The sequence below is a fragment of the Mycolicibacterium komossense genome (assembly GCF_025822605.1).
GTDB lineage: Bacteria > Actinomycetota > Actinomycetes > Mycobacteriales > Mycobacteriaceae > Mycobacterium > Mycobacterium komossense.
In genome coordinates this window covers 57,672-173,014 of record NZ_JACKTY010000014.1, presented here as the reverse complement: position 1 = coordinate 173,014, position 115,343 = coordinate 57,672, and the positions used below count along the sequence as shown (strand labels likewise).

Annotated in this window: 101 protein-coding genes and 5 tRNA genes (2 of these 106 cut by a window edge); 37 read left to right on the top strand and 69 right to left on the bottom strand. The window is 64.9% G+C overall.

From position 1 onward, the window contains the following. Nucleotides 1-941 carry the 3' portion of a fatty acyl-AMP ligase gene (locus H7J73_RS05275; RefSeq protein WP_264066193.1) on the top strand. It extends 694 nt beyond the left edge of the window, so 941 of the gene's 1,635 nt are visible here — the last part of the coding sequence; its start codon lies off the left edge, out of view; the stop codon is at nt 939-941. 594 nt (nt 942-1,535) lie between these two features. On the opposite strand, the gene H7J73_RS05270 is transcribed toward H7J73_RS05275, so the two are convergent. From H7J73_RS05270 to H7J73_RS05260, 3 genes are all read right to left on the bottom strand, one after another. Then, a complete protein-coding gene (locus tag H7J73_RS05270) occupies nt 1,536-2,672 on the bottom strand; it encodes an SPFH domain-containing protein (RefSeq protein ID WP_264066192.1) in 1,137 nt (378 codons plus the stop codon). A gap of 25 nt (nt 2,673-2,697) precedes the next feature. Then, nucleotides 2,698-2,919: an NfeD C-terminal domain-containing protein gene (locus H7J73_RS05265; protein WP_264066191.1), complete on the bottom strand. Its 222-nt coding sequence runs from the start codon at nt 2,917-2,919 to the stop codon at nt 2,698-2,700. Nucleotides 2,920-3,826: 907 nt separating this feature from the next. Continuing rightward, entirely contained in the window at nt 3,827-6,001 is a 2,175-nt protein-coding gene (locus H7J73_RS05260; protein ID WP_264066190.1) for a glutamine synthetase III family protein, read from the bottom strand. Between the two features lie 162 nt (nt 6,002-6,163). Between H7J73_RS05260 and H7J73_RS05255 the strand changes: the two genes are divergently transcribed. The 3 genes from H7J73_RS05255 to fdhD all read left to right on the top strand — a co-directional run bounded on the left by H7J73_RS05255 (nt 6,164) and on the right by fdhD (nt 10,480). Then, nucleotides 6,164-7,261 carry a Vgb family protein gene (locus H7J73_RS05255; RefSeq protein ID WP_264066189.1) on the top strand — a complete coding sequence of 366 codons (1,098 nt, stop codon included), beginning with the start codon at nt 6,164-6,166 and terminating at the stop codon, nt 7,259-7,261. 70 nt (nt 7,262-7,331) lie between these two features. Continuing rightward, complete coding sequence (locus H7J73_RS05250) at nt 7,332-9,659, top strand: FdhF/YdeP family oxidoreductase (protein ID WP_264066188.1); 2,328 nt, start codon at nt 7,332-7,334, stop codon at nt 9,657-9,659. Beyond that, the gene (gene fdhD / locus H7J73_RS05245; protein ID WP_264066186.1) at nt 9,647-10,480 is read left to right on the top strand and encodes a formate dehydrogenase accessory sulfurtransferase FdhD; all 834 of its coding nucleotides are present in this window, start codon (nt 9,647-9,649) and stop codon (nt 10,478-10,480) included. Before H7J73_RS05250 ends, fdhD begins: the two co-directional genes overlap by 13 nt. 97 nt (nt 10,481-10,577) lie before the next feature. Here fdhD and clpX read toward each other — a convergent pair whose 3' ends face one another. The 5 genes from clpX to H7J73_RS05220 form a co-directional block, all read right to left on the bottom strand. After that, nucleotides 10,578-11,858 (bottom strand): ATP-dependent Clp protease ATP-binding subunit ClpX, encoded by a 1,281-nt coding sequence (gene clpX, locus H7J73_RS05240; RefSeq protein WP_264066185.1) that lies wholly within the window; start codon nt 11,856-11,858, stop codon nt 10,578-10,580. Nucleotides 11,859-12,131: 273 nt separating this feature from the next. Beyond that, nucleotides 12,132-12,791: an ATP-dependent Clp protease proteolytic subunit gene (locus H7J73_RS05235; protein ID WP_264066184.1), complete on the bottom strand. Its 660-nt coding sequence runs from the start codon at nt 12,789-12,791 to the stop codon at nt 12,132-12,134. After that, a complete protein-coding gene (locus tag H7J73_RS05230) occupies nt 12,788-13,369 on the bottom strand; it encodes an ATP-dependent Clp protease proteolytic subunit (RefSeq protein ID WP_264066347.1) in 582 nt (193 codons plus the stop codon). The genes H7J73_RS05235 and H7J73_RS05230 overlap by 4 nt, the downstream gene beginning before the upstream one ends. Before the next feature lie 127 nt (nt 13,370-13,496). After that, nucleotides 13,497-14,960 (bottom strand): trigger factor, encoded by a 1,464-nt coding sequence (gene tig, locus H7J73_RS05225; protein WP_264066183.1) that lies wholly within the window; start codon nt 14,958-14,960, stop codon nt 13,497-13,499. A 52-nt stretch (nt 14,961-15,012) separates the two neighbouring features. After that, a tRNA-Pro gene (locus H7J73_RS05220) sits at nt 15,013-15,089 on the bottom strand. A 183-nt stretch (nt 15,090-15,272) separates the two neighbouring features. Here H7J73_RS05220 and H7J73_RS05215 point away from each other — a divergent pair. Further along, a tRNA-Gly gene (locus H7J73_RS05215) sits at nt 15,273-15,346 on the top strand. A gap of 86 nt (nt 15,347-15,432) precedes the next feature. Here H7J73_RS05215 and H7J73_RS05210 read toward each other — a convergent pair. The 4 genes from H7J73_RS05210 to H7J73_RS05195 all read right to left on the bottom strand — a co-directional run bounded on the left by H7J73_RS05210 (nt 15,433) and on the right by H7J73_RS05195 (nt 21,121). Further along, nucleotides 15,433-17,199 (bottom strand): serine/threonine-protein kinase, encoded by a 1,767-nt coding sequence (locus tag H7J73_RS05210; protein ID WP_264066182.1) that lies wholly within the window; start codon nt 17,197-17,199, stop codon nt 15,433-15,435. A gap of 417 nt (nt 17,200-17,616) precedes the next feature. Beyond that, the gene (locus H7J73_RS05205) at nt 17,617-18,360 is read right to left on the bottom strand and encodes a hypothetical protein (RefSeq protein ID WP_264066181.1); all 744 of its coding nucleotides are present in this window, start codon (nt 18,358-18,360) and stop codon (nt 17,617-17,619) included. Then, nucleotides 18,357-19,565 (bottom strand): zinc ribbon domain-containing protein, encoded by a 1,209-nt coding sequence (locus H7J73_RS05200; RefSeq protein ID WP_264066180.1) that lies wholly within the window; start codon nt 19,563-19,565, stop codon nt 18,357-18,359. The genes H7J73_RS05205 and H7J73_RS05200 overlap by 4 nt, the downstream gene beginning before the upstream one ends. After that, nucleotides 19,562-21,121: a S53 family peptidase gene (locus H7J73_RS05195; RefSeq protein WP_435405428.1), complete on the bottom strand. Its 1,560-nt coding sequence runs from the start codon at nt 21,119-21,121 to the stop codon at nt 19,562-19,564. Before H7J73_RS05195 ends, H7J73_RS05200 begins: the two co-directional genes overlap by 4 nt. Nucleotides 21,122-21,372: 251 nt before the next feature. Between H7J73_RS05195 and H7J73_RS05190 the strand changes: the two genes are divergently transcribed. The 5 genes from H7J73_RS05190 to H7J73_RS05170 all read left to right on the top strand — a co-directional run bounded on the left by H7J73_RS05190 (nt 21,373) and on the right by H7J73_RS05170 (nt 26,744). Beyond that, nucleotides 21,373-22,005 (top strand): TetR/AcrR family transcriptional regulator, encoded by a 633-nt coding sequence (locus H7J73_RS05190; RefSeq protein ID WP_264066178.1) that lies wholly within the window; start codon nt 21,373-21,375, stop codon nt 22,003-22,005. Next, the gene (locus tag H7J73_RS05185; RefSeq protein WP_264066177.1) at nt 22,002-23,105 is read left to right on the top strand and encodes a DUF1214 domain-containing protein; all 1,104 of its coding nucleotides are present in this window, start codon (nt 22,002-22,004) and stop codon (nt 23,103-23,105) included. The genes H7J73_RS05190 and H7J73_RS05185 overlap by 4 nt, the downstream gene beginning before the upstream one ends. Continuing rightward, nucleotides 23,102-24,349, top strand: a complete 1,248-nt coding sequence (locus H7J73_RS05180) for a sulfotransferase family protein (protein WP_264066176.1) — start codon at nt 23,102-23,104, stop codon at nt 24,347-24,349. The genes H7J73_RS05185 and H7J73_RS05180 overlap by 4 nt, the downstream gene beginning before the upstream one ends. A 169-nt stretch (nt 24,350-24,518) precedes the next feature. Beyond that, on the top strand, nt 24,519-25,343 hold the full coding sequence (locus tag H7J73_RS05175; RefSeq protein WP_264066175.1) for a DUF1542 domain-containing protein: 825 nt from the start codon (nt 24,519-24,521) through the stop codon (nt 25,341-25,343). Between the two features lie 9 nt (nt 25,344-25,352). Continuing rightward, entirely contained in the window at nt 25,353-26,744 is a 1,392-nt protein-coding gene (locus H7J73_RS05170) for an alpha/beta hydrolase domain-containing protein (RefSeq protein WP_264066174.1), read from the top strand. A gap of 5 nt (nt 26,745-26,749) precedes the next feature. Here the strand turns inward: H7J73_RS05170 and H7J73_RS05165 are convergent, their stop codons facing one another. The 4 genes from H7J73_RS05165 to H7J73_RS05150 are packed head-to-tail and all read right to left on the bottom strand — an operon-like array spanning nt 26,750 to nt 30,350. After that, nucleotides 26,750-28,441, bottom strand: a complete 1,692-nt coding sequence (locus tag H7J73_RS05165; protein WP_264066173.1) for a cation:proton antiporter — start codon at nt 28,439-28,441, stop codon at nt 26,750-26,752. A gap of 37 nt (nt 28,442-28,478) precedes the next feature. Beyond that, the gene (locus tag H7J73_RS05160) at nt 28,479-29,285 is read right to left on the bottom strand and encodes an Fpg/Nei family DNA glycosylase (protein WP_264066172.1); all 807 of its coding nucleotides are present in this window, start codon (nt 29,283-29,285) and stop codon (nt 28,479-28,481) included. Between the two features lie 3 nt (nt 29,286-29,288). Then, entirely contained in the window at nt 29,289-29,768 is a 480-nt protein-coding gene (locus H7J73_RS05155) for a ribose-5-phosphate isomerase (RefSeq protein ID WP_264066171.1), read from the bottom strand. 30 nt (nt 29,769-29,798) lie between these two features. Beyond that, nucleotides 29,799-30,350 (bottom strand): TetR/AcrR family transcriptional regulator, encoded by a 552-nt coding sequence (locus H7J73_RS05150; RefSeq protein WP_264066170.1) that lies wholly within the window; start codon nt 30,348-30,350, stop codon nt 29,799-29,801. 94 nt (nt 30,351-30,444) lie between these two features. Here H7J73_RS05150 and H7J73_RS05145 point away from each other — a divergent pair, with 94 nt between their 5' ends. Next, nucleotides 30,445-31,401 carry an aldo/keto reductase gene (locus H7J73_RS05145; RefSeq protein WP_264066169.1) on the top strand — a complete coding sequence of 319 codons (957 nt, stop codon included), beginning with the start codon at nt 30,445-30,447 and terminating at the stop codon, nt 31,399-31,401. Here H7J73_RS05145 and H7J73_RS05140 read toward each other — a convergent pair. From H7J73_RS05140 to H7J73_RS05125, 4 genes are all read right to left on the bottom strand, one after another. Beyond that, the gene (locus H7J73_RS05140) at nt 31,333-32,292 is read right to left on the bottom strand and encodes an isopenicillin N synthase family dioxygenase (protein WP_264066168.1); all 960 of its coding nucleotides are present in this window, start codon (nt 32,290-32,292) and stop codon (nt 31,333-31,335) included. The genes H7J73_RS05145 and H7J73_RS05140 overlap by 69 nt on opposite strands. Further along, complete coding sequence (locus tag H7J73_RS05135) at nt 32,289-32,735, bottom strand: nucleoside deaminase (protein ID WP_264066167.1); 447 nt, start codon at nt 32,733-32,735, stop codon at nt 32,289-32,291. Before H7J73_RS05135 ends, H7J73_RS05140 begins: the two co-directional genes overlap by 4 nt. Before the next feature lie 11 nt (nt 32,736-32,746). Further along, nucleotides 32,747-34,144: a purine-cytosine permease family protein gene (locus H7J73_RS05130; RefSeq protein ID WP_264066166.1), complete on the bottom strand. Its 1,398-nt coding sequence runs from the start codon at nt 34,142-34,144 to the stop codon at nt 32,747-32,749. A 62-nt stretch (nt 34,145-34,206) separates the two neighbouring features. Then, the gene (locus tag H7J73_RS05125; RefSeq protein ID WP_264066165.1) at nt 34,207-34,827 is read right to left on the bottom strand and encodes a mycothiol-dependent nitroreductase Rv2466c family protein; all 621 of its coding nucleotides are present in this window, start codon (nt 34,825-34,827) and stop codon (nt 34,207-34,209) included. Nucleotides 34,828-35,085: 258 nt separating this feature from the next. Here H7J73_RS05125 and H7J73_RS05120 point away from each other — a divergent pair, with 258 nt between their 5' ends. Both H7J73_RS05120 and pepN read left to right on the top strand, forming a co-directional pair. Continuing rightward, nucleotides 35,086-35,583: a DUF732 domain-containing protein gene (locus tag H7J73_RS05120; RefSeq protein WP_264066164.1), complete on the top strand. Its 498-nt coding sequence runs from the start codon at nt 35,086-35,088 to the stop codon at nt 35,581-35,583. Between the two features lie 49 nt (nt 35,584-35,632). Next, the gene (gene pepN, locus H7J73_RS05115; protein ID WP_264066163.1) at nt 35,633-38,203 is read left to right on the top strand and encodes an aminopeptidase N; all 2,571 of its coding nucleotides are present in this window, start codon (nt 35,633-35,635) and stop codon (nt 38,201-38,203) included. A 65-nt stretch (nt 38,204-38,268) separates the two neighbouring features. Here the strand turns inward: pepN and H7J73_RS05110 are convergent, their stop codons facing one another. The 14 genes from H7J73_RS05110 to H7J73_RS05045 form a co-directional block, all read right to left on the bottom strand. Further along, nucleotides 38,269-39,024: an SDR family NAD(P)-dependent oxidoreductase gene (locus tag H7J73_RS05110; protein WP_264066162.1), complete on the bottom strand. Its 756-nt coding sequence runs from the start codon at nt 39,022-39,024 to the stop codon at nt 38,269-38,271. Next, nucleotides 39,017-39,820: an IclR family transcriptional regulator gene (locus H7J73_RS05105; protein ID WP_264066161.1), complete on the bottom strand. Its 804-nt coding sequence runs from the start codon at nt 39,818-39,820 to the stop codon at nt 39,017-39,019. The genes H7J73_RS05110 and H7J73_RS05105 overlap by 8 nt, the downstream gene beginning before the upstream one ends. A gap of 72 nt (nt 39,821-39,892) precedes the next feature. Continuing rightward, nucleotides 39,893-40,720 (bottom strand): 5-dehydro-4-deoxy-D-glucuronate isomerase, encoded by an 828-nt coding sequence (gene kduI / locus H7J73_RS05100; protein WP_264066160.1) that lies wholly within the window; start codon nt 40,718-40,720, stop codon nt 39,893-39,895. Between the two features lie 26 nt (nt 40,721-40,746). Then, on the bottom strand, nt 40,747-41,706 hold the full coding sequence (locus tag H7J73_RS05095) for a 2-hydroxyacid dehydrogenase (protein WP_264066159.1): 960 nt from the start codon (nt 41,704-41,706) through the stop codon (nt 40,747-40,749). Nucleotides 41,707-41,746: 40 nt separating this feature from the next. After that, the gene (locus H7J73_RS05090; RefSeq protein ID WP_264066158.1) at nt 41,747-42,835 is read right to left on the bottom strand and encodes an extracellular solute-binding protein; all 1,089 of its coding nucleotides are present in this window, start codon (nt 42,833-42,835) and stop codon (nt 41,747-41,749) included. 63 nt (nt 42,836-42,898) lie between these two features. Beyond that, on the bottom strand, nt 42,899-43,996 hold the full coding sequence (locus H7J73_RS05085) for an ABC transporter ATP-binding protein (protein WP_264066157.1): 1,098 nt from the start codon (nt 43,994-43,996) through the stop codon (nt 42,899-42,901). Continuing rightward, complete coding sequence (locus tag H7J73_RS05080; protein WP_264066156.1) at nt 43,997-45,745, bottom strand: ABC transporter permease subunit; 1,749 nt, start codon at nt 45,743-45,745, stop codon at nt 43,997-43,999. Nucleotides 45,746-45,820: 75 nt separating this feature from the next. Next, a complete protein-coding gene (locus H7J73_RS05075; protein ID WP_264066155.1) occupies nt 45,821-46,198 on the bottom strand; it encodes a cupin domain-containing protein in 378 nt (125 codons plus the stop codon). Continuing rightward, a complete protein-coding gene (locus tag H7J73_RS05070) occupies nt 46,195-47,163 on the bottom strand; it encodes a C-terminal binding protein (RefSeq protein ID WP_264066153.1) in 969 nt (322 codons plus the stop codon). Before H7J73_RS05070 ends, H7J73_RS05075 begins: the two co-directional genes overlap by 4 nt. Further along, nucleotides 47,160-47,771: a bifunctional 4-hydroxy-2-oxoglutarate aldolase/2-dehydro-3-deoxy-phosphogluconate aldolase gene (locus tag H7J73_RS05065; protein WP_264066152.1), complete on the bottom strand. Its 612-nt coding sequence runs from the start codon at nt 47,769-47,771 to the stop codon at nt 47,160-47,162. The genes H7J73_RS05070 and H7J73_RS05065 overlap by 4 nt, the downstream gene beginning before the upstream one ends. Nucleotides 47,772-47,778: 7 nt before the next feature. Further along, nucleotides 47,779-48,732 (bottom strand): sugar kinase, encoded by a 954-nt coding sequence (locus H7J73_RS05060; RefSeq protein ID WP_264066151.1) that lies wholly within the window; start codon nt 48,730-48,732, stop codon nt 47,779-47,781. A gap of 598 nt (nt 48,733-49,330) precedes the next feature. Further along, complete coding sequence (locus H7J73_RS05055; RefSeq protein WP_264066150.1) at nt 49,331-49,810, bottom strand: DUF5130 domain-containing protein; 480 nt, start codon at nt 49,808-49,810, stop codon at nt 49,331-49,333. Next, on the bottom strand, nt 49,797-50,030 hold the full coding sequence (gene ctaJ / locus H7J73_RS05050) for an aa3-type cytochrome oxidase subunit CtaJ (protein WP_264066149.1): 234 nt from the start codon (nt 50,028-50,030) through the stop codon (nt 49,797-49,799). The genes H7J73_RS05055 and ctaJ overlap by 14 nt, the downstream gene beginning before the upstream one ends. Nucleotides 50,031-50,197: 167 nt before the next feature. After that, complete coding sequence (locus H7J73_RS05045) at nt 50,198-50,860, bottom strand: HNH endonuclease (protein ID WP_264066148.1); 663 nt, start codon at nt 50,858-50,860, stop codon at nt 50,198-50,200. Nucleotides 50,861-51,045: 185 nt separating this feature from the next. Between H7J73_RS05045 and H7J73_RS05040 the strand changes: the two genes are divergently transcribed. Genes H7J73_RS05040 through H7J73_RS05030 form a run of 3 tightly spaced genes read left to right on the top strand, consistent with a single transcriptional unit; the run spans nt 51,046 to nt 54,087 of the window. Then, on the top strand, nt 51,046-52,062 hold the full coding sequence (locus H7J73_RS05040; protein WP_264066147.1) for a sensor domain-containing protein: 1,017 nt from the start codon (nt 51,046-51,048) through the stop codon (nt 52,060-52,062). Between the two features lie 25 nt (nt 52,063-52,087). Beyond that, entirely contained in the window at nt 52,088-52,483 is a 396-nt protein-coding gene (locus H7J73_RS05035) for a globin (protein WP_264066146.1), read from the top strand. Between the two features lie 32 nt (nt 52,484-52,515). Next, the gene (locus H7J73_RS05030) at nt 52,516-54,087 is read left to right on the top strand and encodes a glycoside hydrolase family 13 protein (protein ID WP_264066145.1); all 1,572 of its coding nucleotides are present in this window, start codon (nt 52,516-52,518) and stop codon (nt 54,085-54,087) included. An 81-nt stretch (nt 54,088-54,168) separates the two neighbouring features. Here H7J73_RS05030 and H7J73_RS05025 read toward each other — a convergent pair whose 3' ends face one another. From H7J73_RS05025 to ssb, 5 genes are all read right to left on the bottom strand, one after another. Continuing rightward, nucleotides 54,169-54,852, bottom strand: a complete 684-nt coding sequence (locus H7J73_RS05025) for a DUF8185 domain-containing protein (RefSeq protein WP_264066144.1) — start codon at nt 54,850-54,852, stop codon at nt 54,169-54,171. Beyond that, nucleotides 54,840-55,256 carry an acyl-CoA thioesterase gene (locus H7J73_RS05020; protein ID WP_264066345.1) on the bottom strand — a complete coding sequence of 139 codons (417 nt, stop codon included), beginning with the start codon at nt 55,254-55,256 and terminating at the stop codon, nt 54,840-54,842. Before H7J73_RS05020 ends, H7J73_RS05025 begins: the two co-directional genes overlap by 13 nt. 20 nt (nt 55,257-55,276) lie before the next feature. Next, nucleotides 55,277-60,175 (bottom strand): NAD-glutamate dehydrogenase, encoded by a 4,899-nt coding sequence (locus H7J73_RS05015; RefSeq protein ID WP_264066143.1) that lies wholly within the window; start codon nt 60,173-60,175, stop codon nt 55,277-55,279. Nucleotides 60,176-60,229: 54 nt separating this feature from the next. Beyond that, complete coding sequence (gene ettA / locus H7J73_RS05010) at nt 60,230-61,903, bottom strand: energy-dependent translational throttle protein EttA (protein ID WP_264066142.1); 1,674 nt, start codon at nt 61,901-61,903, stop codon at nt 60,230-60,232. A 126-nt stretch (nt 61,904-62,029) separates the two neighbouring features. Further along, nucleotides 62,030-62,548 (bottom strand): single-stranded DNA-binding protein, encoded by a 519-nt coding sequence (ssb, locus tag H7J73_RS05005; protein WP_264066141.1) that lies wholly within the window; start codon nt 62,546-62,548, stop codon nt 62,030-62,032. Between the two features lie 180 nt (nt 62,549-62,728). Here ssb and atzF point away from each other — a divergent pair, with 180 nt between their 5' ends. After that, complete coding sequence (atzF, locus tag H7J73_RS05000) at nt 62,729-64,357, top strand: allophanate hydrolase (RefSeq protein ID WP_264066140.1); 1,629 nt, start codon at nt 62,729-62,731, stop codon at nt 64,355-64,357. Nucleotides 64,358-64,404: 47 nt separating this feature from the next. Here atzF and H7J73_RS04995 read toward each other — a convergent pair whose 3' ends face one another. The 4 genes from H7J73_RS04995 to lipQ form a co-directional block, all read right to left on the bottom strand. Next, on the bottom strand, nt 64,405-66,789 hold the full coding sequence (locus H7J73_RS04995) for a glycerol-3-phosphate 1-O-acyltransferase (RefSeq protein ID WP_264066139.1): 2,385 nt from the start codon (nt 66,787-66,789) through the stop codon (nt 64,405-64,407). Beyond that, nucleotides 66,786-68,405 (bottom strand): HAD-IB family hydrolase, encoded by a 1,620-nt coding sequence (locus tag H7J73_RS04990; RefSeq protein WP_264066138.1) that lies wholly within the window; start codon nt 68,403-68,405, stop codon nt 66,786-66,788. The genes H7J73_RS04995 and H7J73_RS04990 overlap by 4 nt, the downstream gene beginning before the upstream one ends. Next, nucleotides 68,405-69,874, bottom strand: coding sequence for a wax ester/triacylglycerol synthase family O-acyltransferase (locus H7J73_RS04985; protein WP_264066137.1), 1,470 nt, complete (start codon nt 69,872-69,874; stop codon nt 68,405-68,407). The genes H7J73_RS04990 and H7J73_RS04985 overlap by 1 nt, the downstream gene beginning before the upstream one ends. A gap of 212 nt (nt 69,875-70,086) precedes the next feature. Next, complete coding sequence (gene lipQ / locus H7J73_RS04980; RefSeq protein ID WP_435405421.1) at nt 70,087-71,331, bottom strand: esterase LipQ; 1,245 nt, start codon at nt 71,329-71,331, stop codon at nt 70,087-70,089. Between the two features lie 169 nt (nt 71,332-71,500). On the opposite strand from lipQ, the gene H7J73_RS04975 reads away from it, so the two are divergent. Continuing rightward, a tRNA-Arg gene (locus H7J73_RS04975) sits at nt 71,501-71,574 on the top strand. Between the two features lie 212 nt (nt 71,575-71,786). On the opposite strand, the gene H7J73_RS04970 is transcribed toward H7J73_RS04975, so the two are convergent. The 3 genes from H7J73_RS04970 to H7J73_RS04960 all read right to left on the bottom strand — a co-directional run bounded on the left by H7J73_RS04970 (nt 71,787) and on the right by H7J73_RS04960 (nt 75,938). After that, nucleotides 71,787-72,959 (bottom strand): Fic family protein, encoded by a 1,173-nt coding sequence (locus H7J73_RS04970; protein WP_264066135.1) that lies wholly within the window; start codon nt 72,957-72,959, stop codon nt 71,787-71,789. Between the two features lie 139 nt (nt 72,960-73,098). Then, on the bottom strand, nt 73,099-74,253 hold the full coding sequence (locus H7J73_RS04965; RefSeq protein ID WP_264066134.1) for a hypothetical protein: 1,155 nt from the start codon (nt 74,251-74,253) through the stop codon (nt 73,099-73,101). A 311-nt stretch (nt 74,254-74,564) separates the two neighbouring features. Then, the gene (locus tag H7J73_RS04960; protein WP_435405420.1) at nt 74,565-75,938 is read right to left on the bottom strand and encodes an MFS transporter; all 1,374 of its coding nucleotides are present in this window, start codon (nt 75,936-75,938) and stop codon (nt 74,565-74,567) included. 197 nt (nt 75,939-76,135) lie between these two features. Between H7J73_RS04960 and H7J73_RS04955 the strand changes: the two genes are divergently transcribed. Next, complete coding sequence (locus H7J73_RS04955; protein WP_264066133.1) at nt 76,136-76,489, top strand: hypothetical protein; 354 nt, start codon at nt 76,136-76,138, stop codon at nt 76,487-76,489. Nucleotides 76,490-76,492: 3 nt separating this feature from the next. Here H7J73_RS04955 and H7J73_RS04950 read toward each other — a convergent pair whose 3' ends face one another. After that, on the bottom strand, nt 76,493-77,689 hold the full coding sequence (locus H7J73_RS04950) for a hypothetical protein (RefSeq protein WP_264066132.1): 1,197 nt from the start codon (nt 77,687-77,689) through the stop codon (nt 76,493-76,495). Nucleotides 77,690-77,791: 102 nt separating this feature from the next. Then, complete coding sequence (locus H7J73_RS04945; RefSeq protein WP_264066131.1) at nt 77,792-78,994, bottom strand: cytochrome P450; 1,203 nt, start codon at nt 78,992-78,994, stop codon at nt 77,792-77,794. A gap of 100 nt (nt 78,995-79,094) precedes the next feature. On the opposite strand from H7J73_RS04945, the gene H7J73_RS04940 reads away from it, so the two are divergent. Together H7J73_RS04940 and H7J73_RS04935 are read left to right on the top strand one after the other, a co-directional pair. After that, entirely contained in the window at nt 79,095-79,700 is a 606-nt protein-coding gene (locus tag H7J73_RS04940) for a TetR/AcrR family transcriptional regulator (RefSeq protein WP_264066130.1), read from the top strand. Between the two features lie 51 nt (nt 79,701-79,751). Next, nucleotides 79,752-80,510, top strand: coding sequence for an enoyl-CoA hydratase (locus H7J73_RS04935; protein WP_264066129.1), 759 nt, complete (start codon nt 79,752-79,754; stop codon nt 80,508-80,510). 87 nt (nt 80,511-80,597) lie between these two features. Here H7J73_RS04935 and H7J73_RS04930 read toward each other — a convergent pair whose 3' ends face one another. Genes H7J73_RS04930 through H7J73_RS04910 form a run of 5 tightly spaced genes read right to left on the bottom strand, consistent with a single transcriptional unit; the run spans nt 80,598 to nt 86,621 of the window. Then, complete coding sequence (locus tag H7J73_RS04930; protein WP_264066128.1) at nt 80,598-81,398, bottom strand: HpcH/HpaI aldolase/citrate lyase family protein; 801 nt, start codon at nt 81,396-81,398, stop codon at nt 80,598-80,600. Continuing rightward, a complete protein-coding gene (locus H7J73_RS04925) occupies nt 81,398-81,892 on the bottom strand; it encodes a MaoC family dehydratase (protein WP_264066127.1) in 495 nt (164 codons plus the stop codon). The genes H7J73_RS04930 and H7J73_RS04925 overlap by 1 nt, the downstream gene beginning before the upstream one ends. Then, on the bottom strand, nt 81,892-83,040 hold the full coding sequence (locus H7J73_RS04920; protein WP_264066126.1) for an acyl-CoA dehydrogenase family protein: 1,149 nt from the start codon (nt 83,038-83,040) through the stop codon (nt 81,892-81,894). Before H7J73_RS04920 ends, H7J73_RS04925 begins: the two co-directional genes overlap by 1 nt. Beyond that, on the bottom strand, nt 83,033-85,063 hold the full coding sequence (locus H7J73_RS04915) for an acetyl/propionyl/methylcrotonyl-CoA carboxylase subunit alpha (RefSeq protein WP_264066124.1): 2,031 nt from the start codon (nt 85,061-85,063) through the stop codon (nt 83,033-83,035). The genes H7J73_RS04920 and H7J73_RS04915 overlap by 8 nt, the downstream gene beginning before the upstream one ends. 7 nt (nt 85,064-85,070) lie before the next feature. Further along, nucleotides 85,071-86,621, bottom strand: a complete 1,551-nt coding sequence (locus H7J73_RS04910; RefSeq protein WP_264066123.1) for a carboxyl transferase domain-containing protein — start codon at nt 86,619-86,621, stop codon at nt 85,071-85,073. Between the two features lie 86 nt (nt 86,622-86,707). Between H7J73_RS04910 and H7J73_RS04905 the strand changes: the two genes are divergently transcribed. Then, nucleotides 86,708-87,370: an SACE_7040 family transcriptional regulator gene (locus tag H7J73_RS04905; RefSeq protein ID WP_435405419.1), complete on the top strand. Its 663-nt coding sequence runs from the start codon at nt 86,708-86,710 to the stop codon at nt 87,368-87,370. 17 nt (nt 87,371-87,387) lie between these two features. On the opposite strand, the gene H7J73_RS04900 is transcribed toward H7J73_RS04905, so the two are convergent. From H7J73_RS04900 to H7J73_RS04885, 4 genes are all read right to left on the bottom strand, one after another. Beyond that, nucleotides 87,388-87,543: a DUF6131 family protein gene (locus H7J73_RS04900; protein ID WP_264066121.1), complete on the bottom strand. Its 156-nt coding sequence runs from the start codon at nt 87,541-87,543 to the stop codon at nt 87,388-87,390. A gap of 48 nt (nt 87,544-87,591) precedes the next feature. Next, complete coding sequence (locus H7J73_RS04895) at nt 87,592-87,801, bottom strand: hypothetical protein (protein WP_264066343.1); 210 nt, start codon at nt 87,799-87,801, stop codon at nt 87,592-87,594. A gap of 114 nt (nt 87,802-87,915) precedes the next feature. Continuing rightward, complete coding sequence (locus H7J73_RS04890; protein ID WP_264066120.1) at nt 87,916-89,790, bottom strand: alpha/beta hydrolase family protein; 1,875 nt, start codon at nt 89,788-89,790, stop codon at nt 87,916-87,918. A gap of 43 nt (nt 89,791-89,833) precedes the next feature. Further along, nucleotides 89,834-89,977 carry a hypothetical protein gene (locus tag H7J73_RS04885; protein WP_264066119.1) on the bottom strand — a complete coding sequence of 48 codons (144 nt, stop codon included), beginning with the start codon at nt 89,975-89,977 and terminating at the stop codon, nt 89,834-89,836. 54 nt (nt 89,978-90,031) lie between these two features. Here H7J73_RS04885 and H7J73_RS04880 point away from each other — a divergent pair, with 54 nt between their 5' ends. Next, entirely contained in the window at nt 90,032-90,775 is a 744-nt protein-coding gene (locus tag H7J73_RS04880) for an MmpS family transport accessory protein (protein WP_264066118.1), read from the top strand. Here the strand turns inward: H7J73_RS04880 and H7J73_RS04875 are convergent. Then, entirely contained in the window at nt 90,764-92,086 is a 1,323-nt protein-coding gene (locus H7J73_RS04875) for an MFS transporter (RefSeq protein ID WP_264066116.1), read from the bottom strand. The genes H7J73_RS04880 and H7J73_RS04875 overlap by 12 nt on opposite strands. 78 nt (nt 92,087-92,164) lie before the next feature. Here H7J73_RS04875 and cmrA point away from each other — a divergent pair, with 78 nt between their 5' ends. Then, complete coding sequence (cmrA, locus tag H7J73_RS04870; protein ID WP_264066115.1) at nt 92,165-92,971, top strand: mycolate reductase; 807 nt, start codon at nt 92,165-92,167, stop codon at nt 92,969-92,971. A 9-nt stretch (nt 92,972-92,980) separates the two neighbouring features. Here cmrA and H7J73_RS04865 read toward each other — a convergent pair whose 3' ends face one another. Continuing rightward, nucleotides 92,981-94,582: a helicase HerA-like domain-containing protein gene (locus tag H7J73_RS04865; RefSeq protein ID WP_264066114.1), complete on the bottom strand. Its 1,602-nt coding sequence runs from the start codon at nt 94,580-94,582 to the stop codon at nt 92,981-92,983. A 132-nt stretch (nt 94,583-94,714) separates the two neighbouring features. On the opposite strand from H7J73_RS04865, the gene orn reads away from it, so the two are divergent. Beyond that, the gene (orn, locus tag H7J73_RS04860; RefSeq protein ID WP_264066113.1) at nt 94,715-95,329 is read left to right on the top strand and encodes an oligoribonuclease; all 615 of its coding nucleotides are present in this window, start codon (nt 94,715-94,717) and stop codon (nt 95,327-95,329) included. A 77-nt stretch (nt 95,330-95,406) separates the two neighbouring features. Continuing rightward, nucleotides 95,407-95,482 (top strand) — tRNA-His (locus tag H7J73_RS04855). A 36-nt stretch (nt 95,483-95,518) separates the two neighbouring features. On the opposite strand, the gene H7J73_RS04850 is transcribed toward H7J73_RS04855, so the two are convergent. Both H7J73_RS04850 and H7J73_RS04845 read right to left on the bottom strand, forming a co-directional pair. Then, nucleotides 95,519-97,192 (bottom strand): cellulase family glycosylhydrolase, encoded by a 1,674-nt coding sequence (locus tag H7J73_RS04850; protein WP_264066112.1) that lies wholly within the window; start codon nt 97,190-97,192, stop codon nt 95,519-95,521. A 105-nt stretch (nt 97,193-97,297) separates the two neighbouring features. Continuing rightward, nucleotides 97,298-98,518, bottom strand: coding sequence for a L,D-transpeptidase (locus H7J73_RS04845; protein ID WP_264066111.1), 1,221 nt, complete (start codon nt 98,516-98,518; stop codon nt 97,298-97,300). A gap of 169 nt (nt 98,519-98,687) precedes the next feature. Here H7J73_RS04845 and H7J73_RS04840 point away from each other — a divergent pair. Continuing rightward, a tRNA-Lys gene (locus H7J73_RS04840) sits at nt 98,688-98,763 on the top strand. A 274-nt stretch (nt 98,764-99,037) separates the two neighbouring features. Here H7J73_RS04840 and H7J73_RS04835 read toward each other — a convergent pair. Then, nucleotides 99,038-100,333: a hypothetical protein gene (locus tag H7J73_RS04835; RefSeq protein WP_264066110.1), complete on the bottom strand. Its 1,296-nt coding sequence runs from the start codon at nt 100,331-100,333 to the stop codon at nt 99,038-99,040. A 308-nt stretch (nt 100,334-100,641) separates the two neighbouring features. Between H7J73_RS04835 and H7J73_RS04830 the strand changes: the two genes are divergently transcribed. Together H7J73_RS04830 and H7J73_RS04825 are read left to right on the top strand one after the other, a co-directional pair. After that, nucleotides 100,642-100,938, top strand: coding sequence for a transposase (locus H7J73_RS04830; RefSeq protein WP_264066109.1), 297 nt, complete (start codon nt 100,642-100,644; stop codon nt 100,936-100,938). Between the two features lie 369 nt (nt 100,939-101,307). Continuing rightward, nucleotides 101,308-101,562, top strand: coding sequence for a hypothetical protein (locus tag H7J73_RS04825; RefSeq protein ID WP_264066108.1), 255 nt, complete (start codon nt 101,308-101,310; stop codon nt 101,560-101,562). A gap of 759 nt (nt 101,563-102,321) precedes the next feature. On the opposite strand, the gene H7J73_RS04820 is transcribed toward H7J73_RS04825, so the two are convergent. Further along, nucleotides 102,322-102,546: a DUF3618 domain-containing protein gene (locus H7J73_RS04820; protein ID WP_264066107.1), complete on the bottom strand. Its 225-nt coding sequence runs from the start codon at nt 102,544-102,546 to the stop codon at nt 102,322-102,324. A gap of 151 nt (nt 102,547-102,697) precedes the next feature. On the opposite strand from H7J73_RS04820, the gene bcp reads away from it, so the two are divergent. After that, nucleotides 102,698-103,171 carry a thioredoxin-dependent thiol peroxidase gene (gene bcp / locus H7J73_RS04815; protein ID WP_264066106.1) on the top strand — a complete coding sequence of 158 codons (474 nt, stop codon included), beginning with the start codon at nt 102,698-102,700 and terminating at the stop codon, nt 103,169-103,171. Here the strand turns inward: bcp and H7J73_RS04810 are convergent. Further along, nucleotides 103,168-104,496, bottom strand: a complete 1,329-nt coding sequence (locus H7J73_RS04810; RefSeq protein ID WP_264066105.1) for a dipeptidase — start codon at nt 104,494-104,496, stop codon at nt 103,168-103,170. The two genes, bcp and H7J73_RS04810, sit on opposite strands and share 4 nt — an antisense overlap. A 40-nt stretch (nt 104,497-104,536) precedes the next feature. On the opposite strand from H7J73_RS04810, the gene H7J73_RS04805 reads away from it, so the two are divergent. Then, nucleotides 104,537-104,707: a hypothetical protein gene (locus H7J73_RS04805; protein WP_264066104.1), complete on the top strand. Its 171-nt coding sequence runs from the start codon at nt 104,537-104,539 to the stop codon at nt 104,705-104,707. Between the two features lie 83 nt (nt 104,708-104,790). On the opposite strand, the gene H7J73_RS04800 is transcribed toward H7J73_RS04805, so the two are convergent. The 5 genes from H7J73_RS04800 to H7J73_RS04780 form a co-directional block, all read right to left on the bottom strand. After that, on the bottom strand, nt 104,791-105,987 hold the full coding sequence (locus tag H7J73_RS04800) for an acyl-CoA dehydrogenase family protein (protein ID WP_264066103.1): 1,197 nt from the start codon (nt 105,985-105,987) through the stop codon (nt 104,791-104,793). 109 nt (nt 105,988-106,096) lie between these two features. Continuing rightward, nucleotides 106,097-107,266, bottom strand: coding sequence for an acyl-CoA dehydrogenase family protein (locus H7J73_RS04795; protein ID WP_264066102.1), 1,170 nt, complete (start codon nt 107,264-107,266; stop codon nt 106,097-106,099). Between the two features lie 9 nt (nt 107,267-107,275). Continuing rightward, nucleotides 107,276-109,321, bottom strand: a complete 2,046-nt coding sequence (locus H7J73_RS04790; RefSeq protein WP_264066101.1) for an acetate--CoA ligase family protein — start codon at nt 109,319-109,321, stop codon at nt 107,276-107,278. Beyond that, entirely contained in the window at nt 109,318-109,512 is a 195-nt protein-coding gene (locus tag H7J73_RS04785; protein WP_264066100.1) for a ferredoxin, read from the bottom strand. Before H7J73_RS04785 ends, H7J73_RS04790 begins: the two co-directional genes overlap by 4 nt. Then, a complete protein-coding gene (locus H7J73_RS04780; RefSeq protein ID WP_264066099.1) occupies nt 109,509-109,925 on the bottom strand; it encodes a hypothetical protein in 417 nt (138 codons plus the stop codon). The genes H7J73_RS04785 and H7J73_RS04780 overlap by 4 nt, the downstream gene beginning before the upstream one ends. A gap of 145 nt (nt 109,926-110,070) precedes the next feature. On the opposite strand from H7J73_RS04780, the gene H7J73_RS04775 reads away from it, so the two are divergent. The 6 genes in view from H7J73_RS04775 to H7J73_RS04750 are tightly spaced (at most 12 nt apart) and all read left to right on the top strand, a layout consistent with a single transcriptional unit that may run on beyond the window. Further along, a complete protein-coding gene (locus H7J73_RS04775; RefSeq protein WP_264066098.1) occupies nt 110,071-111,312 on the top strand; it encodes an aromatic ring-hydroxylating oxygenase subunit alpha in 1,242 nt (413 codons plus the stop codon). Beyond that, nucleotides 111,309-111,956, top strand: a complete 648-nt coding sequence (locus tag H7J73_RS04770; protein ID WP_264066097.1) for a TetR/AcrR family transcriptional regulator — start codon at nt 111,309-111,311, stop codon at nt 111,954-111,956. Before H7J73_RS04775 ends, H7J73_RS04770 begins: the two co-directional genes overlap by 4 nt. 12 nt (nt 111,957-111,968) lie before the next feature. Beyond that, a complete protein-coding gene (locus H7J73_RS04765; protein WP_264066096.1) occupies nt 111,969-113,087 on the top strand; it encodes a polyamine ABC transporter substrate-binding protein in 1,119 nt (372 codons plus the stop codon). After that, nucleotides 113,084-113,995: an ABC transporter permease gene (locus tag H7J73_RS04760; protein ID WP_264066095.1), complete on the top strand. Its 912-nt coding sequence runs from the start codon at nt 113,084-113,086 to the stop codon at nt 113,993-113,995. The genes H7J73_RS04765 and H7J73_RS04760 overlap by 4 nt, the downstream gene beginning before the upstream one ends. After that, nucleotides 113,992-114,888 (top strand): ABC transporter permease, encoded by an 897-nt coding sequence (locus H7J73_RS04755; protein WP_264066094.1) that lies wholly within the window; start codon nt 113,992-113,994, stop codon nt 114,886-114,888. The genes H7J73_RS04760 and H7J73_RS04755 overlap by 4 nt, the downstream gene beginning before the upstream one ends. A gap of 7 nt (nt 114,889-114,895) precedes the next feature. Then, nucleotides 114,896-115,343, top strand: the beginning of a protein-coding gene (locus tag H7J73_RS04750) for an ABC transporter ATP-binding protein (protein WP_264066093.1). It continues 701 nt past the right edge of the window; only the first 448 of its 1,149 coding nucleotides appear in the window; it begins with the start codon at nt 114,896-114,898; its stop codon lies off the right edge, out of view.

Genomic DNA, 115,343 nt, shown 5'->3' with positions numbered 1-115,343 from the left:
TGCGCGATATTCTGTTGTGGGCCAAGCTTATTGACAAATACAAGGGCACCATGACGGCCGCCCCCAACTTCGCGTACGCGCTGCTGGCGAAGCGACTGCGTAAGCAGGCCAAGCCCCGCGAGTTCGATCTGTCCAGCCTCCGTTTCGCGCTGTCCGGCGCAGAGCCCGTCGATCCCGGCGATGTCGAGGAACTGTGCGCAGCCGGCGCCCCGTTCGGGCTGAAGCCCGAAGCGATCCTGCCGGCCTACGGCATGGCCGAAACGACAGTTGCGGTGTCCTTCTCAGAGTTGTCCGCGGGGCTGATCGTCGACGAGGTCGACGCCGATATGCTCTGCGCGCTGCACCGCGCGGTGCCCGCCGCCAAGGGGAACACGCTTCGATTGGCCACCCTGGGGCCACTGCTGGCAGATCTGGAGGCGCGCGTCGTCGACGACGCCGGAACCATCCTGCCTGCCCGCGGAGTCGGCGTGATCGAACTGCGCGGCAAACCGCTCAGCCGTGGCTATCTCACGATGGGCGGATACGTCGCCACCCAGGATCGACAGGGCTGGTTCAACACCGGCGACCTGGGCTACCTGACCGAGCAGGGCCATGTGGTGGTCTGCGGCCGTGTCAAAGACGTCATCATCATGGGCGGCCGCAACGTCTTTCCCACCGACGTGGAGCGCGCGGCGGGGCGCGTAACCGGTGTCCGCCCCGGCTGCGCGGTCGCTGTGCGGTTGGACGCCGGACATTCGCGCGAGTCCTTCGCTGTCGCCGTCGAATCGAATGCATTCGAAGATGCCGGCGAGGTGCGCCGGATCAAACACGAGGTCGCCCACGAGGTGGTCGCCGAGGTAGATATGCGGCCGCGCAACGTCGTGGTCCTCGGTCCCGGAACGATCCCCAAAACTCCGTCGGGCAAGCTACGCCGGGCGCACTCGGTGGCGCTGGTCAGCTGAGCAGGTCTTGTCGCCAGCAGAGGTGAAAGTCCCCGAAATCGGGACTCGCGAGGGACCTTTGCTGGGGGCAGCCCCCGGTGGGGAACTGCTCGGCAAGACATAACCGGCGACCCTCTGGGGACGGGAACGTGACGGGATTTTTTAAGTTCGCCCTGGGCGTGGGCGCGCCGACGCTGACATCGTCCTCGACCCGCACCAGATCACTGTCACAGCAACCTATGTCGACCCCGTCCGTCCATCGCCATGCGCCACCTATTCGTCGCCGGCACGGCAGCCGTCAGCGAAGGTGAGTTGCAACTCGACCTGTATCCCGGCCAACCGTTGCGCGGCCAACCGCGGTGATCACGATCGGCTCCGAAGACTGCCTCTGGGATGCCTGACATGTGGCGTGGTTGGTCAGGAGGGCGGGGTGGCGTCGCCAGGAAGCGACTCACCGTGTTCTGCGGTGGATCCGGTGCGACGGAGCCCGGATACCTCACCGGTCCACTCCCACTCGGTCGCGGACGGCCTTCCGGCGGCTCTTGCACACCAGGGACAGTGCGCGCCACCTGATCCGCTGGCTTTGGCGAACCCGCAACCCGTCATGCCCGCGGATCAGTTCGCGGCGGGCCCGGTTAGCTCCGCCGGCTGTTGCTCGGTGAGGTCGTCGGCACGATGTCCGTCCAGACCGCCGCGCAACGAGTCGAAGATCGCCAGACCCTGCCCGACGAGCCCCGTCGCTACCTCACTGAGTCCGCTGGCGCCGTTGAGGACGGTCAGATTCGCGCCCGCCAAGCCCTGCGCGGCCTGCTTGACGATCTCGGGCAGCTGATCGATCAGCATCCGGTCCAGTGCCACCCGGTCATGTGACGCTGCGGCCTCGGCCTGGATCTTCATCTTCTCCGCGTCGGCGACGGCGAGAATCCGCACCCGTTCTGCCTCGGCCTCGGCGGGTCTTACCACCTCGGCGACCAGTTCCTGCTGCCGCAGTTCGGCCGCACGTTGCGCCAACTCGGTGCGCATCTCGAGAACCTCGCGCTGAGCCTGCGCTTGCGCCAGGGGGCCGGCCTGAGCTGCCTGGGCCTGAGCCCTGTCGACCTCGGCCTTGTACTGAGCCTGCACGATCGCGGTGTGGCGGGCGAATTCGGCCTGGTTGCGCTGGGATTCCTGCTCCGCCTCCGCGGCGGCCTGGTCCGCCTTGGCCTGAGCGATCTGCGCCTGCTGCTGAATGGCCGCGTTGTGTGGCGCCGACATCGCCAGGATGTAGCCGAGGTCGCCGTCGTCGATCGACTGGATCTGCAGTGCGTCGACCGTCAGTCCGATCTTGGCCATCTCTTCCTTCGAACCGTCGAGGATCTCCGTCGCCAGCTTCTGGCGCTCTCGGATGATCTGCTCCACAGTCATCGAACCGATGATCGAGCGCAGATGGCCCGAAAAAATCCGGCCCGTGAGCACCGACATCTGGTTCTGGTCGGACAAGAATCGCTGCGCCGCCGAGACGATGCTCTGTTCGTCGTTGCCGACCTTGAAGGCGATCACGGCGCGGACGTTCAACGTAATCCCCTGCTGGGTAACACATTTCTCTGCCACCTCGGACTCGCACATCGCCAGGGTGAGAAAGCGGACCTTACGGAAGAACGGCATGATGTAGGCGCCGTGCCCGGTGACCACCCGGAAAGGCGCATCACCGCGACCGCGGGCGCCGGAGATCAGCATCGCCGCATCTGGTGCCGGAACTCTATAACCAAGCATTTGATTCCTCGCTTCGTATCGACAATTAGATGGCGAAATCCGTGGTGAGCCAGGGCTCGACGTCGACCGTGCGCGCACCGCGGGTACCGATCACCAGCACTTCGGTGCCTTTTGGCAAGGGATCCGTCGACCACGCCAAATACGCCTCGCGCGACCCGCGGACTGTCAGCAGAGCCTCTCCCGGTCCTGCGGTACCGCGGGTCGCCACAACGATCACGCCGACGGAGCCGTAGACGGGGTCAGCCATTGCCTGCGTCCAGTCCGGGAGACGGCCGCCAATGGACGGCGTCGATCGCCACCCGTCCGGCACTACCGTCGATAGCGCACACTATGCGCACTCCCTGCGTTCGGCGGCTGTGGTCCCGCCGAACTCCATCGTAGCCACGATCATCGACGGGCCGGACACCATTTCGGACGACCGAGAGAGCGGTCAAGCTCGATTGACGGCGGAGCCGGCGTGACCCTTCTGGACCGGCTCCAGCTACCGGACCGGCGCGCCAAAACGCCACCACAGCGCTTACCGGGGCGCTCACCGGGGCGCTCAGCACCGGTCCGGCTTCTAGTCCTCTGCGAGCACTCGATGAACAGCGGGCCGACTCACCAGTTGCGGGTATCCGCTTCGCCAGTGCAGCTTGTGAGGCGTCGAGCGACGTAAGTCGACTGGCGAATATGCCAGTGCCACAGGGAGACTGCCCCTCAAGCAGTACATCGACCTCTGGTCACCCGACCAAGTGCGGGCACCGGCAAGAAGGGCGACCAGACGATGGACTCGATGACGTTCGCCGATGTGCTACTAGACCGCTTGCGGCCCTAGCGCTTTCAGCCAAGGGCCACAACAATGATCGACAAACCCTTGGACCCGAACATGATTCGCGCACGGCCCGGCCATGCTCGCCCGACTGTCCGCGCCGCCGTCACCGACCGGACTGGTTCGCTCGATGTGAAAGCCGCCGTTTCCCTTCCCCGCCTGCAGCAGACCGCGACTTGGGGAGGCTGCCGGGTTGCGGGTGTCGGACTTCGTGCGCCGCGAGGGCCATGCCCGGCGACAGGCCCAGATGGTCAGCGGCGCCGGCGAGGGCCCCGATGCGGAACGAGGCACTCACTGCGGCCCGGGCGCGGCCCCAGGTGCAGTAAGTGCCTCGTCACCAGCGTCTTTAGAGGATGTAGAGCATCTCCTGGTAGGTCGGCAGCGGCCACAGGTCGTCAGCCACCAGGCCTTCGAGCGTGTCGGCGGCAGCCCGCACGGCGTCCATCAGCGGCAGCAGGCTCTGCGCATGCTTGGCCTCGGCCTCGGCACTGTCACCACCATGTGCACCCAACGCCGTCTTGAGCGCCGCCAGAGCACTGGTCAGCTCCGAGATCGGAGCTGAGACCGTCGTCAGCAAGGTGGTGTCCGCTTCGACGCCGGCAGCCTTGAGAGCCGCGACGTTCGAGGCCAGCTCGGTCTGGTAGCGGATGGCCGCGGGCAGAATCACGGTGGAGCCCACCTCCAGCGTCAGCTTGGCCTCGACGTTGACGGTCAGCACGTAGGTCTCGTACCGGACTTCTTCGCGGCTGTGCAGCTCGCGCGCGTTGAACACACCGTACTTCTCGAATACCTCGATAGCTTCCGGCTTGACCAGCTCAGGAATGGCATCGATGGTGGTCTTGAGGTTCGGCAGGCCGCGGGCGGCCGCCTCGGTCTGCCAGTTCTCCGAGTAGCCGTCACCGTTGAACACCACGGCGCCGTGCTCGGTGATGATCTCGGTCAGCAGCTTCTGAACCGCAGAGTCGAATTTCTCACCCTCACCGACAGCCTTCTCCAGAACCGTGGCCATGTAGTCCAGCGAGTCGGCCATGATCGTATTGAGGATGATCATCGGCACGTTGATGGTCTGCCCCGAACCCGGCGCCCGGAACTCGAAGCGGTTGCCGGTGAAGGCGAACGGACTGGTGCGGTTACGGTCGCCGGGATCCGTCGGCAGGATCGGCAACGTGTCGACGCCGATGATCATGCTGCCCTTGCCCTTGGACGAGGTGGCCGCGCCCTTGGCGATCTGCTCGAAGACATCCGCGAGCTGGTCGCCGAGGAAAATCGAGATGATGGCGGGCGGGGCCTCGTTGGCTCCGAGGCGGTGATCGTTGGTAGCCGAAGCCACCGACACCCGCAGCAGGCCGGCGAACTTGTGCACCGCGCGAATGACCGCGGCACAGAACACCAGGAACTGAGCGTTCTCGTGCGGGGTATCACCCGGGACCAGCAGGCTGCCGAATTCCGAGTTGCCCAGCGAGAAGTTGACATGCTTACCGGAACCGTTGACGCCCGCGAACGGCTTCTCGTGGAACAGGCATTCCATGCCGTGCTTCTTGGCGATCGTCTTGAAAGTCGTCATCAGCAGCTGCTGGTGGTCGGCGGCGATGTTGGCCCGCTCGAACATCGGCGCGATCTCGAACTGACCTGGCGCGACCTCGTTGTGGCGGGTCTTGGCGGGGATCCCAAGCTTGAACAGCTCACGCTCGGTGTCCATCATGAACGCCAGGACCCGGTCCGGGATGGCACCGAAGTAGTGGTCGTCGAACTCCTGGCCCTTGGGCGGCTTCGCGCCGAACAGGGTGCGGCCGGAGTTGATCAGGTCGGGACGGGCCAGGAAGAAGTGCCTGTCGACCAGGAAGTACTCCTGCTCGGGACCGCAGAACGACACGATGTGGTCGAAGTCCTTGTGCCCGAACAACTTCAGGATGCGTTCGGCCTGCGCGCCCATCGCCTGTTGGCTGCGCAGCAGCGGCGTCTTGTAGTCCAGCGCCTCGCCGGTCATCGAGACGAAGACCGTCGGGATGCACAGCGTGTTGCCGTTCGGGTTCTCCAGGATGTACGCCGGACTGGTGACGTCCCAGCCGGTGTAGCCCCGCGCCTCGAAGGTGCTGCGCAGGCCGCCTGACGGGAAGCTGGAGGCGTCGGGCTCTCCCTGGACCAGGGTCTTGCCGGCGAACTCGGCCAGCGATTGGCCATCGGAGACCGGCTCAAGGAAGCTGTCGTGCTTCTCGGCGGTCAATCCGGTCATGGGGTAAAAGACGTGCGCGTAGTGCGTGGCACCCTTTTCCAGCGCCCAGTCCTTCATGGCGGAAGCGACCGCGTCGGCGACCGAAGGGTCGAGCTTCGCGCCGTGTTCGATGGTCGCGATGACGGATTTGTAGACACCCTTTGGCAGGCGCTTCTGCATCACCGACTTGCTGAAGACATTCGCGCCGAAAATCTCGCCCGGCGCCTCACCCGGGTCGAAGCTGGCTGTCGGGGGTACGTATGCCTCTACATCGTTGATCGCCTGCAGACGGACTGCATTTCCGCTCAATTGAGTTCCTATTCGTGCAATGCGCCCCCCGTGGATCGCGGGCGCTGACCGGCCAACACTAGGAACACCGGGTTCCGGTTCTGTTACGTGCGCGTCAACGTGAGAATGCGGAGTTCGCTGTCTTGAGGCGTCAACCGCCCTGGCAACGGGTATCGAGGGAAGATGAGCACGCGCCGATTCGCCACCGTAACAATCGCGGCACTCCTGCTCGCGGGCTGCGGTCCCACTCCGGCGCCCTCCGCGCCACCCTCCGAACCGGCCTCCGAAGCGACTCCGACCACGACGGGACTGCTGCCCGCCGGCGTCCCCACCGTGGGTTCGCGCCCGCCGGCCGATGCCCTGCCGCCGCCGGCCGAACCCGGTCAGGCCCCCGCGCCCGCGGGCCCGGTTCCCGGGCGGATCGTCGCGGCGGGTGACGCACCGGAAGGCGTGGCCGTCGATGCCGTCACCAGAGTCGTCGCCGTCGCGACCCGGAACCCGAACGCGCTGGTGCGGCTCAACGCCGACACCGGCGAAGTCATCGGCCGCACTCCGCTGCCGGGCTTCGTCAGACACCTTCAACTCGCCAAACCCGGCGGCCCGGTACTGGTGCCGGTCGAAAGCGCGAATGCGCTCGTCAGGGTCGACCTGCCCGACGGGAAGGCCGAACCGCAGATCATCACCGGCACGGTCCCCCACGATGCGTCCGAAGCACCGAACGGCACCGTCTTCGTCGCCAATGAGCATGGCGGAACGGTCACCGCCCTGCGTGGCGACCAGATCGAGAAAGTCTTCACCGACAGCGTCCAGCCCGCCGGGCTGGCGGCGGTGGGGAATTCGATGGGCCTGCTCGACGTCCGCAGAAACAACCTCACCGTGTACGACACCGACTCGCTGACCATCGTCGGATCGACCCCGGCCGGCGCCGGCCCCACGCATCTGGTGGCCGACAAACACGGCCGCCTGATCGCCGCGGACACCCGCGGTAATGCGGTGCTGGTGTTCACCCCGCGACCGCAGCCCGAACAAGTCGCGAGCGTGCCCCAAGCCGGTGAACCGTACGGGATCGCCTACGACCCGGTTCGCGACCGGCTATGGGTGGCCTCGTCAGGAACCAACGAGGTGGTCGGATACGACATGAGTCAGCCGAAGCCGCGCGAGATCACCCGGTTGGCGACGGTGCAGAACCCGTACACCCTGGGCGTGGATTCGACGACCGGGCGGTTGTTCGTCGCCGGTGTCACGGCCGGGGTGGTCCAGATCATCGATCCACCGGCGTAGAGACAAGCAAATCGGCTAGTGCATCCCGCCCCTTGGCCATCGATCCTTTCCTGCGGCCTACCCTGGACACATGGCAAACCGTCGACATCCCGAACGCGATAACACCGCGACAGTCGATGAGCAGGCAGTGATCGTCACTCACCGCGAAGGTGAGGCGGCCGGGGTCAAAGCGGTCATGGTCTCGCTGCAACGCGGACTGGACCAGATGGGTCCCACCCGTACCGCTCTGGCACTGTCCAAGCTCAATCAGCGGCACGGTTTCGACTGCCCCGGGTGCGCGTGGCCAGAGGAACACGGTGGTCGCAAGCTGGCCGAGTTCTGCGAGAACGGAGCGAAAGCTGTCGCCGAAGAGGCGACCAAGCGCGTCGTCACCCCCGATTTCTTTGCCAGACATTCCGTCGACGAACTCGCGGTCAAACCCGAGTACTGGCTGTCCCAACAGGGCCGGCTGACACATCCGGTGGTGCTGTGGCCCGGCGAGGCTCACTACCGCCCGATCGACTGGGACGATGCATACCGACTCATCGCCGCCGAACTGAACGGGCTCGCCAGTCCCGACGAAGCGTGCTTCTACACCTCGGGCCGTACCAGCAACGAGGCCGCTTTTCTCTATCAGCTGCTGGTACGCAGCTTTGGCACCAACAACCTGCCCGACTGCTCGAACATGTGCCACGAATCCTCGGGCACGGCGCTCGTCGAATCCATCGGCATCGGCAAGGGCTCTGTCACCGTCGACGATGTCGCGCACGCCGACTGCATCCTGATCGCCGGGCAGAACCCCGGCACCAACCATCCCCGGATGCTGTCAATCCTGGAGAAGGCCAAGGCCAACGGCGCCAACATCATCGCCGTCAACCCACTGCCCGAGGCCGGGTTGATGAGGTTCAAGGACCCGCAGAAGGTCCGTGGCGTGGTCAGCGACGGTGTCGCCATCGCCGACGAATTCGTGCAGATCCGCATCGGCGGCGACATGGCGCTGTTCGCCGGTCTGGGCCGGCTGCTGCTGGAGGCCGAGGACCGCGCACCGGGAACCGTCCTGGACCGCGACTTCATCGAGCGGCACTGCGCCGGCTGGGATGAATACGAAAAGCAAACCCGCGCAGTTGATCTGGACACCGTTGCCGAGGCCACCGGCATCGGCGACGAGCAGCTGCGGCGGGTGGCCGACATGCTCGCCGCTTCGCAGCGGACAGTGATCTGCTGGGCGATGGGCCTGACCCAACAGCGCCATGCGGTCGCCACCATCGGTGAGGCCACCAATCTGCTGCTGATGCGCGGCATGATCGGCAAGCCCGGCGCGGGGGTGTGCCCGGTGCGCGGGCACTCCAACGTGCAGGGCGACCGCACGATGGGCATCTGGGAAAAGATGCCCGAGGCCTTCCTCGCGGCACTGGACTCGCGATTCGGTATCAGCAGTCCACGCAAGCACGGCTACGACACCGTCGACGCCATTCGCGCCATGCGCGACGGCCGCGCGAAGGTCTTCATCGGGATGGGCGGCAATTTCGTCTCCGCCACCCCGGACACCTCGGTGACCGAGGCGGCGTTGCGCAGCTGCGCGCTGACGGTGCAGATCTCGACGAAGCTGAACCGAAGTCACCTCGTGCACGGCACCACCGCCTTGATTCTGCCCACCCTGGGACGCACCGACCGCGACATCCGCAATGGCCACAAACAGCTTGTCTCGGTGGAGGATTCGATGTCGATGGTGCACCTGTCGCGCGGCAGCCTGCACCCGCCGAGCGACCAATTGCGCAGCGAGGTGGCCATCGTCTGCCAACTGGCCCGGACTCTGCTCGGACCGGCCCACCCGGTGCCGTGGGAACAGTTCGCCGTCGACTACGACAGCATCCGCGACGCGATCGCCGACGTGGTCCCCGACTGCACCGACTACAACACCAAGGTGCGGGCACCCGACGGTTTCCAGCTACCACACCCGCCCCGGGATTCGCGCGAATTCCACACCAGCACAGGCAAAGCCAACTTCGCGGTGAATCCGCTGGAATGGGTGGAGGTTCCGGAGGGTCGGTTGATCCTGCAGACCCTGCGCAGCCACGACCAGTACAACACCACCATCTACGGTCTGGACGACCGTTACCGCGGGGTCAAGGGTGGACGTCGGGTCGTGTTCGTCAACCCCACCGATCTCGCAGCGCTCGGACTGCGCGAAGGCCAGCGCGTCGACCTCATTTCCGAATTCACCGGTGCCGACGGTCATCTCGAGGAGCGACGGGCCAAGGACTTCATGCTGGTGCCCTATGCGACACCGCCCGGGAATGCGGCCGCCTACTACCCCGAGACCAATCCCCTGGTCCCCCTCGACCACACTGCGGTGAAATCCAACACTCCGGTGTCGAAGGCCGTCGTGATCCGACTGGAACCCGCATGGGCAGAGTGACCGCACGGCGGCGGGCATCCCACCTGACCGCGACAGCGGACGGCACCTCGGCTGTCGACCGGCCGGAAACCCTCGTCGTCGAAGAACCGCTGGAGATTCGCGTCAACGGTGCGGCGATCACCGTCACGATGCGCACTCCTGGCTCCGATGTCGAGCTTGCCCAAGGGTTTTTGCTCACCGAAGGAGTCATCGGTACCCGGGACGATGTCCTCACGGTGCGGTACTGCCGGGGCGCCGACGACGGGGTCAACAGTTACAACGTCCTGGACGTCACACTGGCTCCGGGCGTAGCGATGCCCGACGTTGATATCCGGCGCAATTTCTACACGACGTCGTCGTGCGGTATCTGCGGGAAAGCATCCCTGGAGGCGGTCGCGACGATTACCCGTTACGGCCCCGGCGACGACCCCACGATGGTGGCAGCGGAAGCGCTGACGGCGATGCCGCAACAGCTGAGGACCGCCCAGAAGGTATTCGCCGCCACCGGCGGGTTACATGCCGCAGCGCTGTTCAGTGCGGACGGCTCTTTGCTGGTGGTCCGAGAGGATATCGGCAGGCATAACGCGGTCGACAAGGTGATCGGCTGGGCGTTGGAACAGAGCCGGATTCCGTTGGGCGGCACGGTACTTCTGGTCAGCGGTCGGGCGTCATTCGAGCTGACGCAGAAAGCGGTGATGGCCGGCATTCCGGTGCTGGCCGCGGTGTCGGCACCCTCATCGCTGTCGGTCGACCTGGCGACCCAGTCCGGGCTGACGCTGGTGGCGTTCCTGCGTGGCGACTCGATGAACGTCTACAGCAGGCCCGACCGGATCAAGCGCTAGCAGAGCTTGTCCCCCGTACGTGCGAACATCTTGAGAAAGGCCTCAGGGCTGCGATTCGGTGTGAATCGCAGCCCTGAGGCCTATTCCGATGTCGTGGTTAGGCGCTCTTATCGCGCCGCTCGCTGCGGGTCGGCTTGCGCGGAACGATGGTCGGCAGCACGTTGTCCTGCACCGTCTCCTTCGTCACGACAACCTTGGCGACGTCATCGCGACTGGGGATGTCGTACATCACCGGCAGCAGGACTTCTTCCATGATGGCGCGCAGGCCGCGGGCGCCGGTGCCGCGGTGGATCGCCTGGTCGGCGATGGCATCCAAAGCGTCGCCGGTGAACTCCAGCTCCACGCCGTCCATCTCGAAGAGTCGGCTGTACTGCTTGACCAACGCGTTCTTCGGTTCGGACAGGATGGTGACCAACGATTCCTTGTCCAGGTTCGTCACCGAGGCCACGACCGGCAGGCGGCCGATGAACTCGGGAATCAAACCGAACTTGATCAGGTCCTCGGGCATGACCTCGGCGAAATGGTCCTGCGTGTCGATCTCGGCCTTGGAACGCACCTCGGCGCCGAAGCCAAGGCCGCGCTTGCCGACGCGGTCCGAGACGATCTTCTCCAAGCCGGCGAACGCACCTGCAACGATGAACAGCACGTTGGTGGTGTCGATCTGGATGAACTCCTGATGCGGGTGCTTACGACCACCCTGCGGAGGCACCGAAGCCTGCGTACCTTCCAAGATCTTCAGCAGCGCCTGCTGCACTCCCTCACCGGAGACGTCGCGCGTGATCGAAGGGTTCTCGCTCTTGCGGGCGATCTTGTCGACCTCGTCGATGTAGATGATGCCGGTCTCGGCGCGCTTGACGTCGTAGTCGGCCGCCTGGATCAGCTTCAGCAGGATGTTCTCGACGTCCTCGCCGACGTAGCCGGCTTCGGTCAGTGCCGTCGCATCCGCTATCGCAAACGGGACATTGAGCATCTTGGCCAGCGTCTGGGCGAGGTAGGTCTTACCGCAGCCGGTGGGGCCGAGCATCAAGATGTTGGACTTCGCGAGTTCGACAGGCTCAGCGCGCGAATCACGCGACTTCTCCTGCGCCTGAATGCGCTTGTAATGGTTGTAGACAGCCACCGCCAGCGTGCGCTTGGCGGTATCCTGCCCGATCACATAACCCTCGAGGAACTCGCGGATCTCCGCGGGTTTGGGCAGCTCGTCGAGCTTGACGTCGTCAGCGTCTGCCAGTTCCTCTTCGATGATCTCGTTGCAGAGGTCGATGCACTCGTCGCAGATGTACACGCCAGGGCCCGCAATGAGCTTCTTGACCTGCTTTTGACTCTTTCCGCAGAACGAGCACTTCAGCAAGTCACCGCCGTCTCCGATGCGCGCCATGGTGCGTAGGTTCTTCTTCCTGTCCGCCGGCAAAGTTCACCGGAGTGTCGGGTTCTGTTCGGTGCGGTTCCGACGCTACCCGCATCTCCGGGTAAGGGGCGACCGATAAAGCGAATAGCGTCGGTGGTATTCGATTGTCGCCAAAACATATCCCCTAGTTCGGTTCACAAGCGCCGCAACGCGCAGCCGTGTCTCTGGCGTGTCGCTGCCGTCACCGAACCGGGATCCGCGGCGCCCCCGCTGCGTCCTGCCAACTGGGGGCGCCGAACGCACTCAGGCGTTCTGGGCGGACAGCTTCCGGTACTCCAGCACCGTGTCGATGATGCCGTATTCCTTGGCCGCGGCGGCCGTCAGGATCTTGTCGCGATCGGTGTCCTTGCGGATCTGCTCGGGCGCCTTGCCGGTGTGGTTGGCCAGCGTGACCTCCATCAAGGTCCGCATGCGCTCGATCTCAGCGGCCTGGATCTCCAGGTCCGAGAACTGGCCCTGGATGACGCCACCGAGCGATGGCTGGTGGATCAGCACGCGGGCGTTCGGCAGAGCGAGGCGCTTGCCGGGAGTACCCGCGGCCAACAGCACCGCGGCAGCCGAAGCCGCCTGGCCCAGGCAGACCGTCTGGATGTCGGCACGGACGTACTGCATCGTGTCGTAGATCGCCATCAGCGAGGTGAACGAGCCGCCCGGCGAGTTGATGTACATGGTGATGTCGCGATCGGGATCCAACGACTCCAGCACCAGCAGCTGGGCCATGATGTCATTGGCCGAAGCATCGTCGACCTGCACGCCGAGGAAGATGATGCGTTCCTCGAACAGCTTGTTGTACGGGTTGGATTCCTTCATACCGAAGCTGGAGTGCTCGATGAAGGAGGGGAGGATGTAGCGGGCCTGCGGTTGCACGCGGGCATCCAAAGAGGGGTGGATGGGGTTGGTCATGATGCACTCCCGTTGAGGTGGGCGCGGGTGATGATGTGGTCGACGAAGCCGTATTCGAGAGCCTCGGGAGCGGTGAACCAGCGGTCGCGATCCGAGTCGGCCTCGATACGTTCGATCGGCTGGCCCGTGAACTCGGCGTTGAGCCGGAACATTTCCTTCTTGATGACCGCGAACTGCTCGGCCTGGATGGCGATATCGGTCGCGCTGCCGGTGACACCGCCCAAAGGCTGGTGCATCAGGATCCGCGCGTGCGGCAGGGCGAAACGCTTGCCCTTGGTGCCGGCGGCCAACAAGAACTCACCCATCGACGCGGCCATACCCATCGCGTAGGTGGCTACGTCGCACGGCGCAAGCACCATCGTGTCGTAGATCGCCATGCCGGCGCTGATCGAGCCGCCCGGCGAGTTGATATAGAGGTTGATGTCCTTGGTGGGATCCTCGGCGGCCAGCAGCAGAATCTGTGCGCACAGCCGGTTGGCGATCTCGTCGTCAACCTGGGACCCAAGAAAGATGATGCGCTCGGACAGCAACCGTTCAAAGACCGAATCGGTCAGGTTGAGCCCCGAACCAGATCGCATATCAGTCACAACCGGATACCTGCTTCCTTGATTTTCAGACGGGCTAGTAGCCGCCTTCGTCTCCCGTTGACACTAACCAAACACGAGCGAAGCGCACTCCCGTAGGAGCGCGCTTTCGCTCACAGCGTCACTTCGCTTCGGCGGACTCGGACTCGGCTTCAGTGGCATCGGCGACCTCTTCGATGTCGTCATCAGCGTCGTCGGCGTCGTCCTCGCCGGCGTCCTCGGCCTCGTCGGCCTGGAGCGCTTCGACGATGTCGGCTTCGCTGGCCGGCGAGCCGAAGAACTCGGCGGTGTCGATCACGTTGCCGTCGGTATCGGTCACGGTGGCAGCCTCGACGACCGCGGCGACCGTCAGGCCCCGACGGACGTCGGCGAACATCGCGGGCAGCTGGTTGTTCTCCTGCAGTACCTGCAGAAGCTGCTGCGGCTCGATGCCGTACTGGCGCGACATCAGCACCAGTCGCTCGGTGAGGTCGTTCTGGCCGACCTGGATGTCGAGATCGTCGGCGATCGCGTCCATCAACAGCTGGGTCTTGACGGCCTTCTCGGCGCTGCTGCGCGCGTCGGCGTCGAACTCCTCGCGCGAGGAGCCCTGCTCCTTGAGCGCTTCCTCGAACTTGGCCTCGTCGTGATCCAGGCCGTGGATGGCGTTGTGCACGGTGTCATCGACCTGGGCCTGGACGATCTTCTCCGGCAGCGGAACCTCGACCTGATCGAGCAGGGCTTCCAGTGCGGCGTCGCGAATCTGCTCGGCCTGCTGGATGCTCTTGAGCCGGCGCACCTGCCCGGTGAGGCTCTCCTTGAGCTCGTCGATGGTGTCGAACTCACTGGCCAGCTGCGCGAACTCGTCATCGGCCTCAGGCAGCTCGCGCTCCTTGATGGAACCGACGGTGACAGTGACTTCCGATTCCTGACCGGCGTGCTCACCGGCGGCCAGCGTCGTCGTGAAGACCTTGCTCTCGCCCGACTTCAAGCCGATGATCGCCTCGTCGAGGCCCTCGATCAGCTGGCCCGAACCGACCTCGTGGGACAGACCCTCGGTCTTGGCTTCCGGTACGTCTTCGCCATTGACCGTCGCCGTCAGGTCGATGGAGACGAAGTCGCCGTCCTGGGCCGCACGGTCGACACCGGTCAGGGTGCCGAAGCGGGCGCGCAGGTTCTGCAGCTCGGTGTCGATGTCCTCGTCGGCGATCACGACGGGATCGACGGAGATCTTCAGCTCGCTCAGGTCGGGCAGCGTGATCTCGGGCCGGACGTCGACCTCGGCGGTGAACTCCAGTAACTCGCCATCCTCGATCTTGGTGATCTCGATGTCGGGCTGGCCCAGTGGCTTGACCTCAGTGGTGGTCACGGCCTGGCTGTAGCGGGCGGGCAGAGCGTCGTTGACGACCTGCTCCAGCACCGCGCCACGGCCGATCCGTGCCTCGAGGAGCTTGGCGGGTGCCTTGCCTGGCCGGAACCCGGGCAGCCGGACCTGCTTCGCCAGCTCCTTGTAGGCACGATCGAAGTCGGGCTTCAGCTCCGAGAAGGGCACCTCCACATTGATGCGAACCCGGGTGGGGCTCAACTGTTCGACGGTGCTCTTCACGGGTAACTCCTTGACTGTCTGTATCTATGTCATCGGGTGGACAGGGTCGTGCTGGTCGGGGTGACAGGATTTGAACCTGCGGCCTTCCGCTCCCAAAGCGGATGCGCTACCAAGCTGCGCTACACCCCGTGCTGCATGTCTACGTTTTTTGCGCCGCAGACTCGCTTCACAAGCCCACGGCATCCTACGGCCCCCACGCACATGACCTGCACACAGGCCTGATCGGCTGCCCATCACAGTGGGCGTCGAAGAACGGCCCCTATTTGGAAATGTTCTCCGGCGGGCCGTACATTGTGGTCCGAAGTAATGCACGCGGGCGTAGCTCAATGGTAGAGCCCTAGTCTTCCAAACTAGCTACGCGGGTTCGATTCCCGTCGCCCGCTCCACGTTCTACCAGCGGAAACGCCGGTGAACACATGTTCGACCCGGCCGGTCCCGGTCACGATCGTCATCGACCGGTCCCGCCGCGGCGCTAGCGGACCCGGCGACCGACCCGCCGCGCGCCGAGACTAACCGCGACACCGGCGGCCGCGGCCAGCACGGCGCACCCGATCAGACCCGGCGCGCTCAGCTCTCGCCCCAGCAGGATCCAGGCCAGGGCGGCGACCGCCACCGCGACCGCAGCGCCACAGACAGGTATCCCGAGGCCGCCGGCCGCCGGCTCGCTTCCGCGAGACAGCGCACGGATGTTCTTTTCCATCAGCGCCATTGCCATCAACGCCACGACGAAGGCAAAAACCATGCCGGCCGTCCTGGAGGCCGGCTGTGTCGCAGTCATGCCGAACCGATAGGTGCCGGCATTGCGGTGGCCGTTGACGACGGTCACCTCGACGGTCGCCCGTCCCACCAGGAACCAGGGATTCACCGTCACCGTGGTCGGTAACCGACGCCGCCCCGCCGGGATCGGCAACGTCTCCTGCTGATCGACCCGTCGGCCCAGGACATTCATCGCCAGGATGGCACGGTCCCCCTCCAGTCCCGTGATGGTGATGGGAATCGGACCGGTCGCATCGACTGCGACGTCGCCACCCGAAGTGGGATCGACGCCGGCCACCTTGATCGCACCCGCCGGCAGGTCACCGCCCCGCTGCGGCTGGGCGACGCCCACCAGTGCCAGCACCAGCGCAGCCACTCCGAGCACGCCGGTGACGATGAACGCCCAACGCGAAGAATCCATCCTGGCGATCCGAACCGGCCCCGAACGGTCCCGGTCCCGGCCGACTTCGGCATGCTCGACGCAATGCTGCTTCAGCGCCGGCCGCACCCTTGTCGGCGCATCGACAGGTGGCTCTTGGGAAGAGTTCTCGGCCCCAGCGGGATTGCCGCCGGCGGCGGCTCTGGCGGCTGTGGTGATCGCGTCGTTGCCGAGAACCGAGACGCCACTGCGCGGCAGCCAGTCCGGCCCCCAGCATTGAGCCGCGCATCCGGCCAACACGACACCGAACGACTCCGCCGAGCTGAACCGTTGGGCCGGATCCGTTGCCAGGCCGCGCATGACGTGGGCGCAGATCGCCTCCGGGACCCCGGGCGCCACCTCGGTCAGCGGCATCGGCTCGGCACACGCGTGCTCGAGCAGGGTCGTCGTGCTGTCGCCGGCATGCGGATGGGGCAATACCCCGGACAGCAGGTAGTACAACGTCGCCGCCAGGGCGTAGACGTCGGTCGCAGGTGAAACACATTCACCACGAGCCTGTTCCGGGGCGAGATAGGTAGGCGAGCCGATGATCCCCCCGGCCCGGGGGTTCAGGGTGTTGTCACCACCGACGATCTTCGCGACGCCGACATCGGTGAGTTTGATGTTTCCGTCGTCGGCGAACAACAGATTCGCGGGCGTCAGCTCGCAGTGCAGGACCCCTTCCTGGTGCGCACCCTCCAGGCCGGCGGCTGCCGCCAACGCGATCGCGACAGCCTCTTGTGCGGTGAAACCCTGGTCGGCGAACCGGCTCTCGACACTGCCACCGGGAAGATATTCCATGATCAGCAGACACAGATCCTGGTCTTCGATGTAGTCGTACACCGGGACGACGTGCGGGTGCCGAATGGCGAGAAGGTGGCGTGCTTCGTTGGCGAATCGCCGACGTACTGCGGGGTCGTTCGCCAGCTGCAGAGGTATCTGTTTGATGGCCACTGAGCGTCGCGACCGCTTGTGTGAGGCCGACAAGACCTGCCCCCAGCCGCCGATTGACCCGCCCAAGGTGTAGTCCGGCAGAGCTGCGTGAATGCGCTCTTCGTTGCTCACCGGCCCAACCATTCGAGTCTCGTTCGTATCAGTCAGGAGATCGTAAAGTGTCGACCGCGTCAATATTACGGTGTTTGCACGAACCCGGCGCGGTCTCGGTCCATCCAACCGCGGTGAACCTCAAAATGCTTGACAATCAGTCAGATCCAGTCCTGAGGCCGCAGCACGTGAGCAAACCGCTCATCACGATCAAATCGGCCAAAAACATAGACCTTCCACCATTGCCACTGACTTTGGGAAACGAATCAGACCGCGAAAAACCCTTCCTCAAGTTCACTTTCACCGTCGAGATATGTCACCGCCAGCGCTCCCGGAGCGGAACTGAAGCCAAATTCCTTATCTGTGATCCGATCTGGCCACGCAACATCCGGGCACCACGATGACTCAATCGATTTCGCAGCTCCCGCGAGTTCATCCCTAGCGTGGAGGGTCTCCCCTCCACAGAAAGCTGTTGACGTATTTGCCGAGATCCTCGGCAAGTTCGAGGTTGGCTCCAGATGGCAGGCCCGGTCCACTGTCCGGACCGAATTCGCGGAAGGGGCCGATGGCTGCGGCAACGAGCGCAAGATCGTTTTTGACGGCGACGAGCACGACGATCCGAGTGCGCTTGCGGTCCCCCGAACTCGTCTGCGGATAGACGTCCAACACCTCACCGTGGCCGAGTTGGAAGCCGACCATCGCGTTGGGAAGTTGGTATGCGACCGTCGCATCGGGCTGCGCTTGGCGGATGAGGTCATCGAGCACCTGCTCGGGTGTCCGGCCGGCAGCGGCGACCCCGAACAGCTCCATGGTTCCGCCGTCGCCGCCGGTATAGACCGCGGACACACCGGAGTCCTCTTTGGTGATGGTGTAGTTCGTCCCCGGCGAGGGGTAGGACACCGAGAAACTGCCGTCGGCGGCGGTGAACCGCGGACTCTCCTGGACCGGCACTCCGGTCGGAGGCCGTCCGCACTCCGGCGGGCAGGAATAGAGCGCCGCGGGCTTGATGAACAGTGTCGAAATCGTCGCGATCGTTACCACGATCGCCGTCAGGCTCGCACCGACGGTGAGCAGCAACCGGTACAACGAGGTGTGGCGCAGCGGGACTGCGGAGTAGGCGGCAGACGGCACCGAGTAGCCGGGGAACAACTCACGGGGCGGGGCCGCCGCAGGTGCGCTCATCGGCCCACCTGCTCGTCACTCGGCTGTGGCCGATCCTGCCTGCGCGCCGCCCTGGATGCCCGCGACGCGGCCTGTGAGGCGACGCCGCACGCCGGGCAGAAGGCCATGTCCGGCACCACATGGCCGCAATCCGCGCACAGGATCGGCTGTTCGGCGTCCGTCGGTTCATGGATTTCGTGCAGCATCGCCAGCTGCAGGCCAGTGCGCAGGGCCAGCACCGCCACCAGCGCTATCGCCGCGTGGACCACGAACTGCAGGTAGGGCGTGATGCGAAGAACGTCGACGAGCCCGACGCACGCGTAGACAGCTGGTGCAGCCAGCGATCCCACCACGATCGCCGTCCACACGCCGCGACGCCCCTGTCCGTCAGCGCTCCGATACCACAGTGCAGCACCGATCAGACCGCCGATCGAGACGGCCATCAGTGGCATCGTGACACCCCGGATGCCCGCCTCCAGCAGCATGTCCGCCACCGGCTGATCGTTGGCCTGCTCACCTCTGCCGATCTGTGACACCAAACGGACGACAGTGGCGCCCACCGCGAACATCGTTCCGCCGAGTGCGCCAACGGCGAAGCCGTACAACGAGTCTCGACGTGGTGGCCGGGACACCCAAATCAGTACGGCGGGCAGTTGCAGCGCGAACAGTCCCCCGAACGGGATGATGAGGGCATCGAGTACGAGCCTCGCGGTGGGGACTTCGACGCCCAGCCCGAGACTGTAGGACTCAGCGACGATCCCGTTGGTCCACAGCGCCCACGCGGCACCCACGCCGATACCGACCGCGAACGTCGGCACCCAGACCCGCCACAGCAGATCACCGATGACTCCGGTTTCTTTCAGGTAGACCAGGAACAGCAGCGGTGGGGCGAACGTGGCGGCAGCCACCATCGCCACCTCCAACTGGAACGCGCACAACACCACCAGCGTGGCGAGAACCAGCCACACCAGCACCCGAAACGCTCCGCTCGACCGGTTCGACAGGTACGGGAACACCGAGCTGACGATCGACGGCTGCAGGACGTTCTCGCCGGGGGCCGCGGCATAGTCACGAATCCGCAACCACCGCGGGCCATCGCCGCGAACCGCGCTCAGTTGCGCGCCGCAGCGGGCACAGAACCTGCCCGCGGGGACGTCGTGGTCGCAGGAGTGGCAGGGCATCGTGCCCGGGTACGCCTCGCCGGGGGTCTCAGGGTGGTCGGTCACCTCGGCGCCTGCTGCAGATCGAGGATGTTGCGCACCAGGTTGTCGACGTCCGGGCTGCCCAGGCCGGTCACCATGTCGTAGCCGGGTCCGGCCACGGCCACCGCGTTGGCGCCGAGGGTGATGTCGTGGAATCCGGGCCGCGGGGCACTCGCGGCGAGGCGGTACAGCGTCGGGTTGAGGTCGCCGAGTGCGCGCCCGCCGTTGTCTTTCAGGAACTGGTTCATCACCGCGGCCATCCCGGCCCAGATGGGCGCTGCCTGCGACGTGCCACCACCGACCGCCAACTGCTGCTTGACGACGATGATGACGCCGGTCAACCGATCGGCCACCGCAGAGATATCCGGTGTCATCCGGCGTCGGGTGTTATTCGCCACCGTGACCCCGGCCTGCCAGCGCGGCCGATCGAACAGGTTCGAGATCCCGCCGCCGCTGCCCTGTGTCAACGGCGCGTCCATCCACGCCTGCTCGCCGAGCCAGCGGAAGTTCGCGTCGGTCGACAGCGCGGTGCCGCCCACGTTGGTCACCTCGGGTACCGATGCCACTGCGTCCAGCCCGACGTCGGCCGGGCCGGGCGGTGACGACCAGTCATGTCCGCCTTTGCATTCCAGTCCGGCAAGGTCACCGCTGGCGTTGAAAATCGTGGTGCCCCGGGCCAGCGCCGCCGCCATCGCCGAGCGGACCGGGGCAAGATCCGCTGCAGTCAGCAGCTTGTCGCAGCCCCACCCGATCGACAGGGTCCATATCCCGCCGGGGAACTGCTCATCGACCGAGGCCATCTGCTCGGCGATCTTGACGTAAGTGCCGCCACCCTCGACCGTCGAACGGGCGTTGACCAGAACCAGGCGGGCATCGGGCGCGATCGCATGGGCGACCTGCAGATCCATGGCCGCCTCGCCGCTGCGCTGCTGCGGCATACCGCCGACGACTTCCGGCGTGAACTTCGGCAACGCGAACGTCTCGGCGTATTTATCGAGGTCGGACTGGTCGAATCCATCGAAGGCGTAGACCACGATGGTGGTGTCTTTGCCGGTATAGCCGGCCATGGTCAGCGGGCTCACGTTGTAGGTGGTGCGCAGCGAGTCCGGGGCCAGGCTCTGGTTGGGCACTTCCAGCGGAAGCAGTGACGGGCTGTTGGAGTGAAATGGGGTGTAGCTGAGGATGCGCCCCAGCCCCGCGACTTCGTCATGCAATTGCGACGGCACCGCGGGTTGCAGCGGCGACGCGTAGAACACCTGCCCGCGGCGGCCGCGGTAATCGTCGACGGGCACCTGAAATGCCGACGCCACCTCTGCCGGCGCACCCTGCAGCACCGCCCAGTTGTGCCCGGTGCCCCAGCGCACCGACAACCCACTGTCGCGGGCCCAGCGGACCAGGCGGTCGGGGCTGTCGGGAGCCCGCAGCTCGACAGTGAGTTGGACCGTCTGCGCACGGGACGCACCGAGGTTCGTCGAGGCACCGAGCAGAAGTGCGAAGGGACCCGAAATCGCCTGCGGCACCGGTGATTCGGACTCTCGCCGGGACTCGACAAGCGCCAGCACCAGGGCGATGACGGCCACCAGGGCAAGGGTTGTCAGCGCCGGATGCCGGCCGACGCGGGCACCCCACGCCAAGGCGGCGAGGCGGGAACGGATTGTCACCGCGAAATCGATGCCCTTCTCCGACTGGTGCACTCTCTCACTTGGCGAGACGCACTCTAATGCGACGACGTGAGCCGTGCACAGGTACCTGCCGGTAGCGAATCCTCCGGCTATTGACAAATTTCGTTACGTTACGGAACATAACTCAGCGTGAACTGGATCACAGGAGGATGAGAGCCCCGGCCCCGAGCCCCGGCCGGCCCCGCGATCCCCGCACTGACGAGGCGATCATGCTGGCCACCCGCAGGCAGCTGACCGAAGTCGGCTACGACCAGGTGTCCATGGAGTCGATCGCCCGGGAGGCCGGTGTCGGCCGTCCGACCATCTACCGGCGCTGGCCATCGAAGGCGCATGTGGTCTTCGACGTCGCGTTCGGCTCTCCCGCGGCCATCGGCGACACGCTCTCCGGTTCGGGGAACTTCGCCGACGACCTTCGCCGGTTCGTCAGAGAGGTGCGGGCATTCTGGCGGGAACCGGTGGTCGCCGCCGCAGCACTGGGCATCCTGGCCGACCGCAACCGCGACCCACAACTGCAGATCAGAACCCAACAGATCCTCGACCAGGAGACCCGCACCCTGTTCGGCGGCCTGGTGCAGTCCGGCATCGACCAGGGTGTCGTCCGGGCCGATCTGGATGCCGACACCCTGTTCGACCTGTTGGTCGGGACAAGTTTCTACACCGCGCAAGTCCTGCAGCGTGATGGCGCCGTCGACGAGACCGACGAGGCCGTCGAAAGGCTGTGCTCGCTGGTCATTCAGGGAACCCAGATTCGCGCCCCCCACCCGAACGGAGACAACGCATGACCGACACCGATTCGAATCTCGAGATAGTGCCCACGCTGTCGGGCGCCTACAACGAACTGCTCGACGAGGTGCGGGCGATCGAGCAGAAACTGCTCACCGCGGAACCGCCTTTGGAGGAGGCCGACATCCTCGACGGCTACCGACTGGCCTTCAGCCTGCTTCGGGTGGCGGTCGACACCTACGTCTGGGGCGACAAGGAGCGCCCGATCCTGGTGGATGTCATTGGGCCATACCAGAAGTGGGGCGGCGATAACTCCGACGCCTTCTATCAGGTCGCTCCCGTCGACCCGGCCAGGACCTACCGGGTCACCGGCAACCGCGGGGACTCTGTCTATCTCTCGATGACGATCTACGGCGGTCCTGACGACGGCCAGTACAGCGACCGCATCGTCGGCACGATAAACAACCAGTCATTGGACTTCGACGAAGACGGCAACTTCGAGTTCACCATGAGCCCCGATCCGCAGCCGGGCGCATGGCTCAAACTCGATCCCGATGCGGTCATCGCACTGACCCGCGACTATCTGACCGAACCCCAGACCGGGCACCGCACGGTCTGGAACATCGAGGCGATCGACCCGCCCGCCCGTCGCCACGACGACCGCGCCGATCTCACCCGCCGGTTCCGGGCCGCCAAAACCTGGCTGCACGAACAACTGTCGTTCCTACCGACCCGAATCGATCCACCCAACGAGATACTAGAGCCTTTCCCGGTGCCCGAGAGCGCCTACGGGTGGTCGGCTGCCGACGCCGCGTACGCGATGGGCGCCTACGAACTCCAACCGGGACAGGCGCTGATCGTCGAGGGCGCTTCACCGACGTGCGTGTTCTGGAACCTGTGTCTGTGGAATCCGTTCCTGCACACCTACGACTACACCTACGAGCGAGTCACCATCAACGGCGCCCACATCGTCTACGAGCCCGACGGGTCATGGCGGATCGTGATCAGTGACAGCGATCCGGGCCATCCCAACTGGGTGTCCACCGCCGGTCGCCGCAAAGGGCTGATCTGGCTGCGCTGGTTCCTGCCCGATGAGACACCGCAGCGACCGCAGTGTCGGGTGGTCGAAGTCACGGACGTCACGGGCGCTGCGAAATGACCACGGGTACAGAACGTCCGGCCGCTATCCGCCTGACCGATCTGGCCGACCCACAGTACCCGGAGGCGGCCAGGCCGATCCGGGAGGCGCTCGGCGCGTACGGAGCGACTCTGCAGCTGAGCCCGGAGGCGATGGTGTCTGCCGCGGCCGAGCGAGCCGCGCTGAGCGACTTCGGGGATCTCGCTTTTCGCGAGCGACTCCGTGTGCTGTGTGCATCATTGCGCGAGGAGGCCGGGCTGTCCGATATCGGCGTCGCGGTGGTCTTCGAGCAACTGGTGGGCAACCTCGTCAACCGGCTTCGACTGGAGGCCCTGATCGCGGAGCACCCCGAGATCGAGGACATCACAATCGACCGGCCGATCATCATCTGTGGGCTGCCCCGCACCGGAACCACACATCTGCACAACCTGATTGCCGCGGACCCGGCGATTCGCTACCTGCCCTACTGGGAGAGCCTGGAACCCTTCCCGGGGGCCGAGGAACCCGACGAACAGGCCAGCCGTGACCGGTGTGCCGTAGGCCTCGACATGATCCACACATCGATGCCCGAGTTCAAGCGAATGCACGATATGACCGTCGACCACGCACACGAAGAGATCCAGCTGCTGGCCAACGACATTTCCGGGATGCTCTTCGAAACCACCTATTACCTGCCGAGTTTCGCGGAGCACTACAAATCACATGACCAGGGCCCGTCCTATGCGTACCTCAAGCGCAGCCTGCAGGCGCTGCAGTTCTTGCGCGGCGGGACCCGCTGGCTGCTGAAATCGCCGCAGCACCTCGAACAGTTCCCGACGCTGCTTGCCGCCTTCCCTGATGCGACCTTCGTTGTGACGCATCGGGATCCGGTGGAGGTGATGCAGTCGATGACCACGATGATCAGCTATTCGGCACGGATGGCGTGCGCGCACCCGGATCCGGCGCGCATCTCGAAGCGCTGGATCGCGCGCGGTGAAGATCTTCTCGGCGGCTGCGTCCGCGACCGCGATGTGCTCCCGGCGGCCCAGTCGATCGATGTCCGGTTCGACGATTTCATGGCCGCCGAGGAGGCCACCGTCGCGGCCATCTACGAGCTGGCCGGTCAGCCGTTCGACGACACCGCCCGAGCTGCGATGGCCGATTTCCGCATCGAGCATCCGCGCGGACGCCATGGCGGGGTGAGCTATCACCCCGAGGATGTCGGCCTCGACACCGCGGAGCTGGCCGAACGCTTCAGCCCGTACTCGCAGAGATTCGTCGACTGACCGTGAGACGCGCTCGCGCGCGTGACCAGGAACTCATCGCCCACCCCCATCGTTGTAACGCCATGATGAGCGCACATGCGGCGATCGGTAAGAGCACTGGGCTCCAAGTCCGTCAGAGCCCGCCTCCAGTCCAGAAGACTGGTGGTTTCCTGTGGGTACGCTGGACGTCATGAACGGCGTTCTGCTCGTCCTGATCATCCTCGTCGTCGCCGCCATCGTGCTGGCCGTGGTGACCTCGTCGCGCGCCTCCGGCAAGCGCAACGCCGCCGCGCTGGCGGACGCCAAGGCCGACGCTCGCCGGGTCATCGAACGGCTCGGTGGCCAGGTGATCGGCCTGACCGGTACCGACGAAGCTTCCAAGCAGGCGTTGGCCGACGCATCGGAGCGGTACACCGCGGCCGGGTCGCAGATCGACCAGGCGACCACTGCCAAACAGGCGCTGCTGGCCAAGGAAAGTGCCATCGAGGGGCTGTACTACGTGCGGGCCGCACGCACCGCGATGGGGATGGATCCCGGACCGGAGCTGGAAACGCTCAGCGGCCAGCGCTCCGCGGGCACCGTCACCGAGGACCGCAAAGTCGAATTCGAAGGCCGTCAGATCGAGGCCTCCCCCACTCCGTCGCAGAACACCCCGAACTACTACCCGGGTGGGCGCGTGGCCGGCCGCCCGGTGCCCGCCGGCTGGTACTCCGAGCCCTGGTGGAAACCCGCTCTGGTGGCCGGCGCCTGGGGTCTGGGTTCGGTGCTGCTGTTCGACGCGATGTTCTCCGGGATGTCCGGCTCCGGGTATGAGCAAGGTTTCGCGCAGGGCTTCGACCAGGGCCAGGATCAGGGATTCGATCAGGGGATGGACTCCGGCGGCGGAGACGGCGGCGGCTGGGACGGCGGCGGTGGTGACAGCGGCTGGGGCGGCGGCGACTTCGGCGGTGGTGACGGCGGCTGGGGCGGCGGCGACTTCGGGGGCGGCGACTTCGGCGGCTTCGGCGACTTCTAGCATCGGTGGATGACCCTCCCGGACGTCACGGCGGTACCAGGTAAACCGAACCTGCTTCTGGGCGCGTTCAAGATCGCCGACCTCGGCTACACCGCGGCGGAGTACTTCATTTCCGGGTCGGCGAGGTCGTACTCGCCTGTGGCGGAATGCCTTTCGGATGGTGCGTGGGATGTGAGCCCGTCTGCCACCGCGGACTTCACCACGCGGGTGGTCGTGCTGGGACCGGCAGACCCCACCGCGTTCAGCGGGACCGTGCTCGTCGAGTGGCTCAACGTCAGCGGGGGCATCGATGCTCCCGCGCTGTGGTTCATGGCGCATCGCGAGGTGGTGCGGCAGGGTTGCGTCTACGTGGCCGTCTCCGCTCAAGAGGTCGGCGTGCAGGGCGGCGAGAGCCTGGGCGGCGCCGATATGTCACTGAAAATCCTTGATCCGCAACGGTATGCAGCTCTGACCCACCCCGGCGATGCGTTCGCGTTCGATATTTTCTCCCAGATCGGCCAGGTGATCCGATCCGGCGAGCTGACCGCGCAGGTGCCGGAAATCGTGGTCGCGGTGGGTGAATCGCAGTCGGCGATGTTCCTGACCACCTACATCAACGCCGTGGATCCGCATGCGGCGATCTTCGACGGCTTCCTGGTGCACTCGCGATTCGGGCCGGCCGCGCCCCTGGACGGCCACTCGATCCTCGCTTCCCCCGATGTGCCCCAACAGGTTCGCTTCCGGCCCCACCTGCGGGTGCCGACGCTGACGGTGATCACCGAGACCGATCTGATCGGCGGTCGCCTGCCGGGGTATCACGCCGCCCGTCAGCCCGACGACGACATGCTCCGGACGTGGGAGATCCCCGGCACGGCGCACGCGGACAACTACACGATCCAGGTCGGTCCGATCGATACCGGTTCGGCACCGGTCTCGACTCTGGTCGCCGCCTACGCGCCGACCAGCACCCTGATGGGCCAGCAGTTGGACCACTTCATCAACTTCGCACCGCAACACCATTACGTAGTGCAGGCTGCGCTGGCCGCATTGTGCACGTGGGTACGCACCGGGAACGTTGCACCGTCGGGCCCCCGGCTGCAACTGACCGATACCGAGCCGCCACAACTGGTGCTCGACGCGGACGGTATCGCGGTCGGCGGCATCCGGACCCCGTGGGTCGACGTGCCGGTCGCCCGCACCTCCGGGATCGTCGACAGTGACGTCGCGATGGCGTTCCTGTTCGGTTCGGGTGAGCCGTTCGGCGCCGACGCCCTGGCTGATCGCTACCCAGGCGGTGCAGCGGAGTACCTCGCGCTGTTCACCGCCGCCCTCGACTCGGCGATCGCGGCGGGCTTCCTGCTGTCGGCCGACCGGAATGAGATCGTGGAGCTGGCGACCGCGACGTTCTCAGCAGCCCCCTGAGTCGCTCACAGCCGGCTCTCCAGCCGGGCTGACACACCCGCCTCCTGCAGGTCAAGGCGCTCGAGCATCGCCCGCACCGCCTCGTCGTCGACACCTCCTGAGTCTCGCTCCCCGATCAGTGCCGCGCGCTGCGCTGCCAGGACGTCCTTGTACAGCGCCGCGAAGACCTCGGCTCGAAGCGTGTGTGCCTCCGGATCAGGCATTTCATCGGCGTCCTGCGATTGTCGAGCGACCAGATTGCGGATCTCGGTGAGGACGCGCGGATCCAACCCGTCGGGCGGATTCGCCCGGAACACGGCGAACACCTCGTCGGCGGCGTCGTGCACGATTCGCTCGGCCTTGAGGGTTTCCTCGCGGTCATAGACGTTGTCCTCGGTGCGCGACGACAGCTTCAGTCTGCGGATCAGCAGCGGCAACGTCCAGCCTTGTAACAGCAGGGTTCCGACGCTGACCACGAACGCCACCGCCTGGATGGTGGCCCGCTCCGGGAACGGGTCGCCGGTAATGGTCGTCAGTGGGATCGCGGCGGCCGCGGCGAGGGTCACCACGCCCCGCATCCCGGTCCAGGACACCACGACGTTGTCCTGCCAGGACAAGCTGCGCCGGTCGATCATCGACCGCCATTTGCCCGGTTCACGGCGCCGTCTCCGCATCCCCAGCGCACCGCGGCCCCCGTGCTCGGGCACCGGCACACTGAGCCTGGATTCGACATGGCGCGACAGCACGCCGCGACCGAACATCAGAAAGACCGACACCGGCCGGATCACCAACACCACCAGCAGCACGATCGCCGATGCGACGACGACCTCGGTCAGTGATTCATGAGCCTCGCGCAGGTCCTCCAGGACGAACCGCAGGTGCAGGCCGATGTAGGCAAAGACGAACGCCTCCAGCAGCACGTCGACCGAATTCCAGACGTAACGCTCCTGCAGCCGGGTCTGGTAGCCGGAATCCAGTGTGCCGCTGCCGACGACGAAGCCGGCGACGACCACGGCCAGCACACCGGACGCATGAATCTCCTCGGCGGCCAGGAAGGCCGCGAACGGTACGACCAGCCCTTGGACGGTTTCCAAACCAGGGCTCTTGAGGCGTTTGCGGATCCACAGCGTCACGTAGCCGAGCGCGGCCCCGACGACGGGACCGAGCACCGCACTGTAGCCGAAGAGCAGCAACGGGTTGGCGATGAAGGTGTGGGTGCCCGCGACCTGCGCGACCGCAACCGAGAACAGAGCCAGAGCGGCGGCATCGTTGATCAGGCTCTCGCCGGTCAGGATGGCCATCACCTTCTTCGGCAAACCGAGTTTGCGGCCGACGGCGACGGCGGTAACAGCGTCCGGCGGCGCGACTATGGCACCCAGCACCAGAGCGGTTCCGAACGTCAACGGCACCACGACCAACCAGGCCGAGACCGCTGCCACCGCAAATGCCGTGACGACCACCAACCCGACCCCAAGACCGAGGATGGGCCGAATATTGCGGAGAAAGGTGGGGAACGAGAAGTTCAGCGCCGCCGAGTACAGCAGCGGTGGCAGCACCACCGCCAGCAGTACGTGAGAGTCGAGTTCCGGCGCTTCGAAGCCGGGCAGGAAGGAGACCGCGATCCCCACCACCACGATGATCAACGCGGGCTCGAGTCCGCGCCGGTTGGCCACGGCGGTGACCACGATGGCGCCGACGACAACCAGGATCAGTTCCACCCCGAGATTGTCCCGTCAAATGGGGCGGCGCGCCCGGTCAGCTCTGGCAGTGGGGGCACCAGAAGACGTTTCGGCCTTCCAGTTCCACGGTGCGGATCGGCGTCGAGCAGACGCGGCATGGATCACCGGCCCGGCGGTACACGTAGGTCCGCGGCCGGCCCTCCCGGTACGACGGGGCGCCGTGGTCGTCTTCGGGACGGACCACCACGATCTTGCCGCGCCGCACCCCGACTTTCATCAGCGCCACCAGGTCGGTCCACATGGCGTCGAACTCGTCGGCGCCGATCTGGATACCCGGCCGGAACGGGTCGATGCGGTGCCGGTAGAGCAGTTCGTTGCGATAGACGTTGCCGATCCCGGCAATGATCGACTGATCCATCAGCAGCGCACCGATCGGCCTGCGGGACTTGGTGATTCGCGCCCACGCCGGTGCCGGGTCGGCATCGGGGCGCAACGGATCCGGCCCGAGCCTGGCGATGACGTCGGCGATCTCCGCCTTGGCGATCACCTCGCACACCGTCGGCCCACGCAGATCCGTGCCGTACTCGGCACCGATCATCCGCATCCGCACCTGGCCGACCGGATCGGGAATGTCGTCGACGTCGGCCGCCGGGAACTCGGTGAACGTGCCGTACAGGCCGAGGTGCACATGCACGGTGTTGCCACCGTCATACTCGTGGAACAGATGCTTGCCCCACGCGTGGGACTTGCGCAGGATCCGGCCGTCGACCGCTGCGGCCCCGTCGACGAAGCGCCCCTGGGGGCTGCCGACGCGCACCGGCGCGCGGCCGAACCGGCGCTGGTGCAACCGGGCCAGTCGGTGCAGGGTGTGGCCTTCTGGCATGCGTTACGCGGGTGCGCCGGGAACCGGCGGCGCCACGTGATCCTTCTCGTACTGGGACAGGATGTCGATACGCCGCTGGTGGCGTTCCGCCCCCGACCACGGCGTGGTCAGGAACGCATCGACGATGGCGAGAACCTCGGGCCAGGTGTGCATCCGGCCACCGATACCGATCACCCTCGCGTTGTTGTGTTCCCTTGCCAGCGAGGCGGTTTCGACGCTCCAGCCCAATGCACACCGGATCCCCGGCACCTTGTTGGCGGCGATCTGCTCACCGTTGCCGGAACCCCCGAGCACGATACCGAGACTGTCGGGGTCGTCGCGGGTCTTTAGGGCGGCGGCGATGCAGAACGCCGGGTAGTCGTCATCGGCGTCGTAGACGTAGGCCCCGCAGTCGATCGGCTCGTGACCGGCCTCCTTGAGGTGCTCGATGATCTTCTCTTTGTACTCGAAGCCGGCGTGGTCAGAGCCGAGATAAACGCGCATGGCGTAACCCTACTTCGCCCCCCGCCGGGCTCAGCGAGTTGCCACCAGACCGTCGACGAGTAAGTCGAGCATGCGCCCCGCCTGCTCGGGGGAATGACTCGCCAGGAAGATACCGATCAAGCTCGACACGATGTCGTCGGCGGCCACGTCCGAACGCAGACTGCCGTCCGCCGCCCCGGCTTTCAACAGGGTTGCGACCGCCCCGACGACACTGTCGCGGGTTTCGGTGGGCTGGACCACTCCGGAGGCGAACATGGCGTGCATCGACTCGGCCATCCCCCGTTTCGCCGCGACGAATCCTGCGTAGCGGTCCATCCACCGGCGCAGCGCAGTCGCGGGTGGGTGACGGTCCACCAGTTGGGCGGCCGACGCCGCCACCTCGGCCAGTTCGGTGCGGAAGACGGCCTCCACGAGCGCCTCCCGGTTCGGGAAATGCCGATACAGAGTGCCGATCCCGACGCCGGCGTCACGCGCGATCGCCTCCAGGGATACGGGTCCGTCCGCTGTGGCGAACGCGTGGGTCGCCGACTCGAGCAGTCGCTCGCGGTTGCGCCGCGCGTCGGCGCGCCCAGGTTCGGCCATAGCGGAGGCTCCTCCGGTTATGCTACGTTGAATTAAGCGGAGGTTCCTCCGCATCTGTCGAGTATCCCACTCCCCCCGAAACGAGAAGAGCACCATGACGAACACATCAGCGCCGGGCGGCTCGTACCGCATCGGACAGCACGAGGTGGCCCGCATCGGCTACGGCGCCATGCAACTCGACCCGGAGTCGTCGACCGGCGAGGACGCGGTCACGCTTCTTCGTCGCGCCGTCGAACTGGGCGTCAACCACATCGACACGGCGTCGTTCTACTCCGGCGGCGAGGTGAACACCCGGATCCGCGCCGCCCTGTCTCCCTACGCCGACGACCTCGTCATTGTCAGCAAGGTCGGCGCCAAACACGTTCCTGGTGGCGTCATTCCGTTGGCCGCTGCCCAAAAACCCGCGGAACTGCGCGCCGCCGTCGAGGAGGATCTGGCCCAGCTGGGGTTGCACCAGATTCACGTCGTGAACCTGCGCCGGCTCGATCTCGGCCCCGGCCTGCGGGCAGAGGGCGACCAGCTCGTCGACCTCGACGATCAGCTCGCCGAGATGATCGCGCTGCGCGACGAGGGCAAGATCGGTGCCATCGGGATCAGCGCGGTGCCGGTGGAAACCGTGGTGCACGCGGCCTCGGCAGGCATCGTCTGTGTGCAGAACGCCTACAGCCTGCTCGACCGCAGCCAGGAAGAAACGCTCGATTTCTGCCTCGACAACGACATCGCCTGGGTGCCGTACTTCCCGCTGGGATCGTCCTTCCCCGGCTTCCCCAAGGTGTCGAACAACCCCGTCGTGCAACGCGTCGCCAGTGAGCTCGGCGCCACCGCCGCGCAGATCGGGCTCGCCTGGCTGCTGGCCCACGCGCCGAACACGCTGCTGATCCCAGGGACTCGATCCTTGGCGCACCTCGAGGAGAACCTCGCGACGGCCGACGTCTCGTTGACCGCGCAGCAAGTCGCCGACCTCGACGCGGTGCCGGCGGAGCTAGCTCACGGTGATGGCGTCGAGGCGTTCCTTGATGAAGTCCGAACACGTGACGGGGCGCAGTCCTGAAACCTTCCCGATCGGCGGCTCCAGCGGGGTGACCAATGCGTCGTGGTTGGCCTCGTAGAAGTAGATCAGCGACACCAGATCTTCCTCGGGGGCGTGCGGCTGGGGCGGCAACACGCGATGCCGGCCCGAGGGCCAGCGCCGCCCGCTCCAATACTCAAGCAGGTCACCGATATTGACCGTGAGAGCGCCCGGCTCCCACGGCGCGTCCTCCCAACCCTGCGCCTCGGAGTAGACCTGCAGGCCACCGGCGCCGGGTTCGCGGTCCAGGACGGTGACCGTCCCGAAATCGGTGTGTGGGCCGATGCGGAACTGGCCCGGCTCGGGCTCCCCGACGACGCTCACGGGCGGATAGTGGTTGATGTTCATCGTCCAGGTCGGCCGGTCGGCCATCACAGCGAACGGATTGACGGGGAGCTTGAGCGCGCGGGCGAACAGTGCCAGCAGGTCATCGCTGACCTTGCGCATGGCGGCGGTGTACTCGTCGACCAACGCATGCAACGTCGGCACCTCGACCGGCCAGACGTTGGGGGCGAACCAGATTCGGTCGACCTCCGGGTCGCCGGTGGCGGTTTCGGCGCCCAGACTGAAACTCTCCTTGAGGTCCGGCGGCGTTTCGGTGCCCTCGGCATAGGCGTTGGCTTCCGCGCCAGGTCCGATCCAGCCGTGGCCGCCGACCGGCACGGAGTAACGCTGCTTGACCTCGTCGGGCAGGGCGAAGAATTCGCGGCTGGCGGCCCGCACCCGCGCCGCCAGGCCGGTGTCGACGTCGTGACCGGTGACGACGATGAAGCCGGCGCGCTGCAGGCCCTCATCCACCTCGGCCGCTACCGCCTCGGCCGCCGAACCGCCTTCATACCAGCGCGAGATGTCAACTGTCGCAATCGCACTCATTGGGCCACTCCGATGTCCTCGTTCCACAGCGCCGGATTCGCCTCGATGAACTCGGTCATCATCGAGATGCAGCGCTCGTCGTCGAGCACTGTGACCGCCACCCCGTTCTCGGCCAGCCAGTCATGGCCGCCGGTGAACGTCCGACTCTCGCCGATCAGTACCGCCCCGATGTTGAACTGGCGCACCAGGCCGCTGCAGTACCAGCACGGCGACAGTGTCGTCACCATCACCGTCGAGCGATAGTCGCGCTGGCGGCCCGCGTTGCGAAAGGCGTCGGTCTCACCGTGCACCGACGGGTCGTCGTTCTGCACCCGCCGGTTGCGGCCGCTGCCCAACAGCACACCGTCAGCGCTGAACAGTGCGGCACCGATCGGAATACCGCCCTCCGCCAATCCTTTTCGGGCCTCGCCAACAGCAACGTCGAGCATTTCCTCGGGAGTCATACTGCGAGAGTCTAAACGGCGCGCTCGGCGGCGATCTTGGACCGGCAGATCAGCAGATAGGCGGCTCCGGCCAGCAGGAAGCCCACGAAGAAGGTGATGTCGCCCAACGCAGGCACTGCCTTGGTGATGTAGCCGGTGAACTTCTCCTGATTGGAGAACAGCAGCACCGAAACAACGAGACCGATCACGAATGACAGCAACCCGCCCCAGTTGGCATAAGAGCGGTCGTACAGCAGATGGGCAATTTTGTGTCCGCGCCGCAGGTATTGGTCGGCGAAGACGACACCGAGCCACGGCCCGATCCAGTACGCGATGATCAGCAGGAACGCTTCATAGCTTGCGGCCGCATCGGGCAGCGCCCACCAGGCGACCGCGAACCCGGCCACGCCGAAGAACACCGTGACCAAGGCCCGAGCGATGTGGGCGGGTAGCTTCACGCCGATCGTCACGAAGGCCATGGCGCCGGAGTAGATGTTGATCGAGTTCGCCGCGATCGCGCCGATCGCAATCGCCAACAGCGTCGCCTTGGCGATCGGCGATGCCAGTTCACCGGTGAACGCTTCGGTGGGGTTGTCGGAAAGGGCCGGGCCGATGGTGACCGATGCCGCACCGACGATCTCAAGAACCGCACAGGACAGGAACAGGCCGGCCGACGCGAACAGACCCGTCCGCGCCGTCGAGACGGTCGACGGCAGGTAGCGCGTGTAATCCGCCGCGTACGGCGTCCAGCCCGCGGCGTAACCGAACGCGGTGCCGACCGTCAGCAGGAAGCCGCCCAGCGAACCGTCACCGACGATGGGTTCCAGGGCAGGCGCACCGAAATGCGATTTGGTGAGGATGGCCACCGACGCGACGGCGAAGATCACCGCAAGAATCGGGAACGAGTACTTCTCGAAGGCCTGGACCAGGTTGTGGCCGAAGAACGCGAACGCGGTTTGGACCAGGACGACGATGACCAAGCCGACCAGCGGCCCGATGCCGAACAACGCAGCCAGCGCGTACGCGCCGCTGACGCTGTTGGTCGCGAACCAGCCGACCCCAGCGGTCACCGACATCAGCACCGCCGGAAGCGCGTTTCCTTTGAAACCGAAGGCCAGCCGGCCCAGGACCATCTGCGGGACGCCGTGCAACGGGCCGCGCGCGGACAGCAGGAAGTGTGCGACCGCGCCGAGTCCGGTGCCGATCACGATTCCCGCAACGGCCTGCCAAAAACTCATGCCGTAGACGGCAACGGCCAGCACTCCCACGAAGATCGTCGCGAACTCAAGATTCGGCGAGGTCCACGTCCAGAACAGCTGGCTCGGCTTACCGTGCCGGTCCTCTTCGGCGATGAACTCATTTCCGCCAGGTTCGACGGCGACGATCTTCTTACCGTAGGAACCGTCGGTGCTGGGCTCGGCGACTGTCATGGGTACACCGTGATGCCCGTCGTCCCGACGCGCAACCGGAGTGGTAAACCGAGCAGCCCGGGTCAGTCGAATTCGGGCGACTCGGTGCGGGATCGCTTCAGCTCCCAGAAATGCGGGTACGACGCGAAAATCACCGACGCGTCCCACAGCTTGCCCGCTTCTTCGCCACGCGGAATTCGGGACAGCACCGGACCGAAGAAGGCGACACCGTTGACGTGGATGGTCGGAGTGCCGACGTCGTCACCGACCGCATCCATGCCTGCGTGGTGGCTCTTGCGCAGCGCCTCATCGAACTTCTCCGAGGTTGCCGCCTCGCTGAGCTCGACGGGCAGACCGACCTCTTCCAAAGATTTGAGGATGACGTCGTCGAAGTCTTTGTTGCCCTTGTTGTGGATCTCGGTGCCCATCGCGGTGTAGAGCGGCGACAGAATCTCCGGGCCCTTGGCGTGCTCGGCGGCAATCGCAACCCGCACCGGACCCCACGCCTTCTTCATCATCTCTTGGTACTGCTCGGGGAGATCGCGACCTTCGTTGAGCACGGCCAGGCTCATGACGTGGAAGCTCACGTCGATATCGCGGACCTTCTCCACCTCGAGAATCCACCGCGAGGTAATCCAGCACCACGGGCAGAGCGGGTCGAACCAGAACTCGGCTTTGGACTTTTCAGAAGACTTCTCGGGCACTTCGCGGTCCTCTCGATCAAGTGGCGGACACAGTCATCCCCCCAACACAACTATGCGGGGCGGGATTGTGTTCCGAGGGGCTTACCGGCGGGCCGGATGGGCCGCGGATTGAACTATGCGAGAGTGGTCGGACACGCACAGGACACGCATAGGGTGCGAACCTTTACCGGATCGTGTTAAAGATGTGATGGTTGTAGAGCAAGGTTACCCGTGCGAATGGGGTGACAGAAGTGCACTCCCCACAATGAGGAGTCCACCATGACAACGCGCACCTGCTATTCCAATTCTCTTGTCGGGGCCAGTCTTAGATCACTGCCCAAACGCACCCTGGCCGTGTTCGCCGCGTTGATCGCGTTGGCCACGATCGCTGCGACCACGGATGTACCAGCCGATGCAGACACCACCAACGACGCGTTCCTGTCCGCGCTGAGCAACGCCGGGATCAACTACGGCGACCCGATCGATACCGCGAATCTTGGCCAGTCGATCTGCCCACAGCTGGTTCAGCCCGGTAAGGACTTCGCCAGTGTCGCCTCGCAGATCAGGGGCAACAACAACGGCATCTCCCCCGATATGGCCTCGTTCTTCACCGGTATCGCCATCTCGATGTACTGCCCGTCGATGATCAGCTCGATCGGCGACGGCACCGTGCTGAACCAGCTCAACGGACTGGGCGGCCTGGGCGGCCTGGCCGGCATCCCTGGGCTCGACGGACTGAGCGGCCTCAGCGGCCTGCAGATCCCCGGACTCACATAACAGCAGACCGGGCGGCCAACCATAACCGCGGCCATTAGTGTTGACGGGCGTGGCACTTCCCAATCTCACTCAGGACCAAGCCCGTGAACGCGCAGCGTTGGTCACCGTCGACAGTTACCGCATCGAACTGGACCTCACCACCGATGAGCGCACCTTCCGCTCCTCGACCACGGTCGAGTTCGACGCGCTGGCCGGGGCCGACACCGTGCTGGACATCGCCGCCGACACCATCCGCAGCGCCAGCCTCAACGGCCACGACATCGACGTGTCCGGCTATGACGAATCCACCGGTATCACGCTGACCGGCCTGGCCGAGCACAACGTCGTCGTCGTCGAAGCCGACTGCAGCTACTCCAACACCGGCGAGGGTCTGCACCGCTTCGTCGACCCGGTCGACGGCGAGGTCTATCTGTACTCGCAGTTCGAAACCGCCGATGCCAAGCGGATGTTCGCCTGCTTCGACCAGCCGGATCTGAAGGCCGCGTTCGATATCAGCGTCACCGCACCCGCGCACTGGCAGGTCATCTCCAACGGCGCGACCGCCCTGGTCGAGGAGGCCGGGTCCACGAAGGTGCACACCTTTGCGACCACGCCGCGGATCAGCACCTATCTGGTCGCGCTGATCGCCGGTCCGTATGCGCGCTGGGACGACGTGTACCGCGATGAGCACGGCGAGATTCCACTGGGCATCTTCTGCCGCGCCTCGCTCAGCGAGTTCATGGACGCCGATCGGCTGTTCACCGAGACCAAACAGGGATTCGGCTTCTACCACGAAAACTTCGGTACGCCTTATGCATTCGGCAAGTATGACCAGCTCTTCGTCCCCGAGTTCAACGCGGGAGCGATGGAGAACGCCGGCGCGGTGACCTTCCTGGAGGACTACGTCTTCCGGTCCAAGGTCACCCGCTATTCGTATGAGCGTCGCGCCGAGACCGTACTACACGAGATGGCGCACATGTGGTTCGGCGATCTGGTGACGATGACCTGGTGGGATGACCTGTGGCTCAACGAATCCTTCGCGACCTTCGCGTCGGTGTTATGCCAGGCCGAGGCCACCGAATACAAGCAGGCCTGGACGACGTTCGCCAATGTCGAGAAGTCCTGGGCCTACCGTCAGGACCAGTTACCCTCGACACACCCGGTCGCCGCCGAGATCCCCGACCTGCACGCCGTCGAGGTCAACTTCGACGGCATCACCTACGCCAAGGGCGCCAGCGTGCTCAAGCAGCTGGTGGCCTACGTCGGGCTGGAAGCCTTCCTGGCCGGACTGCGCAACTACTTCCGTGACCACGCCTTCGCCAACGCCGGCTTCTCGGATCTGCTTGGTGCGCTGGAAAAGTCGTCGGGCCGCGATCTGTCCGACTGGGGCCAGCAGTGGTTGAAGACCACCGGCCTGAACACGCTGACGGCGGACTTCGACGTCGACGAGGACGGCACCTTCACCCGGTTCGCGGTCAAGCAGGGTGGCGCCGCTCCTGGCGCCGGCGAGACCAGGGTGCACCGGCTGGCCATCGGCATCTACGACGACGACCCGCAGACGGGCAAACTGGTCCGCGTGCACCGGGAGGAGCTCGACGTCGAAGGACCGACGACCGATGTCCCTGCCCTGCAGGGTGTTTCACGCGGCAAGCTGGTCCTGGTCAATGACGACGACCTGACGTACTGCTCGCTGCGGCTGGACCCGGAGTCTTTACAGACGGTGCTGTCGCGCATCGCCGATATCGACGAGCCGCTACCCCGCACGTTGGCCTGGTCGGCCGCCTGGGAAATGACCCGCGACGCCGAACTGAAGGCCCGCAATTTCGTGGCGCTGGTGATGAGCGGCATCCACGCCGAATCCGAAGTGGGGGTGGCCCAACGTCTTCTGCTGCAGGCGCAGACTGCGCTCGGTTCCTACGCAGAGCAGGGTTGGGCCTGCGAGAACGGCTGGCCGGCATTTGCCGACAAACTGCTGGATCTGGCCCGTGAATCCGAGCCGGGCTCTGACCACCAGTTGGCCTTCGTCAACGCCCTGTGCACCTCGGTCCTCTCACTGCGGCACGTCGCGGTGCTGGCAACGCTGCTCGACGGCGAGCCCGCCGAGGTGAACCTGGCCGGCCTGGTCATCGATACCGATCTGCGCTGGCGGATCGTCACGGCGCTCGCAGCCAGCGGCGACCTGGACTCTGACGGCATCGAGACCCCCTTCATCGACGCCGAGGCCGAGAAAGACCCCACCGCCGCCGGCCGCAGACAGGCCGCGGCGGCCGCAGCTGCGCGCCCACAGATCGCCGTCAAGGAAGCTGCGTGGCAGCAGGTCGTCGAAGACGACACGTTGGCCAACATCACCAGCCGGGCGATCATCGGCGGTTTCGTGCGACCCGGCCAGGGCGAGCTCCTGCAGCCGTTCACCGAGCGCTATTTCGACGCGATCGGACAGGTCTGGGAGCGGCGTTCCAGTGAGGTCGCGCAGACCGTGGTGATCGGCCTCTACCCGTCCTGGGATATCGGCGAGTCAGGTCTCACGGCCGCCGACCAGTTCCTGGCCGGGGATATCCCGCCAGCGCTGCGCCGGTTGGTGTTGGAAGGCCGTGCCGGCGTCGAGCGCGCACTGAAAGCCCGGGCCTTCGACGCGAGCTGACGAGTTCGGCGTGTTCGGTTGCGCTGGGCGCAAGCGAACACGCCGAATCCGCAGGCTGGCTGGCGTTACCGCGCCAGCCAGCCGCCGTCGACGTTGAATACCGAGCCATGGATGTAACGCGCATCTTCGGAGACGAGGAACGCGACGGTGCCCGCCATTTCGTACGGTTGTCCCCATCGCGCCGCGGGAATGCGTTCAGAGATCTGGGCATTGCGCCGCGGATCTGCCACTAGCGCCTCATTCATATCCGTCACCACGTAGCCCGGTGCGATTGCGTTGACGTTCACACCGCGCCCAGCCCACTCGTTGGCGAAGGCCTTCGTCAGTTGTGCCACGCCGCCTTTACTGGCGGCGTAACCCGGCACGGTCACACCGCCCTGAAAGCTCAGCAACGACGCGACGAAGACGATACTGCCGAATCCGTTGGCCACCATATCGCGCCCCAGCTCGCGGGTGAGAATGAACGGCGCGGTGAGATTGACAGCGATCACTTCGTCCCAAAGGTCGTCACCGTGATCCGCAGCCGGGGCGCGGCGGTTGATCCCCGCGGCGTGCACGAGGATGTCCGCGCCGACCGGCCGGATCCGCTCGATCGCGGCGTAGAGGGCCGGTCTCGATTCGAGCGCTGCCGCAACAGGCATGAACGTCCGCTCAGCCGCTTGCACTTGATCAGCGCAGTTCGCAAGCGCCTCAACGGATCTCGCGATTCCCACGATATCGGCACCGTAAGCGGCAAGGCGACCCGCGACTGCCAAGCCGATCCCCCGGCTGGCGCCCGTCACCACCGCCGTGCGCCCGGCCAACTGGGCGGAATCAGCCATGCTCAGATGTCGTGACGTTGCCACGGTGTCCGAGTTGGCGTGAAATCGCCCCGGCAGCCGCGATCACCGCGTTACCCAACCGATCATTGGCAGTCACGTCCACCCGATCCGCTGGTCCGCCGATACTCACAGCCGCCACGACAGAACCGGTGTGGTCGAAGATGGGAGCCGCATAACCGCGGATACCTTCCCGATTCTCCTGATCGTCGATCGCATAGCCACGCTCGCGCGCGAGCGACAGATCGGCGGCCAGCGCATCCCGATCGCGAACGGTGTTCGCCGTTCGGGGCACCAACACATCAGGCACGTGCCGCGCCGAGACGTCGGCTTCCGTCCAGGCCAGGATCGCCTTCCCGATGGCCGTGGCGTACGCGGGCACCGCGTCGCCGACACGACTGAAAATGCGCACCGGGTGAGGTGAGTCCACCAGTTCGATGTAGACGACGTCTTGACCCGTCACAATCCCCAGATGTGCCGTCTCACCGGTCTCCGCCACCAAAAGCCGCATCTCGGGTAACGCGACGCGCCGTAGATCCAGGCGTCGCAGATACTCCGACCCCAGCTGGGCGTTGACGACGCCGAGAGTGTAGACACCCAGTTCTTCGTTGTAGGCCAGGAAGTTTCGGGCCAGCAGTGTGCGCAGCATCCGCTGGGTGGTCGGCTTGCTGTAGCCCAGGATGCTGCTGCACGCAGCGAGGCTGAGCCCGGGCGGCGGCTCTTCGGCAATCCGAAGTAACACCTGCAGCGCTCGATCGAGACTTTGGGTACCCGCGAGGGGTTCCGCATCGTTGGACATCATGTCACCATTCACTTCCGCTCACCGCCGGCTCAGCGGGACCGCCTGATTTCCGAGACCTTATCCGTGGGATCAGCACAGATCGGTGATCGCGACCTGATCCATGTCGGCGAAGGCCTGGTTCTCCCCCGCCATCACCCACACGAACGCGTAGCTCGACGTGCCCGCGCCAAAATGCACCGACCAGCTAGGCGAGACGACGAGGTTCAGATTGCTCATCGTCAGTGTGCGCAACTCATCGGGACGCCCCATGAAGTGCTGGATCCGGTGCGATTCAGGCAAGTCGAAATACAGGTAGGCCTCCGTGCGCCGATCGTGCAGGTGAGGCGGCATGCTGTTCCACACGCTGCCGGGCTCCAGCGCCGTGATACCAAGGACGAGTTGGGCGGTGGGAACGCCACCCGGCTGGAGGTGCTTGTAGATGGTGCGCCGATTCGCAGTCTCGGTCTCGCCCGCTGCGGTGGCATCCGCATCGGCAAGGGTGACGAGCACGTGCGGGTGTGTCACATGGGCGAGGGCCGACGCGAGGAACAGCGCGCTGTCCGGTTCGGTAGCCGAGAACGAGATGTCCTTGGCGCCACGGCCCAGGTACAACACATCGCCTTTGGCCAGACCCCACTCCTGGCCGTCTGCGCGGACCCGCGACGCACCCGCCACCGCGACCACCGCGAGTTCACGGCGCTCGCAGAAGTACTCGGCGCGAAGCTCCGCCGGCGACGAAAGCTCGAGCCACTCCCCGACCGCGGGGACCGCTCCGCCGAGCACCATTCGATCATGGTGGGTGTAGGACAACCGGACCTCACCGGGCACAAAGAGCTCCTCGTTGAGGAATCGGCTCCGCAGTTCCTGACCACTGAGTGAGGCGAGGTCGTCGGGATGAGTGGCGTGCTGGATCTTCACTGATCTTCTCTCTATCGACGGTAGTGCTAGTTGATGACGTTGGTGGGCGTTCCCGCCGCGAACGCCAGGATGTTCTGGCCCGCAAGCCCGAATACGTCGTCGGCCTCGTCGGTGTGGAATCCCACATGGGCCGACAACACGACGTTCGAACCGGCGGGCGGAACTGAATCGGAGCGCGGCGGCTCTTCGATGAAGACATCGATTCCGGCTCCGAAGATCGCCCCTCGCTCAAGGAGTTCGGCGAGAGCCAGCTGGTCTACGATCTCCGCCCTGGCGGTGTTCACCAGGATGGCCTTGTCCCCCATGCTATTCAGGAGCGAGCGCGACACCAAACCGTCGGTCTCCGCGGTATGGGTCACGTGTAGCGACACCACATCCGACGTCGCGAACAGCTCATCGAGCTCGACCCGCCTGGCACCGAGACGCTCGTCGCGGGTGGCGTCAACGGTGCGTGACCAGTACACGACGTCCATCCCGATCCCGTTGCCCAGACCGATCATCCGGCTACCGATCGCCCCGGCGCCAACCACACCGAGCCGGCGCCCCGCCAGCTTGAGTCCTTGATTCTTCTGCCAATGTCCTTCACGAACGAGGTTGTCTCCCTCAGGAATCCGGCGGGCGACGGCGAATGCCAGAGCCAGGGCATGCTCGGCGACGCTCTGACTGGCGAAGTCGGGGACGTTCGTGACCGTGACACCACATTCGGCTGCCTCATCCATCGCCACGAAGCGACGTGCCCCGGTGCCGACGAAGCTCACCAGCTTCAACGCGGGGTTGGCACGCAGCAGTCCCGATGGAACCGGGCCTTGGTCGCCGATGACATACAGCGCGTCATATCCGGCAGCTCGTGCGATCGCTGCCTCGACATCGGCGAAAGACTCTTCAAACCAGTCGAATTGGTGACCAGCGGCCCCCAACGGTCTAGCGACATCCCGTAGGACGATATCGCGGTACTGCGGTTCTCCGTCGATACAGACGGTCTTCATCGTGGTTTCTTTCTGTCTTCGGTGTATTGGGCGGAAGAAGCTATTTGCCGACCCATCGGTTGAACTGGTCGACTACGGCGTCGAGATTGGCCGCGTAATAGTCGGTGTTCTGCGGGACAGCAGCTTTCAGGTTGTCCCCGATCGGCAAGAACGGACGGACCTGGGCGGGGAAATCATCGGGCTTGATGCTGGTCACCGACGCCGGGATGGGCGTAGGGATCTTCGAGGCGAACGCGATCTGGCCTGCGGTGTTGTCGATGACGTTCGCGAGCAGTTCTTGGGCCGCGGCCTTGTTCGGCGCATCGGCGGGAATCGCCCACACACTGTTGGAATAGCCGGCACCGTTCCAGCTGATCTCCATGGGAAATCCGTTGTCGGCCTTGGCTACTGTCGCACGGTTCGCCCAGAGGATGCCGATGTCACAGGAGCCGTTCTCGAACGATTCGATGGACTGCGCACCGCTGGTCCACCACGTGATGTCCGACTTGATCTCGTCCAATTTGCGCAAGGCACGATCGATATCGAGCGGGTAGAGATCTGCGGGAGCGACCCCGTCGGCGAGTAGCGCCGCTTCAAGCGTCCAGCCGTACTGCGGGTTGTTGAAAAAGCAACGCTTGCCAGGAAAATTCTTGAGATCCCATAGGTCGCTCATCGACGTCGGCGCCTTGTCGTACGCGGCGCCGTCCCAGGCCAGGACCATCCCGAAAGTGCCAACCTGGATGCCGTAGTCGTCGTAGGTACCCTTGTTCAGCTTGTCCACCGGAACGATCCCGGTGTCGATTTTCGCGAGATAGCCTGCGTCGGAAGCAGTTCGCGCATCGTTGACCGTGGGAAAGAACACCACACTCCACGGCACCTGCCCTGCTTCTGCCGCGCCGAAGAACTTCGTGGCCGCCTCGTTGTAGTCCTCGGTGACAGTCACCCCGGTTTTTTTCGTGTAGTCGGCGAACAGCGTCCCATTCAGCTGCGCCCAGACATCACCTCCGCTGGTGTCGTAGAACAAGACGTCGTTGCCACCGGAGCCACCCGAGGAATCGGGGGAACCGCCCGAACCGCAGGCGGTGATGGTCAGCGTGGTGATGGCCAGGGCGGCTCCGACCCGCCGCGAGCGATTGCCGTTGATTCTCATGTCATTCCTGCCTTTGTGGTGTGCGGGTGGATGGTGGTCGTTGTCCGCGAAAAGTCGAGGGGATCAGTGCATCCGGGGTATCAGGGCGCAGTGGCCGGCTCGGACGCAGGCGCCGACTACGTCCCCGGGCCGGGGTACGGGTCCGTACGGGTCGAGGTCGGCGGTGAGCTCCATGCCGTCCATCGCGATGTGCACACTGTGCCGCTGGCCCAGGAAGCGGGATACCGTGACTTCGCCGCGACCCAAGAGGTCGTATCCCGCGAGCGGTTCGTCACCGCACAAGGCGATCTGTTCCGGCCTGACCACGCAGGTGGCCACTGATTCGTTGATGTCGGTGGCGCGCGCCCGAACCCGGTGAGCGCCGCGGGCGACGGTAAAGGTGTCGCCCGAGCGCTCGAGGATGTCGACGTCGAGCAGGTTGGCCTGCCCCAGGAATCGGGCGACGAAGAGATCTTGCGGGGAGCGGTAGATGTCCTCCGGGCGTCCGATCTGACAGATCCGGCCGTCCCGCATGACACCCATGCGGTCCGAGAGAATGAAGGCCTCGTCCTGATCGTGCGTCACATAGATCGCCGTGGTGTTCGACTGCTGCTGGATGCGGCGCACCTCGGCACCGAGGTCTTGGCGCAGCGCGCGGTCGAGTGCGCCCAGCGGTTCGTCGAGCAGCAACACCCGCGGCCCCTGAGCGAGCGCCCGGGCGAGTGCGACACGTTGCTGCTGTCCGCCACTGAGCTCACCGGGTTGGCGGTCGCCGAGACCGTCGAGGGCCACCAGCTCGAGCATCTCCGAGACGCGGCGCCGCCGTGCGCTCGCGTCCAGCCTCCGCACCTTCAGACCGAATTCGATGTTCTGCGCTACGGTGAGGTGCGGGAACAATGCGTAGTTCTGGAAGACGAAACCGATGTCACGCCGCTGGGTGGGAAGGTCGGTGACGTCCTCACCGTCGATGTCCACTCGGCCGCGGGTCGCGTCGAGCAGCCCCGCGATGATCCGCAGCAGGGTGGTCTTGCCGGAGCCGCTGGGCCCCAGCAGGGTGAAAAACTCCCCCGCACGGACATGCAGGTCAGCATCGTCAAGGGCAGGCTTGCCGTTGTAATCGAGGCCCACCCCGGTCGCGGTGACCTCACCGCGCGAGAGATCGGAGGCTGGTGCGCTGCCCATCTATGACTCCTGAACCTTCTGGGCGCGCTTGTTCCGCACCGCGTTGAAGACCCCGCGAATGACGAGGATGACTAGGACAGAGGTGACCAGCAGTGACGCCACTGCCGGGACAGTCGGGACGATTCCGCTTTGGAGGTACTTGTAGATGGTCACCGGGAGGGTCTTGGTGGGCCCGGTCTGGAGGAACAGGGCCAGGACCACCTCGTCCCATGACGTCACGAACGCGATGACGAAGGCACCGGCCACACTCGGCAGGATGGCCTTGACCACCACTGTCCAGAAGGCCCGGGTGCGCGAGGCACCCAGCGTCCAGGCGGCCTCTTCCAGGCCCGGGTCCGATCCGCTCATCGCCGCCGCGATCAGCGCGAACGCCAGCGGCGCCGCGACGATGGTGTGGGCCAGGATGAGGCCGAAGACGGTGCCGGTGAGACCCAGCTGAAGTTGTACATCGAACATCCCGATGGCCAGCAGAATCCCGGGCGTGATGATGGGCGCGAAGGCAAGTCCGGAGATGATCGCTTTGGCGACCGTCGAGGTCGTCGACCGCATCAGCCGCGCAAGAACAAGGCCGATCGCGACGGACAGCGCGCCGGTGCCGATGCCGACCAGCAGGCTTCGTCCGATCGGCCCGAGCCACGTCGTGGTGGTGAACACCTCGGCGTACCACTTCAAGGTGAAACCGCGTGGCGGGAAGACGACGGTGCCGGTCTCACCGATGGACAGTGGGAAGACGAATAGCACGGGAATGACGAGCACGGCGATCGTCAGGGCCGATATGGCCGCGGAGATCGCCATGGGGATCGACCACCGGAAGGGTTGTTCGGCGCTGACTCCTTTGACCTGAACAGACCCGACGCCGACTTTGAACTCGCCGGTGACTCGGACCACCCCGATGTAGCAGATGACCGTCGCAACCAGCAGCAGGATGCCCATCGCGCTGGCGATCGCCCAGCGGAAGATATCGATCTGCTGCTGGATGTAAACCGAGATGGTCTGTTCGGTCGGGCCGCCGAGGATGGCGGGCACGATGAAGAAGCCCAATCCCAAGATGAAGATCAGGAGTCCTCCGCTGACCAGTGACGACCTGATCAGCGGGAGGTACACGGTGAAGAAGGTGCGAGTCGCCGACGAGCCCATCGTGCGGGCGGCCAGCAGAAGATTGGTGTCCACTGCGGCCATTCCGGCGTAGAGCACCAGAATCATGTATGGCAGCAGGTACATCACTGTTCCGACCAGCGTGCCGGCAGGTGTGTAGAGCAGATTCAGCGGACCGAATCCCAACGCCATCGACAGCTGGTTGAGCGGGCCGTTCGGACTCAATATCGAGGTGACGGAGAAGAGCCGGACCACGATCGAGATCCAGAACGGCACCAGCACCAACAGCAGCATGAGCGTCGCGGTGCGGCGGCGCAGTCGAGAGATGAAGTAGGCCGTGGGAAAGGCCAGCAGGATGGTGATGAGTGTTGAATTGACCGCGAGCACAACGGTGCGCCACTCGACGAGAAGGAGGAAATCGTCCTGGAAGAGTCGGGCGTAGGCGTCGAAGCTCCAGCGCGGGGCCGCCGCATCGAATCGGCCCTTCTCGCTGATGCTTCGCAGGAACACCGTGAGGATCGGCCAGACGAAGAACAAGGCGTATACGACGATCACCGGCAGGAGGAGGCCGAACCGGAGGCCACGCGCACCCAGCGCTGACCGGCGCTCACGGGTTGTTCTACCGATACTCGACGCTGTGGCTGTTGCGGACATAGCTTTCACCTCCCTGAATTTTGAAACACCGTACCAATATTCTGTTTCGGGAATGTGTCACCGCGGTGACTCGAGTTAATTCGTTGGCGCCGTTGGGTTTTGCGCGTAGATCGCATAGACCTTGCGGACGGTTTCGGTGACGTTCCACTCCCCGCTCCAGCCCGGACGCAGCGACACCGTGACCCCGGGGCCAATGTTGGTGACCGAACCGTCCGGATGCGACAGAGTGCCGCTGCCCGCCAGAAAGTGCATGACTTCGCCGCTGTCCGGCTTGGTCGACAAGAAGCGACCCGCGGTCACCTCCCACACCCCGATCTCGACACCGGCTGTCAAAACCAGGACCCTCTCGGCGCATTGCGGTGCGCCTGCAACGATTCTCGTTGGTGGGTCAGACGGTTCGAGCTGCACAGACATGGCGTCGAGCGCAGAGAACAGGGCGGAGTCGGCGATCACGGGAGCACCTTTCGAGTGCGGTTGGCAAGTGCTGCGGCGTTGACGATGGAGGGTGCCTCACGCCCGGTGAGAACTGCTGCGCAGCGCGACGCGAGCAGGCCCCGCAGGCGCGGTTCGGAGCTGTCCGAATACCAGGCGAGATGATTGGTGATCACGAGATTGGGCGCGGTGAGTGCCGGATCGTCCACATCGGGCGGTTCGCTTTCGAGAACGTCCAGGGCCGCGCCGCCGAGCGCCCCCGCAGTCAGCGCATCCGCGAGCGCACGGGTGTCGACGAGGCCGCCGCGAGAGACGTTGACCAGATGGGCAGTTGGCTTCATCTGCGCCAGCGCGCCGGCATCGATGAGGTGGCGGGTGTCGTCGTTGAGCGGCAGGTGCAGGGTCAGGACATCGGCAGCAGCGACGACATTCCGAAGGGGCAGCAATTCGACATCACCAGACTCCGCGACGTACGGGTCGTAGGCCACCACTCGCGCAAAGAACGGCCTGAGCAGGCGAATGGTCTCCCGGCCGATCCGGCCCAGCCCCACCACTCCCAGCGTCGACTCGGACAGGGCCGGAATGGGTGCCAGCTCACGCCAGCGCGTCCACCCTCCCCCTCGGACCAGCCGATCGGACTCCGAGATGCGCCGCACCGATCCCAGCACCAAAGCCGCCGCATGCGTGGCGACTTCTTCCTCGCAATAGTCGGGAACATTGACCACCCGAATGCCCCGCCGAGTCGCCGCGTCGACATCGATGGTGTCGTAACCCACGCCGTAGCGCCCGATCACCCGCCACCGCTCGTGGGCATCCATCTCCTCGGCGCCGATCGTCGCGAACTGCACCAGCACGCCGTCGGCATCGTGCGCGCCATTGTCATCCACTCGTGCGTCGAAGACGTCGACTCCGACGCCTGCCGCCGCGGTTTGCTCTATGCAAATGTCGCCGTAGGCGGTGTCGAGAACGGCCAGAGAGAGGTTCACAGCTGTACCGCCTTCACAAGGGCTGCAGTCGAAGTGCGGACGTCATCGGCGTCGCGTGAGGCGGCGAGAACACCGCCCATTCCGACAACACGCACCCCTGCCCGCAGGTAGTCAGGCACCGTGTCGATCGTGATCCCACCCGAGGCGAGGAATTCGACTTCGGGAAATGGAGCCCGTAGATCGCTGACGTAGCCAGGCCCCAGCCGGGCGGCAGGGAAGAGCTTGAGCAGACGAGCGCCGGCGTTGAGCGCCGCATCCACTTCGGACGGAGTCATCACCGCGGGTATATGCAAAATCCCTCGCCGCCTTGACCATTCGGCGACCTCAGGAGCCGCGGATGGTGAGATCAGGTATTCCGCACCCGCGGCAGCAGCCGTATTCGCCTGAGACGCGCGCCGGACGGTCCCGGCACCGACGAGGACGGAAGGATGTCGCGCCCGCAGGCGTGCGATCGTCTCGGCGGCATCACGCGCCACGAAGCTGACTTCGATTGCGCGCAAACCACCTTCGACATACGCGTCCAGCAATGCGTCGGCAATACCCTCGGCGCGCAGGAGGACGAGCGCCCGCGCAGCCCGCAGCCGATCCAAAGCCTCTATCGGGATCATCGCACCATCACCGCTTTCGGGTCGTCGATGACGGCGCGCAACTCCGCTTCGGAGAACGCCGCGATGTCGCCTCGACCGTGCAAGCCATCGCTGCGAGCGCGACGGCGGCTTCCAGCGCCTCCGGTGCACTGCCGCCCGCCATACGACTCCAGATCAGTCCCGCCGTGAACGCATCCCCCGCCCCGAAGCGGTCCACCACCGCCGCGCGGGGAGCTACCGCCGACCACTGGCCGTCCGCCGACACTGCCGCGGCGCCGTTCGAACCATCCGTTACCACAACAAGATTGGCGCCCAGCGCGTATCGCTCACGCAGTGCCTGCGCGCTGTCGAGGGCCGACCCATCGACGGCGAACACCGAGCGTGCATCGCGAGCGGCGCAGATAACGACATCGGCCGATCGTAGAAGTGGGATCAATGCTGCGGCCGCCTCCGCGGGCGACCAGAGCAGCGCCCGGTAGTTGACGTCGACAACGACCTCGACACCCCGCTCGCGCGCCGTCGCCACGATTTGTTCGAGTTGCCTTGCAGGACCGTGTCCGAGGGCCGCGGTGATCCCGCTGACGATGAGGGTGCCTGCATCGTCGAGCGCCTGTGCCGCCACCTCGGAGCGCACGAACGCGGTGTCTGCGCGGTCGTAGACGACGCGGTGGCCGCGGGGTGCAGCCGCCTGTTCGACAAAGTAGAGACCGAGGCGCGCTCCGGGGACTCGGTGAACACTGTCCACGAGCACGCCACGAGAACGAAGTTCGCGCATCACCTTGTCGCCGAGAAAAGAATCAGGGACGGCGCCGACGAAGCGCGCACGGCGACCGAGCGCGGACAGCGCCATCGCCACGTTGAGCTCGGCGCCACCGACCGCGACGTCCAGCCCCTCGGCGCGGTCGATCTGACGGCCGGTGCCCGTGCTGAGTCGAAGCAGCGGTTCTCCATAGGTGACGACCACAGCGTTACGTGCCGGCATCGACTCCCCTTTCGGATTTTGAAACACCGTTCCATATTCGACGGGGGTCGTCAATAGTGCCGACACACTTTGGTTCTCAGGCCGGCATATCGACTCAGCGGACGGGTGTACGCGACGAGGCGGGCCACGGATTGCTGGTGATCTGCGACCGGATACGGCCGCGGCCTGACAATCCCGTTGATGTCAGGCACTTGGGAACACTCGGCTTCAGATTGCCCGCCTGCCACACCGGGACCCGGCGACGTGGGTCGGCAATGCGCACCGGCGCTGAACGCGCAGATGCCAGTCGATGTTCTCCGCCACCACCAGGGCAATCTGGCCTGTGCCGCTCCCGAACAGAGAATGCGGGGCGACAGCTTCTACTGCCACGCAATCTTCGCGCCCGGAGCGATCAACGGGCGGATTGCGGAGGGTTCGGGCAGCCGCCACTCAGCGCATCGGCAGCGTGATCGCTGCGCAGCCGCGTTATGCGGTCAGCAAAGGGTTCACCGAGAGGATCTACTTGTACTGATCCCGAAATTCAACGAGCGCGAACAAACTGCGCAACAAACCGGGTGTCAGCCGAGACGCGCACATGCGCGAAAGTAAAGAGGGACTGCTATGGCCGGGCGATACCGGCCGAGAGCACCCGGACAGCCGAGACCAGTCCGTCGATCAAGTTGCCTTCCTGGAATGCCGACGCCGCGGCGGCAACACCCAGCGGAGCGGCCGAGTCGGCGCCGCGGCCCTGAAGCCCGGCACCGTAGACGACCTCGATGGCCCGTTGATCAGGCGACACGGCGATCAGCAGCGCGTCATTGGGCGTGGGAACCAGGGCGAGCAGCTCCCGCGCCTTGGCAGCCGTATCGGCACCGAGATCGCCGATGTATACGGCGAACCGAGCCTTCGAAGCCCGCGAGCCGTACTTCAGCGCGTCGTCCAGCTCAACCCGGTCCTTGATGGAGAACGGATAGGTTTCCGACAGCGCGCCCGGCTCAGTCACGCCCGAGAGCCGGCCGCTGTAAGTTATCGCCCAGCCGACAGGAAGGTTCCCGGCGTCGATCGTCGCTACCTCGCTGCGAGTGTCACCACTTACCACTTGCGCCACCTCCCACTGTCAACTCGCTCGCGCCATGACCGTGTGCGTCGCCCACGATCTCTTCCGTAGCTGCCCACAGGATCGGTGCGTGCGTCCACGGTTCGGACATTTTGTACGACGCCGGGTGCGGGCCCTTGTGGCGGTAAATCAGCGCCGACAGCACCGCGACCAAGAGCAACGGGATACCCACGAAAATCAGGTGGATCTCAGCGATGGACACGTCCGTAAACCTATCGCACCGCCGTCACGATGTCGGGGCAAGCCCGCACCAAAGTTCAGGCGGCGCTCGATCTGCCCGACTCCTCACGCCTCGTCCCTCGGCGATCGGTCGTCAGGCGGCGCTCGATCTGCCCGACTCCTCACGCCTCGTCCCTCGGCGATCGGTCGTCAGGCGGCGCCTTCCCCGAGATAGCGCACCCACGCCGGATCCAGCTCTTTGACCGTGGACAGCAGCCGCCAGTGCTGGCCTTTCGGGGGCATCGGCGCCATCCGCAACGCCCAGCCCAACTCGGACAGCAGTTTGTCGGCTTTCTTGTGATTGCACGTCGAGCAGCACGCGACGCAGTTCTCCCACGTGTGCTCGCCACCGCGGCTACGCGGAATGACGTGGTCGACGGTGTCGGCCTTGCCGCCGCAGTACGCGCAGCGGAAGCGGTCGCGATGCATCAGCGCCGCACGGGTCATCGGGATCCGCGCCCGATACGGCACCCGGACGTAAGTGCGCAGCCGGATCACCGACGGAACGGTGATCGTCCGGCTGGCCGAATGGATCACCGGACCCGTTGGGTCGTCATGGACGACATCGGCTTTTCCGCAAAGCAGCATGATGACGGCGCGCCGCATCGGCAGCGCGGTCAACGGCTCGTACGTGGAATTCAGGAGAAGCACCCGGCGGCGACCCCACACCGAACCGCCGTCATGCGGTACATGCACAGACTGTGGCGCTACCGTCTCCACACTGTGAAGATTCGACGCCGGCGGTGGCACCGAACCGCCTGCCGCCGCGCGGTGACCAACCCTATTCAGTTGGCTACGTTTGCGCTGCGACATTGATCCTCCGCCGACAGTCCACCACGATTCCGCGTTCGTCGCACGGCAATTTGTCTCGTGTTCGCAGGTCAATCCAGTGAACTTCATTTGACGTCTGTGCGACGGCAGGGTTCGACCGGCCCACCTGTGTGCGCCGATCAGGCCCGGTGCGATTGAATACCGGAACGCAGGAGGCACAGACACTGATGACTTACGGTCCCGACAACCCCGGCCCGACGGATCCGCAATATCCCTACGGCTACGGCTGGCCCCCTCCTCATGCCCAGCCCTATCCCCCGCCACCGAGCAACAAGATGGCGACCTGGTCGATCGTCTTTGCATTCCTGTTCGCCCCGATCGGAGCGGTGTTGGGGCACTTCGCGCTGGCCGATATCCGCGACCGGCACGAGCGTGGCCGAGACCGCGCGGTGCTCGGTCTGACGCTGTCCTACGCGGTGATCGTGATCGCCGCCGGGGCGTTGCTGGTGTGGGCGATCCACCCGGCGAATTCGGTCAGCTCGACCATTGCCGCGCCGATGACGACGTCAGCACCGTCGACGAGCACCAGCACGGCCACCCCGACCCCGAGCCCGACGACCACGCAGGCACCCAGCAACCCCGTGCTCGGCCAGGCCGACCTGCCGCGAGTGCTGCTGAGCCTCGACGAGGTGAAGGCCATCATGAAGACACCGAATCTGGCCCCCGTTGACTATTCCGGCGGCGGCCCCGGAGGTGGATCTGGAACGCCCGGAGGCCGAAGCGGCGCGCCGGAGCCGCCTGCTCCCCCCTGCTTCGACGCGATCATGGCGGGCCTCGACACGTCCTACAACGGGGCCGATTTCACCGGATACAAGGGCGCGCACTTCATGGATGCCACGACGGCGACGATCATCGACGAGGTGGTCACGACGTTCGACGACCACGCCGCCGCGCAGCGCTTCGTCGCACACCTGACGGATATCTGGAGTCGCTGCTCTGGCCAGACGGTCACCCTTCCGACGCCCGCAGGCAGCCCGTCGGTGGCCCTCGTCATCGGCAACGTGACGGCCACGACGGACGGGGCGGCGCTGCAGAACAAGCTGGCCGGCAAGTCCTTCACGCAGTACCGAACCGTGGCGTTGAAGGACAACGTCGTCGTCGATCTGGGCGCCATGGGGTTGCAGTTGACCACCGATCAGCCGGCGACGATCAAGGACCAGATCCTGGCCCGAATCCCGGGCTGAGCGGTCTCGGGCGACAATGGTGGGGATGTCTGACGAACCGCAGTCCTTCTACGACGCTGTTGGCGGCGCCGCCACCTTCCACGCGATCGTTGCCCGTTTCTACGAGCTGGTCGCCGAGGATGAAATCCTGCGCCCGCTCTACCCCGATGACGACATGGCTGGTGCCGAGGATCGGTTGCGGATGTTCCTCGAGCAGTACTGGGGCGGCCCGCGGACATATTCCGAACAGCGTGGGCATCCGCGGCTACGAATGCGCCACAATCCCTTCAAGATCGGCTTCCTCGAGCGTGACGCGTGGCTGCGGTGCATGCACACCGCCATCGCGTCCATCGACTCGACCACCCTGGACGACCCCCACCGCAAGCAACTGCTCGACTATCTCGAGATGGCCGCGCAGTCGATGGTCAACTCGGCGTTCTGACGCGTTCACGCCCGGCGACTAGGGTCGGTGCAGTGACAGACCTCAACACCCCCTGGTGGTCGGACGCCGTCTTTTATCAGGCTTACCCACGCTCCTTCCGCGACAGTGACGGTGATGGTGTCGGCGACCTGGACGGGGTGACCGCCGAGCTCGACTACCTCGACGACTTGGGTATCGACGCAATCTGGCTGAATCCGGTCATGGTGTCACCCATGGCAGATCACGGTTATGACGTCGCCGATCCACGCGACGTCGATCCGCTGTTCGGCGGCATCGGCGCCCTGCACCGCCTGATCGAGGCGGCACACGCCCGCGGCATCAAGATCACCATGGATCTAGTGCCCAATCACACGAGTTCACAACATGTCTGGTTCCGCGAGGCATTGGCCGCGGGTGCCGGCAGCGTCCAGCGCGCGCGCTACATCTTCCGCGACGGCAGCGGTCCGCACGGCCAGCACCCGCCCAACAACTGGGTGTCGGTGTTCGGCGGTCCGGCCTGGACCCGCGTGGTCGAGCCCGACGGCAACGTGGGCCAGTGGTATCTACACCTCTTCGATCCCGAACAGCCCGACCTCAACTGGGAGAACCCCGAGATCTTCGCGGATCTGGAGAAGACGCTGCGATTCTGGTTGGACCTGGGCGTCGACGGGTTCCGCATCGACGTCGCGCACGGCATGGCAAAACCGGCCGGCTTGCCGGATATGCGAAACCCTGACCTGCCGATGCTGACCCTCGACGATGACGACCCACGCTTCAATCACGACGGTGTACACGAGATCCACCGCTTCATCCGGCGCGTCCTCAACGACTATCCGAACGCGGTGACGATCGGTGAGATCTGGGTGTTCGACAACGAGGACTTTGCCAAGTATCTGCGGCCCGACGAACTACACCTGGGCTTCAACTTCCGGCTGGTCCGCGCGAAGTTCGACGCTGTCGAGGTTCGCGAGGCGATCGAAAACTCTTTGGCTGCAGCAGAACTGGCAGGTTCGCCGGCGACCTGGACATTGTCCAACCATGACGTCGAGCGCGAGGTCAGCCGTTACGGCGGCGGAGCTGCCGGATTGGCCAGGGCCAACGCGATGGCCATGGTCATGTTGGCGTTGCCGGGCATCGTGTTCGTGTACAACGGCGAAGAGCTGGGCCTGCCCAACGTGGATCTGCCCGACGAAGTACTGCAGGACCCGACGTGGGAGCGTTCGGGGCACGAAGAACGTGGCCGCGACGGCTGCCGGGTGCCGATGCCGTGGGACGGCGGCACACCACCGTTCGGCTTCTCGACCAACCCGGATACCTGGCTGCCGATACCGGCCGAGTGGGCCGCGTTGACCGTCGACAAACAGCGTGCCGACGAAGACTCGACGCTGGCCTTCTTCCGACGGGCCATCCACTTGCGCAAGCAGACAGCACAATTCAGCGGCACAGACATCACCTGGCAGGACACCGACGATGAGGCTCTGGTGTTTCGCACCGGAGGCGGCCTGACCTGCGCGCTGAACACCGGCAGTGTCGCGGTGGCGCTGCCCGCCGGCGAGGTGCTGCTCAGTAGCGCACCGCTGGCCGACGGTGAGCTTCCCCCGAACACCGCGGTGTGGCTGATCTGACCCCGATTACCGCGAGCAGACGTAAAAATCCCGTCGGGCGCGGATATCGATGGATGTTTGCGTCTGTTCGCGCAAGATAATTCAGCGCAGGACGACAGCCGGGTTACCGCGGCGGCGGTACACCGAGCCGAACCGGGCGTCGATGCGCAGCCAGGTCGGCAACACCCTGATCCGCACGATCTCGTCGGGGGCGACCGACTCCGGCGCGAAGTCGTCACCGGCATTGCTCGACTGCGGAAGAAAACCCATTGCCGTCAAGGCGAATACGCACCGCATGGGGATGCCCACGGTCAGGTCCCCCGAGCTGACGCTGATAACTTCCTGATCCAGTAGTGAAACCGGTGGCCCCTGCCCACTGCCGTGCTCGCGGGCCAGGGCAACACCGCGCTGAGCCAGATCGAGCATCACCCGGGCCGGCACATCGTCCAGGTGCATGAAACCCGAGTCCGGCGGCAAGACGCCGCGCCAGGCCGAATCCATCGCGAAACCCGGGTTCACATAGCCGGACTCGGATGCCACCAGGGCACGGGAGAGTTCGTCGGCTCCGGCGGACAGGTCGTCCGGCCGTACCCGCCCTTGCAGTGCCCGTGCCGCCAGTACGTCGAAACCCGTTGCCAGCCAGGCCATCAGGGTGTCCTCGGACCGCTTCCGGAAGCGAATCACCGCGGCATCGTCGAGCCGCAAAGCCCTTTCGGTGAATGCGGCGAGGTCGATACGCTGCGCCTCGTCGGCCAGCCAGATGCCTCGCTCCGCTACCTCAACCACTGCTCGAGATACTCCCGGTGGTGCGGCGACAACCGCACCAACCGTTGCTCATCGATGTCGAAGGCCGCGAGTTGCGTCTCGGCTATCACGGCCGGCTTCGACTGCGGATCGGCGTTCACCGAGCGCACCTCGTACCCGAGTGTGAAGTCCACCGCGCGCAGCCGGTTGACCCAGATCGTCACCTGCAGAGGGGAGTCGACCAGTCGCAGCTGGCCCTTGTAGGCCACTTTCACCTCGGCGATCAGCAGCCCGGTGGTGGTGATGTCGGCACCGAACGCCTCGGCGAGGAACGGAATCCGCGCCTCTTCGAGCATGGTGACCATGGTGGCGTGGTTGACATGCTGGTACATGTCGATATCCGACCACCGCACCGGAACGGGTGCGACAAAGCCGGTCTTGGCCAGACCGGGTGCCGCTCCATCACTCAACCGTTGGACCTCGTCCCGCTCGTCCGCGCCATGCTGCGCAGCTGCCGTGCTGCGACGGATAACGTGGCCAGGTCGCGCTCGTCGTCGGCGTAGATCTCCCCCAGGGTCCGACGGGCCCGCGCGACGCGCGACCCGTTGGTGTGCTCCCACTCGGCGATCTTCTCTTCACCGTTCTCGTCCGGTTCACCGACCGCCAGCACGTCGAAGCACAGCGCCCGCAACGATCCATAGATATCGTCGCGAATGGCCAGGCGCGCCAACGAATGCCAACGGTCATCACGCGGCAGCCTCGACACCGCAACCAGCAGCGCGTCCGTGCCGAGGTGGTCGATCAACGTGAAGTAGGTGTCGGCGACCTCGGCCTCGTCCCGTTCGAGGATGTCGGCGATGTCGATGATGTCGAGCAGGCTGTACTGGTAAAGGCCGGTCGCCACCGTGTAAGCCAGATCCTGCGGTGCACCGAAGGAGGCGAACTCGCCGGCTTCCTTCTCGACGATCTCGCGATCAGCCCCGCGCAGCCATTCAGACATGTGCGGGGTCAGCTTGGCGACCTTGGCCGCGAACCGGTTGATCTCGGCGCCGACCGCCAATGGCTGCGGTCGGTAGTTGAGCAGCCAGCGGCCGGCCCGGTCGATCAGGCGGCGCAGGTCCAGCGTCATCCGGTCTGAAACATGAACCGGCAGGCCATTTTCCTCGCTGGCCGCCCGGATCCGCCGCCACACGTCACCCACGCCGAAGATGGCGTCGGTGGCGACGAAGGTCCGCACCGCGTCCACCGGCCCGACGCCCACGTCCTCGGCAACCCGGAACGCGTAGGTGATGCCTCCGGTATCGACGAGGTCGTTGACCAGCATGGTGGTGACTATTTCCCGGCGCAGCTGATGCGAGCGGATGTCGGGACCGAACAACTCCTGCATCCGAGTCGGAAAGTAACGCGGCAGCCTGGACGCGAAGACTTCCTGATCGGGCAGATCGGTGGCCAGGATGTCATCTTTGAGCGCGAGTTTGACGTGTGCCATCAGCGTCGCGAGTTCTGGTGAGGTCAACCCCAAGCCGAGTTCTTGGCGGCGCCGGAACTCCTTCTCCGTCGGCAGCGCCTCGAGTGCGCGGTTGAGCCCACGCGTCGCCACCAGATTCCTGATCTGGCTGGCATGCACGTTGAGCAGGCTCGCTGCGTTGGCCCGGCTGGTGCCCATCAGATCGTTCTGATCGCGGTTGTCTTTGAGCACCAGCTCGCCGACCTCGTCGGTCATCGACAGCAGCAGGTTCGTCCGATCGGCCGGCTTGACCTTGCCCGCGGTCACCATCGCATCGATGAGGATCTTGATGTTGACCTCGTGATCGGAGCAGTCCACGCCCGCGGAGTTGTCCAGGGCGTCGGTGTTGCACCGTCCACCGTTGAGCTCGAACTCGATCCGGCCCAGCGGCGTGATGCCGAGGTTGCCACCCTCGCCGATCACCTTGGCGCGCACCTGATTTGCGTTGACCCGGACCGCGTCGTTGGCACGGTCGCCGACGGCCGCATCGGACTCGTTCTCCGCCTTGAAGTAGGTGCCGATGCCGCCGTTGTAGAACAGGTCGACCGGGGCCCGCAGGATCGCACTGGCCAATTTCGGCGGCGACAACTCGGTCACATCCGCGTCGATGCCCAGCGCGGCCCGGACCTCGGGGCTCAGCGGGATGGTCTTCTGCTCGCGACTGAAGACGCCACCACCCGCGCTGATCAACGATTTGTCGTAGTCATCCCAGCTGGACCTCGGGAGCTCGAACAGCCGTCGCCGTTCCGCCCACGAGATGGCAGCATCCGGGTTGGGGTCGAGGAAGAAGTGCCGATGATCGAACGCCGCGACGAGCCGGATGTGTTTGGACAACAGCATGCCGTTGCCGAAGACGTCACCGCTCATATCGCCGACCCCGGCGACGGTGAAGTCTTCCGACTGCGTGTCGACGCCCATCTCACGGAAGTGGCGTTTGACGCTCTCCCAGCAGCCTCTGGCGGTGATCCCCATCGCTTTGTGGTCATAGCCGACCGATCCGCCGGAGGCGAAGGCGTCACCGAGCCAGAAGCCGTAGGACTTCGCGACGTCGTTGGCGATATCGGAGAACGTGGCGGTGCCTTTGTCGGCCGCCACCACGAGGTAGGCGTCGTCGCCGTCGCGCCGAACCACGTCCGCGGGGGTGACCACCAGACCATTGCTCTGGTCGACGTTGTCGGTGACGTCGAGCAACCCTGCGATGAACAGCTTGTAGCAGGCGACACCCTCGGTGCGGGTTGCCTCCCGGTCGGCGGCGGCGTCACCGGTGAGCACCGGTGGGCGCTTGACGACGAATCCACCTTTGGCGCCGACGGGCACGATGACGGCGTTCTTGACGGCCTGCGCCTTGACGAGTCCGAGGATCTCGGTGCGGAAATCTTCGCGCCGGTCCGACCAGCGCAGTCCGCCACGGGCCACCGGGCCGAACCGCAGATGCACACCCTCGACACGGGGCGAGTACACGAAGATCTCGAATCTCGGCCGCGGCAGCGGAAGTTCGTCGATCAGGCCGGGGTTCAGCTTGATCGACAGCACGTTCTGGCTCCGGGCCGAATCCGGGCGCGTCACAAAGTAATTGGTTCGCAGAGTGGCCTGGACCAGGGCTGCGAACGCGCGCAGGCAGCGGTCGGTATCGAGGCTGACCAGTGCGTCGATATCCGCCGCGACGGCTGCAGCGGCCCGTTGCGCGTCACGGCCGTTGGGAGCCGGCTCCGGATCAAACAGAGCTTCGAACAAGTCGACGAGAGAGCGCGCGGTGCCCGCATTCTCGTTGAGCACGGACTCGATATGCGACTGGCTGTAGGGAAAACCAGCCTGCCGCAGGTACTTCGCGTAAGCCCGCAGGATCACGACCTGCTGCCAGGTCAGACCGGCCCGCAGGACCAGCTCGTTGAACCGGTCGATTTCGACGCGGCCCTGCCAGATCGCGGTGACGGCGTCGGCGAACCGGCGGGCCAGCTCGTCACGGGCCGGCCCCGGCTCGACGTCCTGAACACTGCGGTGCGGCGCGATCTTGAACTGGTAGATCCAGACCGGCAGACCGTCGGGGCGCACCACGGTGAACGGCCGCTCTTCGAGCACGACGACACCCATGCACTGCAACATCGGCAGCAGCTGGCTCAGCGACGCCGAACGCCCACCCAGATACCAGGTCAGCTGCGAGGTTCCGTCCTCGCCGCCCTCGGAGAACACCAACTTGACCGAATCGTCGTCGAGTTCCTCGATGATGGCGATGTCGTCGATGGCGGCCACTGGCGAAACGGCCTGCTTGTAGACCTCGGGGAAGGCGCGCGCGTAGTGCTCGGCCTCGACCTGGCCGATGGAACCACCCAGTACCGCGCCGATCAGCCGGTCGCCCCAGGTTCTGGCCGCTTCGGTCAGCAGGCGCTGAATGCGGGTCTCGTTGGCCAGGGAAACGTCGATATCCTGTTGACGCGAGCCGACCGGCAGCCGGACCGTGAAATGCACCAGCGCCCAGGGGGATTCGCTGACCCGAGCGGTGTATTCGAGGCTGACGCCGCTGAGCTCGCGCAGCAGGATGTCCTGCATCTCCAGGCGAACCGCGGTGGTGTAGCGGTCGCGAGGGAGGTACACCAGGCAGGAGACGAAATGACCGAGCTGGTCGGCCCGCATGAACAGCAGCGCCCGCCGGCGGGAGCCCAGATCGACCACAGCCATTGCCATATCCAGCAATTCGTGGGCGCTGAGCGCAAACAGCTCCGAACGCGGCACCGTCTGGATGATGTCGAGCAGCAGCTGGCCGGGGTGGCTCGGATCCTTGGCCGCCAGCTCGAGGGCTTCCTGGACCCGTCGCGAGATCAGCGGAATCTCCAACACGTTCGCATTCATCGCGGCGACTGTGAACAACCCGACGAAGCGGTGCTCAATCGCCGTGTCGTCACCCGGGCTTTCACGAACCACCACGATGTAGGGGGACGCGCCGTGGCGCAGGAAGCTCGGAATGGTGGCCTGCGCCAACACCAGCAGATCGCTGGAATCGGTCAGCTCAGGCAGCACACCTTGGTGCAGTCGCAGCACACCTAGCCGGCTGGACCGGTCGACCGTCGCCTGCCCGTCGCGCACCGGGCACGACTGTGAGCCCAGGAGCACGAAATGCCCGTCTGCCAGCCAGCGCAACAAGTTCGCGACATCGGTGCGATCCGGACCCGGGAAACGTGAGCCCTGATCGGCGTCGATCTCGTCGGCGAGACTCTGCACTGTGCTGGTCATCGCTGCCGAGTCGATGGCGACCTGGCGCGCATCCGCGAGGGCGTCGGGCAGCAGCCGCTGCACCTCGGCGAGCGCCGTGCGATCCACCGACGGGGAGAGCTGCACGTGGATCCAGGTTTCAAATGTCTGACCGGGGCTACCGTCGCCCAGAACGGCATCCTGGCCGGCGCTGGACACGTCGAGCAGGTCCCCGTCCGGGTTGCGCAGCACCCGCAGCACGGGGTTCATCACCGCGAGGTAGGCCACTCCGAGGCGGTGCAGCAGCACGGTGACAGAGTCCATCAGCAAGGAGGCGTCCGTCCGCAACGGGGCGTTTTCGGTCACCACCTGCAGCGCGGGCCCGAAGCCTGCTGGATCGTCGGTGGCGTACACCGCCACGCTCGTCTCGCCGGAGCGCCGCCGATGAGCCAGGGTGTACTGCGCGGTGACCAGAGCCGCGGGCACGAGGTCTGCGTCGACACGACGCAGCGGGCCGGTATCCATGGCGTCCGCCTCGGCCCCCGGGGCATCACTGTGTGGCCCCCGATAGGTGTCGAGATAGGCCCGGCTGAGGTCATCGAGGGTCGCGGGGTCGAGTTGCACCCCGCCGACCGCACCGTCGACATCAGTTGACCCTGGATTCACTGCCATACGAACCGCTCCCTGACTCGGCTGCGTGCCGCCGTTGGCACGCAGCCGACCACATTAGTCGCGTGTGAGCCTGCGGTGGGTCACCCGGTGGGGACGCGCGGCGTCGGCACCGAGCCGTTCCAATTTGTTCTCCTCGTAGCCACCGAAGTTGCCTTCGAACCAGAACCACTTCGCCTCGTTGTCGGCGTCGCCTTCCCAGGCCAGGATGTGGGTGCAGGTGCGGTCGAGGAACCACCGATCGTGCGAGATAACCACGGCGCATCCGGGAAATTGCTGCAGAGCGTTCTCCAACGAGCTCAGCGTCTCGACGTCCAGGTCGTTGGTCGGCTCATCGAGCAGGATGAGGTTGCCGCCTTCTTTGAGGGTGAGCGCCAGGTTCAGCCGGTTACGTTCACCACCGGAGAGCACCCCCGCCGGCTTCTGTTGGTCCGGGCCCTTGAAGCCGAACGCCGACACATAGGCACGCGACGGCACCTCGTTCTGGCCGACCTCGATGAAGTCCAGCCCGTCGGAGACGACCTGCCAGACATTCTTCTTCGGATCGATACCGCCGCGGTTCTGGTCGACGTAGCTCAGCTTGACCGTCTCGCCGACCTTGACTGTGCCACTATCAGGCTCTTCCAGCCCGACGATGGTCTTGAACAGCGTGGTCTTGCCGACACCGTTGGGACCGATGACACCCACGATGCCGTTGCGCGGCAACGTGAAGGATAAATCCTTGATCAGGATGCGACCGTCGAAACCTTTGTCCAGATTCTTTGTCTCGACCACGATGTTGCCCAGCCGGGGTCCCGTAGGGATCTGGATTTCCTCGAAGTCGAGTTTGCGGGTCTTCTCCGCCTCGGCCACCATCTCTTCGTAGCGGCCCAGGCGTGCCTTGTTCTTGGCCTGCCGGGCCTTGGCGCCGGAGCGGACCCAGGCCAGCTCTTCTTCCAGTCGCTTCTGCAGCTTCTGGTCTTTGCGCCCCTGGACTGCCAGCCGCTCGGCCTTCTTCTCCAGATAGGTGGAGTAGTTGCCCTCATACGGGTAGGCCCGACCACGGTCGAGTTCCAGAATCCACTCCGCGACGTTGTCGAGGAAGTACCGGTCGTGGGTGACGGCGAGGATGGCGCCAGGGTAATCGGCGAGGTGCTTCTCCAACCACAGCACGCTTTCGGCGTCCAGGTGGTTGGTGGGCTCGTCGAGCAGCAGCAGATCAGGCTCCGACAACAGCAGCTTGCACAGCGCGACGCGGCGCTTCTCACCACCGGAGAGGTGGGTGACCGGCTCATCCGGCGGCGGGCAACGCAGGGCATCCATCGCCTGCTCGAGCTTGGAGTCCAGATCCCAGGCGTCAGCCGCGTCGAGCTCCTCCTGGAGCTGGCCCATCTCTTCCATCAACTCGTCGGTGTAGTCGGTGGCCATCAGCTCGGCCACCTCGTTGTACCGGTTGAGCTTCGCCTTGATCGGCACACCGTCCTCGACGTTCTCGCGGACTGTCTTCGTCTCGTCGAGCTTCGGTTCCTGCATCAAAATGCCGACCGAGGCGCCGTTGGCGAGGAAGGCGTCGCCGTTGTTCGGCTGGTCGAGACCGGCCATGATCCGCAAGACGCTCGACTTGCCGGCCCCGTTGGGACCGACGACGCCGATCTTGGCTCCCGGAAGGAAGTTCAGGGTGACATCGTCGAGGATGACTTTGTCGCCGTGCGCCTTGCGGACCTTTTTCATCGTGTAGATGAACTCAGCCATGCCGCAGTGTCGCCTTTCTGGTCTGCATAAATTCGGTGTAACTCGGGCACCATCCTAGGCGGGTGACGCAGTGCCGAGGTACGAGGCATGAGGAGCCCGGAATTCAGACCAGAGCGGGTATCCGCATCAAGCCGACAGTGGCAGCGCCCGTCGTGCGTCATCGCCGGGACCATCTTGGACATCCCCGTGGGACCCGTCCGCCCGATCGTCCTCGGCACAGTCAACAGCGTCAGCGCCCTCAGATGTTCCGCCGGGTGCGCCGACGGGTGTTGCGGCGGCGACTCCTGGCTGGCCGTGCTTCTCGATCTTCGCGATGTAGCGAGATAGGTCCGGCCCGACCGCGCTTGCCCGCAACTCCATCGATGACCGCCGGACACCCTCTCGGTCTTCGTATTCGCTGGTGTAGACCTGCCCGACGACGATCACCGCGTCGCCCTTGGCGAGGCTGGCACCGACCCCGGTGGCGAGCTTGCCCCAGCAGTTCACCGTGACGAACAGCGAGTTCCCCGCCTCCCAGCTGCCGTCGCCGGTGCGGCGCCGCGCGTTGCTGGCCACCCGGAACTTCATCACCTCCTGTTCGCCGACGCGGCGGCGCTGCGGGTCGGTGACGATTCTCCCGATCACGGTCAATGGTGTTTCGAACATCGCTGCGTTCCTTCTGTCGTGGTGTGCATTCCGATCGCGGCATCTCTGCGGTGCCGCTGATGCCATTCATCTCCGGACTGGGGACAGAGATCGTCGATCCATCGCCACGGCCCGCGGGCCTGTGGACAAAGTCGCAACTGTGGAGTCGCACAAATACCTGTCGACCACTAGGTTTGTCGGATGGCCGTCTGGATCAGCCGCCGACCACAGGCAGAGGTCGATGCCGCTCTCGCGCAGAGCAGCGCGGCCGCAGGTTCGCTGGCCGGTATCCGACTGGCGGTCAAGGACAACGTCGACGTCGCCGGTCTGCCCACCACCGCCGGATGCCCGGAATTCGCCTACCAACCCAGCGCTGATGCACCCGCAGTCGCCGCGCTGCGAGCAGCGGGTGCGGTCGTGCTCGGTAAGACAAATCTGGACCAGTTCGCCACCGGCCTGGTCGGCAGCCGATCCCCTTACGGTGCGGTATCCGACAGCAGGCGTCCGGATTACATCAGCGGCGGATCCAGCTCCGGTTCGGCCGTCGCCGTCGCACTGGGCGAGGCCGATATCGCCATCGGGACCGACACCGCGGGATCGGGTCGGGTGCCCGCCGGACTGCAGGGCATCGTCGGGATCAAACCGACCCTCGGGGTCATCAGCACCGACGGCGTCGTTCCGGCCTGCGAATCCTATGACTGCGTCACGATTTTCGCCGCCGACCTGGAGCTGGCGAACCGGGCCATGGCGGCGATGGCTGGGGGCGCCGCAGCCCGGCCGTGGCCGGCAGACACCGCGCTCGCCGCGCCACCCCGACCTGTCGTAGCGATACCCGACGAACTACCCGGCCTCGATGCAACCTGGCAGAAGGCGTTCGGCGACGCCGTCGGCCGGCTGTCCGAGGCAGGTGCGCAGATCGTCACGGTCGAGATCGCCCCATTCCTGGCCGCCGCCACATTGCTGTATGAGGGCGCGCTGGTGAGCGAACGATACGCTGCTGTAGGCGAATTCATCGATGCACATCAGGATGCCGCCCTCGATCCGGTGGTTGCCGGCATCGTCACCGGCGCCCGTGGCATCCCGGCGCATCGGCTGGTTCGCGACCTGCGGGAGGTCAAGGACCTGCGACGCACGGCGATGGCCCTCCTAGCCGGAGCTGACGCGATGATGGTGCCCACCGCACCGACCCACCCGCGCCTCGACGAGGTGGCCGCCGATCCCGTCGGCGTGAACTCGAAGATGGGCACTTACACCAACTTCTGCAATCTGTTCGATATGTGTGGCGTCTCGGTGCCCGCAGGCAAGGCCGGCGACGCACAGTTCGGCGTGACGATCCTCGGCCGCGCGTTCGACGACGCAGTGGCTCTCGACATCGCCGCCCTGGTGATGAATGTCCAAGCACCACAGCACGCCTGGCCGCTCACAGTTGCGGCGAACACAGAGCTGATCGTGTTCGGTGCCCATCTTCGCGGAGGTCCGTTGGTGCATCAGCTCACCGACTTGGGCGCCCGGTGGGCCGGTGAGCTGAACACCGCAGCGCGCTACCGGATGTCGGTACTGGACACCACGCCCGTCAAACCCGCGATCGGACGGGTCCCCGACGATGCTGCCGGGGCGTCCCTGTACGGGCATCGCTGGGTGCTGTCACCGGCCGCCCTCGGCATATTCCTGGCGGCTCTACCCGCGCCGATGCAGCTCGGCAAGGTCGAATTCGCCGACGGCACCTGGCGAACCGCGTTCGGCTGCGACGGCACGGCGGCCGCAAGCGGGAAGGACATCAGCTCCTACGGAAGTTGGCCCGCTGCAATGGAAGCCGGCGCCCTCGGCTAACCGTCGCGGTCAACGCGCCGGCGATCGACGGGGCGGCCTGGGCGGCTTCACCCATCCAGCGTTTGCGCCCTGGCCGTGTGGCCGTTCGACCGGCTCCGGGAACGCATCTCCCGCTCGGTGAACTGCCGGCTCGACATCACGTGCACCCAATCCATATCGTCGAGAATTCCGCGCAGCTCGGTCAGGAACGCTTTGCGCCGAGCGGCGAGGTCGTCGCCAGGTTCGAGCAGGTGCTGATCCGCCGCGACCTGCCGGGCGGTGGCGAACAGCAGCGCTGACACCGACTCATTGCTGCGTACCCGGGTCTGGGCGACGTACTGCCGCCCGACGCCGAGCGCACGGTTGGTGAGCTCCTTTTCCTCGATCTCGGATGGCGCGTCACGTAGCACGTCGGCGACGATCTCATAGGCCTCGAAGAACGGTCGCAGCATCGCGTGTGCCATCAGCGGCCGCTTGTCGTGTAACAGTGCGTCGATCTCCTCACCGCCCGCCGCGACGTGGGACTCCCAGTCGTCTTGCCACGCCATCTCTTCGGCGAGGTGCTCACGGAACGCGGCCGAGTCGGCGAAATAGAAATCGAACTTCAGCAGGTCACGTAGCCGCATCGCCTGCCACCAGAACGCTTCGAGCCGGTCACCCTCGGCTCGTCGGGCGTAAGCCAGGGCCAGTTCGGCGATTGACGTCTCGAGAAACGCATGGATGATCGTGTTGCGGTAGAACGCCGCCTCGTGTTCCTGTTCGGGGGCGATCTGCCAGACCGATTCACGGCCGCCGTCCACCCGGGTGACCGGGTGCCGGTTCGACAGTGCATCCAGCGCGGACCGAACACCGTCGGTGCTGCGCAGCCGCAACGCGCTGCCGGTCATCGGGGTCTGTTTGCGCTCCAGATAGTCCAGCGAATCCTGCAGCGTGTGATGCACCTGATCCAGCGTCAGAGCCGCGTTGTGCGTGGTCAACAGCAGTGCCGCCACCAGACCGGTGGCGTTGATGGGGGTCGCCCCCAGGATGCGCCACGCCACTTCGAAAGCCATCTTCTGCAGGGCCAGCCGTTTGGCGTTCGCGTCGGTGGCCATCTCACCGCCGGGCTCACCGAGATACTGGGCCATCGAGACCGCTTCCGGGAAGCGGACATAGATCTTGCCGAAGTTCCGTTCCCCTTGGGCCTTGATGAAGTTGTACAGCCAGCCGACACCCTCGGGAGTCTTCTCGCCGCCACGGGCGTAGGCGGCGTACTCGGCCGTCTCGTGCAGCTGGTCGAAGCTGATCGACACGGGTTGCAGCAGGATGTCCTCGCTCCGGCCGTCGAGATATGCGTCCGCGACGTAACTGAGCAGACCGAGCTTGGGCGGCAACATCTTTCCGGTGCGCGAGCGGGTTCCCTCGATTGACCAGCTGAGGTTGAACCGCTTGGCGACCAGATATCCGACGTATTCCTTGAGGGAGTACTTGTAGAGCGGGTCGGAACCGCCGGTCCCGCGCCGGATGAAGATCACGCCGGAGCGCCGCAGCAGCGGGCCCATCAATCCGAACGACATATTGATGCCCGCGAACAGGTTGGCTCGCGGTAGTTGGTTCTCCTGCAGCGCGACGGCCAGCACCGCGCTGTCCAGGTTGGACCGGTGCGACCAGAGCATGACGGCGGGATGGGTTTCCAGCGCCTGGCGCATCGCGTCGACCTGTTGGTCGTCGTAGTCGATGTTGGGTTCGAAGCCCCGACTGTAGATCAGCCGCGACAGAGTCGGGATCAGGTCGACGGAGAATCGGCTCCAGCCAGTGGCCAGCTCATCGAGGATCTTGCCCGCCTCTTCGACGCTGCTGCCCGGAATCTGTACCAGCCCTTCACGAAACCGCGACGATTCCAACATCTCCGGTTTGACCAGGCGCGGCGATTTGTACTCCGGCCCCAGCAGTCGATACTCGATGCGTTCGATAGCCAGGCTGGCCCTGCGCAGAACGAACCGGGCGAATTCGCGGGGGCTCTCCCCCACCGTCGTGTCCTGCCACTGCCGGCGTAGCTCGGCCACTGTGGCCGGCTCCCCGGCAACGACCTTCGCCCGGGACGGATCCTTGCGCAAGATCCGTTTCTGCAGTAGTTCCGGCGGCCGGTAGGTGTCGCGGCCGGCGAGCCACCCCACCACCTTGACCCGGGTCGGCAACCCGGCGGGCACCCAGAACACCCGAACCGGCACCACAGACCGGTCCTCCCCCGCTTCAAGCTCCTCCACGAGCTGAGCGACGACAGCCGGGGGCGGTTCGTCACCAGGCAGCTCGAGAACGGCCACGTTCGCATCGGGATGGGAACGCCGCTGATCACGCAGCCAGTCGTTCAGTAGATCCAGTTCCGCCGGCGACGACACCGATGCCAACACCAGCGCGTCGTCGGTGCTGTTGAACGTGGGTAGATCATCCGAGGTGTCGGTGCGGTCCGTCACGGTCGGCCCCTCGGCGGTTTCTTCTCAGTTGCCTTCTTGGCCGGAACCTTCTTGGCTGGAGCCCTTTTCGTGGCGGCTCTCGCGCCCTGCGCTTTCTTGGCAGGCACCTTCTTCTCGGGTGACTTCCCGGCCGGGGTCTTCGAATACAGGGCGGCCGTGGGTAGGTCGTCTACGGGCCACTCACTGAGTGCGTCTAGATACAACTGACGTACCGCGGCGATGCGTTCTTCGAGGTTCTCCGATGTCCAGTCTCCTACCGAAATAGGCGGGAAGACAGCAACATCCACCGTTCCGGGATTCATACTGGTCGAGTCTTTGGCGGCAATCACCTCGGCGTTCCGGATGACGACGGGAACGATCGGGATCCCGGCGGCCATTGCGATCCGGAATGGCCCTTTCTTGAACGGGCCGACCTCGACGGTGTCCAGCCGCGTACCCTCCGGGGCTATCATCACCGACAAGCCCTTCTTCGCAAGTTCCTCGATCTTGCGCAAGCCTTCGACAGCGGCCTTCGGATCGTCGCGGTCGATGAATGCCGCATCCATCACCCTGCCGATGGTCCCCACAATCGGATCCTTCTCCAGCTCCTTCTTCCCGACCGAGGTGAAGTTGTCGCGGATCAACGAGCCCGTGATGAACGGGTCGAAGTTGTTGCGATGGTTGAAGATGAAGACCGCGGGTCGCGCGGCGGTAAGGTTCTCGGCACCGAGCACGTTGACATTCACCCCGCTGGCGGCCAGCAGAAGCTGCGACCAGTTGGTGGTGAAGAAGTTCACCCCACGCCGCCGATTGCGGGTCAGCAACCCCCAGCCCACCGCGCCGGCGGCGACCGGCAACATCGTTCCTATTCCAGCCAAAGTTCGCAGCGGACCCGAAATTCCGGTACCTGACCGGCTGGAAAACTTCAGGATCGGCCAACCACGCCGGTTGGCGACGGCGGCCATCTTGCCCTCGGGGTTCGTCGGCCGCGGATTCCCAACCAGGTACATCAACGCGACGTCTTCGTCACCGTCGGCGTAGAAGTAACTGTCTTTGAGGTCGATACCGCGTTCGGCCGCGAATTTCTGGACGGCGTTGGCCTTTCCGGGCCCCCACAGGATCGGCTTCACGATGCCACCGGTCAACAGCCCGTCGCCGTCGACCTCGAATTTGTTGGTCAACGTGTTCGGGATGCCGAGGAACCGCGCCACCGGCTCGACCTGGATCGTCAGCGCCGAGGAGCTCAGGCACACCGTGTGCCCACGGGCCAGATGGGCGTGCACCAGATCGCGCATCTCCGGGTAAACCCTGGCCTCGATCTTGTCCTTGAACAATCGCTCGCCGACCTGGTCCATATCGCTGAGCGACCGGCCGCGCGACACCTTGGCGGCCTGATTGATCAGGTCGTCGAATTCCGAGCGCCCCAACTGGTGGTTGAGGCCAGCCTGGACCATGCCGATCATGTCGCTGAGGCCGAGTTCGCCGCTACGGAACTGCTCCTGGGTGAGGATGACGCCGGTGAATCCGGCGACCAGGGTGCCGTCGAGGTCGAAGAATGCCCCGATCTTCGGACCAGGCGGACTGGCTTTGATCTCGGCGATCGAGCCGGGTAGTCGCAGGTCCTTCGCTGGCGCCATCAGCTCACCGATCCGTTGGTCGCAGGGTCGCCAGTGCCGCCGACGGAGGCCTCGGCCGCCGAGAATGATGCCGGAGCCGAGCGGGGTGAAGGCTCACCGGCCAGCGCGAGTACCTCGTCGAAACCGGCCTGCAGGCAGCGCGCGAACAGCGTTTCCTTGGTGATCGACGCCCGGTCATACCGCGCGGTGACGGTGGCGTACCCGCTGCGCGACACCAGCACCACCATGATGGCGATCCCGGGCAGTGGGCCGAGTCCGTACTGCCGCAACACTTTTGCACCGGCGATAAAAGTATCCTCCTGAAAGACCGGGACATTGCTGGCCTGCACATCGGAGCCGATGACCGAACTCGTCATGGCTTCCAACACGGCCGACGGCAGCAACGAGAGCACGGGTGCGATCGAGCCGAGCATGTCGATGGCGGATTCCTCGCGGCGCTGGATCATCTGCGCCCTGATCTCCTGAATCCGGGTCGCGGGGTCGACGGTGCCGATCGGCGCCGCCAGGTTGACGCCGGCGAACCTGTTGCCACCGGAGGGATCGGCGTCAGAGCGCAGGTTGACTGGGACGGCCATCGGCAAGGTATCGATCGGGATTCCCAGTGCCTCGTGGTAAAGCCGAAGTGCGCCACAGACTCCCGCGAGGTAGGCGTCGTTGATCGATCCACCGGCCGCCTTGGCCGCCCTGTGCAGATCTGACAGCAGCATGTCGATGGCCTCGCTGCGACTCGACAGGCTGCGTCGGCGCAGCAGCGGCGACGGCTCCGCGGCCCGCCGCATCACCCGGTTGCCCGACGTCGCATAGTCGAGAAGTCCCGATACCGCCGCGGCCGGATTGCTGATCACCTTGCCGACGGTGCCGAGCGCGCCGGTCACCGCATCGCGGACACCACCGGCGATCGTCCCGGGTAGGGAGTTGATGCCTTCGCGCATCAGGTCGTTGGCGGACAGATCCGTCGGGATGGGCATCGGCGGCGCCGGCTTGGGCTCCGGGTCGCGTTCGAGGTCGTAGATCTGCGAGAACATCTCGACGCTGCCGACGCCGTCGGAGACGGCGTGGCTCAGATGGAGCAATTGCGCCGCACGACCGTCGGCCAGGCCCTCGATCAAGGTGACGCTCCACAGCGGGCGCGAGATGTCCAACGGCGACTGCAGGATCACCTCGGCCATATCGAAGACCTCGCGCAGCGTGCCGGGTTCGGGCACCCGCACGCGGCGGACGTGGAAGTCGAGATTGAAATCGGGGTCGACCACCCAGCGCGGCGGAGCCGTCGGCAACGTCGGTGTGACGACCTTTTGCCGAAGCCGCAGAATCTTGCGCGACGCGTTCTCGAAGTTGGTGCGGTAACGCTCCCAGTCCGGCGCGACGTCGAGCAGCTCCAACGCCATGATCCCGGACCGGGTGCGTGGGTTGGCCTCACCGCGATGCAGCAACTGGTCAACCGCCCCAAGCTCGTCGGAATCACTCATCGTCGGCCCCGACCTGCAACTCGCTCGTCACGTAACCCCTCCAGTAAAAGCCCCCGTCATCTCAGGTGCGCCAACCACGGTAGTCCGCTGGGCGCGGCGACGGGAGCCGATTGTGCGGATCTGGGCGGCCAAAGATGCCCGCAAGCGCGCGGAATAGCAACGTCGCGAAATATTCTGGCGGCCTGCGGAATTGACTTTCTGCACCTGCGAATTCAGCCGGCGGGCGACGCACAGACGTCGAGCGAGATGGCCTCTGCCCGCATGTGCCTGGCGTAGGTGATCCCCAAGAACGACGCGACGGCGTCGGCGACGATCTGTGAGCGGACGGTCGCAACCATGTCAAAAGCGTGGTGAGCGTTGGGGAGTTCGGCATGAGCGACGGTCGAAGCGCCCGCGGCCCGCAGCGCTGCCGTGAACGACTGCCCCTGTGCGCTGGGGATAACCGCGTCGTCGCGGCCGTGCAGTACAAAGAATGGCGGCGCATCACGGTGGGCGCGGAAGATCGGCGATGCGGATTCGTAGAGCTCCCGGTTATCGGCCAGGCGGGCGCGCATCACGAATTGCTCCAGGAACGGCAGCATCAACTGGTGCATTGCCTCGGTGTTGGTCAGGTCGTACGCGCCGTAATACGGCACCGCAGCCTGGACGGTGGTATCGGCGTATTCGAAGCCGGGTTGCAGGTCCGGGTCGTTGGCGGTCAGTGCCGCCAGCGCGCCGACGTGCGCACCCGCGGAACCTCCGGTGATGGCAATGAAATCAGGGTCGCCGCCGTATTCGGCGATGTTCTGGCGCACCCAGGCGATCGCCCGCTTGACGTCGACGATGTGGGCGGGCCAGGCACTGCGCGGGCTGCGGCTGTAGTTGATGGATACGCAGATCCAGCCGAGTTCGACCATCCGGCTCATCAGCGGGTAGGCCTGGCCACGCTTGTCACTGATCGCCCAGGCGCCGCCGGGGACCTGCAGCAGGACCGGGGCGGGCCGATCGGTCAGCTGTTCGGGTAGCCGCCAGATATCGAGCAGGTGATCACGCCCGTTGGGGCCGTACGCGATGTTGGTGGTGTGCGCGGCATAGCGGCGCCGGTGCGTGGTGGCGAGCCACAGGCCTGCGACGCTCGGGCGACGAGCGGCCAGTGTCACCGGATGTTCGACTTGTGCCGCGTAGTCCGCGCCGAAGGTGTCGGTCAGGGCGCTGGTCAGAACCGCATCGGCGCGTTGCGCGGCCAGTCCGGCGGTGATCGGGGCCAGCGGGCCGGCCGGAATCGCGGACAGCGCGTGTCCTGTCACCACTCGGGCCGTGAATTCGCGCGATGCCCAACCTGCGACCCACGCCGCGAGCTGCGGGCAACCGCGCAGCAGCAACGAGGCCGCCCGAAAGGTATCGACTGGATGGGCGGCCAGACTCATCGCGTCTGCACACACCTGTGAACAACGAGCTGCCACGCTCATCGCACGCACCTTCGCACTGGGAGGACGGGCATCGTCGCCCGACTGCGGCCACGGCCGACTGTCTTACGCCGTGTTGCAGATCACATTAACCAAAGCTGGGTGTCTGTTCGCATCCGGCCGCCGCGTGGCGCGCTGCGAAACGATTACGGTTCGAATTGGCTACACTGACCTGCGCGATGCCTCCGTAGCTCAGTCGGATAGAGCAAGAGCCTTCTAATCTCTAGGTCGCAGGTTCGATTCCTGCCGGGGGCGCTGTGTGATGTTGCAAGACATCGGAATAGCCCTGGACCTGCTTTAGGTCTGGGGCTTTTCCGTGTTGGGCCTTTGGGGGCACCGGTGGGTTGGTAGTCGCCGGTGGGGTCGAGGGTGAAGTCTCGCAGTGTGAACCACCCCGGGTTTGATGCTTTCGCACTTCCGATAACCCGTGCTGTTTGCTTCTGCGGGTAAGTCGACGAGTCACTCGGTCAGCCTCGCCGGCCAGCGCGTTCGGCGAAGGCGTCAAGTGCGGCAAGCACTTCCGGAGATCGCCACACTCGATTGCGAGGCCCGTTGGTTGCCTCGATGAGGATTCCCGCCTCGGTGAGTGGGTTGAGGTAGCGGTGAGCGTTGGTGGACACGATGCCCAGTTCTTGGCCCACCAGTAGGGCGTTCACGACCGGGCGGCGGGTCAACAGATCGGCGACCTTCCACACCGCGGAGTCGGATCGCGCGGTGATCATGCCGTTCCAGTTCTCCCGGATCTCGCGAAGTTCGCTGACCAGTTGTCGCCCGTTGGCGATCGCCAGGACCGTGGCCTGTGAGAAGCGCTCGACGATCGGCGCGACGTCACCGTCGCGGTAGCTCGTCAACGCGGCGAAGTACGCAGCGGGGTCGGCGAGCAGGCCAGCCGAGACGGGCACCGTGACCTGACGCGTCAGGCCTTTGTTGCGCAGTAGGGCTTGCACCAGGGCGCGGCCGGTACGCCCGTTGCCGTCGGTGAACGGATGGATGGTCTCGAACTGAGCGTGGCCTACCGCGATCTGCGGCAGCGCGGGAACGTCGGCGCGCTGCGCGAAAGCAATCAAGTCGGCAATCGCCCCAGGGATCAACTCATGGCGCGGGCCGACGAACGTCGCACCGATGGGCGTGGATCCGCCGCCGATCCACACAGGCTCTGTCCGGAACTCACCTGGCGTATGGCGTGGGTCGTTGATCATCAAGGCGCGGTGCATCGCCAGGATCGCGTCGGCGTCTGCGGTGTCGGACAGCGCGACTGCCGCGTTCATCGCAGCGGTGTTGGCGACAATCATCTCCGCGTTGCGCCTGGCCGTCCCACCGGGCAGCTCGGCTTCGCCGATCGCGCGCGCTGTCGCGGTCAGGTTTTCAATCTGCGAACTCGCGGCGGATTCCGACCGGAGCAACACAGCAGCAAATGGTGCGATCTCGCCACCGAGTTCGGCGTCAAATCGGGCGATCTCGCGACTGGCCAACTCGGCTTCGGCCAACACAAACGACGGCAACTCTAGGGCGAGATCGGCAATGCCGGCCGGCACGGCGGGGTGATAGATGCCGTACCTGGGTCGCGCCCCACCCGCGTGCCACCCGCCCTGCGGCTCCCACCGAACATCCTCGTAGGTGATGGGACGAAGTGAAGTCACCAGTACAGTTTAACTTCAGTTAATCTATTAAGTGAAGTTATAGGATGTAGCTGACTTCAGATAGCGCGACCACACAAGCGTATGAATTTGCCCCAAAGCACTGGCACGACCGCCCACGACGTGGCAGAACGGTTGCAGCTCACGCGAGCGTCAACAGCCCGGGCCGGTAGAAGTTTGGGAACGGCCAGCCTTCGATGTCCAATTCGTCGCCGGTCAGGAAGATGGTCCACGCCAAGAGCAGGCAGGCAGCTATCGGAGCCGCGGGCACACCTGACCATGACAAATGCCAGAGCGGGCGAAGCACGGTGCTGGCAGCGAATGGCACCGGACGCGACACCCAACGTTTGTTGTGCTTCAGGATCTTGCGGAAGGCAGCCTTGTTGTCGGGCTCAGGTGCGCCTTTTCTTCTATCCCATCGCTTCTGCGAAATGACAACGGCGCAACCCTGCTCATCAAGGAGACGAGCGACGACAGGGCGCACGACGGGAGTCAGAATGTGCTCGGCCCCATGGTCCTGAGAGGCCTCGATGAGCTGTTCCTTGACAAAGTCGAAGGTGCCGGGAATCACCGCATCCACGACAGCTCGCACACGGCCGAGAACCAAAATGGCTAGCCGAGTGACAGTTCTGGCGATCTTCTCGGCTGCAGTCGAGATCGCGTCGGGCGTCGCTCCGAGGGCCGCTTTCAGCAGCGGTGTGACGTTGTCAAAGATGACGTGTGCGGAGGGAATCGGAAGCGTACCGACCAGCACCTTGCATGTGCATTCACTGGCTCGATGGACAAGTTCCCTCAGCACCTCCTCAGCGGGGGGTGTCAGTTCTGGTGCATCAACTGCGAGATCGTCAGCCTCGTCGGCCTCGTGCGCCGGCGTGGCGAGCGCGCCGCCGATCTGTGCGCCCGCCGGCCCGTCGTCGACAATCGCCGCAATTGCGGACGGCTGCTGCACAGCTGGCGGAGGGCCGGCAACGCTGACCGGGTCATCCTCATTTTCGAGTGAATCAATCGAGCTGATCTTGGCTAGATCGGCAGAGACGGCGAGATGTATCAGCGAGATTCCCCAGAGCCGCTCCACGGAGTCAGTTGCCGTACTGATATTGGCATCTGGTTCGGGTTCGTCGTTACGCGCGAGCTCAAGTAGCTCGGTTTCGACTTGCTGCGACTGTTCTAGCCACCGCTCGGTTGCCCCGTCAAGAAGCGAAAGGGCCTCGATCTTCGTGATCGGGTCCGAGTCCGGCTGTTGGGCAGCCATGACACGTTCGACTGCTTGCCGCACGCCCTCGCGGGCTTCGCTCAAGCCCGCGATCCGTTCCAACAAATCTGGCGGAACTGCCACACACGTTGGTTATCACGATGTCGGCGTACTACTCGCGAAACAAGCCTGCGAATGTTCTGTCAACGGGCGACGGAGCGTAGCCGTTTATTCGGCGTTAATGACCAAGAATCGGCCGGATTCACCCGGTCCGAGGCCGAATCAGCCAGAAGCAAAAACCATCATCTACCAGCACAAACGAGCACATTTCAGGAACACTTCGGAGCTCCCGATTCCAAATCCCTAGGTCGCAGGTTCGATTCCTGCCGGGGGCACCATTCAAGTTTGGGTTCTACTCAGGCTCCGACTTGCGCCCCCACCGAATCCAGGGAGGCGTTCTTGGTCTCTCCCATGACCAGCAGCGCCACGAAGGTCAGCGCCCCGGCCGCGGCCAGATAGACGCCCACCCAGCCGACCCCGTACCGGGTGGCCAGCCACGTCGCGAGGAACGGTGCCACAGCGGCACCCAGGATGCTCGCCGCGTTATAGGAGATCCCCGAGCCTGTGTACCGGACGTTCGTCGGGAACAGCTCCGGGAGCACCGCACTCATCGGCGCGAAGGTCAAGCCCATCAACGTCATTCCGATGATCAGGAAGAACAGCATCGCGTAGTGCGAACTCTGGGTGGCGGCCAGCAGCGGTGCGAACAACAGTCCGTAGACGATGATGCCGGCAGTGATCACCAACAGCGTCGCCCGACGACCGAATCGGTCGGCCAACGTTCCGGAGACCGGCAGCATGGCACCGAAGAACAGCACCGCGATCAACTGCCATTGCAGGAAGTCGATGTAGTTGAAGCCGAGTCCATTTCCGTTCGGCGGCCGCTTACCGGTGCCGTAGCTGAGCACCCATGTGGTGACGATGTAGAACAGGGTGTACGTCGCCAGCATGACGAACGTTCCGATGAGCAGTTGGCGCCAACTGCTCCGAAACACCTCAGCCAGAGGGGATTTGACCTTCTCGCCCTGCTCGACGGCCCGGGCGAAGACCGGCGTCTCCGAAATCCGGGATCGCACATAGAGTCCGATCACCACCATCACCGAGCTGAGCAGGAACGGGATCCGCCATCCCCAGGTCAGGAAGGATCCGCTCAGATCAGGGCTGGCGGCACTGTGCCCGAGCAATTGGATCAGTAGCAGGAAAAGTCCGTTCGCGAGGAAGAATCCGAGAGGCGCACCCAGCTGCGGCCACATCGCGGCCCAAGCGCGCTTGCCGGGTCGCGCGGTCTCGGTGGCCAGCAGCGCCGCTCCACTCCACTCCCCGCCGAGCGCGAGGCCTTGGGTGAAGCGCAAGACAGCCAACAGAGCCGGGGCGAGCAGTCCGACCTGGTGGTAAGTGGGCAGCAGGCCGATCGCAAAGGTCGCGATCCCCATCATCAGCAAAGAGCCGACGAGGGTGACCTTGCGCCCCAGACGGTCTCCGAAATGCCCGAAGAGGATCGAACCCAACGGCCGGGCCACGAATGCCAGACCGAAAGTGGCCAGCGACGCCAGGAGCGCCGTCGTCGGATTGCCTTTCGGGAAGAACAGACTCGGGAACACCGACACCGCAGCGGTGGCATAGATGTAGAAGTCGTAGAACTCGATCGTGGTGCCCACCATCGAGGCCAGCACGATCCGCCGACGGGGCACACCTCCGACCAAGTCGGCGTCTGCGGTATCAGTGCTCAACGTCGTCAGTCATTCAGTTGCCTTTCACGCGATTCTCAGCAAACGGTATTGTGCCAGAGCCCAGGACCATCCGGCAGCTGTGCACAGGCCTCACGCGCTGACTACACCACGTTGCCTCTGCGAGGTATAACTGATGCCAATCAGGCAGGCGGCCTGCGCCAGAAGGCCCCCAAGCCGACTCATCCGGGGGAGAGAACATGGACGAACGGCACCGAAACAGATCGGCCGAGGCGTTCAAACGCCTGCGTTCGCTGGGCCAGATGTACCTCACCTCCTTGACCACCGCGCGGGAACTCAGCGTCGAGATCGAGCATGAGGTCAAGACCGCGAAGGCGGCCGGTAGGTCGTTGGCAGAGATCAGTAAGGCCGCCGGCCTGTCCACAGCTCAGATCGAGTACATCCTGATGTCCGTCCAGGTTCAGCAGTCGCTTACGGACGGCGCCGTACCGCAGCGGGATAACTCGGTGATCCGCTTTCCCGGCGGTGGCCATTCGACCAGACCCAACCAGCACCGACGCAACGCCGTCGCGAAAAAGGGACTGGCGCAGTGAGGATTACTCGCTGGCGGCACTGCGGCTGCTACGACTGCCAGAGGATTTCTTCGCCGCTGTCGAAGCAGCCGCCTTGGGCTTGCCAGGAGCGGCAGCAGGCTTGGAATCGGCCCCAACCTTGTTGCTGCCCTTGACGACTGGAGCACTTGCGACGTCGCCGGTAACCGTCGTCGGCGCCGTCGTGGTGTCATCTTCGGCCGGTGCCGCCGTGGTCGCCGGCGCATCCTTCGACGCCGCCGCACTCCTGGGCGCGCTTGTGGCCCGCGTCGGCTGGGCGACATCGACCGTCACGACCGGGGTGTCCAGCTTGGGTACCGCGGCCACCCGGTCCTGCTGGGTGGCGGCAGCATTGCTCGGGGCTGTGGGTGACAGCCCGAGCGCGGTCAGGATGGCGCGCGGCAGAGTCACGAACAACGTCTGGAGCAGCCCACCTGTGGCGGGATTCTCGGTGTCCACGGTGAAAATGCCCGGGTAGCGAGAACCATCACTATTGGTGTATCCGGTGAGGAATGCACCAGCAATGGTGCCAGGGGCGGCGATGAACGCGCTGATCGCCGCGTCCGTGTCACCAGCGCGGAGCCCGTCAAGCACGGCTTGGCCGGCGTCGCCAGTCGCGGCGATGACAGCCTCGATCGGGCCGATGGCACCGACGAACAAGGTCTGCAGAGTTGCCAGGCTCACCACCACCCGGACCACGTTGGTCAGCTTGTCGGTGATCTGAACCGGGATCTGCAGAACGTCGAGGAATACCTCGGAGGGGATCAGGCTGGTGCCACCCAGGGCACCGTTGGGCGCGGTGGTGGTCGAGACGACGTCACCCTGCGGGAGTGCGTCGATGACGGCACGGAAGTCGACAGGCAAACCCGCCCATTGCGTCAGGCCCGCCCCCGTTGCAAGGCCACTGCTGGCGAGGGTCCGCGACAGGTCGAACTGGGTCGCTGCGAGCTGGCGTAGGCCGGGCACAGAGTCGGCGGATACCGACGCGCCGATCTGACTCAGATTCTGGATGCCGCCATGTTCGAAGACTCGTAGCCATGCGCTGGCGGAGTCGGCTGACGTCGCTCCGCCCTCCCCTGCCGGGGTCGGCATGGAGGAAACCTGTATCTCGGGCAACTGCGGGACGACTGGGGCCACCGTGATGACGCCGACGCCGACCAGCGCGATACCCGCCGTCAGACATGAGCGAATGGCGCCCTGCACGTCTACCCCTCCATGAACAGACCGATCCCCTTGTTCGGCAAAGCTACCTTAAAAGAACCTGAGAAGCGTCAAATGGCACTAAATTCAACGTGTCGATGTCGGCTATTTGTTCACCCGCACCGGCACACTCGACCAGCCGGCGACATTGGCCATCGCGACTCGCCGCAGGCCGTCGTGCTGTAAATCGAAATCGGGCATGAAATCCAGCAGGTAGTCGAGGGCGATGGCACTTTCCATCCGCGCCAGCGCCGCGCCCAGGCAGCTGTGGATCCCGTAGCCCAGCCCGATATTCTGCGCCTGCGTGCGGTCCCGGTTGATATCGAAGGTCGCGGCGTCGGTGAAGGCCCGATCATCGCGATTGGCCGCGCCCACCATCAGGAGCACCGCCTTGCCTGCCGGAATGGTCGTGCCATGCAGTTCGGCAGCGTGTTTCGTCACCCGCACGACGTACTGTGCCGGCGCCTCGTAACGCAACAGTTCCTCTACGGCGCCCGCAATCTTGCTGCGGTCCTCGTACAGCTGACGCCACTGATCGCGTTCGCGGCCGAACGTCACGATGGCGTTGCCGATCAACTTCGTGACGGTCTCGGCTCCCGCGCCGCCAAGCAGGGCCGCGAATCCCGCGATCTCACCGTCGTCCAGACAGGTGCGACCGCCGCCGTCACGCTCCACCTCGACGGTGATCAGCGAACTGATCATGTCGTTCTGCGATTCGGCTCGGCGCTGCTGGATGAGTTCGTAATACAACATCCAGCTGGCGAACCCCGCCTGCAGCCCTTCCTCGCTCATCCCGACCTGGCCGGGCTGGCGGGCCAATGATTTGTCGATCCACAACCGCACCGACTGTCGGTGTTCGGGGGGAACGCCGAGCATGGTCGTGATGACTTCGACGGGGAACAGTGCCGAAAAATCCTGGACCACGTCGAAGGCATCGGGATCGACGGCATCGAGAAACTTCTCGATGGTCGCGCGCACCATCTCTTCTTGTGCGGTGATCGCCCGCGGGGTGAACACCTTGTTGACCAGCCCCCGAAACCGCCGATGGTCGGGCGGATCCATCCAGATCAGCGACGGCGGCAGCGGTTCGCCGGACTGCACCTGGTCGATGGTGATGCCCTTGGCCGACGAGAACGTCTCCGGAGCCTTCAGCGCAGCGGCGACGTCTTCGTGGCGACTCAGCGCGAAGAAGTCGTACTCCGGGCTGTAGTACACCGGCGCTTCGTCACGCATGCGCCGATAGGTGTCATAGGGGTGATTGAAGAAGTCATCAGAAAACGGATCGAACACCAGCTCTGCTGAGGTCACGGCACGTCCTTCGGGCGGTGGATGCACAAGATATACAAATCTGTATATCAAATACGTAGTTGCATATCGGTCGAATCGTCGGTTTTGACATGATGTGAGGATGGCAGAGCGCTGGACCAGAGAGCGCCGTGTCGAGCACACCCGCACCGTCCTGCTCGACGCGGCCGAAGAAGTGTTCGCGCGCAAGGGTTTCGGTGGTGCGGCCCTGGAAGACATCGCCGACGCCGCCGGTTACACGCGCGGAGCGATCTACTCCCATTTCGGTGCCAAGGAGGACCTGTTTCTGGCGGTCAGTCAGCGCTACCGGGACCGTTTCCTCGACGGGTTCGCCGACATGATTTCGTCGTTCACCAACCTCGGCGACCTCGACCTCGATGACATCGCGGCCAGGTGGCGGGATCTGAGCGCCAACGGCGCCACCCAGGCAGCCCTTGGCCATGAGTTCACCCTGTTCCTGTTCCGCAATCCCGACGCTCGTGCCCGCCTGGCCGATCAGCGCGGCCAGACCATCGAATCGCTGGCGGAGTTCATGACGGCCCGGGTCGAGCGTCTCGGCGGCGCTCTGCGCATCCCGGCCACCACGCTGGCCCGCGTACTGATGGCCACGAGTGACGGACTGGTTCTCGCAAGCCATATCGACGGCGTCGAGCTCTACCGGTCTTTCCTGGACATGTTCATCTCGAACATCACTGTCGCCGAACGATGATCGGACCTGGTGGGCGGCAGTCACGAAAATCGGCAGGGTAGCGTTCGGGATATGGGCAGCTCAGACCTTGTGGAGTACCGCGTCGACGACCGCGTCGCACTCATCACCGTCAATGATCCCGATCGCCGGAACGCCGTCACCGATGCCATGTCCGCTGCGCTGCGCGCCGCGGTGGACGAGGCCGAATCCGACACCGGCGTGCACGCGGTGGTCGTCACCGGGGCAGGCAAAGCCTTCTGCGCCGGGGCCGATCTGAGCGCCCTCGGCGCCGCCGCCGAAGAGGGCCTGCTGCGGATCTACGACGGTTTCATGGCGATCGCCAACTGCACCTTACCGACGGTCGCCGCGGTCAACGGGGCCGCCGTCGGCGCCGGGCTGAATCTCGCACTCGCTGCCGACGTCCGCATCGCCGGACCGCATGCCATGTTCGATCCACGCTTCCAGAAGCTGGGGATCCATCCCGGCGGAGGCGCAACCTGGATGCTCCAACGCGCCATCGGCCCGCAGGCCGCCCGCGCCGCGCTGCTGTTCGGCATGCGCTTCGACGCCGACACCGCGGTCGCCCACGGGCTGGCACTGAAGGTCGCCGACGATCCGGTGGGCGCCGCCCTGGAACTGGCCGCCGGTCCGGCGTCCGCACCGCGCGAGGTTGTGCTCGCCACCAAGGCGAGCATGCGCGCCACCGCGGTACCGGGTTCGGTCGACAGCGACCTGCACGAACTCGCGCTGCGTATCGAACTGGGACCACAGGCCGCCTCGATCGCCTCACCGGAGTTCGCCGCCCGCCTGGCCGCTGCGCAGCGACGCTAAGGGCGCGCCAGCCGGGTGGCGAATTTCATTGCCCGCCTTGGCGTCCGGTCGCCCGGTCGAACACCGCCCGGTCGGCCCCGCGCCAAGCTACGGTGCGAGAGCGACGATGCGCTCGGCTCGCCGCAGGACCGGTGCGTCGACCATTAGGCCTTCGAACGCAAAAGCTCCGCGCTGATCGGAGGCTGCCGCGAGGACCTGTTTCGCCCAGGCGACCCGCTCGGGTGACGGCAGGTACCCGCTCTGGATCACTGCGACCTGGCTGGGGTGGATAGCCACTTTTGCATCGAAACCGACAGCGACGGCGTCGTCGACCTCGACACGGAGCCCGTCTAGATTTTTGATGTCGATGTACACCGAATCCAGCGCCTGCTTGCCGAATGCCTTCGCAGCCAGGAGCGAGCGCGACCGGACGTACTTGGCGACATCACGATAGGAATCGTCGGCGAAGCGGTTCGCCGTGCCTCCCAGAAAGCCGAACAGATCCTCGGCACCCCACATCACGCCGACTGTATTAGCCACGGCGGCAGTCTCATCCACCTTGAGCGCGCCCAGCGGTGTCTCGACGATCAACACCACCTCCAGCGGAGTCAACGCGCTCACCTGATCAGCCGACTCACATTTCGGCAACATGACGGTGGTGTAGGGGGTGCGCGCCAGCGCCTGCAGGTCGAGTTCCTGCTCGCCAGAATCGGCTGCGTTGATCCGGATCACGGTGCGGGCCGGATCCAGCGGTGTGCTCACCAGTGCGTCGCGCGCGGCCGGCTTGTCGCCGGCGCCGTCCTCCAGATCCAAGATGACGATATCGGCTGCGGCGGCGGCCTTTTCGAACCGTTCAGGGCGGTCAGCGGGGCAGAACAGCCACCCGGGTCCGGCGTTGTCGAGTGACACTAGCACTCCTCTGAGGCCGGCTGTTTGCGCACCATCGTCTTCCTGCTGGCGGTCGCGACGATATCACCGCGCTGGTTGCGACCGGTATGCGCGAAGGTCACGATGCCTTCGCCCGGCCGGCTTTTCGACTCCCGCTTCTCACTGATCACCGTCTCGGCATACAGCGTGTCGCCATGGAACAGCGGCCTCGGGAAAGCGATATCGGAGAACCCGAGGTTGCCGACGATGGTGCCCTGGGTCAGCTGCGCCACCGACAGACCGACCAATGTCGAGAGGGTGAGCATCGAATTTACCAGGCGCTGGTTGAATGGCGGCTGCGCATCGGCGAACGCAGCGTCGAGGTGCAGCGCCTGCGTATTCATCGTCAGCGTCGTGAACAACACATTGTCGGCTTCGGTGATGGTGCGGCCCGGCCGGTGCAGGTAGCGCACACCCGGCTCCATCTCCTCGAACCAGAGACCCCGCTGTTCGATGACTTTCTCGATGTCCGTCATCACAAACCCAACTGCCTTGCGATGATCATCATCTGCACTTCAGTTGTCCCCTCGCCGATCTCAAGAATCTTGCTGTCCCGGTAGTGCCGGGCCACGACGTATTCGTTCATGAATCCGTACCCGCCGTGGATCTGCGTCCCGTCCCGCGCGTTGTCCATCGCCGCTTCGCTGGCCACGAGCTTGGCGATCGCAGCTTCCTTCTTGAAAGGCTTGCCCGCCAACATGAGTGCGGCCGCGTCGTAATACGCCGTGCGCGCGGCGTGCGCGCGGGCTTCCATTCGCGCGATCTTGAACTCGATGGCCTGGTATTTGCCGATGGGCTGGCCGAAGGCCACGCGCTCCCTGGCGTACTTGATGCTCTCGTCGACGCAGCCCTGCGCCGCACCCACTGACAGTGCGGCGATCGCGATCCGGCCCTCGTCGAGGATGCGTAGGAAGTTCGCATAGCCGCGGCCGCGCACACCCAGCAGGTTCTCCTGGGGTACACGCACATCGTCGAAGCTCAGAGGATGGGTGTCCGAGGCGTTCCAGCCGACCTTGTTGTAGGCAGGTTCTGCGGTGAATCCCGGGGTAGGCACGGGTACCAGGATCGACGAGATCTCCCGCTCCCCCGTCAGTGCCGTCACGGTCACGAGCCTGGTGATGTCGGTTCCGGAATTGGTGATGAACTGTTTGGAACCGTTGATCACCCAGTGCCCGTCGTCCAACTTGGCGGTGGTCTTGGTGGCGCCCGCGTCACTCCCGCCGCCGGCTTCGGTAAGTCCGAACGCACCCAAAGCCCGCCCGCTGGTCAGTTGCGGTAACCATTCCTGTTTCTGCTCATCGTTGCCGAACCGGTACACCGGCATCGCACCCAGCGAGACGCCCGCCTCCAGCGTGATCGCGACGCTCTGGTCGACTTTGCCGAGCTCCTCCAACGCCAGGCACAGCGCGAAGTAGTCGCCGCCCATCCCGCCGTACTCCTCCGGAAAGGGCAGACCGAACAAGCCCATCTCCGCCATTCCCTCGACCACCCGGTACGGGAACGAGTGCTCTTCATCGTGTTTGGCGGCGACCGGGGCGACCACGCTCTGGGCGAATTCGCGGACCGTCTTGGCGAGTTGCTCGTATTCCTCCGGCAGGGTTCCGGTCGACAGGTAGTCAGGCATGGGTTTCTTCCTCGTTCGATTCTGGGTTCGATTCTGGATTCGCTTCCGCGGCCGCAGTGATTCTGGCCAGCACCTGGCCCACTTTGACCTGATCGCCCACGGCGACAAGAAGTTCGACCACACCGTCGACGGGTGCAGACAGTGCATGTTCCATCTTCATCGCCTCGACTGCGAGGACGACGGTGCCCGCGGCCACCTCGGCGCCGTTGTCGACGTTGACGGCGACGACCGCCCCCGGCATCGGACTGGCAAGTTCGGCGTCGCCGCTGAGTTCGTGGTCGGAGCGAACCGAGGCCTCGCGGACCTCATCCAGCACGGCCACCCCGCCCGATGTGGCCAGCCAGATCTGGTCGCTTCCGTGGGCGACTCGGTAGGTCGTGCGCAGCCCGTCCAACGTCAACGTCAACCGTTCACCGTCCAGCTGCGCGGTCAGTGAATGTTGTTCGCCATCATCGACGATCGCGGTGGCGCCATCGGGCGCGCCGACGATACGCACGTGTTCGGTACGCTCCCCCGCCCGCAGCCGGGCGGTCGTCGGTGCGTGTGCACCGATGCGCCAACCCGAGGGGGTGGACCACAGGTCATCGGCCGACTGCCACCGTTGCAGCCATCGGTAGGCAGCGGCGGCGATGAACCCGGCCTCGTCGACAGCGGCCGGCACGAAATCGGCGACGCGCCGATCCAGTAGCCCGGTATCGAGGCGGCCGGCCACGACGTCGGGGTCGGCCAGCAGGAAGCGCAGGAAGTCGACATTGGTGACCACCCCGAGCACCGCCGTGGCCGCCAGGGCCCCGTCGAGCCCGCGCAGCGCGCTCGACCGGTCCTGGCCGTAGGCGATCACCTTGGCCAGCATCGGATCGTAATCGCTCCCGATGTCAGTGCCGGCCAGCAGACCCGAATCGACCCGCACACCTTCACCTTTGGGCTCCAGCAGATCCAGGACGTGCCCACCGGTGGGCAGGAAGCCCCTGGCCGGATCCTCGGCATAGATTCGGCCCTCGATGGCGTGCCCACGCATCACGATGTCCGCCTGAGGGACCAGCAGCTTCTCTCCCGCAGCGATCCGCACCTGCCATTCGACCAGGTCCCATCCGGTGACCATCTCGGTCACCGGATGCTCGACCTGCAGCCTGGTGTTCATCTCCATGAAGAAGAACTCGTCGGGGGCATCCGCGGAGACGATGAACTCCACGGTGCCCGCCCCGGCATAGTCGACGCTACGCGCGGTATCGCAGGCCGCGGCGCCGATGCGGGCTCGGGTCACCTCATCCAGCAGCGCCGAAGGCGCCTCCTCGATGACCTTCTGGTGCCGGCGTTGCAGGCTGCACTCCCGCTCACCCAGGTGAATCACGTTGCCGTAGCTGTCCGCGAGAACCTGGACCTCGATATGCCTGGGGCGCAGGACGAATCGTTCGAGGAACAGGGTGTCGTCACCGAATGCTGCGCCGGACTCACGCCGTGCCGAGACAAGCCCGGCGGCCAGGTCAACAGGATCTTCTACCAACCGCATCCCTTTGCCGCCTCCACCCGCCGACGGTTTGATCAACACCGGGTAGCCGATATCGGCTGCAGCTGCGATCAGTTCGGCGTCGGTGAGACCGGGACGCGCAATCCCTGGCACCACCGGAACACCGAACTGTGAGACCGTCTTCTTGGCGGTGATCTTGTCGCCCATCGTCGCAATAGCGGCAACGGGCGGACCGATGAACACCACGCCGGCGTCACGCAGTGCTGCTGCGAAATCCGCGTTCTCCGACAGGAACCCATAGCCCGGGTGAACCGCGTCGGCCCCGGTACGGACTGCCGCGTCGACCACCGCGGCGATGTTGAGATAGCTTTCCCGCGCGGCCGCAGGCCCGATCAGGACAGCGGTATCGGCTTCGGCGACATGGCGCGCGCCCGCGTCGGCCTCGCTGTACACCGCGACCGACCGGATACCCATCGATTTGAGGGTCCGGATGACGCGGACCGCGATCTCACCGCGGTTGGCAACCAGTACCGTGTTGAATACATTCTGGCTCATCGTCACATCACATCCGGAACACGCCGTAGGAAACAGGATCGACCGGGGCGTTACCGACAACCGAAAGTGCCAGACCGACAACAGTTCTGGTATCGGCCGGATCGATGACGCCGTCGTCCCACAGCCGGGCGGTCGAGTAGTAGGGATTGCCCTGCTGTTCGTACTGAGCCCGGATCGGCGCCTTGAACGCTTCCTCCTGCTCGGCGGTCATTTCGCCGCGGACCGTCGCCAACACCGACGCGGCCTGCTCACCGCCCATCACCGAGATCCGCGCATTGGGCCACATCCACAGGAATCGTGGCGAATACGCCCGCCCGCACATCGAGTAATTCCCGGCGCCGTAGGAGCCGCCGATGACCACGGTCAGCTTGGGCACCCGGGCACAGGCCACCGCGGTGACCATTTTCGCGCCGTGTTTCGCGATGCCACCGGCCTCGTAATCGCGACCCACCATGAAGCCGGCAATGTTCTGCAGGAACAGCAGCGGCACCGTGCGCTTGTCGCACAGTTCGATGAAATGTGCTCCCTTGAGCGCCGATTCACCGAACAGCACACCGTTGTTGGCGACGATTCCCACCGGATGCCCATGGATGTGGGCGAAACCGGTGACCAGTGTGGTGCCGTACTCGGCCTTGAATTCGGTGAACTCACCGCCGTCGACGATACGGGTGATCACCTCGTGAACGTCGTACGGAACGCGGGAATCGATGGGTACGACGTCGTACAGGTCGGTCTGGTCGGCCACCGGGGCGACCGTCGGCAGCACCTCCCAGGGCGGACTCTCGACCGGTCCCAAGGTGGAGACGATGCGTCGTACGATCCGCAGCGCGTCGCGATCGTCGTGCGCCAGGTGATCGGTGACACCGGAGACCTTCGAATGCAGGTCGCCGCCACCGAGGTCCTCAGCGGTGACGATCTCGCCGGTGGCCGCCTTCACCAGAGGCGGGCCGCCGAGGAAGATCGTGCCCTGGTTGCGGACGATGACGGCCTCGTCACTCATCGCCGGAACGTAGGCGCCGCCGGCGGTGCAGGAGCCGAGCACCGCCGCGATCTGCGGAATGCCCTGGGCGCTCAGCGTGGCCTGGTTGTAGAAGATTCGACCGAAGTGGTCGCGGTCGGGGAACACCTCGTCCTGGCGGGGCAGAAAGGCACCGCCTGAGTCGACGAGGTAGACACACGGCAACCGGTTCTGACCGGCGATCTCCTGTGCCCGCAGGTGCTTCTTGACCGTCACCGGGTAGTAGGTGCCACCTTTGACCGTGGCGTCGTTGGCGACGATCATGCACTCGCGGCCGGAGACCCGGCCGATGCCGGTGATGATGCCCGCACCCGGGCAGTCGTCGTCATACATGCCGTCAGCGGCCAGCGGGGCCACTTCCAGTAGCGGACTACCAGGATCGAGCAATCCGTCAACCCGGTCGCGCGGCAACAACTTACCGCGCGACACATGCCGCTCCCTGGACCGTTCCGAGCCGCCCAACGCCGCAGTCGCCAACTTCTCGCGCAACTGCGCTACCAAGGCGAGATGCTCACCTCGGTTCGTCACTCTCACTGCCATCGTGCCGCCGATCAAATTTCGTTTTGAGTTAATGACGACTAACTCATGGTATGTTAGTCACCATTAACCGAGTTGTCCACTAAGTCGTGACGGAGGCCGCGATGCAAGCCAACCCGTCGCAGCCCGATGACGAAGTCGAGCCCACCCGCCGCAGCCGGATGAAATCCGATCGCCGGTCGAAGTTGTTGGCCGCAGCCGAGCGGCTATTCGCCGAACGCGGCTTCCTGGCGGTTCGCCTCGAGGACATCGGAGGCGTCGCCGAGGTCAGCGGGCCCGCCATCTACCGGCACTTCCCCAATAAGGAAGCGCTGCTGGTCGAGTTGCTCGTCGGCATCAGCGCTCGACTACTCGACGGAGGCCGTGCGGTTGTCGCCGAGGCAGATTCGGCAGATACCGCCCTGGCGGGTCTGGTGGATTTTCACCTCGACTTCGCCTTCGACGAGTCCGACCTCATCCGCATCCAGGATCGCGACCTCATCCACCTGCCGGCCGCCGCGCTGCGCCAGGTGCGCAGAAGTCAACGCCAATACGTCGAGGTCTGGGTGCGGGTATTGCGGCAACTCGATCCCGCCGTCGACGAATCCGACGCCCGGCTGATGGCTCACGCCGCGTTCGGGCTGCTCAATTCGACCCCGTACAGCACGAAGCCGGCCGGTGGAAAACCGGCCGGCGGTACCGCACGATCCCGCGCGGTCCTACGAGCGATGACAGTCGCCGCGCTGAATTCAGCGGGCGACCGTCATCGTTAAGTGGTTACGTAGTCAGTTCAGTACCAGACTTTTCGGCCACCGACCGCGCGCCCGGTGGAGCCGAGAATCCAGAACACCGCCCCGATGACCAGCAAGATAATGCCGATGGTCCACAGGATGCTGATATGAAGAACGAACCCCAGGATCAGCAGAATTGCTCCGAGGACGATCATGATTTCTCCATTCGATGAGATGAGATGAGTAACGATTGCGATCTAGTGCTACTTACTGGGCTGGGGCAGGCTGCAACCCTCAACCTTGGGGTTGACACCCGCGTAGTTCAAGGGTCCCACGACCACCGTCAATGCGATGGTTCCCGCTGTGGCGCAATTAGTTTGGGTGTTTTCGAAGTATCCCCGCTGGAATGCGGCAACCACTCCGATCAACAACCACACCAGCACGATCACGCCGAGAAGTCCGCCACCTCGCATGTTGTCGCCTCCATATCCGTGTCCGCGCCAATGCTGCGAGACCATGTTTACCCCTGCGCAAAATCTCCAAACATCACAATTGACGACCCCGCAGGGGATTGTTAGCTGGACGCGCTAGGAAGCGCTGGCGGCAGAGAATGCGGCACTGAGCCATTCTTCGGTGGCCACCGCCAACGCGGCACGGTTCTCGCGCTTGGCGATCTCGTGGCCGTCATCGGGGAACACCAGGTAGCGCACGGTCCGGCCCCGCTCGCGCAGCGCGTCGGCCATCTGAACGGACTCGTTCACGGGCACGTTGGTGTCGTTGCCGCCGTGCACCAGCAGCAGCGGCGCCGTCAGCGCATCCACCCGCAGAAGTGGCGAGAGTTGGTCGAGCAGATCACGATCCCCGATGGGATGGCCGTATTTGGGATACGCCGCTGCTGCGATCCACGGCTCGGTGTTGCGGTAGAACGTGCTCAGATCGCTCATCCCACAGATGCTGATCCCCGCGGCGAAGAGATCAGGATGAAAGGTCAGTGCGGCCAGTGTGAGATAGCCGCCGTAGGACCAGCCCGCGCACCCGATCCGGGCCGGGTCCGCGAACCCGTTGTCGATCAGGTACCGCGCACAGTCGGCGACATCGTCGATGGCGGCGAACCTGCGTTCCCGGTCGTCGGCGTGCATGAACGACTTACCGAACCCCCCGGATCCACGGACGTTCGGTGTGAAGACGGTGATGCCGGCGTCGAGCAGGGGTGGGAACACTTCGCTGTAGCCGGGCCGCGACTGACCTTCCGGGCCACCGTGCAGATAGATCAGCGCACCGCGGTCTGGTACGCCCTCTGGCGGGCTGTAGCGCCAGGCCGTGAAGCTCAGACCGTCGCGCGCGGTGATGGTGTCCAGCGTCGGCGCAGCGGCGACCGGACCCGACGTCGGTACCCGGTCGACCGGTTCCCACTCCTGCGAACGGGTATCGACCAATTCGACCGTAGGCGGCTGCGACGGTCCTTGGACGGTCATCGCGACCATCGATCCACCGGCACTGATCGACAGCTCACCGACCACCGGACCTGGCAACGGGATCGGTTCACTCAACGTGTTGTCGGCATATTGCAGTATTTGTAATTCACTGCAGCCGTGGATGTTCCATAGCAGCGCCACCGTGGAGAGGTCGTCGCTGACCACGAACTCCTCGAGTTCGAATCCCGGTTTCTCGGCCACCACGTGGTAGAACACGCCGTCGGCGGTGGTCGTCACCTCCAGAAGCCGGGCATGGTCGGACCCGTTGTCACTGCGAATCAACGCCCGTACGAATCCTTCGCTGCTGCTGGGACCGAAGGTTTTTGCCGGCTGGTAGAGCTTGGTCTCGCCATCGACACTGGCCCGTAGCCGCCGCGGGCTGTGGTCATCGAGGATCACACCGGCATCGGTCGTCGAACCCGGTTCGTAGGGCAGCAGTGATATTTCGGTCAGGCCGTGCAACATGAGCAGCTCGCGATAACCACGCGGGCCGACCCGGATCAGCGCCGAACCCGCCCACGAGTCCACCAGTCGCCCTGCCGAACGTCGATCCAGAACAAGACGATTGCCCGTCGCGGGCTCGATCAGACAGGACTTACCCACACCGTCCTGACCGGTCAGGATCGCCGCCACTTGGGTGCCGTCCCACCCGATGAGCTCGGCGGTACCGTCGTCCTCCATTTCGCCACCCGCGTCGATCCGGCGCGCATCGCGGTCGTCGGGGTCAGTGGTCACCACCCAGATCTGCGTGCGTGAACCACCGTCGGGCGCGACTTCACACGCCAGCCAGTGTCCGTCAGGTGAATGCATCACCCGGGTGACCGGACCTTCGACCGGCAGTTCGACGTCACGCGACGAGCTGGCCCGCCACCCCCGCAAGAAACGCTGCACAGCTCGGGGATAACCGCCGTCGTCGACGATGTGGGCGAAGGCGGTGGCATCGGGCGAGAGTGATGCGCCGTAGATCGCGCGCACCTGCTCTCCCACCTTCGGCTCCTTCGCTCTGCAGTCGCATCTCCAACACGGCGAGCTACCACAGCGCATTCGAACCCAGCAGGGTGCGGTCGGCCAGCATCGCGTCGACTGTCTTCGAACGGTACAACCCGGGCGCACCCGCCGCCTCATTGCGGATACCGTTGCCGATCCGCAACCGAATTCGAACCGATAATGACACCGGGACTCCGTGCGCGGATTCGAACCGAAGGTAGCCTGCTGACATGAGGTGGGCATGAGCGATCAACGTCGACCCGACGGGCCAGACGAGAACAGGCCCCACTGGTCGCAGCCGACGCAGCAGCTGGGGTATACCGATCCCGCGTATTCGGGGCAGTACACCTACCCGAGCTATGTGCCGCCGTCGGCGCCACACCCGACTGAGGCTCTGCCGCCGTACTGGACCCAGACGACGCAGTACCCGCCCCAGGGGACTCCTCCCGGCGAGCCGCCACCGGGTCCGCCCAAATCGCCGCGCTGGTTGTGGATCGTGGCCGCACTGGCCGTGCTGCTGGTGGTCGGGTTGGTGATTGCGCTGGTGATCGCCAACGGTTCCTCGAAGGACGACACCGTCGTCGCGCCGCTGCCGCCGATGCCCGAGCCCAGCGCCAGCTCTGCGCCTAGCACCACGACCACCCGGGCTCCGACCACCAACCGCCCGAGCACGACTGCGGCGATTCCTCCGACTGCGACGACCACCGCCGAACCGGGCACCACCGAGAACGTCGTCTACTCCGTCACCGGCCAGGGCAGGGCCATCAGCATCACTTACGTCGACGCCGGCGGAGTGCTGCAAATGGAGTTCAACGTGGTATTGCCGTGGACCAGGCAGGTCAGCCTGACGGCGCCGGCGTCCAATGCCGCCAGCGTGACGGTGCTCAATGTGGGCCGCGAGGTCACCTGCTCGGTCACCGTCGACGGCACACAGGTGCGCGAGCGGTCAGGGACGGGCCTGACGATCTGCGCTTCACTCGGGTGACGGGGAGCGGCGCGGGACTTTGACGGCCAGCATCGCCAGCAGGCCCGCGGCCAGCACCACGCACAGCCCACCCATGCCCGCCCGGTCTGCGTGGAAGGCGTCCACGAAGATAAAGAACAACCACGGCGCCAGGAACGACACCGCCCGTCCCGTCATGGTGTACAGCCCGAACGCGATTCCCTCACGGCCGTCTGCGGACATCCGCAGCAGCAGAGTGCGGGCCGACGATTGCGTCGGGCCGAGGAACAGGCACAGCAGCAGCCCACAGACCCAGAACGCCACCGGGCCGGTGAGCGCCAGCAGCGTGAGTCCGGCGGCGATCATGACCGCCAGGGAACCCACGATGACCGGTTTGGAGCCGATCCGGTCATCCAGGAAGCCGCCGATCACCGCACCGACCGCAGCGACGACACTGGCGGCCACCCCGAAGATCAGCACGTCGGCCTCGGAGATCCCGTAGACCGAGACGCCCAGTACTGCGCCGAAGGCGAATACACCGGCAAGCCCGTCCCGGAAGACCGCACTGGCCAACAGGTAGTAGACAAGGTTCCGGTCGCGGTGCCATTCGTGGACGACATCGGCCCATACCTTGCGGTAGGCGCCCAGTATTCCGACGCGCTCGCGCGGTTCCTCCACGGCCGGCGTCGCGTGCTGAGCAGTGAACAACAGCGGTAGCGCGAACAGCGCGAACCAGGCCGCGGCCAACAGCATCGCCGCCCGGACGTTCTCTCCGTCGTGGCTCGGGATGCCGAGTAGTCCACGAGTCGGGCCGTCGCCCATGATGAAGCCGGTGTAGACCAGCAGCAGCAGCGTGACACTACCCAGATAGCCTGACGCCCAACCAAATCCAGATATCCGGCCGGAGTTCTCCGGCGTGGACAGCTGCTTGAGCATCGCGTTGTACGGCACGCTCGCGAGATCACCGAACGCGGCGGTGAACGCCAACAGCGCCAGGCCTGCGAACAGGTACGACGGATCGTCGCGGATCAGGCTCATCGCGCACGTGAGTGCGACGGCCATCCCGGTCAGCACCCCCAGTGCCCGCCGTCGCCGTCGCGGCGCCTGCACCCACACTCCGGTGACCGGCGCCAGTACCGCGACAGTGAGGCCGGCGATGGTCAGTGCGCGCCCCAGCCAGCTCGCCGGTGACGCACCGCCGGGCATGCCCTCCCCGACCGAGCCGGTCAGATAGACCGAGAACACGAACGTCACGACGATCGCGCTCATACCTGTGGAACCGCAGTCCCACAATGCCCAGGCGATGACCCTGGATCGGTCGGAGATGCGCGAACCCGCTGCGGGGTTGCTCATGCCGGGCACTCTAGCGGTCCATGGACTGGCGACTCGTCCCTCGACCGGCCGCCGGAGGGTGTTGTCTACGATTGCGGCATGCCAGTACCCCCACCTCATCCGGACGCGCGCGCCGTCGTCACCGGCGCCTCCCAGGGCATCGGCGAGGCGTTGGCCACCGAACTCGCGGCGCGCGGCTACAGCCTGATCGTGACCGCGCGGCGCGAAGAGGTGCTGACCGAACTGGCGGCACGGCTCGCCGAGCGATACGGCGTGGCCGTCGAGGTCCGTTCCGTGGACCTCACCGATGAAGCGGAACGCGACAAGCTCGCCGACGAGCTGGCCGAGCGCAACATCTCGATCCTGTGTAACAACGCGGGGACGGCCACGTTCGGACCTGTCGCCGCGCTAGACCCGGCCGGGGAGAAATCCCAGGTCCAACTGAATGTCAATGCGGTACATGACCTTACGCTGGCGGTACTGCCGGGCATGATCGCCCGCGGCGCCGGCGGAATCCTGATCTCGGGTTCGGCTGCCGGTAATTCGCCCATCCCGAACAACGCCACCTACGCCGCCAGCAAGGCGTTCGCGAACACGTTCAGCGAGTCGCTGCGCGGTGAGGTGCGCAAGGCCGGAGTGCACGTGACGGTATTGGCGCCGGGACCGGTGCGGACCGAGCTGCCTGACCCGGCGGATCGCTCGCTGGTCGAGAGACTGATTCCCGACTTCCTGTGGATCGACACCGAATACACCGCCAAGGTGTCCTTGGATGGCTTGGAGCACAACAAGATGCGCGTCGTGCCGGGCCTGACGTCCAAGGCCATGTCGGTCGCCAGCGGGTATGCGCCGCGCAGCATCGTCTCGCCGATCGTCGGCGCCGTCTACAAGAAACTCGGCGGCGACTAGCAATCCGGCTCAGCGACGCCGGCGACTGCCGGTGCCGAAGATGCTGCGGGTGATCTCGCGGCCGATGACGGTGCCCGCCGAGCGCATCGCGCTCTTGAACGCCGGACTGTCCATCATCTTGTCGAACATGCTCGGCTCCTCGCGCTGTGCGGGCGCGGGCATCGGCGGCAGGTCGATCTGCTGTGGGACTGGCGGCAGATCGGCGGGCGCGGGAGCAGCGGCAGGTGGGGGCGGCGGCGCGAGTTTTGCCGACAGCCGCTCATAGGCCGAATCGCGGTCGATGGTCTGGCCGTATTCGGCCTGCAACGGGCTGGCTTTGGCGGCCGCCGCGATCGCGTCGGGACCGATGGTGTCCATCAACGACCGGGGGGCGCGCATCCGCGTCCAGGCCACCGGGGTGGGCGCACCCCGCTCGGAGAGCACCGTGACGATCGCCTCCCCGGTCCCCAGTGATGTCAACGCCGACTCCAGGTCGTAGACATCGGTTTTCGGATACGTCCGGACGGTCTTGTTGAGTGCTTTCTGATCGTCGGGAGTGAACGCCCGCAAGGCGTGCTGAACCCGCGCGCCGAGCTGCGAGAGCACGTTGTTCGGGATGTCGGTGGGCAGCTGGGTGCAGAAGAACACACCGACACCTTTGGAACGAATCAGCTTGACGGTTTGCTCGACCTGGTCGAGGAACGCCTTGGACGCGTCGTTGAACAGCAGGTGTGCCTCGTCGAAGAAGAAAACCAGTTTCGGTTTCTCGACGTCGCCCACCTCGGGCAGGAATGTGAACAAATCGGCGAGCACCCACATCAGGAACGTGGAGAACATCACCGGGCGGGCGGCTTGACTGCCGAGCTCCAGGAGCGTGATGACGCCGCGGCCCTGCGCGTCGACCCGCATCAGATCCTCGGGCCGCAGTTCCGGTTCGCCGAAGAAGGTGTCCGCGCCTTCTGCCTCGAGGTTCACCAACGCCCGCAGGATGACCCCCGCAGTCGTCGGCGATACCGCGCCGAGAGCTTTGAGCTGGGGTTTGCCCTCGTCGCTGGTGAGGAACTGGATGACCGAACGCAGGTCCTTCAGGTCGAGCAGTGGCAACCCCTGCTGGTCGGCCCAATGAAAAATCAGGCCCAGCGTCGATTCCTGAGTAGCGTTGAGCCCCAACACTTTCGACAGCAGAATTGGGCCGAAACTGGTGATCGTCGCCCGGACCGGCACCCCAATTCCGGAGGTACCCAGCGACAGGAATTCCACCGGGAACGCCGTCGGGACCCAGTCGTCACCGGTATCGGTGGCGCGCTGCGCCGTCCGGTCACCCGGCGTGCCCGGACGCGACAAACCCGACAGATCACCTTTGACGTCGGCCATCAGCACGGGCACGCCCGCGGCCGACAGTTGCTCGGCAATCACCTGCAATGACTTTGTCTTTCCGGTGCCGGTTGCGCCGGCCACCAGGCCGTGCCGGTTGACAGTGGCCAACGGGATGCGCACCCTGGCCGCGGAATCTGCCACCCCGTCGACCACGACTGTGCCCAATTCCAGGGCCGGGCCGTCGCTGACATAACCAGCGGCGATCTTCTGAGACGGCGTCAGTGCCGGCTGCGCAGCAGCCGCGTCAGTGGTCATTTCTCGGTACTCACAGCCGCGGTCCTCCCGCCGGGGTCCAGGATCCGGCAACCCACGACACTACTTGGCGAAGCCGCGCACGGGGCGGGTGTGCGCGCGTAAGGCAAAGAAGAGCGAATAGTGTGGATCGTTGTGCGCGAAGAATTGGTATGGATCGACTGTGAGATGACCGGACTCGATCTCGGCTCCGATCGCCTGATCGAAATCGCGGCGCTGGTCACCGACGCCGACCTCAACGTTCTCGGTGACGGCATTGACGTGGTCATTCACACCGACGACGCCGCCTTGTCGGGGATGATCGAGGTGGTCACGCGGATGCACACCAAGTCGGGCCTGATCGAAGAGGTCAGGACCTCGACGGTGGATGTGCCGACCGCCGAGACCATGGTGCTCGACTACGTGCGCGAACACGTCAAGGCGGCCAAGACCGCTCCCCTGTGTGGAAACTCGATTGCCACCGACCGCGGTTTCATCGCCCGCGATATGCCCACCCTCGACAACTACCTGCACTACCGGATGATCGACGTGAGTTCGATCAAGGAACTGTGCCGCCGCTGGTATCCGCGCATCTACTTCGGACAGCCCGAGAAGGGGCTGGCGCACCGCGCACTCGCCGATATCCACGAGTCGATTCGCGAATTGAAGTACTACCGCAAGACCGCGTTCGTTGCCCCGCCTGGGCCGTCTACCAGCGAAATTGCCTCGGTGGCCGCTGAGCTCGGGCCGCCTGCGGATACCCCGAGCTGACCAGATTCGGCTACAGGGCCCCAGAGCGGTTAAGATCGACCACGCCGCGGATCGGGCAGGCTCGGTTTGCGGCAATGGTGGCTGTAGTTCAGTTGGTAGAGCACCAGGTTGTGATCCTGGCTGTCGCGGGTTCGAGTCCCGTCAGCCACCCCACCCGGGTCAGGGGGCAATTTCGCCCCCTGACCTTTTTTATTGGCCGGAGTCAGCGCGAGTCCTGGCGCTGGCGCTGCGCGATCCGGATCTCTTCGACTCCCCCGTCGCGGATGAGCGAGGCGCGTGGCTCTGGGCCGCTGCGCTGTGTGCCGCGGTACCGTCGCCTGGCGTGGCGCCGGCCGGCGCGGCCGCACCCTTGCGTGCCACGGCGTCAGTCGCGCCGACGAGGACGGGAGTCTCCGATACAGCTGGCGCCGCACCGGATTCGCCCCTGGCGACACTTTTCTTCGTAGTCACCGTCGGAGCCGGCGTCGTCGCGGTGACCCCCGACCTCCTCGGGGTCGGCACCGCGTCGCTCGTCGCGAGCGCGGCCTTGGCGCCCGACGACGCGACCGACGACGCAGGCGAATTGATGCCCAGCAGATTACCGACGCTCTCTACGACGAAGGTCACCGCCGAGACGGCAAGCTGGAACAGGGCTTTCGGCACGATCAAGGCCAGGTTGATGATCTGGCGTACGACGATCACCGCGGCTCCGAAAAAGTCGATCTTGTTCGCATACGGGGTGACGTCGAACGGTTTCAGCTGACCGGTGCGCAATTCCTGGATCAGCTCTTCGATGGCGCCGACCGCCTCTTTCGGCGTCCAGTCGGTCGTGAAGATGCCGAAATTCTCCTCGTCGTCGAACCCGCCGGTGTTGGAGTCGCGAGTGGTGTAGACGAACATCGGCCCGGCTCCGTCGACGTTCTGCCACGCCACCACGAAATCGTGGATGAACGCCGCCTGCTGGTCCTGGTTGATGGGATAGTTGGTCGGCAGCCCGTACTCGGTGGCCCAGATCTTGAGGTCGCCGTCGCCGTTGGCGATCATCAGCGCCCGGATGGCCTGGACCTGATTCAACGGCGAATTGACTTGGCCGGCGCCCAATGAGAACGGGAGTGTGTAGTTGTAGGGGTGGTACGACAGCGCGTCGAAGTACCCTTTCGCGCCGGCGCCGTACATCTGCGACACGAAAGCCTCGGGCGCCAGCGACAGACCAGGGATCGTCGCCACTGCCCCCAGCACACCGGCAATCACCGTGGCATTCGGGTTGTTCGCCTTGATCGCCGGATAGGCCGCCTGCAGCATGGCCGTGTAGGCCTTGGCATCGATGGGGTTGTAGAACAGCGAGCCGTTCGGTTCGTTCCAGATCTCGTAGTCGTCGATCGGCCCGATCGTGCTGGCGTCGTTATAGCGCTCGGCCACCGCTGAAGCGAACCGCGCATAGTCGGCCGGATCGGAATGCCCGTTGATCGGGAACCCAGCCCAGGTCGGCGTACCGCTCATCACGCCGACGATGTTCATATCGCGCTCGCTGGCCGCGTGCACGATGTAGTCCATCTTGGTCCAGTCGTAGTCCGTATTGTCCTGCGACTGGATATAGATCCACGGCACCGCGACGCGAATATCGTTGACGCCCATGGTCTTCAGATGATCGAGGGTGACGTCGATATCAGCATCGGACAGGTTGTACAGCGTGGAGTCGGCGATCCCGAGTGTTGTCGGCGCCTCGTTGACCGCCGCGGTCAAGACCACGGGAATCGCGTACACATGCCCCTCGGCAACCGGTCGTGGTGCGGGATGGTTACCCGTGGTCGCGGCGCACCCCACGACTGTGCTGAGCCCGATGGCGGCTGCGCGAAGCGCTGCCCGACGAACAACGTGTGACATCGATCGAGACATCGGCGAACCCCCCGGTCAGCGTGGCACCCATGTGTTGGGAGAACCGTATCGCGCGCAGGGTTAGCTGAGGTGCCGATTATCCCAGCGCGGGGATCAGATGTTCGCGTTACCCGCGCGCCACTGCTCCCACGGAACATTCCAGTCCCCCAGGCCATCGGTGCCGGGCAGGGTGGAGCCGACGGTGTTGACCACCTCGACGATATCGCCGCGTTTGGTGTTGATGTAGAACCACTGCGCGTTGCTGGTGCTCACGTTCAAACAGCCGTGGCTGACGTTCGAGTAGCCCTGACTGCCCACCGACCAGGGCGCGGCATGCACATAGATCCCGCTGTAGGACATCTGCGTGGCGTAGTCGACCTCGGTCCGATATCCGTTGGGCGAGTTGGACGGAACGCCGTAGGTCGACGAATCCATCACCATGTGCGAAAGCCGGTCGCCGATGATGTAGGTGCCGTTATTGGTCGGTGTGCTGTTCTTACCCATCGAGATGGGCATCGTCTTGACCACTTCGCCGTTGACGCGGACGGTCAAGATCTTGGTGTTGTCGTCCGCGGTGGCGATCACCTCGTCACCGATGGTGAAGTGCGTGGTGACGTTGTCCTGGCCGAAAAGCCCGTCGCCCATCTGCACGCCGTACGCGTTGACCGCCACGTCGACGGTAGTGCCGGGCTTCCAGTAGTGCTCTGGGCGCCAACGGACTTCGCGGTTGCTCAACCAGTAGAACGCCCCCTCCACGGGAGGGTTGGTGGTGACTTTGATCGACCGCTCGGCCGCCAGCCGGTCGGGGATGTTCTCGTCGAACCGCACCGCGATCGGCTGCCCGATGCCGACTGTTTCGCCGTCGTTGGGCAAGACGTAGGGCATCGTCAGGTTTTCCGGCGAATGCGTCTCGAATGTCATCTGCCGGCTGGTGGCGCCGCCAAGACCCAGCGACTGGGCGTTGAGCGTGTATCGCTTGTTGTAGCCGAGCGGTTCGGACGTCGACCAGGTCAGACCGTCCGGGCTCAACGTACCCGGCACCAGGATGCCGTCCTGGTTGGTCATCGTCACGGCGCCGAGGACACCGTCTTCGGCGCTGACGGTGACCGGTTGGTCGACCGCGACGCCGACCGCGCCGTTGGTGACCGACGCGGTGAGCTTGGGCACCAGCAGATCGCCGTACGGAGTGCCCTTGTCGGCGATCGTCTGCGCCGGCGCCGGGGCGGAAACGGTCGAGCAGCCACTCATCGCCAGAATCGCCGCGGGCAGCAGTACGACCGCCATCAACCAGGGTCGATAGCCTCGCGGACGGGCCACGGAACTGGCGTGCCACATAACGTGTTCCACCTCGTCAACAGGGCTGAGAAATCAGCAATCTTGGCAAGAGTCTAAGGGCTGATGGAAGCCGACAGCGACTCCGACGTCCCGGGCTCCCAGCTGTTGTTCAGCATACGGATTTCGCCCTGACCGGTCAGGCCTGTTATCGTCTCACACGCAGTTTGACGCGCCGTTAGCTCAGTTGGTAGAGCAGCTGACTCTTAATCAGCGGGTCCGGGGTTCGAAACCCTGACGGCGCACCACACAAAACCCTGCTCAGGCAGGGTTTTGTCGTTTCGAAATCGGGTCGCAAACGGCCCGATTTCGTCGTTTTCGGGCCGAAAATCCTCCACAGGTCCTGATCGATTAGGGACGGGTGTGCTGAGCGTTCTTCATGCGGTGGGAGTCGCCGTCAATCCGATCATGACGGGCCGTTCAATCCTCAGACGCTCACCGATCATCTGGCGACAACAAGCAAGTGCCCCTCCTTTCGTGGAAAGGAGGGGCACCCGTCAGTGCTGGTTTACTCCGCGGGAGTTAGTGGGCCGAGGACTTCGCGGCCGTCCTCTTGGAACTGTCGACACTGTGCGCAGCCGTGGACTTGGCCGAGCTCTTCGTGGAGTGGCTGGTGGCGGATTTCTCGTTGGTGGACGAGGCGGTACCGGCACCGGAACTTCCGCTATTGGCACTCGGACCGCTCTCAACAGCGGCTGCCGACTTCTGCTTCTGAGAAGCCGCGGCGCTTAGCGCCGACACTGACGAGGACGAGGCGGTACCGGCACCGGAACTTCCGCTGTTGACACTCGGACCGCTCTCGACAGCGGCTGCCGGCTTCTGAGAAGCCGCGGCGCTTAGCGCCGACACTGATGAGGACGAGGCCTGAGCCGCCGCCGGCGGCGGAACCGGCGGAGTCGAACCCGTCTGCGACAGCGCGGTGGCAATACCGTGAACCACGGCCTGGATCTCTCCGCGGACGCTCGGAATGATCCCTGTGGACGTCGCCTGCACGCCGGCCCCGACGGTCAGGTTGAGGAACGTGCCTGGGATGCCTTTCGGTCCGAGGAATCCGTCCACAACGGCGTTCCAGACCTGCTCTGCACTTCCCGCGGAGATGCCGGCCACGACGTTCTGCGCGACGGTGATGAAGGCGCCGACCATGGTCGAAGCCTGTCCGACAGTGCCCTTGGCCACGAGATCAACGAGGGCGGGAATCGTCTGGTTCAACGCATTGCTACGAGCGACCACGTTGCTCAGGAGGTAGTTGACGTTGTCCATCGCGACCTGACCGGCCTCAACGAGCGGAGTCACGATTGCATTCTGCAACGTGGCGAGAGCGCCTGAGATATCGCCGGAGGCTGCCTGCTGCGCAGCTGTGACGAATGCCCCCGGCAGGTTCCACACGGCCTCGCTCGCGATCAACCCCGTGGTTGTCACGGCGTTCATCGTGCTTTCCAGAGTCTGCGCACCGTTAAGGGCGAGCATGGTGAGGAACGGCGCGTGGTCGTTGACCACCTGGGGAATCAGACCGATCGAGTTGAAGTTCAAGACCGTTTGTGCGAGGCCGACACCGGTGGTGTCAGTGAGGCCACCGAGGGCAATGTAGCCAGCGGCCGTGTTGTCCGCGCTGAGCATCCACTGGTTGAAGGAGCTGAAGGTGCCGATGAGTTCCGACAGCGGGCTGTCGAAACCGGCCAACCCGACCTGAGCGGCCGAAGGCAGCTGCACGGCGGGCAGGGCCTGGTTGGCCGGCGCTATCGGCGTCATCGCGATGGCACCGGCGCCGATGACGGCAGCGGTCCCTGCAATGAGGTGTGAACGTACAGAAATCTGCATTTTGATCTCCCCGAGGAGTGGGCTTAACACTGACAACGCAGGAAGATACCTGAGGCGAACCTGAGCGGGGAGCCTGATTGTTGACAGATTTGCCCGAAATCCATTCTTTCTTCACCACAAAACGCTCGACGTAAACGTTCAGTAAATAGCACAACTAGTTCTGAACTGCGATAACTACAACCAACAGGCCGTATCAGCTAATTACCACGCGCTAATTAGCGGCGCTAAATAGATGATGATGGGCCCTGGGTTGCATGAGTCGGCTTACTTGACTTCTGGTCACGACGTCCCTTGAAAGAGCCGTGTCCATGCCCATTCGTTATCCCGAAGAGTGTCGACGCAAAGTGCTCGCTCTGGTGGCCGCCGGCCGCCCTATTGCCCAGATCGCTGCCGATCTGGATATCAGCGACCAGACCATCTACAGCTGGCGCCGCCAGGAGCTCATCGACACCGGGCAGCTGCCCGGACTCAACCGCGCCGAACTGACCGAACTCAGTGCGGCCAATAGACGCATCCGCGAACTGCAAACCGAAGTCGCCTTCGAGAAAAGGGCTCGTGAGCTACTGCGGGAACGGTGCGACCCGAAAGGTGATACGCGGCCATAGCGACTATGGCCGCAGAAGGACTGCCCGTGCATGTGGCATATCGGCTATTGGCGGTGACCGATTCGAACAGATCGCATGACCGAAGGGAGTCAGCGACATTCTAGCTCCGACGCTCTTTACCCGGCGTCTAGTCCGCTATCCCAAGCCGACGACGAAGCGCTTTGGCCATAGCTGCCGTTAACTGGGACGCAACACTCCTGTGATGCCCGAATCGGCAGATATTCACCATCGAGACTGCACCCTCGCGGCAAACGCCTATACATGGCACACTCTGCCGCCGGCCCATCTTGGCTGTTGAAGCGAACTGCGTTTCGGCTCAATGCGAGTCCACGAACGGAAGACTACTCGTGCCCACTTAGGAGGGTTCGAATGGCACTATCGAAATTCAAGCTGGCCATCGCGGGGTGTCTCGGTGCGTTGGCGTTCACTGGCGTCGGTGTGGGGACCGGAATGGCGCTCGCTGATCAGCCACATATGCAGAACGCACTCAATGATCTCGATGCTGCGCAAAATCGACTGCAAATTGCTTTACCAGACAAGGGCGGACATCGCGACGCTGCGATCAACCTCGTCCAGCAAGCCATCAGCGAGACCAACCTCGGGATCCAGGCGGGCGGCGGATAGCTGGGTTCCAACCCGCTTCCGAGATGAGTCGCCGAGGGAGGCACCGTCGTCATCAATGACGACGATGCCTCCGCGCGTGTAGGCGCAGGGGCCCAGGTGGCGTGGAGATCAGCCAGGCATCGGAGATTTGATTCGACGGCGGATCGCTGCAAGCGTCCTAGTAACTTCGACCTGAAGGTCCCTCGATCGGTGCGGGGCTTCGGTTACTACGCACGCGCGGCAATGCCGCCGACGTGGCCTTCGCCGCTCTGCTAATCACAACTGGCACAGTCGTCAATTGTTCGAGCAACATTCGAACCGTTGCCCCGCCAGAGCGAGCACCACATGGGGATTTCCGGCTACGCCGCCGACGACTATGTGCTGTCATCGAGAGAAACATTTCCCCAGGAGGCCCGATTGAGCCGGACCGGCGGTAACGGCTATCCCGCGGTTTGTCCAAGATCACTGACTCTTCCAGCACAAATCAAACGATATGCTGTTAGCATCTAGTTAGCTGAAATCACGCGCTAGCGGCGCAACCTGTATTCAAGCTACGGATCGAGGCCTTAGCCAATGCCCATCTCGGTGTGCCGTTGCGGAGCAAGCACAGCGAATGCGCACGCCCACAACGAAGTAACTCCGCAAGCGTCTACAAGCAGCCTGTTATCGGTACAGAGCTGCAGCCGATTGGGACTGCGAGCGAATCCCCCCACATCCTGGCTGTCGCTCAGCGGATGGTTCCGCCGCCGCTAGACCAGCAAAATCAGACCGACGGCGCGGTCAGCTCCGGGCTTTCCTGATCACCAGCACGACGGTCACCAGGCCGAGCCCAGCCAGTGAGGCCGCCACCGCGGGTTTCTTCACGAAGTTCATGATTCCCGCTTTGATGTCGTCGGCCAACCGCTGCGGATTCGCGCGTATCGCGAGCGAGTCGACAGTTGCAGCCAACTGATCACGGGCAGCATCGATCTCCTGCTTGATGACATCGGGATCCCGGTCCGCCACGATTCCTCGCTCTCCTTTGCAGTCGCTGCCCGGCGTCGCCTCAGTGGGCTGGTCGCTCGAGTTACCGCCTTGCCGAACTACCCTAGATGAGCCCGGCCCCGCACCGCCCCTCCGGTGTGGTCAGGAACCCCACAACCGATTAGGAAAAGCGTTGACCGACACCGCTCGACTCGCCGAGGGCGACAAGGCCCCCGCGTTCAGCCTCCCCGATGCCGATGGAAACACCGTCAAGCTGGCCGACTACCAGGGCCAGAAAGTCATCGTGTACTTCTACCCCGCTGCCTCGACCCCGGGATGCACCAAGCAGGCGTGCGACTTCCGCGACAGCCTCGCTGAGCTCAACGACGCCGGCCTGGCCGTCATCGGGATCTCACCGGACAAGCCGGAGAAGCTCGCGAAGTTCCGCGACGCCCAGGGGCTGACGTTCCCGCTCCTCTCGGATCCTGACAAATCGGTCCTTAGCGCTTGGGGCGCCTACGGCGAGAAGAAGCTCTACGGAAAGATCGTCCAGGGCGTCATCCGATCGACATTCGTCGTCGACGAGAAGGGCAACATCGAAGTGGCACAGTACAACGTCAAGGCGACCGGCCACGTCGCGAAGCTGCGCCGCGACCTGTCCGTCTAGCCCCCGAGCGCTTCCAGCAACAGTGCTTCGGCGGTGGCGGCGCGCTCGAGCACACCGAGATGCAGGCTCTCGTTGATACTGTGCGCTTGTGTCGCAGGATCTTCGACGCCGGTGACCAGAATCGTCGCGTCGGGGAACGCGCCAGCGAACTCGGCGATGAACGGAATGGAGCCGCCGACACCGGTGTCGACCGCGTCCACACCCCAGGCCTGCTTGAACGCCGCCCGGGCGGCGTCGTACACCGGACCGGTGGCGTCGATCGCATAGGGCTGACCGACATCCCCCGGGGTGACGGTCACCTTCGCTCCCCACGGCGCGTGCTGTTCCAGATGGGTGCGCAAAGCATCCAGGTGAGCCGCAGCATCGCCGCCGGGGGCCACCCGCATACTCACCTTGGCTCGCGCCCGCGGGATCAGCGTATTAGACGATGCCGCAATAGAAGTCGTGTCGATGCCGATCACGGTGATCGCCGGTTTCGCCCAGAGCCGCTGCGGCACGGAACCGGAGCCGATCTCTGCGACACCGTCGAGAAGTCCCGTATCGTCGCGGACCCGCTCTGGTGTGTAGTCGACCTCAGCGGCCGTACCGTGGTGCAGTCCTTGCACCGCAACGTTGCCGTCATCGTCGTGCAGGCTGGCCAGCAGGCGCACCAGCGCGGACAACGCATCGGGCACCACGCCGCCCCACATTCCCGAATGCAACCCGTGATCGAGCGTCGCCACCTCGACCACACAGTCGGCCAGACCGCGAAGCGAGACGGTCAGCGACGGGATATCGGTGCTCCAGTTGTCGGAGTCTGCGATCACGATGACATCGGCAGCGAGGAGATCCCTGTGGGCCGCCAGCAGCCGGCTCAGCGACGGGGAGCCCGACTCCTCTTCGCCCTCGACGAAGACGGTCACGCCGACAGGTGGCTTGCCGTCAAAAGCGCGAAGCGCCGCCAAATGTGTTGCGATACCGGCCTTGTCGTCGGCAGTCCCGCGCCCGTAGAGGCGGCCGTCACGCTCGGTGGGCTCGAACGGCGCCGACACCCACTGCCCCGGGTCACCCTCGGGCTGCACGTCGTGATGGGCGTAGAGCAGAACCGTGGGCGCGCCGAGCGGCGCCGGATGGCGGGCGATGACCGCGGGCGCACCGCCCTCACTGACGATGCGCACATCGGTGAAACCGATACCGGTGAACAGATCGAACACCGCTTGTGCGCTGCGATGCACCTCGTCACGACGGGCCGGGTCGGCCCACACGGACTGGATCCGCACCAGGTCTTCGAGGTCCTTGCGGACGGAAGGGAGGACGCCACGGACGCGTTCAGCTAGATCACTCACAACGACGAGGCTAATCGCTGTTCAATCGCCACACATAGACGTGGGCTCTTACGACCGCCGCCCGGCCTCCTCAGTACACCGAACCGCCGCCCTGCAGCGTAAGAACGTGGGCGCGGGCAGCTTCCACCGCTTCGAGAGCGCGTGGCAATCGGTGACGTCCACGCCGGCCGAGGACACCGTGGCGCTGCCGTCGACGACGACGGCTCGGTGATCAGATCCCCTGGCCACAAAGCAGTCAACACCTCATCGCCACGGCGGAACTCGGCGGTCACGGTGTTCTCGGCCGCCATCGGGCTATCCGAGGACGGGTGCGGGGAAGGCCAGCAGGTTCTCCACGCCACGCTTGTTGGCCTCGTTGGCGATGACCAGCCGCTGAATCTCGGAAGTACCTTCCCAAATCCGGTCGACCCGCAGCTCTCGCCACAACCGTTCGACGGGGTAGTCCCGAATGTAGCCGCGACCACCGAAGATCTGTACGGCACGGTCGACCACTCGGTTGGATGCCTCCGAGGCGGAGAGTTTCACCGTGGCAGCCTTGGCATGCAAGGTCTTTCGCTGCTCGGCGTTTGCCGGATCGGCCTGATCGAACTCCCATGCCACCTGATGGGTATAAGCCCGGTTGGCGGTGATGTCGACGACGGAATCAGCGATCATGCCCTGGATCAACTGCCGATTGATCAGGGCTTCACCTCCCTGAACCCGGTTTCGGGCCCAGTCGACGGCCAGCGTCAACGCGCGCTCGGCGGCGCCGATGGTCCGAGCACCGATCATCAGGCGTTCTTCGGTGAACCAATCCCGTGTCAGGTCGAGCCCCCCACCGACGCCACCCAACACTGCCTCAGGGCCAACCCTCACATCGGTGAACGTGAACTCGGGATGTTCGTAGACGAAGGTGTGCGTATAGCGGGGGACGTTCGTGATCTTCACACCCGGGGTGTCGACATCTACGAGGAACATCGTCGGTGCGTGTTCAGGCTGAACGTTGGCGAGGACGATCAAGTAGTCGGCGACGTCACCGACCGTGACGAACCACTTCTCGCCGTTGATCACATACCCGCCACGTCCGTCGGGAGTGGCGGTGGTCTGCGCTGCCGAGAAATCCGATCCGGCAGCGGCTTCCGAGATCGCCACCGCATCACGGCGGTCACCACGCGCTCCCGGAATCAGGTAGCGCTCCCGTTGCTCCGGTGTCGCGTGCGCGAGGGGGTTGGCAGGCCGCCAGACCGTGTCCCACAATGCGTTGGTCAGCTTGCCGAGTTCGTCCTGAACCACCACCTGTTCGAGCACCGACAAGCCGGCCCCGCCGAATTCGGTCGGCGTGTTGATCGCCTGCAAACCCGAATCGAGCACGGCTGCTTTGATCGACGCGTGCGACTCCGCACAGAGCCCATTGTTCCGCTCGCATTCGTCCTCGAACGGCAGAATCTTCTCCGTCAGTATCCTGGCCCGGTCCTTGAGTTCGGCCAGGCGCGGCGTGTATGCGAATTCCATTTCTTGGCAGTTCCTTTCGTGATGGTGATAGTAAGATTGATGGACAAGACACCGAGGCGCGACGGTGTTACCGCGTGAACGTCCACTGCACTGCGGGGTACCCGCGGCGCTAGGCGACCGGTAGGTCGAGAAACGCCGTGCCCCGCTTGATCAATTCGTTGGCGACGATCACCCGCTGGATCTCCGACGTTCCTTCCCAGATCCGGTCGACACGCACCTCTCGGTACATCCGCTCGATCGGATACGACCGGTCGTAACCGCGACCGCCGAAAATCTGCAAGCACCGGTCCACAACCCGGCCGGCAGCCTCGCTCGCGGAGAGCTTGGCGATGGAAGCCTTGGCGTGCAATGTCTTCCGATCTACACCGTGGTCGGCCTCCCACGCGACCTGGTGGGTGTAGGACCGGTTCACGGCGATGTCGACGGCGCAGTCGGCCAGCATCGCCTGGATCATCTGGAAGTCACTGATCGGCACGCCGAACTGTTTACGCTGGACTGCCCAGTCCCGGGCCAGCTGTAACGCGCGCTCAGCCAGACCGACGGTACGCGCGGCAATCATCAACCGTTCGTCTGTGAACCAGTCCTTGGTGAGCTCGAAACCCTGACCGACCTCGCCGAGCACCGACTCGGTCGGGACAAAGACATTCTCGAATACGAATTCGGGGTGTCCGTTGACGGCGGAATGCATGAACCGAGGCGTCCGACTGATCCTCACTCCGGGAGTGTCCTTCTCCACGAAGAAGAGCGTCGATTCGTTGTCCGGCAGCACATTGGCTTGCACCAAGAGGAAGTCGGCGACGTCGCCGCAGGTGACGAACCACTTCTCGCCGTCAAGCAGCCAACCACCGTCGACCGGCGTGGCGGTGGTCGCGATCGCGCCGGCATCCGATCCCGAGTCAGGCTCGGTGGTTGCGAACGCATCGAAGCGCTCACCACGCAGGATCGGCAACAAGTAGCGCTCCCGCTGCTCGGGGGAAGCCATCGCGAGCACATTCGACGGCCGCCAGGGAATGTCCCAGAGGCAGTTGGTCACCTTGCCGAACTCCTCTTCGACGATCACCTGCTCAAGCAGGGTCAGGCCGGCACCGCCCCATTCGGTGGGCATGTTGATTCCGTAGACGCCTGCGTCCATCGCGGCGTGCGTCAGCTTCTTGACCGTGTCCCTGGGCAATGGGCCGTCTGCCGCCTCGGACTCCAGCTCGTAGTCCATCAGCAGTTCGGCGTAGGCTGCGGCCCGCGCTTTCAACTCCTGCTGAGCAGGCGTGTAAGCGAAATCCATTGATATCTCCTATTTCTTGACGATGCGAGCATCGAGAGCGGTTGCCCCGAATGGTGTTACGAGCAGTGGATTGATCTCGAGTTCAGCGATCTCCGGGTGAGCCGCCGCGTAGCTGCTGAGAAGGGCGACCGCCCGGGCCGCCGCGCCGACGTCAACAGCGGGCCTGCCCCGATAATCACCGAGTAGCGCTGTAGTGCGCAGTCTCTCGATCATGCGGGCCGCCTCGGCTTCGTCGACGGGGGCCAAGGCCACCTGTACATCGCGCAGTACCTCGGTCGCCGTGCCCCCCATGCCAACGAGTACCGTCGGCCCGAAACGCGGATCCCAACGGGCGCCGACGATCAACTCGACACCATGTTTGAGGTCGGCCATCTCCTCGACGGAGAACGACGGTGGATCCAGCTTCTCGACCAGCCTGGTGTAGGCATCGAGCAATTCCTCGCTCGACTTCAGTCCGACCACCACTCCACCTGCATCGGATTTGTGCAACAGCCCCAGCGCCTTGAGAACGTAGGGGGCGCGTAAGTCGGCGGCGGCGACAGCCAGCTCATCGGCGTTACACACCTCACGTGCTGGGACGAAGTTGATTCCGCTGGCTGCGAATGCATTTCGCGCGGCGGTGTAATCAGTCGCAGTGACCGGATCGCTAGCTGCCGGCATCGGGAGCACCGATGCCGTGGGCGCCGGCGCAATCACGGCGGCCAGCGCTGCGGCGGCGTCCTCAATGGCGGCGAACACGGGGACGGTGCTGTCTGCCAGTATCCGGCACGCCGGCGCTTCGGGGTAGATCGATTGCACCGCCACCGGCTTGTCGCCGAGGTCCGCAGCGATGCGCTTGGCCGCAGCGCATTCTGCCGGCCCGAGTCCGGTCAAACCATCCACGCCGCTGGAGTAGCCGCCGAAGTAGCCGGTCATCAGGATCGCGTCCACGTCATCACAGGACTGCAGCACCGCGTAAGCGCGCGCGTAACTTTCGGGGTCCATCTCGCCGGCACCGGCGAGGTCGACGGGATTTTCCACCTGCGACTGAGGCCACAACGCCTCCCGCAGCCGGGCCTGCGTGTCCAGACCCAGCGCCGGTACATCCAGACCAGCCGCTGCCGCCACGTCGCACGCGATGACGCCATGACCACCACCATCGGTCAGCACGGCCACGCGTCTGCCGCGCGGTGTCGTCCGGGCTCGCAACGCGAGCAACACGTCGGCCAACTGTCGCGGCGTGTACACCTGCATGGCTCCGGCCACTGCGCAGGCCGCAGAAATCACGGCGGCATCGCTGGTCAATGAACCGGTATGGGAAGCAGCGCCGCGTGCGGCGGCGCTGCTGGCGCCGGCAGCCAGCACGACGACCGGGGTCCCATCCGCAACCGCCGCCGCCGCTGCCGCCACGAACCCACGGCCAACCCGGAAATCCTCGACGTAGATTGCGATCGCCGACGTGGCGGGGTCGGCCGCGCACGACTCGATCAGTTCGACCAGTGATACGTCGGCCTGGTTACCCAGCGACACGAATCGGGACATGCCCATGCCCCTGGCGGCGAACAACCGGTCCAGCTCGATGGCGAGATTGCCACTCTGACTAAGAACGGCGATTTCACCGGGCACGAACTCGTTCGACGAAAGATATGTGGCAGTGGTGTTATCCACCAGGCCAAGGCAATTGGGACCTACCAGCACCGCGCCGGCAGCCCGGACCCGCGCAATCAGGGCGTCTTCGCGCGCCCTTCCATGCGCGCCGACTTCGCCGAGTCCGGCAGTGATGGCGACGACGGCGCGCGCGCCCTTGGCGAGCGCCCCGTCAACCGCGTCTTCGAAACCAGCTTCTGGGACCGCAATCACGGCCAGATCGATCGGCGCGTCCAGGTCACTTACCGACGCCACGGTCGGCTGGCCGAGGACCTCGCCACCGCGCCGGTTGACCAATTGCACACGATGCCGGTCGGCCCCGCGCAGCGCCTGTGCCGCAACCGCATTACCCCATTTTGCCGGGTCAGAGCTAGCACCGATCACGGCGATCGAGGCCGGATCGAAGAGTGCACCCAGGTCGCGGCTCATTCCTGCACCGCCAGCGCCCGCGCCGGGCACGAAGCCACTGCTTCATAAGCACGGTTGCGCTCTGCCGCGGGAACCGTCCCGCTGCCGAGCACGTCGGCATATCCCGCGTCGTCAAGGTCGACGAGGACCGGGGCGGCGATATGACACAGTCCATAGCCCTGACACGCGTCGCGGTCGATTAAGAGCTTCATGACATCTCCAGTTCGTTGTCGGTTTTCACTGATGCAATCCGGGCTTCGAGCACTCCGATGGCTTCGGCAGTGCGACGGCGCCGTTCGGCGGTGAGGCGATAGGCGCCGCCCGGCAGACCGATCAGCATCCGGTCGTGTTCGAGCACTACGTGTGCCACCGCGAGCGCGAGCGTGGGGTCGCCATCGCGGGTGCCGTCCGCGATGCCTCGTACAACCGCTGCGGCTCGGTCCAGGTAGCGCAGCCACTGCCTGCAGGTGCCTCGCAAGACGACGTGGGAGGCCCGACGCTGTTCGTCCTCGAAGGCGGAATCCGTTGGTTCGCGCCGAAGACGAGCGAGCAGCTGAGGTAGCACGGACTCGGGCTCCGGGGTCAGCCCGAGCCAGGCGGAAGCCCATGGCCTACGACTGTGCACTGGATCTCCTCAGGCTTGACATGTGATGCGCAACACTGACATAGTCACAAACTAATCAGTTAGTCAGCAAAGTGCAAATCGATACCGCAACGAGAAGTCACTCCCAAAAACCCACGTTGACGTGGGAGAAAGACCTAACGCGTCGATGAACGAGACAACGCTTGCTCCCGAAGGCTCAAATGCCGAGACCTCTCCGGACGCCCCGGAAACACCGCGTCGGCGCTCACGCCCCGCGCTCGAATCCCTCGAGCCCGGACTGGCATCGCACTACTACACCGACCCAGCCGTCGCTCAACTCGAGCAACAGCACATCTTCGACCGCACCTGGCAGCTCGTCGGCCATGTGACTGATCTGCCCAACCCCGGCTCCCGGATCGTGGGAACCATCGGACGCAAAGAGGTGGTGGTCGTTCGCGCCGAGGACGGCGAGATCCGGGCGCACCTCAACACCTGCCGTCACCGCGGTACTCGTCTGGTGGCCGGCCCCGGTGAGGAAAAGGCCTTGCGATGCCCCTACCACGGCTGGACATATCACCTCGACGGCACGCTCGTCGGCGCGCCCGAGAATCGCACCATCCCCTGCCTGGACAAGACGAAACTATCCCTGTTCCCCGCGCAGACCGAGGTGTTGTGCGGGCTGATTTTCGTCAACCTCGATCCGGCCGCAACGCCGCTCGCTCCACAACTGGAGGGGATTCGGCCGCTGCTGGAGCGCTACCTCGGCGACGAGGGCGATGAGATGGAACCGTTCGGTGCGGCGCGTATCCACCTTCACGACCCACGCCATATCCAGAACTCGAATTGGAAAGTGGCCGTTGATAATTACCTGGAGGGCTATCACGTCCCGGTAGCGCACCCCGGATTGATGCGCTTACTGGACTACAAGCGGTACTCCGTGGAAACCAACGGGATCTACGCGGTGTACGACGCGCCGTTGCGGGACAAGCCTTCCGACAATTGGGCCGAGCGGCTCTATCAGCGTTTGATCCGGCCGATGCCAGGACTGGCCGAAGAGTCCGATCATCGGGTCTTCAGGTACATCGCGATTTACCCGAACACGGTGATCGACCTGTATCCAGATCACGTACTGCTCTGGAAGATGAACCCGTGCGGGGTGGATCGCGTCGGCGTCCCTGGCACCTATCTACGACGTAAGGACTGCGACACGCGCACCCGCATTGCGCAGAGACTCAACCTCCACGTCGGCAAAGTCACCAATCACGAGGATGAGGAGCTGGTGCAGCGAATGCAGATCGGGATGGGTAACACCCACTTCGAACCCGGTCCGCTGTCACTCCGGGAAGCCGGGGTCGCCTGGTTCGCGGGCCGAATTCGAGCCGACCTCGGCGATGTGAATACCGGCCCAGAGCAGGAGTCGGGCCGATGATGTTAGTCATGGAGCAGCCCAGACGTACCAAAGCCGAGATCGCCGCCGAGACCCGCGAAGCGATCTTGGGGGCTGCGTGCGAGATCATCGCCGAAGAAGGATTCGAGAAGATCAGAATGCGGATGGTCGCCCAGCGCGCAGGCGTGTCCACCGCCGCACTGCACTATCACTTCGACAACCGCGAAAAGCTCTTCGCCGAAGCACTGCGGCATTCGTTCGAACACACCGGGCGCGACGTCTACCAAGGGCACGCCGATTCGGATTCGGCCACCAGCCGGTTAGCCCGCATCATCTCCGCATCGCTACCGACGACAGCGAGCCTGCGCCTGGAATGGGCGATGTACCAAGAGCTGTGGTGCCGCGCGAACCGTGAGCCGCAATCACGCGCGCTGGCAATCGAACTCAGCCGGGCGCAGCAAGGGTGGATCGAGGAGACCCTCGCCGACGGCGTAGCCTGCGGCGAATTCACCCCGTGCGACACGGCGGCGCATGCCCGGCTGATCAGCTCGCTGTGCGACGGTTTCGGCGTTCAGCTCATGTTCGGCAACCCGTCGCTGACGATCACCGAGGCCCGCGCCGTGATTTGGCAGCATGCCGGTGGCGCGCTGGGCATCACGACCCCATTCCCCGCGCAAGACCACTGAGGAAGACCACTGATGAGCATGTTCAACCGCAGGCGGTTTCTGCTCGGCGGCGCCGGAGCCGCCGCTGTGCTGCTGGCCGCACCCGGGTGTGCCTACCTGACGCCCAGCGCGCAGCAGGTGACGACCCCACCGGTCGAGCCCAAGATCGATGGCGACCTCGTGTACTTCAACTGGGCCGACTATGTCGATCCAACCGTGTTCGAAGGCTTCCAGAATGAGTACGGCGTCAAGATCATCCAGTCGAATTTCGATTCGATGGAGAGCATGCAGGCGAAGCTCACCGCGGGCAACGAATACGACATTATATTTCCTTCGGCACAGTGGGTGCAGAAGCTGGTTGCTGCCAACCGGCTGCACACCATCGACCCGGCGACGCTGCGTAACGCTCCCCTGATCTTTGACCACTACTCGTACTTCACCGATCCGTGGTATGACCCGCACTCGGCACACTCGATACCGTTCTCCATGTATAAGACCGGAATCGCCTGGCGCAAAGACAAACTCGGAGACAGGCTGAACCAGAGCTGGGCCGATCTGTGGAATGACAAGTCGAAGGGACACACTTTCGTCCTCGATGACCGTGACGAGGTGCTCGGCATGCTGGCGCTACTCAAGGGCTACGGCCTGAACACCGCCACCGACCATGAGCTCGCGGCGATCGTAGAGGAGTTCCGCACTCTGCGCCCCTATCTGCGCGGGTTCAGCAGCGACGACTACAACAACCTGCTCTCCGGTAACGCTTGGACACAACAGATGTGGAGCGGTGACATGGCGGCACTACTGCGCCAAGCACCCGACCCGTCGCTATACGGATTCGAGGCCCCGTCCCAGGGCACACCAATCAACTCCGACACGTACGCGATCCCGATCAATGCCCGCCACCCCGGAACCGCTTTGCTGTTCATCGATTACATGCTCCGGCCCGAGAACGTCGAGAAGAACATCGACTACATCGGCTACCCGATGCCGGTATACGGAACAGAGGAGACATACCGGGAGATCGTCGCGGACTACCCGCAGTGCACAGTCACGGTCGAGGATCTGTCGCGGAACCTCTACTTCACCAACGACAGCGTGGCCAAGGCACAAGCACGAGACGCGGCATACACCGAAATGAAGGTTGGAGTATGACAGCTACGACGACATCCGCCGCCACTGTGGATCTCGCAGACGCGTTGCCGGTCCGACCGATACGCCGTGAGCGTCTGTGGACGTGGATGCTGCTTCCCGGCACGGCGTGGATGGCCGTGTTCTTCGTATCGGCGTTGCTGTTGTTGATCGCTCTGTCCTTCGGAACCACTGATACGCTTGGCAATCCGCGTTTCGGTACCACGCTGGACAACATTATCGGGGTGTTCAACCCGACGTATCTACGAGTGATCGCCCGCAGCCTCGGGTATGCGGTAGCGGCATCGGTCATCTGCCTGCTGATCGCTTACCCCACGGCATACGCGATTGCCCGTCACGGTGGTCGCTACAAGAATGCGCTGGTGGCGCTTCTGGTTGTGCCGTTCTTCGCCAACTACCTGGTGCGCATGTACGGCTGGCAGACGCTGCTGTCCGACGAAGGCGTGCTCATGACGTGGCTACGGCAAGTCGGCGTACCTGCCAGCTTCCAGATACTTGACACTGCCGGGGCCGTTATCGGCGGATTGGTCTACGGGTACGTGGTCTTCATGATCCTGCCGATCTACGCCTCTCTGGAGCGGATGGACGACGCGCTGATCGAAGCCGGACGCGACCTTTACGGCTCGCCCTGGAAGACCTTTATGACGGTGACGGTTCCCGCCTCCCGGTCCGGCGCTTTCGCCGGGCTGGCCCTGGTGTTCCTGCCTGCCATGGGTGATTTCATCAGCGCCCAGTTACTCGGCGGACCAGACAACCTGATGATCGGAAACCTGATCCAGGAGAAGTTCTTCGCCGGCCAGAACTGGCCGCTCGGCTCCGCGCTGACGATGGCACTGATGGTCCTGCTGCTGATCTGCATGTTCGCCTATTTGAGACAAACTGCCCGTGACGCCAAGGAGGCTCGCCAATGAGCACTTCGACCCTCGCGACACCGTTGCCGTCTGCACCGGACCTCTGCGATGCCGCTCCCCCGCGACGACGGCGCAAAGGCTCTGGTATGAACCGTAAACCGCGGTTCGCCATCACGATCACGGCGGTGTTCTTCATCCTGCTCTACCTGCCGATCTTCGCGGTCGTGCTCTTTAGCTTCAACACCAAGAAATCGCTGACCGTGTTCGAGGGCTGGTCACTACGCTGGTACGAGGCGTTCTTCCACGACTCCGAGTTGACCAAGTCACTGCAGACAAGCCTGGTCGTCGCGGCTGTCGCCATGGTCGGTTCGGTGGCGATCGGCGTCCTGTTGGCCTTCGGACTGGTGCGGGCACGCTCGCGGCTGGGCGGGGTGGCGAACCTGATCATGTTGATCCCGTTGGTCACACCGGAGATCGTGACCGGCGTCGCCTCGCTGATGCTGTTCCGTGGTGTCAACCTCCAACCGTCGCTGACGACGCTGATCCTGGCGCAGACCACCTTCTCCATCTCCTATGTGACGGTGATCCTTCGGGCCCGCGTTGCTGAACTCAACCCGGAGGTCGAGGAGGCCGCTATGGACCTGGGCGCCAACAGGTTCCAAGCATTGCGCCTGGTGACGCTACCCGCGATGGGACCGGCCGTGTTATCGGCCGCCATCTTGATCTTCACGATGGTGTTCGACGACTTCGTGCTCGCATTCTTCACTAGCGGCGTCGACCCTCAGCCACTCTCGGTGCGCATTTACTCCGCGATCCGGTTCGGCATCCAACCCTCAATCAATGCCATCGGCACGCTCATGCTGGTCGGCTCGCTACTACTGATCGCACTCGCACTTCTCGTCCCGCGCCTGTTCGGACGCCACGGCACCAGCCTCGACCTGTTCGGAGGATAACCAGCCCATGTCAATTAAGACGTTGCTTGCAGATCGCAAGACTTCGACCGCCGACCGCGTGACCCCCATCGCCCACGCACTCGCTACTACGCCGTGTGCGGTCTCACTTCGGCACATCACCAAGTCCTATAACGACCGCTCCGCTGTGCGCGACCTGAACCTCGACATCGCCGAGGGTGAGTTCTTCTCGATGCTCGGCCCATCCGGCTGCGGTAAGACAACCACGCTGCGGATGATCGGCGGATTCGTCGACCCCACTCAAGGCACAGTCTCACTGCACGGCAAAGACGTCACCGACCTACCTCCGAACCGACGCGACGTCAACACCGTCTTCCAGAGCTACGCCCTGTTCGACCACCTCTCGATCTGGGAGAACGTCGCGTTCGGCCTGCGACGCCGCGGTATCGGAAAGGCCGATATGAAACTGCGCGTCGGCGAGATGCTAGAGCTGGTTC

Bases quoted from the DNA above. Each gene is read 5' to 3' on its own strand.
- H7J73_RS04850 (WP_264066112.1), bottom strand. From the start codon at position 97,192: ATGTCACACGTTGTTCGTCGGGCAGCGCTTCGCGCAGCCGCCATCGGG.
- H7J73_RS04915 (WP_264066124.1), bottom strand. From the start codon at position 85,063: ATGAGCCAGAATGTATTCAACACGGTACTGGTTGCCAACCGCGGTGAG.
- H7J73_RS05255 (WP_264066189.1), top strand. From the start codon at position 6,164: ATGAGCACGCGCCGATTCGCCACCGTAACAATCGCGGCACTCCTGCTC.
- H7J73_RS05045 (WP_264066148.1), bottom strand. From the start codon at position 50,860: ATGTCGCAGCGCAAACGTAGCCAACTGAATAGGGTTGGTCACCGCGCG.
- H7J73_RS04760 (WP_264066095.1), top strand. From the start codon at position 113,084: ATGACAGCTACGACGACATCCGCCGCCACTGTGGATCTCGCAGACGCG.
- H7J73_RS05090 (WP_264066158.1), bottom strand. From the start codon at position 42,835: ATGAGAATCAACGGCAATCGCTCGCGGCGGGTCGGAGCCGCCCTGGCC.
- H7J73_RS05120 (WP_264066164.1), top strand. From the start codon at position 35,086: ATGACAACGCGCACCTGCTATTCCAATTCTCTTGTCGGGGCCAGTCTT.
- H7J73_RS04795 (WP_264066102.1), bottom strand. From the start codon at position 107,266: ATGGATTTCGCTTACACGCCTGCTCAGCAGGAGTTGAAAGCGCGGGCC.
- ettA (WP_264066142.1), bottom strand. From the start codon at position 61,903: ATGGCTGAGTTCATCTACACGATGAAAAAGGTCCGCAAGGCGCACGGC.
- H7J73_RS04920 (WP_264066126.1), bottom strand. From the start codon at position 83,040: ATGCCTGACTACCTGTCGACCGGAACCCTGCCGGAGGAATACGAGCAA.
- clpX (WP_264066185.1), bottom strand. From the start codon at position 11,858: ATGGCGCGCATCGGAGACGGCGGTGACTTGCTGAAGTGCTCGTTCTGC.
- H7J73_RS05105 (WP_264066161.1), bottom strand. From the start codon at position 39,820: ATGTCCAACGATGCGGAACCCCTCGCGGGTACCCAAAGTCTCGATCGA.
- H7J73_RS05035 (WP_264066146.1), top strand. From the start codon at position 52,088: ATGTCTGACGAACCGCAGTCCTTCTACGACGCTGTTGGCGGCGCCGCC.
- H7J73_RS05190 (WP_264066178.1), top strand. From the start codon at position 21,373: ATGAGAGCCCCGGCCCCGAGCCCCGGCCGGCCCCGCGATCCCCGCACT.
- H7J73_RS05270 (WP_264066192.1), bottom strand. From the start codon at position 2,672: ATGCTTGGTTATAGAGTTCCGGCACCAGATGCGGCGATGCTGATCTCC.
- H7J73_RS05130 (WP_264066166.1), bottom strand. From the start codon at position 34,144: ATGACAGTCGCCGAGCCCAGCACCGACGGTTCCTACGGTAAGAAGATC.
- H7J73_RS05135 (WP_264066167.1), bottom strand. From the start codon at position 32,735: ATGACTCCCGAGGAAATGCTCGACGTTGCTGTTGGCGAGGCCCGAAAA.
- H7J73_RS04900 (WP_264066121.1), bottom strand. From the start codon at position 87,543: ATGATCGTCCTCGGAGCAATTCTGCTGATCCTGGGGTTCGTTCTTCAT.
- H7J73_RS05080 (WP_264066156.1), bottom strand. From the start codon at position 45,745: ATGTCCGCAACAGCCACAGCGTCGAGTATCGGTAGAACAACCCGTGAG.
- H7J73_RS04910 (WP_264066123.1), bottom strand. From the start codon at position 86,621: ATGGCAGTGAGAGTGACGAACCGAGGTGAGCATCTCGCCTTGGTAGCG.
- H7J73_RS05065 (WP_264066152.1), bottom strand. From the start codon at position 47,771: ATGATCCCGATAGAGGCTTTGGATCGGCTGCGGGCTGCGCGGGCGCTC.
- H7J73_RS05180 (WP_264066176.1), top strand. From the start codon at position 23,102: ATGACCACGGGTACAGAACGTCCGGCCGCTATCCGCCTGACCGATCTG.
- H7J73_RS05230 (WP_264066347.1), bottom strand. From the start codon at position 13,369: ATGCGATCTGGTTCGGGGCTCAACCTGACCGATTCGGTCTTTGAACGG.
- H7J73_RS05170 (WP_264066174.1), top strand. From the start codon at position 25,353: ATGACCCTCCCGGACGTCACGGCGGTACCAGGTAAACCGAACCTGCTT.
- H7J73_RS04825 (WP_264066108.1), top strand. From the start codon at position 101,308: ATGGCACTATCGAAATTCAAGCTGGCCATCGCGGGGTGTCTCGGTGCG.
- H7J73_RS05235 (WP_264066184.1), bottom strand. From the start codon at position 12,791: ATGACCAACCCCATCCACCCCTCTTTGGATGCCCGCGTGCAACCGCAG.
- H7J73_RS05095 (WP_264066159.1), bottom strand. From the start codon at position 41,706: ATGAAGACCGTCTGTATCGACGGAGAACCGCAGTACCGCGATATCGTC.
- H7J73_RS04785 (WP_264066100.1), bottom strand. From the start codon at position 109,512: ATGAAGCTCTTAATCGACCGCGACGCGTGTCAGGGCTATGGACTGTGT.
- H7J73_RS05185 (WP_264066177.1), top strand. From the start codon at position 22,002: ATGACCGACACCGATTCGAATCTCGAGATAGTGCCCACGCTGTCGGGC.
- H7J73_RS04835 (WP_264066110.1), bottom strand. From the start codon at position 100,333: ATGCAGATTTCTGTACGTTCACACCTCATTGCAGGGACCGCTGCCGTC.
- cmrA (WP_264066115.1), top strand. From the start codon at position 92,165: ATGCCAGTACCCCCACCTCATCCGGACGCGCGCGCCGTCGTCACCGGC.
- H7J73_RS05205 (WP_264066181.1), bottom strand. From the start codon at position 18,360: ATGAGCGCACCTGCGGCGGCCCCGCCCCGTGAGTTGTTCCCCGGCTAC.
- H7J73_RS04925 (WP_264066127.1), bottom strand. From the start codon at position 81,892: ATGACGGACATCGAGAAAGTCATCGAACAGCGGGGTCTCTGGTTCGAG.
- H7J73_RS04765 (WP_264066096.1), top strand. From the start codon at position 111,969: ATGAGCATGTTCAACCGCAGGCGGTTTCTGCTCGGCGGCGCCGGAGCC.
- H7J73_RS05015 (WP_264066143.1), bottom strand. From the start codon at position 60,175: ATGGCAGTGAATCCAGGGTCAACTGATGTCGACGGTGCGGTCGGCGGG.
- H7J73_RS04940 (WP_264066130.1), top strand. From the start codon at position 79,095: ATGGCAGAGCGCTGGACCAGAGAGCGCCGTGTCGAGCACACCCGCACC.
- H7J73_RS05085 (WP_264066157.1), bottom strand. From the start codon at position 43,996: ATGGGCAGCGCACCAGCCTCCGATCTCTCGCGCGGTGAGGTCACCGCG.
- H7J73_RS04895 (WP_264066343.1), bottom strand. From the start codon at position 87,801: ATGCGAGGTGGCGGACTTCTCGGCGTGATCGTGCTGGTGTGGTTGTTG.
- H7J73_RS05145 (WP_264066169.1), top strand. From the start codon at position 30,445: ATGACGAACACATCAGCGCCGGGCGGCTCGTACCGCATCGGACAGCAC.
- H7J73_RS04985 (WP_264066137.1), bottom strand. From the start codon at position 69,874: ATGAGTGATTCCGACGAGCTTGGGGCGGTTGACCAGTTGCTGCATCGC.
- ssb (WP_264066141.1), bottom strand. From the start codon at position 62,548: ATGTTCGAAACACCATTGACCGTGATCGGGAGAATCGTCACCGACCCG.
- atzF (WP_264066140.1), top strand. From the start codon at position 62,729: ATGGCCGTCTGGATCAGCCGCCGACCACAGGCAGAGGTCGATGCCGCT.
- H7J73_RS05150 (WP_264066170.1), bottom strand. From the start codon at position 30,350: ATGGCCGAACCTGGGCGCGCCGACGCGCGGCGCAACCGCGAGCGACTG.
- H7J73_RS04865 (WP_264066114.1), bottom strand. From the start codon at position 94,582: ATGACCACTGACGCGGCTGCTGCGCAGCCGGCACTGACGCCGTCTCAG.
- H7J73_RS05140 (WP_264066168.1), bottom strand. From the start codon at position 32,292: ATGAGTGCGATTGCGACAGTTGACATCTCGCGCTGGTATGAAGGCGGT.
- H7J73_RS04770 (WP_264066097.1), top strand. From the start codon at position 111,309: ATGATGTTAGTCATGGAGCAGCCCAGACGTACCAAAGCCGAGATCGCC.
- H7J73_RS05060 (WP_264066151.1), bottom strand. From the start codon at position 48,732: ATGCCGGCACGTAACGCTGTGGTCGTCACCTATGGAGAACCGCTGCTT.
- H7J73_RS04990 (WP_264066138.1), bottom strand. From the start codon at position 68,405: ATGGCGCCAGCGAAGGACCTGCGACTACCCGGCTCGATCGCCGAGATC.
- H7J73_RS05265 (WP_264066191.1), bottom strand. From the start codon at position 2,919: ATGGCTGACCCCGTCTACGGCTCCGTCGGCGTGATCGTTGTGGCGACC.
- H7J73_RS04880 (WP_264066118.1), top strand. From the start codon at position 90,032: ATGAGCGATCAACGTCGACCCGACGGGCCAGACGAGAACAGGCCCCAC.
- H7J73_RS05040 (WP_264066147.1), top strand. From the start codon at position 51,046: ATGACTTACGGTCCCGACAACCCCGGCCCGACGGATCCGCAATATCCC.
- H7J73_RS04830 (WP_264066109.1), top strand. From the start codon at position 100,642: ATGCCCATTCGTTATCCCGAAGAGTGTCGACGCAAAGTGCTCGCTCTG.
- H7J73_RS05175 (WP_264066175.1), top strand. From the start codon at position 24,519: ATGAACGGCGTTCTGCTCGTCCTGATCATCCTCGTCGTCGCCGCCATC.
- H7J73_RS05110 (WP_264066162.1), bottom strand. From the start codon at position 39,024: ATGGCTGATTCCGCCCAGTTGGCCGGGCGCACGGCGGTGGTGACGGGC.
- H7J73_RS04790 (WP_264066101.1), bottom strand. From the start codon at position 109,321: ATGAGCCGCGACCTGGGTGCACTCTTCGATCCGGCCTCGATCGCCGTG.
- fdhD (WP_264066186.1), top strand. From the start codon at position 9,647: ATGGGCAGAGTGACCGCACGGCGGCGGGCATCCCACCTGACCGCGACA.
- H7J73_RS05155 (WP_264066171.1), bottom strand. From the start codon at position 29,768: ATGCGCGTTTATCTCGGCTCTGACCACGCCGGCTTCGAGTACAAAGAG.
- H7J73_RS04755 (WP_264066094.1), top strand. From the start codon at position 113,992: ATGAGCACTTCGACCCTCGCGACACCGTTGCCGTCTGCACCGGACCTC.
- H7J73_RS05250 (WP_264066188.1), top strand. From the start codon at position 7,332: ATGGCAAACCGTCGACATCCCGAACGCGATAACACCGCGACAGTCGAT.
- H7J73_RS04800 (WP_264066103.1), bottom strand. From the start codon at position 105,987: ATGGAATTCGCATACACGCCGCGCCTGGCCGAACTCAAGGACCGGGCC.
- H7J73_RS04875 (WP_264066116.1), bottom strand. From the start codon at position 92,086: ATGAGCAACCCCGCAGCGGGTTCGCGCATCTCCGACCGATCCAGGGTC.
- H7J73_RS04845 (WP_264066111.1), bottom strand. From the start codon at position 98,518: ATGTGGCACGCCAGTTCCGTGGCCCGTCCGCGAGGCTATCGACCCTGG.
- H7J73_RS04775 (WP_264066098.1), top strand. From the start codon at position 110,071: ATGAACGAGACAACGCTTGCTCCCGAAGGCTCAAATGCCGAGACCTCT.
- H7J73_RS04935 (WP_264066129.1), top strand. From the start codon at position 79,752: ATGGGCAGCTCAGACCTTGTGGAGTACCGCGTCGACGACCGCGTCGCA.
- H7J73_RS05160 (WP_264066172.1), bottom strand. From the start codon at position 29,285: ATGCCAGAAGGCCACACCCTGCACCGACTGGCCCGGTTGCACCAGCGC.
- H7J73_RS04955 (WP_264066133.1), top strand. From the start codon at position 76,136: ATGGACGAACGGCACCGAAACAGATCGGCCGAGGCGTTCAAACGCCTG.